95 protein-coding genes, 1 tRNA gene and 1 riboswitch are annotated in these 104,565 nt (G+C 67.8%); of the genes, 42 read left to right on the forward strand and 54 right to left on the reverse strand.

Annotated elements, in window-relative coordinates; genetic code table 11:
- Nucleotides 1-216: 216 nt before the first annotated feature.
- The gene (locus HWX07_RS34485) at nucleotides 217-1,482 is read right to left on the reverse strand and encodes an SGNH/GDSL hydrolase family protein (protein ID WP_175879247.1); all 1,266 of its coding nucleotides are present in this window, start codon (nucleotides 1,480-1,482) and stop codon (nucleotides 217-219) included.
- A gap of 200 nt (nucleotides 1,483-1,682) precedes the next feature.
- Between HWX07_RS34485 and paaA the strand changes: the two genes are divergently transcribed.
- From paaA to HWX07_RS34525, 8 genes are all read left to right on the forward strand, one after another.
- On the forward strand, nucleotides 1,683-2,681 hold the full coding sequence (gene paaA, locus HWX07_RS34490; protein ID WP_059830023.1) for a 1,2-phenylacetyl-CoA epoxidase subunit PaaA: 999 nt from the start codon (nucleotides 1,683-1,685) through the stop codon (nucleotides 2,679-2,681).
- A gap of 36 nt (nucleotides 2,682-2,717) precedes the next feature.
- The gene (gene paaB, locus HWX07_RS34495) at nucleotides 2,718-3,002 is read left to right on the forward strand and encodes a 1,2-phenylacetyl-CoA epoxidase subunit PaaB (protein WP_006482881.1); all 285 of its coding nucleotides are present in this window, start codon (nucleotides 2,718-2,720) and stop codon (nucleotides 3,000-3,002) included.
- Nucleotides 3,003-3,012: 10 nt separating this feature from the next.
- Nucleotides 3,013-3,816: a 1,2-phenylacetyl-CoA epoxidase subunit PaaC gene (paaC, locus tag HWX07_RS34500; protein ID WP_175879248.1), complete on the forward strand. Its 804-nt coding sequence runs from the start codon at nucleotides 3,013-3,015 to the stop codon at nucleotides 3,814-3,816.
- A 25-nt stretch (nucleotides 3,817-3,841) separates the two neighbouring features.
- Nucleotides 3,842-4,405, forward strand: coding sequence for a 1,2-phenylacetyl-CoA epoxidase subunit PaaD (paaD, locus tag HWX07_RS34505; RefSeq protein WP_175879249.1), 564 nt, complete (start codon nucleotides 3,842-3,844; stop codon nucleotides 4,403-4,405).
- A gap of 2 nt (nucleotides 4,406-4,407) precedes the next feature.
- Complete coding sequence (paaE, locus tag HWX07_RS34510; RefSeq protein WP_069232079.1) at nucleotides 4,408-5,496, forward strand: 1,2-phenylacetyl-CoA epoxidase subunit PaaE; 1,089 nt, start codon at nucleotides 4,408-4,410, stop codon at nucleotides 5,494-5,496.
- A 128-nt stretch (nucleotides 5,497-5,624) separates the two neighbouring features.
- A complete protein-coding gene (locus tag HWX07_RS34515) occupies nucleotides 5,625-6,446 on the forward strand; it encodes a DUF1835 domain-containing protein (RefSeq protein ID WP_175879250.1) in 822 nt (273 codons plus the stop codon).
- A 16-nt stretch (nucleotides 6,447-6,462) separates the two neighbouring features.
- The gene (locus tag HWX07_RS34520) at nucleotides 6,463-7,068 is read left to right on the forward strand and encodes a TetR/AcrR family transcriptional regulator (protein ID WP_006482923.1); all 606 of its coding nucleotides are present in this window, start codon (nucleotides 6,463-6,465) and stop codon (nucleotides 7,066-7,068) included.
- A 233-nt stretch (nucleotides 7,069-7,301) separates the two neighbouring features.
- Nucleotides 7,302-7,949 carry a GNAT family N-acetyltransferase gene (locus HWX07_RS34525; RefSeq protein ID WP_012327746.1) on the forward strand — a complete coding sequence of 216 codons (648 nt, stop codon included), beginning with the start codon at nucleotides 7,302-7,304 and terminating at the stop codon, nucleotides 7,947-7,949.
- A gap of 75 nt (nucleotides 7,950-8,024) precedes the next feature.
- Here HWX07_RS34525 and HWX07_RS34530 read toward each other — a convergent pair whose 3' ends face one another.
- Nucleotides 8,025-8,549 (reverse strand): Lrp/AsnC family transcriptional regulator, encoded by a 525-nt coding sequence (locus HWX07_RS34530; protein WP_011546655.1) that lies wholly within the window; start codon nucleotides 8,547-8,549, stop codon nucleotides 8,025-8,027.
- A gap of 214 nt (nucleotides 8,550-8,763) precedes the next feature.
- Between HWX07_RS34530 and hppD the strand changes: the two genes are divergently transcribed.
- Entirely contained in the window at nucleotides 8,764-9,861 is a 1,098-nt protein-coding gene (hppD, locus tag HWX07_RS34535; RefSeq protein ID WP_175879251.1) for a 4-hydroxyphenylpyruvate dioxygenase, read from the forward strand.
- A 136-nt stretch (nucleotides 9,862-9,997) separates the two neighbouring features.
- On the opposite strand, the gene HWX07_RS34540 is transcribed toward hppD, so the two are convergent.
- Nucleotides 9,998-10,192, reverse strand: a complete 195-nt coding sequence (locus HWX07_RS34540; RefSeq protein WP_175879252.1) for a hypothetical protein — start codon at nucleotides 10,190-10,192, stop codon at nucleotides 9,998-10,000.
- 329 nt (nucleotides 10,193-10,521) lie between these two features.
- Here HWX07_RS34540 and HWX07_RS34545 point away from each other — a divergent pair, with 329 nt between their 5' ends.
- On the forward strand, nucleotides 10,522-14,112 hold the full coding sequence (locus HWX07_RS34545; RefSeq protein ID WP_175879253.1) for an indolepyruvate ferredoxin oxidoreductase family protein: 3,591 nt from the start codon (nucleotides 10,522-10,524) through the stop codon (nucleotides 14,110-14,112).
- A gap of 150 nt (nucleotides 14,113-14,262) precedes the next feature.
- Here HWX07_RS34545 and HWX07_RS34550 read toward each other — a convergent pair whose 3' ends face one another.
- A complete protein-coding gene (locus HWX07_RS34550) occupies nucleotides 14,263-16,533 on the reverse strand; it encodes an NADP-dependent malic enzyme (RefSeq protein ID WP_175879254.1) in 2,271 nt (756 codons plus the stop codon).
- Nucleotides 16,534-16,992: 459 nt separating this feature from the next.
- Here HWX07_RS34550 and HWX07_RS34555 point away from each other — a divergent pair, with 459 nt between their 5' ends.
- From HWX07_RS34555 to HWX07_RS34585, 7 genes are all read left to right on the forward strand, one after another.
- The gene (locus HWX07_RS34555; protein WP_011546659.1) at nucleotides 16,993-17,679 is read left to right on the forward strand and encodes an orotate phosphoribosyltransferase; all 687 of its coding nucleotides are present in this window, start codon (nucleotides 16,993-16,995) and stop codon (nucleotides 17,677-17,679) included.
- A 241-nt stretch (nucleotides 17,680-17,920) separates the two neighbouring features.
- Complete coding sequence (locus HWX07_RS34560) at nucleotides 17,921-18,517, forward strand: YbhB/YbcL family Raf kinase inhibitor-like protein (protein ID WP_175879255.1); 597 nt, start codon at nucleotides 17,921-17,923, stop codon at nucleotides 18,515-18,517.
- A gap of 211 nt (nucleotides 18,518-18,728) precedes the next feature.
- Entirely contained in the window at nucleotides 18,729-19,301 is a 573-nt protein-coding gene (locus HWX07_RS34565; protein WP_027808335.1) for a flavodoxin family protein, read from the forward strand.
- Between the two features lie 189 nt (nucleotides 19,302-19,490).
- The gene (argC, locus tag HWX07_RS34570) at nucleotides 19,491-20,441 is read left to right on the forward strand and encodes an N-acetyl-gamma-glutamyl-phosphate reductase (protein ID WP_175879256.1); all 951 of its coding nucleotides are present in this window, start codon (nucleotides 19,491-19,493) and stop codon (nucleotides 20,439-20,441) included.
- Between the two features lie 434 nt (nucleotides 20,442-20,875).
- A complete protein-coding gene (locus HWX07_RS34575) occupies nucleotides 20,876-22,297 on the forward strand; it encodes a DUF2957 domain-containing protein (protein WP_175879257.1) in 1,422 nt (473 codons plus the stop codon).
- Nucleotides 22,298-22,445: 148 nt separating this feature from the next.
- Nucleotides 22,446-23,687 carry a DUF2957 domain-containing protein gene (locus HWX07_RS34580; protein ID WP_011694100.1) on the forward strand — a complete coding sequence of 414 codons (1,242 nt, stop codon included), beginning with the start codon at nucleotides 22,446-22,448 and terminating at the stop codon, nucleotides 23,685-23,687.
- An 18-nt stretch (nucleotides 23,688-23,705) separates the two neighbouring features.
- Nucleotides 23,706-24,539 (forward strand): OmpW family outer membrane protein, encoded by an 834-nt coding sequence (locus HWX07_RS34585; protein WP_027808338.1) that lies wholly within the window; start codon nucleotides 23,706-23,708, stop codon nucleotides 24,537-24,539.
- A gap of 185 nt (nucleotides 24,540-24,724) precedes the next feature.
- Here HWX07_RS34585 and HWX07_RS34590 read toward each other — a convergent pair whose 3' ends face one another.
- The gene (locus HWX07_RS34590) at nucleotides 24,725-25,654 is read right to left on the reverse strand and encodes a LysR family transcriptional regulator (protein ID WP_175879258.1); all 930 of its coding nucleotides are present in this window, start codon (nucleotides 25,652-25,654) and stop codon (nucleotides 24,725-24,727) included.
- 98 nt (nucleotides 25,655-25,752) lie between these two features.
- On the opposite strand from HWX07_RS34590, the gene HWX07_RS34595 reads away from it, so the two are divergent.
- On the forward strand, nucleotides 25,753-27,036 hold the full coding sequence (locus HWX07_RS34595) for an MFS transporter (protein WP_175879259.1): 1,284 nt from the start codon (nucleotides 25,753-25,755) through the stop codon (nucleotides 27,034-27,036).
- Between the two features lie 141 nt (nucleotides 27,037-27,177).
- Here the strand turns inward: HWX07_RS34595 and HWX07_RS34600 are convergent, their stop codons facing one another.
- The 3 genes from HWX07_RS34600 to HWX07_RS34610 form a co-directional block, all read right to left on the reverse strand.
- Nucleotides 27,178-27,813, reverse strand: a complete 636-nt coding sequence (locus HWX07_RS34600; RefSeq protein WP_175879260.1) for a LysE family translocator — start codon at nucleotides 27,811-27,813, stop codon at nucleotides 27,178-27,180.
- Nucleotides 27,814-27,896: 83 nt separating this feature from the next.
- Nucleotides 27,897-28,766 carry an NAD(P)-dependent oxidoreductase gene (locus HWX07_RS34605; protein ID WP_175879261.1) on the reverse strand — a complete coding sequence of 290 codons (870 nt, stop codon included), beginning with the start codon at nucleotides 28,764-28,766 and terminating at the stop codon, nucleotides 27,897-27,899.
- A 178-nt stretch (nucleotides 28,767-28,944) separates the two neighbouring features.
- The gene (locus HWX07_RS34610) at nucleotides 28,945-29,181 is read right to left on the reverse strand and encodes a hypothetical protein (protein ID WP_175879262.1); all 237 of its coding nucleotides are present in this window, start codon (nucleotides 29,179-29,181) and stop codon (nucleotides 28,945-28,947) included.
- Between the two features lie 360 nt (nucleotides 29,182-29,541).
- Here HWX07_RS34610 and HWX07_RS34615 point away from each other — a divergent pair, with 360 nt between their 5' ends.
- From HWX07_RS34615 to HWX07_RS34630, 4 genes are read left to right on the forward strand one after another with little or no spacing between them, the layout of a single operon-like run.
- The gene (locus HWX07_RS34615; protein ID WP_175879263.1) at nucleotides 29,542-30,747 is read left to right on the forward strand and encodes an efflux RND transporter periplasmic adaptor subunit; all 1,206 of its coding nucleotides are present in this window, start codon (nucleotides 29,542-29,544) and stop codon (nucleotides 30,745-30,747) included.
- Between the two features lie 5 nt (nucleotides 30,748-30,752).
- Nucleotides 30,753-31,451, forward strand: coding sequence for an ABC transporter ATP-binding protein (locus HWX07_RS34620; protein WP_175879264.1), 699 nt, complete (start codon nucleotides 30,753-30,755; stop codon nucleotides 31,449-31,451).
- A 21-nt stretch (nucleotides 31,452-31,472) separates the two neighbouring features.
- A complete protein-coding gene (locus HWX07_RS34625; RefSeq protein WP_175879265.1) occupies nucleotides 31,473-32,627 on the forward strand; it encodes an ABC transporter permease in 1,155 nt (384 codons plus the stop codon).
- Between the two features lie 8 nt (nucleotides 32,628-32,635).
- Nucleotides 32,636-33,802 (forward strand): ABC transporter permease, encoded by a 1,167-nt coding sequence (locus HWX07_RS34630; RefSeq protein ID WP_175879266.1) that lies wholly within the window; start codon nucleotides 32,636-32,638, stop codon nucleotides 33,800-33,802.
- Between the two features lie 13 nt (nucleotides 33,803-33,815).
- On the opposite strand, the gene HWX07_RS34635 is transcribed toward HWX07_RS34630, so the two are convergent.
- The 3 genes from HWX07_RS34635 to HWX07_RS34645 all read right to left on the reverse strand — a co-directional run bounded on the left by HWX07_RS34635 (nucleotide 33,816) and on the right by HWX07_RS34645 (nucleotide 36,659).
- Nucleotides 33,816-35,153, reverse strand: a complete 1,338-nt coding sequence (locus HWX07_RS34635; RefSeq protein ID WP_175879267.1) for a carotenoid oxygenase family protein — start codon at nucleotides 35,151-35,153, stop codon at nucleotides 33,816-33,818.
- A gap of 15 nt (nucleotides 35,154-35,168) precedes the next feature.
- Nucleotides 35,169-35,801 (reverse strand): DUF2239 family protein, encoded by a 633-nt coding sequence (locus HWX07_RS34640; RefSeq protein WP_175879268.1) that lies wholly within the window; start codon nucleotides 35,799-35,801, stop codon nucleotides 35,169-35,171.
- A gap of 126 nt (nucleotides 35,802-35,927) precedes the next feature.
- On the reverse strand, nucleotides 35,928-36,659 hold the full coding sequence (locus HWX07_RS34645; protein ID WP_175879269.1) for a glutathione S-transferase: 732 nt from the start codon (nucleotides 36,657-36,659) through the stop codon (nucleotides 35,928-35,930).
- Between the two features lie 40 nt (nucleotides 36,660-36,699).
- Between HWX07_RS34645 and HWX07_RS34650 the strand changes: the two genes are divergently transcribed.
- From HWX07_RS34650 to HWX07_RS34665, 4 genes are all read left to right on the forward strand, one after another.
- A complete protein-coding gene (locus tag HWX07_RS34650) occupies nucleotides 36,700-37,677 on the forward strand; it encodes a LysR family transcriptional regulator (RefSeq protein WP_175879270.1) in 978 nt (325 codons plus the stop codon).
- A 75-nt stretch (nucleotides 37,678-37,752) separates the two neighbouring features.
- Nucleotides 37,753-39,231 carry an MFS transporter gene (locus HWX07_RS34655; protein WP_347879196.1) on the forward strand — a complete coding sequence of 493 codons (1,479 nt, stop codon included), beginning with the start codon at nucleotides 37,753-37,755 and terminating at the stop codon, nucleotides 39,229-39,231.
- 62 nt (nucleotides 39,232-39,293) lie between these two features.
- Nucleotides 39,294-40,691 (forward strand): enolase C-terminal domain-like protein, encoded by a 1,398-nt coding sequence (locus HWX07_RS34660; protein ID WP_175879272.1) that lies wholly within the window; start codon nucleotides 39,294-39,296, stop codon nucleotides 40,689-40,691.
- A gap of 131 nt (nucleotides 40,692-40,822) precedes the next feature.
- Entirely contained in the window at nucleotides 40,823-41,134 is a 312-nt protein-coding gene (locus tag HWX07_RS34665; RefSeq protein WP_175879273.1) for a hypothetical protein, read from the forward strand.
- Between the two features lie 68 nt (nucleotides 41,135-41,202).
- Here HWX07_RS34665 and HWX07_RS34670 read toward each other — a convergent pair.
- The 5 genes from HWX07_RS34670 to HWX07_RS34690 all read right to left on the reverse strand — a co-directional run bounded on the left by HWX07_RS34670 (nucleotide 41,203) and on the right by HWX07_RS34690 (nucleotide 43,663).
- A tRNA-Ala gene (locus HWX07_RS34670) sits at nucleotides 41,203-41,278 on the reverse strand.
- Nucleotides 41,279-41,345: 67 nt separating this feature from the next.
- A complete protein-coding gene (locus HWX07_RS34675; RefSeq protein WP_175879274.1) occupies nucleotides 41,346-41,699 on the reverse strand; it encodes a c-type cytochrome in 354 nt (117 codons plus the stop codon).
- Complete coding sequence (locus tag HWX07_RS34680; RefSeq protein WP_175879275.1) at nucleotides 41,696-42,496, reverse strand: BON domain-containing protein; 801 nt, start codon at nucleotides 42,494-42,496, stop codon at nucleotides 41,696-41,698. Before HWX07_RS34680 ends, HWX07_RS34675 begins: the two co-directional genes overlap by 4 nt.
- Before the next feature lie 17 nt (nucleotides 42,497-42,513).
- Nucleotides 42,514-43,098 carry an SIS domain-containing protein gene (locus HWX07_RS34685; RefSeq protein ID WP_175879276.1) on the reverse strand — a complete coding sequence of 195 codons (585 nt, stop codon included), beginning with the start codon at nucleotides 43,096-43,098 and terminating at the stop codon, nucleotides 42,514-42,516.
- 136 nt (nucleotides 43,099-43,234) lie between these two features.
- Entirely contained in the window at nucleotides 43,235-43,663 is a 429-nt protein-coding gene (locus tag HWX07_RS34690) for a YraN family protein (RefSeq protein WP_175879304.1), read from the reverse strand.
- 46 nt (nucleotides 43,664-43,709) lie between these two features.
- Between HWX07_RS34690 and rsmI the strand changes: the two genes are divergently transcribed.
- Complete coding sequence (gene rsmI, locus HWX07_RS34695) at nucleotides 43,710-44,588, forward strand: 16S rRNA (cytidine(1402)-2'-O)-methyltransferase (protein WP_175879277.1); 879 nt, start codon at nucleotides 43,710-43,712, stop codon at nucleotides 44,586-44,588.
- Between the two features lie 90 nt (nucleotides 44,589-44,678).
- Here rsmI and HWX07_RS34700 read toward each other — a convergent pair whose 3' ends face one another.
- Nucleotides 44,679-45,290 carry a septal ring lytic transglycosylase RlpA family protein gene (locus HWX07_RS34700; protein ID WP_012327720.1) on the reverse strand — a complete coding sequence of 204 codons (612 nt, stop codon included), beginning with the start codon at nucleotides 45,288-45,290 and terminating at the stop codon, nucleotides 44,679-44,681.
- A 655-nt stretch (nucleotides 45,291-45,945) separates the two neighbouring features.
- Between HWX07_RS34700 and HWX07_RS34705 the strand changes: the two genes are divergently transcribed.
- From HWX07_RS34705 to HWX07_RS34715, 3 genes are all read left to right on the forward strand, one after another.
- Entirely contained in the window at nucleotides 45,946-46,590 is a 645-nt protein-coding gene (locus tag HWX07_RS34705) for an MBL fold metallo-hydrolase (RefSeq protein WP_175879278.1), read from the forward strand.
- The gene (locus HWX07_RS34710; RefSeq protein WP_011546691.1) at nucleotides 46,587-47,246 is read left to right on the forward strand and encodes an exonuclease; all 660 of its coding nucleotides are present in this window, start codon (nucleotides 46,587-46,589) and stop codon (nucleotides 47,244-47,246) included. Before HWX07_RS34705 ends, HWX07_RS34710 begins: the two co-directional genes overlap by 4 nt.
- Before the next feature lie 79 nt (nucleotides 47,247-47,325).
- Nucleotides 47,326-47,796 carry an Lrp/AsnC family transcriptional regulator gene (locus tag HWX07_RS34715; protein ID WP_006477376.1) on the forward strand — a complete coding sequence of 157 codons (471 nt, stop codon included), beginning with the start codon at nucleotides 47,326-47,328 and terminating at the stop codon, nucleotides 47,794-47,796.
- 70 nt (nucleotides 47,797-47,866) lie between these two features.
- On the opposite strand, the gene HWX07_RS34720 is transcribed toward HWX07_RS34715, so the two are convergent.
- The 3 genes from HWX07_RS34720 to HWX07_RS34730 all read right to left on the reverse strand — a co-directional run bounded on the left by HWX07_RS34720 (nucleotide 47,867) and on the right by HWX07_RS34730 (nucleotide 50,578).
- Nucleotides 47,867-49,024: a cation diffusion facilitator family transporter gene (locus HWX07_RS34720; protein WP_175879279.1), complete on the reverse strand. Its 1,158-nt coding sequence runs from the start codon at nucleotides 49,022-49,024 to the stop codon at nucleotides 47,867-47,869.
- Nucleotides 49,025-49,267: 243 nt separating this feature from the next.
- Nucleotides 49,268-49,561, reverse strand: coding sequence for an H-NS histone family protein (locus HWX07_RS34725; protein WP_006491875.1), 294 nt, complete (start codon nucleotides 49,559-49,561; stop codon nucleotides 49,268-49,270).
- Nucleotides 49,562-49,918: 357 nt separating this feature from the next.
- Nucleotides 49,919-50,578: a pyridoxamine 5'-phosphate oxidase family protein gene (locus tag HWX07_RS34730; protein WP_175879280.1), complete on the reverse strand. Its 660-nt coding sequence runs from the start codon at nucleotides 50,576-50,578 to the stop codon at nucleotides 49,919-49,921.
- A 186-nt stretch (nucleotides 50,579-50,764) separates the two neighbouring features.
- Between HWX07_RS34730 and HWX07_RS34735 the strand changes: the two genes are divergently transcribed.
- Entirely contained in the window at nucleotides 50,765-51,982 is a 1,218-nt protein-coding gene (locus tag HWX07_RS34735; RefSeq protein ID WP_175879281.1) for an MFS transporter, read from the forward strand.
- Between the two features lie 99 nt (nucleotides 51,983-52,081).
- Here HWX07_RS34735 and HWX07_RS34740 read toward each other — a convergent pair whose 3' ends face one another.
- Both HWX07_RS34740 and HWX07_RS34745 read right to left on the reverse strand, forming a co-directional pair.
- Nucleotides 52,082-53,224, reverse strand: a complete 1,143-nt coding sequence (locus tag HWX07_RS34740; protein ID WP_012327715.1) for a branched-chain amino acid ABC transporter substrate-binding protein — start codon at nucleotides 53,222-53,224, stop codon at nucleotides 52,082-52,084.
- Nucleotides 53,225-53,660: 436 nt separating this feature from the next.
- A complete protein-coding gene (locus HWX07_RS34745; RefSeq protein WP_175879282.1) occupies nucleotides 53,661-54,743 on the reverse strand; it encodes a nitronate monooxygenase in 1,083 nt (360 codons plus the stop codon).
- A 223-nt stretch (nucleotides 54,744-54,966) separates the two neighbouring features.
- Between HWX07_RS34745 and HWX07_RS34750 the strand changes: the two genes are divergently transcribed.
- Complete coding sequence (locus tag HWX07_RS34750) at nucleotides 54,967-55,659, forward strand: dienelactone hydrolase family protein (RefSeq protein WP_175879283.1); 693 nt, start codon at nucleotides 54,967-54,969, stop codon at nucleotides 55,657-55,659.
- Between the two features lie 81 nt (nucleotides 55,660-55,740).
- On the forward strand, nucleotides 55,741-57,219 hold the full coding sequence (locus HWX07_RS34755) for an amidase family protein (RefSeq protein WP_175879305.1): 1,479 nt from the start codon (nucleotides 55,741-55,743) through the stop codon (nucleotides 57,217-57,219).
- A 105-nt stretch (nucleotides 57,220-57,324) separates the two neighbouring features.
- Here the strand turns inward: HWX07_RS34755 and metF are convergent, their stop codons facing one another.
- The 24 genes from metF to flhD all read right to left on the reverse strand — a co-directional run bounded on the left by metF (nucleotide 57,325) and on the right by flhD (nucleotide 82,376).
- Nucleotides 57,325-58,155 carry a methylenetetrahydrofolate reductase [NAD(P)H] gene (metF, locus tag HWX07_RS34760; RefSeq protein ID WP_175879284.1) on the reverse strand — a complete coding sequence of 277 codons (831 nt, stop codon included), beginning with the start codon at nucleotides 58,153-58,155 and terminating at the stop codon, nucleotides 57,325-57,327.
- A gap of 34 nt (nucleotides 58,156-58,189) precedes the next feature.
- Nucleotides 58,190-58,543, reverse strand: a complete 354-nt coding sequence (locus HWX07_RS34765; protein WP_006477367.1) for a phage holin family protein — start codon at nucleotides 58,541-58,543, stop codon at nucleotides 58,190-58,192.
- Nucleotides 58,544-58,647: 104 nt separating this feature from the next.
- Nucleotides 58,648-60,066: an adenosylhomocysteinase gene (ahcY, locus tag HWX07_RS34770; RefSeq protein ID WP_012327710.1), complete on the reverse strand. Its 1,419-nt coding sequence runs from the start codon at nucleotides 60,064-60,066 to the stop codon at nucleotides 58,648-58,650.
- 32 nt (nucleotides 60,067-60,098) lie between these two features.
- A riboswitch (S-adenosyl-L-homocysteine riboswitch) is annotated at nucleotides 60,099-60,227 on the reverse strand.
- 101 nt (nucleotides 60,228-60,328) lie between these two features.
- Nucleotides 60,329-61,060, reverse strand: a complete 732-nt coding sequence (locus tag HWX07_RS34775) for an RNA polymerase sigma factor FliA (protein WP_011546702.1) — start codon at nucleotides 61,058-61,060, stop codon at nucleotides 60,329-60,331.
- 25 nt (nucleotides 61,061-61,085) lie between these two features.
- Nucleotides 61,086-61,904: a flagellar biosynthesis protein FlhG gene (locus HWX07_RS34780; protein ID WP_011546703.1), complete on the reverse strand. Its 819-nt coding sequence runs from the start codon at nucleotides 61,902-61,904 to the stop codon at nucleotides 61,086-61,088.
- Nucleotides 61,897-63,645: a flagellar biosynthesis protein FlhF gene (gene flhF, locus HWX07_RS34785; RefSeq protein ID WP_012327709.1), complete on the reverse strand. Its 1,749-nt coding sequence runs from the start codon at nucleotides 63,643-63,645 to the stop codon at nucleotides 61,897-61,899. Before flhF ends, HWX07_RS34780 begins: the two co-directional genes overlap by 8 nt.
- Nucleotides 63,642-65,744: a flagellar biosynthesis protein FlhA gene (gene flhA, locus HWX07_RS34790; RefSeq protein ID WP_175879285.1), complete on the reverse strand. Its 2,103-nt coding sequence runs from the start codon at nucleotides 65,742-65,744 to the stop codon at nucleotides 63,642-63,644. Before flhA ends, flhF begins: the two co-directional genes overlap by 4 nt.
- Complete coding sequence (gene flhB, locus HWX07_RS34795) at nucleotides 65,741-66,940, reverse strand: flagellar biosynthesis protein FlhB (protein WP_012327708.1); 1,200 nt, start codon at nucleotides 66,938-66,940, stop codon at nucleotides 65,741-65,743. The genes flhA and flhB overlap by 4 nt, the downstream gene beginning before the upstream one ends.
- Before the next feature lie 397 nt (nucleotides 66,941-67,337).
- Complete coding sequence (locus HWX07_RS34800) at nucleotides 67,338-67,835, reverse strand: VOC family protein (protein ID WP_175879286.1); 498 nt, start codon at nucleotides 67,833-67,835, stop codon at nucleotides 67,338-67,340.
- A gap of 160 nt (nucleotides 67,836-67,995) precedes the next feature.
- A complete protein-coding gene (locus HWX07_RS34805) occupies nucleotides 67,996-69,240 on the reverse strand; it encodes a DUF3443 family protein (protein WP_175879287.1) in 1,245 nt (414 codons plus the stop codon).
- A gap of 16 nt (nucleotides 69,241-69,256) precedes the next feature.
- The gene (locus tag HWX07_RS34810; RefSeq protein WP_011546708.1) at nucleotides 69,257-69,760 is read right to left on the reverse strand and encodes a DUF2844 domain-containing protein; all 504 of its coding nucleotides are present in this window, start codon (nucleotides 69,758-69,760) and stop codon (nucleotides 69,257-69,259) included.
- A 274-nt stretch (nucleotides 69,761-70,034) separates the two neighbouring features.
- Nucleotides 70,035-70,766 (reverse strand): protein phosphatase CheZ, encoded by a 732-nt coding sequence (gene cheZ, locus HWX07_RS34815; RefSeq protein ID WP_175879288.1) that lies wholly within the window; start codon nucleotides 70,764-70,766, stop codon nucleotides 70,035-70,037.
- 2 nt (nucleotides 70,767-70,768) lie between these two features.
- Nucleotides 70,769-71,164, reverse strand: a complete 396-nt coding sequence (gene cheY / locus HWX07_RS34820; protein ID WP_006754880.1) for a chemotaxis response regulator CheY — start codon at nucleotides 71,162-71,164, stop codon at nucleotides 70,769-70,771.
- 67 nt (nucleotides 71,165-71,231) lie between these two features.
- A complete protein-coding gene (locus tag HWX07_RS34825; RefSeq protein WP_124484137.1) occupies nucleotides 71,232-72,323 on the reverse strand; it encodes a chemotaxis response regulator protein-glutamate methylesterase in 1,092 nt (363 codons plus the stop codon).
- Complete coding sequence (gene cheD / locus HWX07_RS34830; protein ID WP_175807220.1) at nucleotides 72,320-73,063, reverse strand: chemoreceptor glutamine deamidase CheD; 744 nt, start codon at nucleotides 73,061-73,063, stop codon at nucleotides 72,320-72,322. The genes HWX07_RS34825 and cheD overlap by 4 nt, the downstream gene beginning before the upstream one ends.
- Nucleotides 73,060-74,052: a CheR family methyltransferase gene (locus tag HWX07_RS34835; protein ID WP_175879290.1), complete on the reverse strand. Its 993-nt coding sequence runs from the start codon at nucleotides 74,050-74,052 to the stop codon at nucleotides 73,060-73,062. Before HWX07_RS34835 ends, cheD begins: the two co-directional genes overlap by 4 nt.
- Nucleotides 74,053-74,055: 3 nt before the next feature.
- Nucleotides 74,056-76,029, reverse strand: a complete 1,974-nt coding sequence (locus HWX07_RS34840; protein WP_175879291.1) for a methyl-accepting chemotaxis protein — start codon at nucleotides 76,027-76,029, stop codon at nucleotides 74,056-74,058.
- 37 nt (nucleotides 76,030-76,066) lie between these two features.
- Nucleotides 76,067-76,582 carry a chemotaxis protein CheW gene (gene cheW, locus HWX07_RS34845; RefSeq protein WP_059232701.1) on the reverse strand — a complete coding sequence of 172 codons (516 nt, stop codon included), beginning with the start codon at nucleotides 76,580-76,582 and terminating at the stop codon, nucleotides 76,067-76,069.
- A gap of 48 nt (nucleotides 76,583-76,630) precedes the next feature.
- Nucleotides 76,631-78,907, reverse strand: a complete 2,277-nt coding sequence (gene cheA, locus HWX07_RS34850; protein ID WP_175879292.1) for a chemotaxis protein CheA — start codon at nucleotides 78,905-78,907, stop codon at nucleotides 76,631-76,633.
- A 33-nt stretch (nucleotides 78,908-78,940) separates the two neighbouring features.
- Nucleotides 78,941-79,318: a response regulator gene (locus tag HWX07_RS34855; protein WP_175879293.1), complete on the reverse strand. Its 378-nt coding sequence runs from the start codon at nucleotides 79,316-79,318 to the stop codon at nucleotides 78,941-78,943.
- A gap of 16 nt (nucleotides 79,319-79,334) precedes the next feature.
- A complete protein-coding gene (motB, locus tag HWX07_RS34860) occupies nucleotides 79,335-80,354 on the reverse strand; it encodes a flagellar motor protein MotB (protein WP_006477351.1) in 1,020 nt (339 codons plus the stop codon).
- A 13-nt stretch (nucleotides 80,355-80,367) separates the two neighbouring features.
- A complete protein-coding gene (motA, locus tag HWX07_RS34865) occupies nucleotides 80,368-81,228 on the reverse strand; it encodes a flagellar motor stator protein MotA (RefSeq protein ID WP_006477350.1) in 861 nt (286 codons plus the stop codon).
- Nucleotides 81,229-81,408: 180 nt separating this feature from the next.
- A complete protein-coding gene (gene flhC, locus HWX07_RS34870) occupies nucleotides 81,409-81,963 on the reverse strand; it encodes a flagellar transcriptional regulator FlhC (protein ID WP_006493184.1) in 555 nt (184 codons plus the stop codon).
- A 92-nt stretch (nucleotides 81,964-82,055) separates the two neighbouring features.
- Nucleotides 82,056-82,376, reverse strand: a complete 321-nt coding sequence (gene flhD / locus HWX07_RS34875) for a flagellar transcriptional regulator FlhD (protein ID WP_011350590.1) — start codon at nucleotides 82,374-82,376, stop codon at nucleotides 82,056-82,058.
- 661 nt (nucleotides 82,377-83,037) lie between these two features.
- Between flhD and HWX07_RS34880 the strand changes: the two genes are divergently transcribed.
- Nucleotides 83,038-84,102: a glycosyltransferase family 4 protein gene (locus HWX07_RS34880; protein WP_034174312.1), complete on the forward strand. Its 1,065-nt coding sequence runs from the start codon at nucleotides 83,038-83,040 to the stop codon at nucleotides 84,100-84,102.
- A 111-nt stretch (nucleotides 84,103-84,213) separates the two neighbouring features.
- Here the strand turns inward: HWX07_RS34880 and HWX07_RS34885 are convergent, their stop codons facing one another.
- Nucleotides 84,214-84,510, reverse strand: a complete 297-nt coding sequence (locus HWX07_RS34885) for an H-NS histone family protein (protein WP_006489320.1) — start codon at nucleotides 84,508-84,510, stop codon at nucleotides 84,214-84,216.
- 299 nt (nucleotides 84,511-84,809) lie between these two features.
- On the opposite strand from HWX07_RS34885, the gene aqpZ reads away from it, so the two are divergent.
- On the forward strand, nucleotides 84,810-85,553 hold the full coding sequence (aqpZ, locus tag HWX07_RS34890) for an aquaporin Z (protein WP_175879294.1): 744 nt from the start codon (nucleotides 84,810-84,812) through the stop codon (nucleotides 85,551-85,553).
- A gap of 140 nt (nucleotides 85,554-85,693) precedes the next feature.
- Here the strand turns inward: aqpZ and HWX07_RS34895 are convergent, their stop codons facing one another.
- A complete protein-coding gene (locus HWX07_RS34895; RefSeq protein WP_034174310.1) occupies nucleotides 85,694-86,518 on the reverse strand; it encodes a Cof-type HAD-IIB family hydrolase in 825 nt (274 codons plus the stop codon).
- 139 nt (nucleotides 86,519-86,657) lie between these two features.
- The gene (locus HWX07_RS34900; protein ID WP_175879295.1) at nucleotides 86,658-87,539 is read right to left on the reverse strand and encodes a BadF/BadG/BcrA/BcrD ATPase family protein; all 882 of its coding nucleotides are present in this window, start codon (nucleotides 87,537-87,539) and stop codon (nucleotides 86,658-86,660) included.
- Nucleotides 87,540-87,681: 142 nt separating this feature from the next.
- On the opposite strand from HWX07_RS34900, the gene HWX07_RS34905 reads away from it, so the two are divergent.
- Nucleotides 87,682-88,284 (forward strand): DNA-3-methyladenine glycosylase I, encoded by a 603-nt coding sequence (locus tag HWX07_RS34905; protein WP_006477342.1) that lies wholly within the window; start codon nucleotides 87,682-87,684, stop codon nucleotides 88,282-88,284.
- 91 nt (nucleotides 88,285-88,375) lie between these two features.
- On the opposite strand, the gene HWX07_RS34910 is transcribed toward HWX07_RS34905, so the two are convergent.
- Nucleotides 88,376-89,614: a PepSY-associated TM helix domain-containing protein gene (locus HWX07_RS34910; RefSeq protein ID WP_175879296.1), complete on the reverse strand. Its 1,239-nt coding sequence runs from the start codon at nucleotides 89,612-89,614 to the stop codon at nucleotides 88,376-88,378.
- A 229-nt stretch (nucleotides 89,615-89,843) separates the two neighbouring features.
- On the opposite strand from HWX07_RS34910, the gene HWX07_RS34915 reads away from it, so the two are divergent.
- Nucleotides 89,844-91,967 (forward strand): TonB-dependent receptor, encoded by a 2,124-nt coding sequence (locus HWX07_RS34915; protein ID WP_175879297.1) that lies wholly within the window; start codon nucleotides 89,844-89,846, stop codon nucleotides 91,965-91,967.
- 154 nt (nucleotides 91,968-92,121) lie between these two features.
- On the opposite strand, the gene rpsU is transcribed toward HWX07_RS34915, so the two are convergent.
- A complete protein-coding gene (rpsU, locus tag HWX07_RS34920; RefSeq protein ID WP_006401410.1) occupies nucleotides 92,122-92,334 on the reverse strand; it encodes a 30S ribosomal protein S21 in 213 nt (70 codons plus the stop codon).
- Nucleotides 92,335-92,863: 529 nt separating this feature from the next.
- On the opposite strand from rpsU, the gene HWX07_RS34925 reads away from it, so the two are divergent.
- From HWX07_RS34925 to vioA, 5 genes are all read left to right on the forward strand, one after another.
- The gene (locus HWX07_RS34925) at nucleotides 92,864-94,021 is read left to right on the forward strand and encodes a flagellin (protein WP_078040585.1); all 1,158 of its coding nucleotides are present in this window, start codon (nucleotides 92,864-92,866) and stop codon (nucleotides 94,019-94,021) included.
- 132 nt (nucleotides 94,022-94,153) lie between these two features.
- Nucleotides 94,154-95,662 (forward strand): flagellar filament capping protein FliD, encoded by a 1,509-nt coding sequence (gene fliD / locus HWX07_RS34930; protein WP_175879298.1) that lies wholly within the window; start codon nucleotides 94,154-94,156, stop codon nucleotides 95,660-95,662.
- A 25-nt stretch (nucleotides 95,663-95,687) separates the two neighbouring features.
- Complete coding sequence (locus tag HWX07_RS34935; protein ID WP_034174307.1) at nucleotides 95,688-95,987, forward strand: flagellar protein FliT; 300 nt, start codon at nucleotides 95,688-95,690, stop codon at nucleotides 95,985-95,987.
- 258 nt (nucleotides 95,988-96,245) lie between these two features.
- A complete protein-coding gene (locus HWX07_RS34940; protein ID WP_175879299.1) occupies nucleotides 96,246-98,597 on the forward strand; it encodes a tetratricopeptide repeat protein in 2,352 nt (783 codons plus the stop codon).
- 28 nt (nucleotides 98,598-98,625) lie between these two features.
- On the forward strand, nucleotides 98,626-99,768 hold the full coding sequence (vioA, locus tag HWX07_RS34945; RefSeq protein WP_175879300.1) for a dTDP-4-amino-4,6-dideoxy-D-glucose aminotransferase VioA: 1,143 nt from the start codon (nucleotides 98,626-98,628) through the stop codon (nucleotides 99,766-99,768).
- Nucleotides 99,769-99,778: 10 nt separating this feature from the next.
- Here vioA and HWX07_RS34950 read toward each other — a convergent pair whose 3' ends face one another.
- The 3 genes from HWX07_RS34950 to HWX07_RS34960 form a co-directional block, all read right to left on the reverse strand.
- Nucleotides 99,779-100,441 carry an acetyltransferase gene (locus HWX07_RS34950; protein ID WP_175879301.1) on the reverse strand — a complete coding sequence of 221 codons (663 nt, stop codon included), beginning with the start codon at nucleotides 100,439-100,441 and terminating at the stop codon, nucleotides 99,779-99,781.
- 93 nt (nucleotides 100,442-100,534) lie between these two features.
- A complete protein-coding gene (locus HWX07_RS34955) occupies nucleotides 100,535-102,508 on the reverse strand; it encodes a tetratricopeptide repeat-containing glycosyltransferase family protein (RefSeq protein WP_175879302.1) in 1,974 nt (657 codons plus the stop codon).
- Nucleotides 102,509-102,717: 209 nt separating this feature from the next.
- The gene (locus tag HWX07_RS34960) at nucleotides 102,718-104,256 is read right to left on the reverse strand and encodes a TIGR04222 domain-containing membrane protein (protein WP_175879303.1); all 1,539 of its coding nucleotides are present in this window, start codon (nucleotides 104,254-104,256) and stop codon (nucleotides 102,718-102,720) included.
- Between the last annotated feature and the right edge of the window lie 309 nt (nucleotides 104,257-104,565).

The raw sequence follows: 104,565 nt of genomic DNA on the forward strand, positions 1-104,565 counted from the left end.
CCAACAGCACTGCTTCCCTTCCTCCCGCGCTGCGTTTCCGTTAGCGCGAAAGAGGCGTGATTCTAAGCACCCGCCCCCATCCACGCAAGCCCTTTGTGAAGAAAGTTTGAAAAAGCCTCCGTGCGCTGCCGCGCACCGAGGCTTTGGGCTCGACGAACGATGTCGTGCCGTCGACCCGCAAGCCGTCGGCAACCTTTCTCTATATATAAACGCGCGTCACTTGCCGCCCACCGCGGCCTGCAGTCGCTCGACCGGCACCGCGTCGGCCATCGCCGTGTAGCCCGCATCGCTCGGATGGATACCGTCGCCGCTATCGTATCGGCGCTGCAGCACGCTCGGGCGCGCCGGGTCGCGCAGCACCGCGTCGAAGTCCACCACGCCGTCGAACCCGCCGCCGCTGCGAATCCATCGGTTCACCTCGAGGCGGATCGCCTCGCGTCCGGCCGGCAACGCCGCCGGCGTGAGCGTCGCGCCGAACACCTTCACGCCCTGCCGGTGCGCCGCCTCGGTCAGGCGGCGATAGCCGTCGATCAGCGACGCGGCCGTCACCTGCGTATGCGGGTGATCGCAATCGAGCCCCGCGCGCGGCGGCATCGCCGCGAAGTTGATGTCGTTGATCCCGATCAGCACGATCGCCGCCTTCACCCCGGAGCGCGACAGCGCATCGCGCTCGAATCGCGACGCCAACGACGTGCCGTAGCAAGCGGAGTCGCTGAGCAGCCGGTTCCCGCTGATGCCGAGATTCACGACACCGATCGAATCGACGCCCGAAGCCGTCAGCCGGCGCGCGAGCGCGTCCGGCCAGCGGCGGTTCCGGTTCATGCTGGAGCGCAGCCCGTCGGTGATCGAATCGCCGATCGCTGCCACGCTGGCGCGCGCGGGGCCAGCTTCGACGGCCAGCTCGGTCACCCATGCATATTGGGTAAAACGGGTCCGGAACGCGGCGGTGCCCGGATCACCTACGTGATCACCTGGCGCGGACACGTAGTTGAACTGGTTCGATACGCGATGCCAGACCGTCATCCGCTGGTCCGCCCCCATCTGGAGACTGATCGCATACGGCCGCGCAGCCGTCACGCCGATCGCCACCGGGTCGCTTTCGAGCTCCTGGCCCGGTGCGAGCGTCACCGACGCCTTGCCGCCGAACCGAACCGGCATCGCCGCACCGTCGGCGAGCGCAGCACCGTCACCGGCGCGCGCGAGGCTCGCGGCCTCGACGACCAGCGGCGCGCGACCGTATGCATTGCTCACGCGAATCCGCGCGGCGCGCCCCGACACGGTCGGGTAGACGATCTGGCGCACGGTCCGACCGGCCACGTCGGGGGCGCGGTAAAGCGGCGGCGGCGCGGCGAGATCGGGAATCGGCTGCAGCGCGGTCGCCCACGCGGCGACCCAACCGGCCGGTGCGGCCGACACCGCAAGCGGCGCCACGAGAACGGCCGCACCCAGCACGGCCGCGGCGAAACTGCTTCGAAATGACATCGGCAACATCCTCATCGGAAAGCGGGCATTGTGCCGCAGAAGACGCGCGACCCACGTGCGGGGCCGCACTTGTGCCAGCTGATCGCGCCCCGTCGTCCCTCGTTTACCCGAATCTCCTCGCAAATCCGCAACAAATTTATTAACCGACCGGTCGGTTGGTTTATACTTCGCACACATTCAACCGGACGAGAGCTTTCGCCATGTACACGCAATCCCTCGACATCCCCGGCAACGTCGCGCCGCTCGACGCCGCAGCCGAGTCGCCCGAGCAGGCGCGGTTCGATGCGGTGATGGCCGCGGACGGCAAGATCGAACCGCAGGACTGGATGCCCGACGCGTATCGCAAGACGCTGGTACGCCAGATCTCGCAGCACGCGCATTCCGAAGTCGTCGGCATGCTGCCGGAAGGCAACTGGATCTCGCGCGCGCCGAGCCTGAAGCGCAAGGCGATCCTGCTCGCGAAGGTGCAGGACGAAGCCGGCCACGGTCTCTATCTGTATAGCGCGGCCGAAACGCTCGGCGTATCGCGCGACGCGCTGATCGACGCGCTGCACGCCGGCAAGGCGAAATACTCGAGCATCTTCAACTACCCGACGCCGACCTGGGCCGACGTCGGCGTGATCGGCTGGCTCGTCGACGGCGCCGCGATCATGAACCAGATCCCGCTGTGCCGCTGCACGTACGGCCCGTATGCGCGCGCGATGATCCGCGTGTGCAAGGAAGAGTCGTTCCACCAGCGCCAGGGTTTCGACGCGCTGCTGTCGATGATGAAGGGCAGCGACGCGCAGCGCGCGATGGTCCAGCAGGCCGTCGACCGCTGGTGGTGGCCGGTGCTGATGATGTTCGGCCCGAGCGATGCCGATTCGGTCCACAGCAGCCAGTCCGCGAAATGGGGCATCAAGCGGATCTCGAACGACGACCTGCGCCAGAAATTCGTCGACGCGACGGTCGACCAGGCAAAGGTGCTCGGCGTGACGCTGCCCGATCCCGACCTGAAATGGAACGAAGCGCGCGGCCACCACGACTACGGCACGATCGACTGGGATGAATTCTGGCGCGTGGTCAACGGCGACGGCCCGTGCAACAAGGAACGCCTCGCGACTCGCGTGAAAGCACACGAGGACGGCGCCTGGGTGCGCGAAGCCGCGCTCGCGCACGAAGCGAAGCGCCGCGCCCGCGCCGAACAGCACGCCGCCTGAGCGGCACCCCTCGAATTCAGGAATCAGGAGAAAGCGATGAACAAGGAATGGCCGATCTGGGAAGTGTTCGTGCGCAGCAAGCAGGGCCTCGACCACAAGCATTGCGGCAGCCTGCACGCCGCCGACGCGACGATGGCGCTGCGCATGGCGCGCGACGTGTACACGCGCCGCCAGGAAGGCGTGAGCATCTGGGTGGTGCCGTCGTCGGCGATCACCGCGTCGGACCCGAGCGAGAAGGCCGAACTGTTCGAGCCGGCGGGCGACAAGATCTACCGTCACCCGACGTTCTATACGCTGCCCGACGAAGTCAACCACATGTAACGCCCGCGCCATGACGATCACGCCCGAACACCTCTCCTACGTGCTGCGCCTCGCGGACAACGCGCTGATCCTCGGTCAGCGCAACGCCGAATGGTGCGGCCACGGTCCGATCCTCGAGGAAGACATCGCGCTCACCAACATGAGCCTCGACCTCATCGGCCAGGCCCGCATGCTGTACACGCACGCGGCCGAACTCGAGCGCCAGCTCACCGGCGCGACGAAGACCGAGGACGACTACGCGTACTTCCGCACCGAGCGCGAATTCGCGAACTTCACGCTCGCCGAGTTGCCGCACTTTGGCCCGCTCTCCGGTACCGCGCACGCCGACAAGGACTACGCGGTGACGATCGTGCGCAACTTCCTGTACGCGGCGCTGATGCTGCACGTCTGGAGCGCGCTGGAGACGTCGACCGACACGCAGCTGGCGGCGATCGCCGCGAAATCGGTGAAGGAAACCCGTTACCACGTACAGCATGCGCGCGAGTGGCTCGTGCGCCTCGGCGACGGCACCGACGAATCGCACCGCCGCGCGCAGGCCGCGCTCGACTACCTGATGCCGTACACGCGCGAATTCTTCGCCGCCGATGCGATCGACGACGCGATCGTCGCGCCGGGCATCGGCCCGGCACCGGCCGCGCTCGAAGCCGCGTGGCGCGCGGAGGTGGACGACGCGCTCGCGGAAGCCACGCTCGCGCTGCCGGCGCCCGTGAAGCATGTGACGACCGGCAAGCAGGGCGAGCACTCGGAACACATGGGCTACCTGCTCGCCGAAATGCAGAGCCTCGCGCGCCAGCACCCCGGCGCGAGCTGGTAACCGGCCCACGCCACGGAGCCCGACGATGTCCGCCCAGACCGCCGCCCCTGTCCACGCCGCCCCCGCCGCGCACCGCGACGATCCGCTGCTCGCCCGCGCGTGGGACGTGCTCGAAGCCGTGCCCGATCCGGAGATTCCGGTCGTGTCGATCCGCGAGCTCGGCATCCTGCGCGACGTCCGCCGCGCGGACGACGGCCAGCTCGAAGTCGTGATCACACCGACCTACTCGGGCTGCCCGGCGATGTCGCAGATCGCCGAGGACATCGCCGCCGCGCTGCAGGCCGCCGATCTGCCGCCGCACCGGATCGAGACGGTGCTCGCCCCCGCGTGGACGACCGACTGGATCACGCAGGAAGCGCGCGACAAGCTGCGCGCGTACGGCATCGCGCCGCCGGTCGGCCAGTGCGGCAGCGCCGCGCCGCGGGAGAACGTCGTGCGCTTCGTGCCGCGCCCGGTCGCGGCGCCTGCCTGCCCGCGCTGCGGCTCCGCGCGCACCGAACGTCTCGCGCAATTCGCGTCCACGGCGTGCAAGGCGCTGTATCGCTGCGTCGATTGCCGCGAACCCTTCGACTACTTCAAACCCTACTGAATATGGCGACCCCGCAATTTCACCCGCTGCGTATCCGCGACGTGCGGCCCGAGACCGCCGACGCCGTGACCGTCTCGTTCGACGTGCCGCCCGAGCTGCGCGACGCATACCGCTTCACGCAGGGCCAGTTCGTCACGCTGAAGACCCACATCGACGGCGAGGAGACGCGCCGCTCGTATTCGATCTGCGTCGGCACGACGGACTACGATCGCGACGGCGAACTGCGCATCGGCATCAAGCGCGTGCGCGGCGGCCGCTTCTCGAACTTCGCGTTCGACACGCTGAAGCCCGGCCACACGATCGACGTGATGACGCCGGATGGCCGCTTCTTCACACACCTGAACGCCGACCATGGCAAGCAGTACGTCGCGTTTTCCGGCGGCTCGGGGATCACGCCGGTGCTCGCGATCGTGAAGACGACGCTCGAGCTCGAGCCGCGCAGCACGTTCACGCTGATCTACGGCAACCGCAGCGTCGACGCGATCATGTTCGCGGAGGAGCTCGAGGACCTGAAGAACCGCTACATGAACCGCTTCGTCCTCTATCACGTGCTGTCGGACGATCTGCAGGACGTCGAGCTGTTCAACGGCGTGCTCGATCAGGCGAAATGCGCGGAATTCCTCGCGACGCTGACGCCAGCCGACGCGATCGACGAGGCGTTCATCTGCGGCCCGGCGCCGATGATGGACGCGGCCGAAGCCGCGCTGAAGGCGGCTGGCGTGCCGCAGGCGAAGGTGCACGTCGAGCGCTTCGGCACGCCGCTGCCGCAGGCCGGCGCACCGGTCGTCGAGATCACCGACCAGACGCCGGCCGCTGACCTCGAAATCGTGCTCGATGGCAAGAAGCGCAAGCTGCGTTTGCCGTACGAAGGCGTGAGCCTGCTCGACGTGGGCCTGCGCGCGGGCCTCGCGCTGCCGTACGCGTGCAAAGGCGGCGTGTGTTGTACCTGCCGCGCGAAGGTGGTCGAAGGCGAAGTGCGGATGGAGAAGAACTACACGCTCGAGGAGCATGAAGTGAAGGACGGTTTCGTGCTCACGTGCCAGTGCCACCCGATCAGCGACAAGGTCGTCGTGAGCTTCGACGAACGTTGAGCGGCATCGCGTCGCGGCGCCGGACGGTTTCTCGCCGTCACACATCTCGCTTACACTAGGGGCCGCCGGCCGGCTGGACATCGCAACGTCCGCCCGGCCGGCGGTTTTCTTTTGTTGACGACAGGCCGATGAGTACCATTCATGTGATTCAGGGCGGCACCGCCGCCGCGTCGCTGCGCGAGGCCCTTGCGCAAGCCGGACGCGACGAGCGCGTCGTCGGGTTGCTCGACGATCTCGGCGTCGGGCCGCTGAAGGGCGTCGACGAGACGCCCGACACGCGCGCCGCCTTCTGGCAGCACGTGCTCGGCGACCAGATTCCCGACTGGAACGCGGAAATCGAGGGCGAATTCGCACGCCTCGACCAGCTCGCGACGGATGCCGGCCAGGTCGTCGTGTGGCACGCGCCGAGCGTCGGCGACAAGCTGCTGCTGCGCCGCGTCGCCTATCACCTGCGCAACGTGCCGCAACGCCTGAACGAGGTACGGCTGTCGGCCGCCGACCTCGACGCCGCGCCGCGCGCAGCGCTGTCGCGCACCGACCAGGCGTGCTCGACCGGGATGTTCTCGCCCGCGGAACTGGCGCGCAAGCGGCCGGCGGCCGCGCCGGTCTCGGTCCTGCGCATCGGCCGCCTCGCGCTCGAATGGCAGGAGGCGAAGCATCTGAACGCCGAACTGCGTTATTGGGTCAGCAACACGATCAAGAGCGGCCACTACGCCGATCTCGACGCGCTGATCGTCGCGCGCACGGCAGCCGACTGGCAGCCCGCGCGGCGCCTCGTCGGCAGCATCATGGCCGCCGCCGACCGCGGCGGCCTGTTCGTCAGCGACGCGATCGCGTGGTGGCGCTGCCGCGAACTCGCGGCAGCCGGCCGGCTCGAGCTCCAGGACGACGCGCCCGACGCCCTCTCTTCCACGCAAGTGCGCGCGGCCCGCGCCGCCGCGCACCGCTAATCTTCCGCATTCGACCATGGCCCGAACCCGAGCGCCCGACCACGAATCCCAGCGCGAGCAGATCCTCGACCTGGCCGCCGAGAAATTCGCGCAGACGAGTTACCCGAGCACGTCGATGTCCGATCTCGCGACCGCGAGCGGCACGTCGAAGGCACGGCTCTATCACTATTACGAGAGCAAGGAAGCGATCCTGTTCGACTTGCTCGACCGCTACACGAAACGGCTGATGCTGATCATCGCCGAGGTCGAGGGCGCGAGCCAGCGCCGCGGCCTCAGCGAGCGCGACGCGTTCGCCGAACTCGTGCGTGCGTTCCTCGCCGAGTACGAGACGTCGCACAGCCGCCACGTCGCGCTGCTCAACGACGTGAAATATCTGGAGGACGCGCAGCGCGAAATCGTGCTCGATCGCCAGCGCGACATCGTCGCGGCGTTCACGCGGCAGCTCGCGCGCGCCTACCCCGACCGCATCTCGAAGGAAAACCAGACCTCGGTGACGATGATGGTGTTCGGGATGATCAACTGGACTTTCACATGGCTGAAGCCGGGCGGGCGCCTCGGCTACCGCGACTTCGCCGAACAGGTGATCGACCTGATCGAGCGCGGGCTGTCGACGGCGGCCTGATTGCCGCGCAGCAGCATGCGTTGCGCGACGGGCACAGTGCGACCGACCGCCACGCATTTCATATGATGAATTTTAAATTCGTTTAAAATCAAATAGATAAAGAATGAACTAAGCGGATTTAGAATTCCCCCTCAGCACAAACAACGTCAAATACGGGTTTTCCCCAACCTCGCTCGGGTAAAATGCTGCTGCATTGCACAACCTGTTTGTGCACCCACACTGAGGAACCCACGATGAACACGCAATTCAACGGCCGTGCCGATGCTGTCGGCAAGGTCGGTAGTGCGCCGGTTCTCGTCAGGGAACTGGCTTCCAAAGACCGTGAGCAGATGCTCACCCACTTTCTCTCGCTCGACGAAGAGGACCGCCTGCTGCGCTTCGGCCAGATGGTGCCCGACCACGTGATCGAGAACTATGTCCGCACGATCGATTTCGGTCGCGATACCGTGTTCGGCGTGTTCGACCACGACCTCGAACTGATCGGCGTCGGCCATCTGGCCTATCTGCCGGCCGAGGGCGACAAGCGCACCGCCGAATTCGGCGTGTCGGTGCTCGAAAGCGCGCGCGGCCGCGGCGTCGGCTCGAAGCTGTTCGAGCGCGCGGCGATCCGCAGCCGCAACACGCACGTGACGATGCTGTACATGCATTGCCTGTCGCGCAACGCGACGATGATGCACATCGCGAAGAAGTCCGGGATGCGGATCGAGTATGCGTACGGCGAAGCCGATGCGTACCTGTCGCTACCGCCGGCCGACCACTCGACGATCATCGCCGAGATGCTGCAGGAGCAGGCCGCGGTGTTCGACTACGCGATGAAGCGCCAGGCGCGCCGTACGTCGAAGTTCATCGAATCGCTGATGCCCACCGCGCTGACGGCCTGACGTCGGCGGCGTCGGCCAGCCGGGTTGCGCCTGCGGCGCGCCCGGCACCCCTTCCTCCCTTCCCCGCCGCGCCAGCTAGCGCACCGAACGAATCGGCAACGCCGTCGTTTCCTTGAAGCAGTCGAGCGAGAAGCTCGTTTTCACGTCGATCACCGACGGGTGATGCAGCAGATGCTCCTGCACGAAGCGGGAGAAATGCGCCATGTCCTCGACCTGCACGCGCAACAGGTAATCCATGTCGCCCGTCATCGCATGGCACGCGACCACTTCCGGCCAGGTCTGCACGGCCGCGCGAAACAACTCCGCATGGGTCGCGCCCGCACGGGCCGACGTCTCGTCGGCCCGCATCGGCGCGAGGCCACCGCGCTTTTCGAGCCGCACGCTCACGTACGCGAGCAGGTCGAGCCCGAGCTTCTGCGGATTCAGCAGCGCGACGTAGCCGGTGATCACGCCCATTTCCTCGAGCCGCCTGATCCGCCGCAGGCACGGGCTCGGCGACAGGTTCACGCGCTCGGCGATCTCCTGGTTCGACAGGCGCCCGTTCTCCTGAAGAATCGCGAGAATTCGCCGATCGATGGCATCCAATTCGGCTTGCGCCATCTTCTGCCCTCCACTGATCATTTTGAGACTGGAAATTGCGTCATCGTAGGCGCGGGCGATTAAGTTCGCAAGTTTCCGCTCGCGGCCGCCCGCTACACTCTGTCGCATGTCTCGACTCGCCGCACACGCGCCTTGCGGGCGCGGCCGTCGACCTCGAACCACGCCGGGCACGCGCACGCCGCCCCGGCCGATCGCCCCGCACAGGAGACACGACATGCAGATCCCCACCTGGGACAATCCCGTCGGCACCGACGGTTTCGAATTCATCGAATACACGGCACCGGACCCGAAAGCACTCGGACAATTGTTCGAACGGATGGGTTTCACCGCGATCGCGCGCCATCGCCACAAGGACGTGACGGTGTACCGCCAGGGCGACATCAACTTCATCATCAACGCCGAACCCGATTCGTTCGCGCAACGCTTCGCGCGGCTGCACGGCCCGTCGATCTGCGCGATCGCGTTCCGCGTGCAGGACGCGGCAAAGGCGTACCAGCGCGCGCTCGAACTCGGCGCATGGGGCTTCGACAACAAGACGGGCCCGATGGAGCTGAACATCCCGGCGATCAAGGGCATCGGCGATTCGCTGATCTATTTCGTCGACCGCTGGCGCGGCAAGAACGGCGCGCAGCCGGGCGCGATCGGCGACATCAGCATCTACGACGTCGACTTCGAGCCGATTCCCGGCGCGAACCCGAACCCGGTCGGCCATGGCCTCACCTACATCGATCACCTGACGCACAACGTGCATCGCGGCCGCATGCAGGAATGGGCCGAGTTCTACGAGCGCCTGTTCAACTTCCGCGAAGTGCGCTACTTCGACATCGAAGGCAAGGTGACGGGCGTGAAGTCGAAGGCGATGACGTCGCCGTGCGGCAAGATCCGCATCCCGATCAACGAGGAAGGCTCGGACACCGCCGGCCAGATCCAGGAGTACCTCGACGCGTATCACGGCGAAGGCATCCAGCACATCGCGCTCGGCGCGAGCGACATCTACCAGGCGGTCGACGGGCTGCGCAGCAAGGAAGTGAAGCTGCTCGACACGATCGACACGTATTACGAGCTGGTCGACCGTCGCGTGCCGAACCACGGCGAATCGCTGGACGAGTTGAAGAAGCGCAAGATCCTGATCGACGGCGCGCGCGACGACCTGCTGCTGCAGATCTTCACCGAGAACCAGATCGGGCCGATCTTCTTCGAGATCATCCAGCGCAAGGGCAACCAGGGCTTCGGCGAAGGCAACTTCAAGGCGCTGTTCGAATCGATCGAGCTCGACCAGATCCGTCGCGGCGTCGTGCAGGACAAGGCCTGACGCTTTCCGCCGCGCGGCGGCGGCTCCGGCAGCCGGGGCGGCCGCGCCTTCCGCGCAGCGCAAAGAAAAAGGGCGGGAATCCGAGGATTCCCGCCCTTTTCATATTCCGGCGCAGCCCGCGGGCCGCGCGATCGCATCAACGCACGCTCGCCTTCGACTCGGCGGCACGCTCGACCGACGGCTGGGCTGCGGCACCCTGAGCCGGCACGATCTGCTGCATCTGCGCGCCGGCTACCGCCAGTGCGCTCGCGCCTCGCGCGTGCACCGGGCCGGTCATCGAGAAAAACGCGGCGGACACGATCAGGAAACTCTGGATATGACGTGTGTTCATTGCACCTCCTGTAAAACTGCCGGCGCCTCCCCGACTGCGTCGGAACGAACCCACGCGGCCGGGCACCTCCGGCAGGCCGACAAGATTAACGGCATTTGCCCGAAGATCAACGCGGCTTTACATGCTTTTACATGATGTAACGCATCATCTCGCCCTGTTTCTCAATGTGCGCCCCCCGTCCCTCCGCGTTGCGACCGATGGGCGGCGGGTTTGCCCCAGTGCTACCATCCCTTAAAACCGGCGAACATGCCGGCCACTGCAAACGCATCCAAAAGATGCCGACGCAACCGAAGTTTTGGTGATCCCAGACCGGGTGGAGGAGACAGTTAATGAATGCCCCGCTAGACGCAGACCAACGCGCGTCGCTAGAAGCCGCGCTGAAGTCCGTCACGCTTGACGACAAATACACACTGGAACGCGGCCGCGCGTACATGAGCGGCATCCAGGCCCTCGTGCGCCTGCCGATGCTCCAGCAGGAACGCGACCGCGCCGCCGGCCTCAATACGGCCGGCTTCATCTCCGGCTACCGCGGCTCGCCGCTCGGCGGCCTCGATCTGTCGCTCTGGAAAGCCAAGCAGCACCTGGCCGCTCACCAGATCGTGTTCCAGCCCGGCCTCAACGAAGATCTCGCCGCCACCGCCGTGTGGGGCTCGCAGCAGGTGAACCTGTACCCCGGCGCGAAATACGACGGCGTGTTCGGCATGTGGTACGGCAAGGGCCCGGGCGTCGACCGCACCGGCGACGTCTTCAAGCATGCGAACTCGGCTGGCTCGTCGCAGCACGGCGGCGTGCTGGTGCTCGCCGGCGACGACCACGCGGCGAAGTCGTCGACGCTCGCGCACCAGTCCGAACACATCTTCAAGGCCTGCGGGCTGCCGGTGCTGTTCCCGTCGAACGTGCAGGAATATCTCGATTTCGGCCTGCACGGCTGGGCGATGAGCCGCTACTCGGGCCTATGGGTCGCGCTCAAGTGCGTGACGGACGTCGTCGAATCGTCGGCGTCGGTCGACATCGACCCGCATCGCACCGAGATCGTGCTGCCGACCGACTTCATCCTGCCGGAAGGCGGGCTGAACATCCGCTGGCCCGATCCGCCCCTCGTGCAGGAAGCACGGCTGCTCGACTACAAGTGGTATGCGGCGCTCGCCTACGTGCGGGCGAACAAGCTCGACCGGATCGAGATCGATTCGCCGAACGCGCGCTTCGGGATCATGACCGGCGGCAAGGCGTATCTGGACGTGCGCCAGGCGCTGACCGACCTCGGGCTCGATGACGAGACGTGTGCGCGGATCGGCATCCGGCTCTACAAGGTCGGCTGCGTGTGGCCGCTCGAGGCGCAGGGTGCGCAAGCGTTCGCGCGCGGCCTCGACGAAATCCTGGTGGTCGAGGAAAAGCGCCAGATCCTCGAATACGCGATCAAGGAAGAGCTGTACAACTGGCCCGACGCGCAACGCCCGCGCGTGTTCGGCAAGTTCGACGAGAAGGACGGCGCCGGCGGCGAATGGTCGGTGCCGATGGGCAACTGGCTGCTGCCCGCGCACTACGAGCTGTCGCCGGCGATCATCGCGAAGGCGATCGCGACGCGGCTCGAGAAGTTCGAATTGCCGTCCGACGTGCGCGCGCGCATCGCCGCGCGGCTCGCGGTGATCAACGCGAAGGAAATGGCGCTCGCGAAGCCGCACGTGCAGACCGAGCGCAAGCCGTGGTTCTGCTCGGGCTGCCCGCACAACACGTCGACCAACGTGCCGGAAGGCTCGCGCGCGATCGCCGGCATCGGCTGCCACTACATGACCGTATGGATGGACCGCAGCACGAGTACCTTCAGCCAGATGGGCGGCGAAGGCGTGCCGTGGATCGGCCAGGCACCGTTCACCGACGAAAAGCACGTGTTCGCGAACCTAGGCGACGGCACCTACTTCCACTCGGGCCTGCTGGCCGTGCGCGCGGCGATCTCGTCGAAGGCGAACATCACCTACAAGATCCTCTACAACGACGCGGTGGCGATGACGGGCGGCCAGCCGGTCGACGGCGTGCTGACGGTGCCGCAGATCACGCACCAGCTCGCGTCCGAAGGCGCGAGGAAGATCGTGATCGTCACCGACGAGCCGGAGAAGTACGACAGCCAGAAGGCGCTGCTCGCGCCGGGCGTGACGATCCATCATCGCGACCAGCTCGACGACGTGCAGCGCGAGCTGCGCGAGATCGAAGGCACGACGATCCTGATCTACGACCAGACCTGCGCGACCGAGAAGCGCCGCCGCCGCAAACGCGGCACGTATCCGGACCCGGCGAAACGCGTCGTGATCAACGACGCGGTGTGCGAAGGCTGCGGCGACTGCTCGGTGCAGTCGAACTGCCTGTCGGTCGAGCCGCTGGAAACCGAATTCGGCACGAAGCGCCAGATCAACCAGTCGAGCTGCAACAAGGACTTTTCGTGCGTGAAGGGCTTCTGCCCGAGCTTCGTCACGGTCGAGGGCGGTCAGCTGAAGAAGCCGAAAGCCGTGTCGGTCGACGGCAGCGCATTGCCGCCGATTCCGGAACCGACGCTGCCGGCGATCGATCGCGCGTACGGCGTGCTCGTCACCGGCGTGGGCGGCACGGGCGTCGTGACGATCGGCGCGCTGCTCGGGATGGCCGCGCACCTGGAGAACAAGGGCGTGACCGTGCTGGACGTCACCGGCCTCGCGCAGAAAGGCGGCGCCGTGATGAGCCACGTGCAGATCTCGCACGCACCGACCGACATCCACGCCACGCGGATCGCGATGGGCGAAGCCGATCTCGTGATCGGTTGCGACGCGATCGTCACGGCCGGCGACGAGTGCACGTCGCGCATGCGCCACGACACGACGCGCGTGGTCGTCAACAGCGCACAGACGCCGACCGCCGAGTTCATCAAGAACCCGAACTGGGCGTTCCCGGGCCTGTCGGCCGAGAACGACATTCGCGCGGCAGCCGGTGAAGCGGTCGACTTCATCGACGCGAACCGCTTCGCGGTCGCGCTGCTCGGCGACGCGATCTACACGAACCCGTTCGTGCTCGGCTACGCGTGGCAGAAAGGCTGGCTACCGCTGACGCTCGCGTCGCTCGAACGCGCGATCGAGCTGAACGCGGTGTCGGTCGAGAAGAACCGTGCGGCGTTCGACTGGGGCCGCCGCGCCGCGTACGACCTCGCCAGCGTGAAGCAGGCCGCGGCCGGCGACGCCCGCCCCGCGCAAGGCGCCACGGTGATCTCGCTGCACACGAAGAAGGCGGTCGACGCGCTGATCGCGAAGCGCGTGGAATTCCTCACCGCGTACCAGAACGCCGCGTACGCGTCGCGCTATGCGGCCTTCGTCGACAAGGTGCGCGCCGCCGAGCGTGCGCTGGCGGACGGCGATACGGTGCAGGAGCCGCTGACCGAAGCGGTCGCGCGCAACCTGTTCAAGCTGATGGCGTACAAGGACGAATACGAGGTCGCGCGGCTGCAGTCCGACCCCGCGTTCCTCGCGCGCCTGACCGCGCAGTTCGAAGGCGACTGGAAGCTGAAATTCCACCTCGCGCCGCCGCTGTTCGCGAAGACGGACGCCCACGGCCATCTCGTGAAGAAGGCGTACGGCCCGTGGATGATGTCGGCGTTCCGGCTGCTCGCGAAGGCGAAGTTCCTGCGCGGCACGGGGCTCGACCCGTTCGGCCGCACCGCGGAGCGCCGCACCGAGCGCGCGCTGATCGGCGAGTACGAAGCGCTGATCGGCGAGTTGCTGGACAAGCTGAACGCGGCCAACCGCCCGCTCGCGCTCGAGCTCGCGGCGCTGCCGGACGGCATTCGCGGCTATGGCCACGTGAAGGAGAACAACCTGCGCGCGGTACGCCAGAAGTGGGACACGCTGCTCGCGAAGTGGCGTTCGCCGGCAGGCGGGCAGTCGCAGCAGCAGGTCGCCTAAGGGCGCGCGCGGCGGGCGTTCGCGGTCTGGACGCCCTTTCCGCGCCGCCGTCGCCCTTACGGCTCACGCGAAAAAAAACGCCACGGAACGCAGGTCCCGTGGCGTTTTTCATTGCGCCGCGCGCGACGCGCGGCACACGCGGGCGTGGACTTACTTCGTGTTCACGTTCGCGGCGGCAACGGCCGTCATGTTGATGATCCGGCGCACGGTCGCGGCCGGCGTCAGGATGTGGACCGGCTTGGCCGCGCCGAGCAGGAACGGGCCGACCGTCACGCCTTCGCCGCCAACCATCTTCAGCAGGTTGTACGCGATGTTCGCCGCTTCGACGTTCGGCATGATCAGCAGGTTCGCTTCGCCCGACAGCGTCGTACCCGGGAACGCCTGCTTGCGGATCAGTTCCGACAGCGCCGCGTCGCCGTGCATTTCGCCGTCGACTTCGAGGTTCGGCGCACGTTCGACGATCAGCTTGCGGGCCTCGGCCATCCGGCGCGACGACGCCGACGGCGCGCTGCCGAAGTTCGAGTTCGACAGCAGCGCGGCCTTCGGCGCGATGCCGAAGCGCTCGATCTCGGCGGCGGCCTGGATCGTCATGTCGGCCAGCTGGTCGGCGCTCGGCAGTTCGTTCACGTACGTGTCGCACACGAACAGGTTGCGGCCCGGCAGCATCAGCAGGTTCATCGCGGCGAAGTGCTCGGCGCCCTTCGCGCGGCCCAGCACCTGCTCGATGAACTTCAGGTGGCTGTGGAACGTGTCGATCATCCCGCAGATCATCCCGTCCGCATCGCCCAGATGAACGAGCATCGCGCCGATCAGCGTGTTGAACTTGCGCATCGCGGCCTTCGCGACTTCCGGCGTCACGCCGTCGCGCGCGCCGATCTCCTGATATGCCTGCCAGTAGCGGTGGTAGCGCGCATCGTCTTCCGGATCGACGATTTCGAAATCGACGCCGGCCTTCAGCTTCGACCCGATCTTCGCGAGGCGCATGTCGACGACCGACGGACGGCCGACGATGATCGGCTTGGCGATCTTTTCCAGCAGCACGAACTGCGCGGCGCGCAGCACGCGTTCGTCCTCGCCTTCGGCGAACACGATGCGGGCCTCCTTCTGCTTCGCGGCCGCGAACACCGGGCGCATCACCATGCCGGTGCGGTAGACGGTCGCGCCGAGCTGCTCGCGGTACGCGTCCATGTCCTGGATCGGGCGCGTGGCGACGCCCGAATCCATCGCTGCTTGAGCCACGGCCGGCGCGATCTTGATGATCAGGCGCGGGTCGAACGGCTTCGGAATCAGGTAGTCCGGCCCGAATTCGAGCGAATGGCCTTCATACGCCTTCGCGACTTCCTCGCTCTGGTCGGTTTCCTGGGCCAGCTCGGCGATCGCGCGCACGCACGCGAGCTTCATTTCTTCCGTGATCGTCGTCGCGCCGACGTCGAGCGCGCCGCGGAAGATGAACGGGAAGCACAGGACGTTGTTGACCTGGTTCGGGTAATCCGAACGGCCGGTCGCGACGATCGCGTCCGGGCGCACGGCCTTCGCGTCTTCCGGACGGATTTCCGGTTCCGGGTTCGCAAGCGCCAGGATCAGCGGGCGCTCGCCCATCGTCTTGACCATGTCCTGCTTCAGCACGCCCGCGCTGGAGCAGCCCAGGAAAACGTCCGCGCCGACGATCGCGTCGGCGAGCGTGCGCGCGTCGGTGTTCGCCGCATAGCGCTGCTTCGACGGATCGAGGTTGCCGCGCCCTTCGTAGATCACGCCCTTCGAATCGGCGACGAGGATGTTCGACTTCGTGAGGCCGAGGTTCACCAGCAGGTCCAGACATGCGATCGCGGCCGCGCCGGCGCCCGAGCACACGAGCTTCACGTCGGCGAGGTTCTTGCCGACGACCTTCAGGCCGTTCAGGATCGCGGCCGACGCGATGATCGCGGTGCCGTGCTGGTCGTCGTGGAAGACGGGGATCTTCATGCGCTCGCGCAGCTTCTGCTCGATGTAGAAGCATTCCGGCGCCTTGATGTCCTCGAGGTTGATGCCGCCGAGCGTGGGCTCGAGCATCGCGATCGCCTCGACGAGCTTGTCGGGGTCGGACTCCGACAGTTCGATGTCGAACACGTCGATGCCCGCGAATTTCTTGAAGAGGCAGCCCTTGCCTTCCATCACCGGCTTCGCGGCCAGCGGGCCGATGTTGCCGAGACCGAGCACGGCGGTGCCGTTCGTGATGACGCCGACGAGGTTGCCGCGCGACGTGTACTTCTGCGCGTCGAGCGGATCGGCGTGGATCGCCTCGCACGCGGCGGCGACGCCCGGCGAATACGCGAGCGACAGATCGAGCTGGTTCGACAGCGGCTTGGTCGGGGTGACCGAAATCTTGCCGGGTTTCGGGTTCAGGTGATAAGCGAGAGCGGCCTGCTTCAGTTGTTCGTCCATGATTGACCTGCGAGAGACATGCGAAATATTGACGACTCAGTACCCAGCACCTTCGGCCGCGTCTGCTTGAATCGAGGGGATGGTCGACTGCGAGACGGCCCGCGACGCACCGGATCGGCACGCCAACGAACCTTGGCGGGTGGCAAGAGGAAAGTACAAAGTACTGAACGATTTCTTAGGGCCGCCTAGTGTACACCCCCTAAATGACCTCCGTTGGTGCACCGCCGCATCCCCGGCATTCGCATCGGATGGTCGCGCCCTGTTTGTTTCGCCGGTGGTGAGCGGCATGGCGAACCCGCGCGAATTCCGCCGAAAACCGGCCTGAATCGGGTAAAATAGCGGGCTACGCGCGCAGCGATGCGATTGGTCCGCCGATCGCGCCCCGGCCCTTCGGGCAGGTTCCCCTTGCTGCGCCACCGGGCCCGCGCCCGCTCCTCGCTCATCACCCAAGGAATGCCCATGACAGGCTACGATCGTCAGTCGATCTCGGATACGACCGCCAAAATCCTGCTCGAAGTGCAGGCGGTGCACTTCAATGCCGAAAAACCGTTCATCTTCACGTCCGGCTGGGCAAGCCCCGTCTACATCGACTGCCGCAAGCTGATCTCGTATCCGCGCGTGCGCCGTGCGCTGATGGAAATGGCGGAAACGACGATCACGCGCGACATCGGCTTCGAGCAGATCGATGCGGTGGCGGGCGGCGAGACGGCCGGCATCCCGTTCGCGGCCTGGATCGCGGACCGGATGATGGTGCCGATGCAGTACGTGCGTAAAAAGCCGAAGGGTTTCGGCCGCAACGCGCAGATCGAAGGCCACCTGGAAGAAGGCTCGCGCGTGCTGCTGGTGGAAGACCTGACCACCGACAGCCGCAGCAAGATCAACTTCGTCAACGCGCTGCGCACCGCGGGCGCGACGGTGAACCACTGCTTCGTGCTGTTCCACTACGACATCTTCAAGGAAAGCGTGTCGGTCCTGAAGGACATCGACGTCGACCTGCACGCGCTCGCGACGTGGTGGGACGTGCTGCGCGTCGCGAAGGCGTCGGGCTACTTCGAGACGAAGACGCTCGACGAAGTCGAGAAATTCCTGCACGCGCCGGCCGAATGGTCGGCCGCGCACGGCGGCGCGACGGCCCCGAAGGAATGACGCCACGCCGGCACGCGTGCCGGCGCACTGGCCGAGAAAACCGCCTGCATGATCGCAGGCGGTTTTTTTTTCGTCCGTCGACCGGCGCGCTGACCGATCGCCATCGCGCGCGACGGTGGGCGTCGCTCATCGAACCCTAATGCTAGACTTGATCCATCGCCGCCATCAGCGGCGCGGGCAACACACAACGCCAACAATGCCGGGCGGTTCGGCCCGGCCCACGTGACGGGAGAAGCGCCATATGCGTGTGGATCGCCGGATCACTCCGCCTGCGCCATCGGGTCGCCCTTCTCCGTTTCTCCTCTCCGCCCTCCTGTGCGCCGCCGTTTTCGCGGTGCTGCCCGCGCGTGCCGAAGGCCCGTTCACCGTGACGAGCGACGACCTGACGCCCGGCGCGCGCGTGCGGCTCGCGAACGTGTTCGACCGCGGCGACTGCAAGGGCGCGAACCGCTCACCGCAACTCGCATGGCACAACCCGCCGCCCGGCACGCGCGGCTATGCGGTCACGATCTTCGACCCCGACGCGCCCGGGCACGGCTGGTGGCACTGGGCCGTCGCGGGCATCCCGGCGACCGTCACGAGCCTGCCGGCGGATGCGAGCGCCTCCGGCTTCCTGCGCCGCATCGGCGCGAGCGAGGCGCGCAACGACTTCGGGACCGACGGTTACGGCGGCCCGTGCCCGCCGCCCGGCAAGCCGCATCGCTACGTGATCACCGTCTACGCGCTGAAAGGCACCGACCTGCGCGTCTCGCAGGGGCGCCCCGCGCCGATGTTCGAGCACGAGATCGGCACGCTCGCGATCGGCACCGCGCAACTCACGGTCACTTACGGACAGTAGCCGCGTCCTGCCGCCCGTTGCGGGTCGCGATTGCTCGCGCCCGCGAATTTCTGTGCGCTGCCTGCGCACATTTTTCCCGTCATTTCGGCTTGCTAGACTCGGTTGCACCGGTCGCGGCATCCCGCCGCGCATCCGGCGCGCCGCCCGAGTACGGCGCGTGACGCGGCGAGCCTGCGGTCCGCCGTTCCCGTCCCTTTCCGGAGAACGCTTCATGTCGAACATCGTCATCGTCTATCACAGCGGCTACGGTCACACGCAGAAACTGGCCGAAGCCGTGCACGCGGGTGCGCAGGATGCCGGCGCCACCGCACGCCTCATCGCCGTCGGCGAGCTCGACGACGCGGGCTGGGCCGCGCTCGACGCGGCGGACGCGATCGTCTTCGGCGCACCGACCTACATGGGCGGCCCGTCCGCGCAGTTCAAGCAGTTCGCCGATGCCACGTCGAAACCGTGGTTTACGCAGAAATGGAAGGACAAGATCGCCGCGGGCTTCACGAACTCCGCGACGATGAACGGCGACAAGTTCTCGACGATTCAGTATTTCGTCACGCTGGCGATGCAACATGGGATGGTGTGGGTCGGCACGGGCATGATGCCGGCCAACTCGAAGGCGGCCACGCGCAACGACATCAACTACGTCGGCGGCTTCACGGGCCTGCTCGCGCAGTCGCCGGCGGACGCCACGCCCGACGAAGGCCCGCTGCCCGGCGACCTCGACACCGCAAAGGCGTTCGGCCAACGCGTCGCCGCGGCGACGGCGCGCTGGGTGGCCGGCGGCCGCTGAAGCACCACCCGGCCGGCCGTTCGCTCGCGCGCCGTTCGCGCGGCAAACGGGCGCCGGCCGCGTCAAACAGCCACCAGGACGGCCCGCGGGCCGTCTTTTTTCGCCCCGCGCGGTGCAGTGCCGCCGGATGACGCCTTAAAATGGCGGTTTCAGGGCGCCGCGGCTCCCGTTTCATTCAGTGAGAGCGAAATGAGCACCAAAGTTTTTGTCGACGGCCAGGAAGGCACGACCGGCCTCAAGATCTTCGAATACCTGTCGGTACGCAGCGACATCGAGATCCTGCGCATCGATGAAGCGAAGCGCAAGGACGTCGACGAGCGCCGCCGCCTGATCAACGCGTCGGACGTCACGTTCCTGTGCCTGCCGGACGTCGCGTCGCGCGAATCCGCGTCGCTCGTCGAGAATCCGAACACCACGCTGATCGACGCGAGCACCGCGTTCCGCACGAATCCCGACTGGGCGTACGGCCTGCCGGAGTTGACCCGCGCGCAGCGCGAGAAGATTCGTACGTCGAAGCGCATCGCGGTGCCGGGCTGCCACGCATCGGCGTTCGTGCTCGCGATGCGTCCGCTCGTCGATGCGGGCATCGTCGCGCCGACGTTCGCCGCGCACAGCTACTCGATCACCGGCTACAGCGGCGGCGGCAAGTCGATGATCGCCGAATACGAAAGCGCCGCGCCGGGCGGCAAGCTCGCGAGCCCGCGCCCGTACGCGCTCGGCCTCGCGCACAAGCACCTGCCTGAAATGGCCGCGCACACGGGCCTCGCGAACGCGCCGATCTTCACGCCGATCGTCGGCCCGTTCCTGAAGGGCCTCGCGGTGACGACCTACTTCACGCCCGAGCAGCTCGCGAAGCGCGCGACGCCGCAGGACGTGCAGCGCGTGTTCGCCGAGCACTACGCGGACGAGGCGTTCGTGCGCGTCGCACCGTTCGACGCGGACGCGAATCTCGACAGCGGCTTCTTCGACGTGCAGGCGAACAACGACACGAACCGCGTCGACCTGTTCGTGTTCGGCAACGCGGAGCGCTTCGTCACCGTCGCGCGCCTCGACAACCTCGGCAAGGGCGCGTCGGGCGCCGCGATCCAGTGCATGAACCTCAACATCGGCGCGGCCGAGGACGCTGGCCTCAAACGCTGATTCAGCATCGCATGCCATGCAAAGCCGGCCACAGGCCGGCTTTTTATTTACCCGTGTCAGGCAATATATAAAAACACCGGATCGCGCCTTTACAAATATTTACAAGCTTTCCATTGCGCGATTACAAGTGAATTAATCCAGCCCCTCCTCATCCAGTCAATCCCGAATAGGGATAAACCGGATACCCGCCGATTTAAACACTGCCGTTATACGCAGGAAGGCGCTGCGAGAGCGTGCCGGGCGTCGCGCATTCCCCACTCCGGCAGCTTTCGGCAGCCTGCCTCGCGTTTAAATTCTTACTCGTTACCTTATTGGGCAAGGATTCAAATCGCATCGCCCGTTTCAATCGCCTTTTTTAGACGGGTTCATCAATTGACAGCAAAAACCCAGGCAGCGACATTAGCTCGCACAATTAAACGATTGGAGACAGCGGCATGTCGCACGCCTTATCGAAGGGGGTGGCAACGGCCTTTGCCATTGCCCCTTTCCTGGTTGCATGTGGTGGGGGGGACTCCGGCGGCGCGCTCGCGCCGATCAATGCGCCCCAATGTTCCGGCTCGAGTTGCGGTACGCAAGGGCAGCCGCCTTCGCAGCCCATCAACGGCGCACTGTGCCCGGCCAACGCGGATATCGTGAAGAGCACGTATCTCGGCGGCGCGGGTAGCGGCGAGATCGTCAGCGTCAACATCGACGCGGTGGCGATGACGTACACGCTCAAGTGGCTCGAATCGCCGATTCCGCTGAAGACGGGCACCGTCACGCCGAGCCGCGTCGGCACGACCATCACCGGCAAGGTCATCCATCCGCCGACCGGCACGCTGCCGACCGCCGAGCAGACGCGCTGCGCGTTCGTCCTCACGCCGGGCACCGGCCCCGCGCCGGACGGCTCGACCTATTCGACGGCCGCCGACTTCAACCAGGCGAACCCGCCGATGCTGCTGGTCGGCATGGGCGTGGCGGGCGGCGGCATTCCCGGCGCGACGATCCAGTACGACGGGCTGACGATCATCCCGGGCGTCGTGCAGAACGTCGGCCAGGTGCCGAACCGTCACTTCGACTTCTATCCGTTCCTCGGCTTCGCGAACACGACGACCGACCTCTCGAAGCTGCCGGGCACGTACAACGCGCTGCTCTATCACCTCGTGCCGTCGGGCAACTACGCGACGAAGGGCACGAACTCGAGCGAGACGTTCGACGCGAACGGCGCGTGCACGTCGAGCGGGTCGGGCGGCTGCCAGACCACCGGCGATCCGTGGAAGACGAGCGCGAACGGCGGCTACTTCGACAGCACCAAGGCGCCGCAGACGCTGCCGCAGACGCAACTGCCGATCGTCGGCGCGACCGGCAAGTCGGCCACCGCGCACATGGTGATCGGCCAGCTCAACGGCGCGACGGTGCCGGTGATCGTGCGCACGGGCAACGTGAACCTCGGCACGCCGCCGCTGCACCTCGACGCGCAGGTCGACGACGAATCGGGCATCGCGGTGCTCGGCGCGGCGACGGCCGTCACGTCGGGCACGATCGACGGCGGCTACGCGGGTGCGGACTCGAACTTCAAGTACACGGCCGCGCTGATCCGCGGCGGCAACGCGTCGTTCATCAACCCGTCCACGCAGGCCGAGGAAGACGGCTTCACGCTCGACTACGGCCAGACGACGCCGGGCCTGCTGAACGCGACAACCACCCCGCCGAGCGGCGCGAGCTACCCGTCCGCGTCGGGCGTGGTGATCGCGACGGGCGGCCTGTATGCGGCGCTGATCCAGGGCACGGTGAACGGCGGCGTCACGTCGACGTCGGCGAATTCGACGACGTCGTCGACCCCGTACTTCGGCGTGGGCGCGCAGATCAGCAAGTAGCGATCGAGGACGCGGCGGCCGGCCTGCCGCCGCGGATGGCAGGGAAGGCACGAAGGCGCTCGGCACGGCGCAGGCAGGACGAGCACGACCAACAGAAGCGGCCGACAGGGAGCTGGCCGCCGCACAAAGACAAATCTGGAGGAGCAACATGAAGCGCAACCTCATTCTGGCGGCGGCCCTTGCCGCCCCCCTTCTTTCCGCATGCGGCGGCGGCAGCGACAATCCGCCCCCGCTCGTCGAAGACCGGCTGTGCCCCGCCACGCTCGACTACAACACCGTGTTCACGGGCGGCGCGGGCAGCGGCGAACTCGCGAAAGTCCAGCTCGACACGACCAAGATGACCTGGCAGGTCACCTATGTCGAATCGGCGGTGCCGCAAAAGACCGGCACCGTCACGCCGACCCGCGCGGGCACCGTCGACAGCGGCACGCTCACGCAGGAAACGCTGCTGCCGACCAACAAGCTGAACCAGTGCGCGTTCCGCCTGAACGGCGCGAGCCTCGATGCGTCGCGTCCGGCGCGCATCTTCGTCGGCTTCGGCGTTGCCGGCGGCACGATTCCCGGCAAGGAGATCCAGTTCGACGGCGTGCTCGGCCAGGCTGCGGTTCCCGACACGAAATTCCCGTACTACCCGTTCATCGGCTTCTCGTCGATCGAAACCGACATCACGAAGGTCGCGGGCACGTACAGCCACATCGGCTTCGGCGAAGTGCCGTCGCAGAAATTCGGGCCGGCGTCGATCGACGCGAAGGTGACGATCAACGCGGACGGCACCTGGACCAAGTGCGACACGACCGGCCAGTTCGCCGGCGGCGCGTGCGCGCAGCAGGGCACGAATTTCGTGCAGTCGGCCGACGGCAGCGGCGCGTTCCAGTCGAACAACTACGCGAGCCAGTTGAAGCCGACGCTGTCGGCCACGCCGCAGGGCAAGGGCTTCATGATCGTCGGCAAGCTGCGTAACCAGCTCGTGCCGATCCTCGTGCGCACGGGGGTCGCGAACCCGAACCCGACGCCGGACAGCAACGGCGTGCCGGGCCTGACCGCCGACGACGAATCGAGCATCTCGATCCTCGCGCCGCAGACGGCCGTGGCGGCCGGCTCGCAGAACGGCGAGTACATCGGCGTCGACAGCCAGTTCGATTACCGGACCACCGCGCTGATCGACAAGCAGGCCACGCTGCTCGATCCGTTCCAGCCGTCGCAGGCGTCGCTCGCGACCGCGCTCGACCTCGACTACACGCAGAAGGTGCCGGGCACGGTCACGACGATCCACACGGGTTCGGGCAGCACGTCGCCGACCGGCAAGTTCATCTTCTCGGGTGGCGTGTTCGGTTTCCTCGACAACGCCGGATCGACGCCGTATTTCACGATCGGCGCATTCGTCCAGTAAGCGGAGGGGAAAGCCGTGATGAAGAAAACCCTTCTCTGCGCGGCGGCCGGCGCCGCCGCCGTGGCGCCGCTCGCGGCGCACGCGCAGAGCGCCGGCAGCAACGTCGTCACGCTGGGCTGGTTCCACATCATGCCGCAGCAGAGCAGCACGCCGATGACGACCAACGTCGCGCCGACGCCGATCAACACGCCGCTACGGCTGCCGCCGTCGTTCACGTCGGCGGGCACCGGGCTGCACACGAGCGGCGCCGACACCGTCGGCCTGACGGTCAGCCACTTCCTGACCGACCATATCGCGGTGACGTCGGTGGCCGGCGTGCCGCCGGTGTTCAAGGTGTCGGGCCAGGGCACGATCAAGCCGCCGGGCCCGGCCGGCGCGCTCGGCACGCAGAACATCGGGCTGGGGTCGGTCAACCCGATCGTGAAAAGCGTGCGGCAGTGGAGCCCGGCGGTGATCCTGCAGTACTACTTCGGGCAGGCCACCGCGAAGTTCCGGCCGTTCCTCGGCCTCGGCGTGTCGTACAACTGGTTCAGCGACCTGCAGCTCAACACGAACTTCATCAAGCAGACGCAGGACAACCTCGGCGCGATCCTCGCGGCGGGCGCGGGCAAGCCGGGCACGACCTCGGTGGAAGCGAAGGCGTCGTCGTCGTGGCAACCGGTGTTCAACGCGGGCCTGCAGTACAACCTCACGGAACACTTCGGGCTGGTCGCGTCGGTGACCTACATCCCGCTGAAGACGACGTCGACGGTGACGATCAAGGCGGCGGACGGCTCGGTGCTCGCCGAGTCGAAATCGGACCTGAAGGCGGACCCGATCATCAGCTACGTCGGGATGACGTACAAGTTCTGAGCGCGGCGAGGAGCCGGCGAATGGCGTGCCGCGACACAATCGCAGGCAAAAAAAAGCCCGCCTAAGTGGCGGGCTGAATCCATATCAGAGGAGACATGGAGGAGACAGTTCCAATCATAGCGAATCGGTTTCCGCAATGCAACATTTCCGTAGAGAAAATAAGGATTTTCCCTCGAATGCGGCCTCTAGTCCGTCGTGACGGCGCCTGACCCTTTCCCATTCTCCCGCTCGAGCACCTCGCCCAGCGCATCCCGCAGCAGCGCGACCGGCCGCGCCAGCCGGCCCGGCAACGTGCCGTGCACGATCCACACGTTGATCCGCGTTTCCAGCCCCGCCGTTTCCACCACCCGCAGCGCCTCGCGATGCGCGCTGCGCGCCAGCGCGTTCGGGGGCGCGATGCCGATGCCCGCGCCGCGCGCCACGAGCGACAACTGCAACTCCGAGCCGAATGCCTCGACCGCGACGTCGAACGGCAGCCCGGCCGCGCCGAGCGCGCGGCTCAGCGCCGAACGCATTCCGCAGCCGTCCTGGCTCAGCACCCACGGAAAACCCGACAGCGTATCGAGCGACAGCGGGCCGTCCGGCAGCGGAAAATCGCGCGCGGCGACGAGCACCGTCGGCTGCGTGGCGAGCAGCGTCGCCGTCAATGTGTCCGGCAGCGCCGCGCTCGCCGGCACCATCACGGTCGCGACGTCGAGCGCGCCGCGTTCGATGCCCTGCACCAGCGCCGGCGACCAGCCGGCCGTCACGCGCAGCGTGAGTCGCGGAAACGCGTCGCGCAGCCGGTCGATCGGCCGCTCCAGCGCGAGCTCCGACAGGAACGGCGGCACGCCGATGCGCAGCTCGCCCGACGGCTCGCTGTCCGGCGCGCCCGCCGCCATCAGCTCGTCGACGGCGCCAAGCACGTTGCGCGCGAGCGCATAGACGTCGCGTCCGGCCGCGGTCGGCTTCAGCGGCTTGCTCTGCCGTTCGAGCAGCGGCACGCCGAGCAAGGTTTCGAGGTTCTGCACGCGCCGCGTCAGGCCCGGCTGCGTCAGGTGGAGCTTCGCGGCCGCGGCGACCATCGACCCGCTGTCGACGACCGCGACGAACGCCTGGAGATCACGCGTATTCAAAACAAACTCGCATAATCATGTTAGACATATTTCAATTGTCGCATAAACCTCGGACACCTACGATGGGAGTTCCTTCGATTTCCATCCCCAGGCTTCCGATGAACTGTCCTGCCCACCGTTGCTCCGCCCCCGTTTCGTCCCCCGTCACCGCGCCGCCCACACTGAGCACGGGCATGACGCTGTTCTTCGCCGCGACGGTCGGCGTGATCGTGATGGACCTGTTCGCCGCGCAGCCGCTGACCGGCCCGATCAGCGCCGACCTGCACCTGCCGCCCGGCCTCGCCGGCCTCGTCGCGATGCTGCCGCAGCTCGGCTACGCGGCCGGGCTCGCGTTGCTCGTGCCGCTGGTCGACCTGCTCGAGAACCGGCGCCTGATCGTCGCGACGCTCGCCGTCTGCGCGGCGGCGCTCGCGCTGCCCGCCTTCACGCAGTCGGGCACCGTGTTCCTGCTTGCAACGCTCGCGGCCGGCGCCGCGTCGAGCGTGATCCAGATGCTGGTGCCGATGGCCGCGTCGATGGCGCCCGAAGCGCAGCGCGGCCGCGCGGTCGGCAACGTGATGAGCGGGCTGATGCTCGGCATCCTGCTGTCGCGGCCGCTCGCGAGCCTGATCGCGGGCTCGGCCGGCTGGCGGGCGTTCTATCTGCTGGCCGCGCTGGCGGACGCGGCGATCGCCGTCGTGCTCGCGCTGCGCCTGCCGGCGCGCACGCCGTCGATCACCGCCAGCTACCGCGCGTTGCTCGCGTCGATGGGACGCCTGCTTGCCGACGAGCCGGTGCTGCGCCGGCATGCGCTGTCGGCCGCGCTCGCGATGGCCGCGTTCAGCGCGTTCTGGACCGCCGTCGGGCTGCGGCTCGCGCAATCGCCGTTCGCGCTCGACCTGCACGGCATCGCGCTGTTCGCGTTCGCCGGCGCGAGCGGCGCGATCGTCACGCCGCTCGCCGGCCGCGCGGGCGACCGCGGCCACGGGCCGGCCGCGCAACGGCTCGCGCACGGCACGATGCTCGCGGCGCTCCTCGTGCTCGGCGTCGCCGGCGCGGGCTGGTTCGGCTTCGATGCGCAAGCGCATCGCGGCGTCGCGCTCGCGCTGCTGGCCGGCGGCGCGGCGCTGCTCGATGCGGGCGTCATCGTCGACCAGACGATCGGCCGCCGCGCGATCAACCTGCTGAATCCGGCCGCGCGCGGACGCCTGAACGGGCTGTTCGTCGGGCTGTTCTTCATTGGCGGCGCGCTGGGTGCGGCGCTCGCGGGCAGCGCGTGGGCATGGGGCGGCTGGAGCGCGGTGTGTGGCGTCGGGTTCGCGTTCGCCGGTGCGGCGGCCGTGTTCGGGCTGATGGCCGAACGCGGGGCCCGCGCGGCGGCGTGGGATCGGCCGGGTGCGTGAGCAAACATGAGCGGGCATGAGCCGGCATGAGCGCGCGTGATGCAAGCGGCGGTGAAGCGACGATGAATCAGCGCCAAAAAGCCGAACGCCCCGCCCTCTCGCGAGGAACGGGGCGTTCGGTACGCCGGTGTCGGCGGGGAATCAGTGCCGAACCAGCGCCATCATCGCGCCGAAGCCGACGAACAGTCCACCCGTCAGACGGTTGAACACCTTCGCGACGCTCTGGCTCTTCAGCGTGGCGCCGATGCGCGTGCCGAACGACGCGTAGACGAGATACCAGCTCACCTCGATCACCGCGAACGTGACGACGAGGATGCCGAACTGCGGCAGCGTCGGCTCGGCCGCGTTGATGAATTGCGGCAGCAGCGCGGCCGCGAACAGGATCGCCTTCGGGTTGCTGCCCGCGACCAGGAAGCCATTGCGGAACAGCAGCGCGCGCGAGGCCGATGCGCCTTGCGACACGGCGTCGACGTCGGCCGCCGGCACGTCGTCCACGCGTGCGCGCCACGCCTTCACGCCGAGATAGACCAGGTAGGCCGCGCCCGCGAAGCGCAACGTATTGAACATCGCCGGCCATGCCTCGAGCACCGCGCCGAGCCCCGCCGCGGAGACCGCGAGCATCAGCACCAGCGCGCTCAGGCAACCGGCCATCGTCGCGGACGAGCGCCGCAGCCCGTGCCGCGCGCCGTGCGTCATCACGAGCAGCATGTTCGGACCTGGAATCGCCGACACGACGAACACCGTCGCCACGAAAAGCCACCACGTATGCAAGTTCATGACTGCCTCTGCCTGGAATGTAGAGAAAACGAACCGCCGATTATGCCGTGCGGGTCGCACTTCTGTCGCGCTCCTGTCGCGTGTCAGCGGCCGGCGCGGCGCAGCGCGACCTCGCCGAGCACCGCGAAATCCTGGTCGCCGCCGCCGTGCGCGAGCGCGTCGAGCAGGCTGTCGCGCACGGCGCTCGCCACCGGCAACGGCACCGACGTCGCGTCGCCGGCCTCCAGCGCGAGCCGGACGTCCTTCAGCCCGAGCCGCGCCTTGAAGCGTGCGGGCTCGTAGCGCCGCTCGGCGATCATCGCGCCGTAGCCTTCGTAGACAGGCCCCGGAAACACGCTGCTGGTGATCACGTCGAGGAAATCGCGCATCGCGACGCCGTGCGCGCCGAGCAGCGCGGACGCCTCGCCGAGCGTCTCGATCGCCGACGCGAGCGTGAAGTTCGCGGCGATCTTCGCGACGTTCGCGTGCTGCGGCAGCGAGCCGAAGCGCCAGGTCTTCTGGCAGATCGCGTCGAACAGCGGTTGCACGCGGTCGATCGCCTCGGCCGGGCCGCCCGCCATGATCGTCAGGCGCGCGGCGGCCGCGACGTCGGGCCGCCCCATCACCGGCGCGGCGACGTAGTCGATGCCCCGCGACGCATGCGCGTGCGCGAGCGATTCGGCGAGCGCGACCGACACCGTCGCCATGTTCACGTGGATCAACCCGCGCGGCGCCTGGGCCAGCAGCGCGTCGTCGAACACCGCGCGCGCGGCCGCATCGTCGCCGAGCATCGAGAACACGGCGTCGCCGCGAAACGCGTCGGCCGGCGTGTCGACGATTTGCGCGCCGAATGCCGCAAGCGGCTCGGCCCGCTCGCGCGACCGGTTCCAGACCCGCACCGTGTGGCCCGCCTTCAGCAGGTTCGTCGCGATCGCCTGCCCCATTTCGCCCAGCCCGATAAACCCGAGATCCATGTCCCACTCCTTCGCTTCGTGAAGCGGCGAGTTAAACACAGATGCCGGCGCGCTGCAGCGCCTGCCGCCGGCCGGGCGCGGCGCGAACCCGGCGCCTGAAAAAACAAAACCCCGCATGCCGGAGCATGCGGGGTGGGCCGACCGATGACCGGCAACGCCGGCCGTGGCGGCGAGCCGCTTAGTTCTGCGTGCCTGCGTCGTTGGTGCCGGCGGCCGATGCGGCTGCAGCCTTCGCCTGGCCCTTCTTCGAACCGTGGTGCTTCAGCTGGTGCTTCGGCTTGCTGTGGTCCTTCTTCATCGGCGCGGAAGCGGGCGCCATCGCGCCTGCCGGCGCCGACGCCGTCTCCTGGGCGAATGCCGAAACCGATGCGAGTGCGAATGCTGCGGCGATGATCGAAGCGAGCGTCTTCTTCATTGTTCTTCCTTTAGCGGAGAAAAAATCAAACGTACCGGTAAGTAAAGATGCGAGGCATTCGCATCGGAGCCCCAGGCCGCGAGGCCTGGCTTTCGCCATTCCGTCGCGACAAAACCTGACGCACTGGTTCCATAACGCACTGCCTTCGCGGCAAGTTGACACGTTGCTTGCATCCTCGGGTTTCCCCGGGGGGAGCGCGTCAGCCGGCGCCGCGCGGGCCGGACGGGTCGCCGCCACACGACGCCGCAAACCGGCTCGCGCGGCGCCGGGGCGACGCTTATACTGGCGTCCATCCGTCCCTTTCCCCGGAAACCGGATCGCGGCCGGTCACACGACCGCCGCCGTCTCGAGGCGCTCAAATTGCCCGACCACAATCTGGACAAACTGAAAATCGACCGGCGTCCGATCGCACCGGTGCCGCGCCGGCGCCGGTGGCCCCGCTACGCGGTCGCCGCCGCGCTGATCGTCATCGCGATCGGCGCCGGCCTCGCCCTCACCGGCCGGCCGACCGTCGACACCACCTCCGTCACGTCCGCCTACCCGTACCAGAACGACACGCAGCTCAATGCGACCGGCTACGTCGTGCCGCAGCGCAAGGCCGCGGTCGCGTCGAAGGGCCAGGGGCGCGTCGAATGGCTCGGCGTGCTCGAAGGCACGCGCGTGAAGAAGGACGAGATCATCGCGCGGCTCGAAAGCAACGACGTGCAGGCGTCGCTTGCGCAGGCGCGCGCGCAGGTGCAGGTCTCCCGCGCGAACCTCGGCGTCGCGCAGGCCGAACTGAAGGACGCCGAGATCGCATTGCGCCGCACGTCCGCGCTCGCGCCGAAGGGCGCGGTGCCGGCCGCGCAGCTCGATATCGACACGGCGCGCGTGAACAAGGCGCGCGCGACGCTCGACAGCGACCAGGCCGCGATCGCGTCGGCCGAAGCGAACGCGCAGGCCGCGCAGGTGGCGGTCGACCAGACGGTGATCCGCGCGCCGTTCGACGGCATCGTGCTCGCCAAGCATGCGAACGTCGGCGACAACATCACGCCGTTCTCGTCCGCGTCGGACAGCAAGGGCGCGGTCGTGACGATCGCCGACATGGAGACGCTCGAGGTCGAGGCCGACGTCGCCGAATCGAACATCGCGAAGATCCGCGCCGAGCAGCCGTGCGAGATCCAGCTCGACGCGCTGCCCGACCTGCGCTTCGCGGGCCGCGTGTCGCGCATCGTGCCGACCGTCGACCGCTCGAAGGCCACCGTGCTCGTGAAGGTGCGCTTCGTCGACCGCGACGAACGCGTGCTGCCCGACATGAGCGCGAAGATCGCGTTCCTGTCGAAGCCCGCGTCGGCGCAGGACCGGCAGCCGGTGACCGCCGTGCAGGCGAGCGCCGTGGTCGAGCGCGACGGCCGGCCGGTCGTATTCGTCGTGAAGGACGACGCCGTGCATGCGGTGGCCGTGACGAAGGGCGCGCGGATCGGCGAGCTCGTCGCGGTGCGAGGCGTGAAGCCCGGCGACACGGTCGTGCTCGCGCCGGGCGCGAAGCTGAAGGACGGCGCGAACGTGACCGTCGCGAAGAAGTAGCGCGCGTGAACGACGCCCCGCCGCCCCTCGTCGAGCTCAGCCACGTCGCGAAGTCGTACCGGCGCGGCAACCAGATCGTGCCCGTGCTGACCGACATCACGCTCGATATCGGCGAAGGCGACTTCGTCGCGCTGATGGGGCCGTCGGGGTCCGGCAAGAGCACGCTGCTGAACCTCGTGGCCGGCATCGACCGGCCCGACAGCGGCGAGCTGCGGGTCGGCGGCCTCGACATCTCGCAACTCGCCGAGGCGCAACTGGCCGAATGGCGCGCGGCGAACGTCGGCTTCATCTTCCAGTTCTACAACCTGATGCCCGTGCTCACCGCGTTCGAGAACGTCGAGCTGCCGCTGATGCTCACGCCCCTGTCGCGCCGCGAGCGGCGCGAGCGCGTCGAGCTGGTGCTCGACATGGTGAATCTCGGCGATCGCACGAGCCATTACCCGTCCGAGCTGTCGGGCGGCCAGCAGCAGCGCGTCGCGATCGCGCGCGCGCTGATCACCGATCCGGTGCTGATCGTCGCCGACGAGCCGACCGGCGACCTCGACCGCGCGTCGGCCACCGACGTGCTCGCGATGCTGCAGCGGATGAACGCCGAGCTCGGCAAGACGATCATCATGGTGACGCACGACGCGCACGCGGCCGGCGCCGCGCGCTCGCTCGTCCATCTGGAAAAAGGAGAGCTGATCGATGGGCACGCCGGCTGACCGGCGACGGGAGCACGCGCGATGTTCGTGCTGAAGCTGATCGCGCGCAATGCAATGCGGCACCGGCTGCGCACGCTCTTGACCGTGCTGGGGCTCACGATCGCGGTGCTCGCGTTCGGGCTGCTGCATACCGTCGTCGACGCGTGGTACGCGGGCGCGGCCGCCGCGTCGAGCGGCCGGCTCGTCACGCGCAACGCGATCTCGCTGGTGTTTCCGCTGCCGGTCAGCTACGAGAACCGCATCCGCGGCGTGGACGGCGTGACGGCCGTGGTCCGCTCGAACTGGTTCGGCGGCATCTATCGCGACCCGAAGAACTTCTTCGCGAGCTTCGCGGTGTCGGACAACTATCTCGACCTGTATCCCGAATTCATCCTGCCGGCGCAGCAGCGCGCCGACTACGACCGCGACCGCCGCGGCTGTCTCGTCGGCCGCCAGCTCGCGACGCAGTTCGGCTTCAAGGTCGGCGACGTGATTCCGCTGAAGGGCACGATCTATCCGGGCACCTGGGATTTCGTCGTGCGCGGCATTCTCGACGGGCGCGACGATTCGACGATCACGCGCCAGCTGGTGTTCCATTGGGATTACCTGAACGAGACGGTACGCAAGCGCACGCCGAAGCAGGCCGACCAGGTCGGCGTGTTCGTGCTCGGCGTCGCGCATCCCGACGACGGCGCGTCGATCGCGCGCAACGTCGACGCGGTGTTCAAGAACTCGCTCGCCGAGACGCTGACCGAGACCGAACAGGCGTTCCAGCTCGGCTTCGTCGCGATGTCGAACCAGATCATCGCGGCGATCCGCCTGGTGTCGTACGTGGTGATCCTGATCATCATGGCCGTGATGGCCAACGCGATGGCGATGAGCGCGCGCGAGCGCACGGCCGAATACGCGACGCTGAAGGCGCTCGGCTTCGGCCCCGGGTTCCTCGCGCTGATCGTATTCGGCGAATCGGTCGTGATCGCGGTGGCCGGCGGCGGGCTCGGAATTCTCGCGACGCCGCCCGCCGCGAGCCTGTTCAAGCAGGCGGCCGGCGGGATCTTCCCGGTGTTCAAGGTGTCGACCGAGACGGTCATGCTGCAGGCCGCATGCTCGGTCGCGGTCGGCTTCGCTGCGGCAATCGTGCCGGCATGGCAGGCGGCGCGCGTGCGCGTCGTCGAAGGCCTGCGGGCGATCGGGTAGCGACGCGCATGGCGATCCCGCTCACCTACATCGCGCGCAACCTGTGGACCCGGCGCCTGACCACCGCGCTCACCGCGGGCGGGATGGCGCTCGTGATCTTCGTGTTCGCGACGGTGCAGATGCTCGACGCGGGCCTCACGAAAACGCTCGTGTCGACCGGCGAACCCGACAACGCGGTGGTGATCCGCAAGGGCGCCGAGACCGAAATCCAGAGTTCGATCGACCACCAGCAGGCCAACGCGCTCGAGATGCATCCGGCCGTCGCGCTCGGCCCCGACGGCCGGCCGCTCGTGTCGAAGGAAGCCGTCGTGCTGATCTCGCTCGTGAAGACGTCGACCGGCAAGCCGTCGAACGTCGTGATCCGCGGCGTGTCGCCGGCCGGCCTCGCGCTGCGGCCGCACGTGAAGCTCGTGGCCGGCCGCCTGTTCGCGCCCGGCTCGTCGGAGATCGTCGTCGGCAGCGCGATCGCGAAAGGCTTCAGCGGCACGCAGCTCGGCGACCGCCTGCATTTCGCGCAGCGCGACTGGACCATCGTCGGTGTGTTCGACGCGGGCGGCAGCGGCTTCGATTCGGAGATCTGGGGCGACGTCGACCAGCTGATGCAGTCGTTCCGGCGCACCAGCTATTCGTCGATGGTGCTGCGCATCCCGAGCGCGGACGGCTTCGCGCGCTTCAAGGCCGACATCGACGTCGACCCGCGGCTGACCGACGAGGCGAAACGCGAGCAAACCTTCTACGGCGACCAGTCGAAGGCGCTGTCGACCTTCATCAACATCCTCGGCATCACGCTGTCGACGATCTTCTCGATCGCCGCGATGATCGGCGCGATGATCACGATGTATGCATCGGTCGCGAACCGCGTGGCCGAGATCGGCACGCTGCGCGCGCTCGGCTTCAAGCGCACCAGCGTGCTCGCCGCGTTCCTGCTGGAGGCGCTGCTGCTCGGCTTCGTCGGCGGCGTCGCGGGGCTCGCGTGCGCGTCGCTGATGCAGTTCGCGTCGTTCTCGACGACCAATTTCCAGACCTTCTCGGACCTGTCGTTCCGCTTCGTGCTGACGCCCGCGATCGTCGTGAAGACGCTCGTGTTCTCGCTCGTGATGGGGCTCGTCGGCGGGTTCCTGCCGGCGATGCGCGCCGCGCGACTGAAGATCGTCGACGCGCTGCGCGCGCAGTGACGCGCGCCGCCGCTCACGCTCGACGTTCGCGCGGCACCCACGCGCCGTGGAACCCGGCCGGCACGCGCCGCGGCAAGTGCACGGTCGCGACCGGCCCGGCGTCGATCGCGCGCGCATCGAGGATCACGACGTCGCTCGTCTCCGTCGCCGCGCGGTAGACCATCACCAGCAGCCAGCCGTCGTCCTCGTCGGCGCCGCCCGGGCGCGGCACGAACACCGGCTCGCCGTTCTGGTCGCCGGCCGGCACCGCGTAGTGCATCGTCGTGCCAAGCGCGTGGTCGAAGCGCATCACGCCGCGCATTTCGGCGTTGTTCGGCTGCTCGACCGCATACAGATAACGGTAGCGACGCCCGGTGCGGCTTTCGTTGATGCGCGGCAGTTCGATGCCGCCGTCGGCGAGCGGCCCTTCGTCGATCAGCCCGTTCGCCGTATCGATCACGTAGCGCCACAGCTCGCCAACCGGGTTGTCGGCGAAGCGGCCCGTGCGTGCGTCGAGCCGCAGGAACGACGGATAGCGCACCGCGTCGAGCACGATGCACGACGCGTCGCAGTCGTACGCGTTCACGACGTGCTGGATGAAACACGGCTCGACGTCGAACCAGCGCACGTCGCCGCCGTGGCGCGGCAGCACGCCGATGCGCGCGGGGCGGTCGTCGTGCCAGCGCAGCGGCATCCGGTGGCCCTGCTTCAGCAGCGAGAAGTCGTAGCCGACGTTCAGGTCGAGCAGCAGGCTGCGGGTTTCGGTGATCGCGAGGTCGTGCATCATCGACGGCGCGCCCAGCTCGATCTCGACGTCGACGCGCTTCACACCCATCGCGTCGATCACGCCGTAGCGCAGCCACGGTGCGCGCCAGTCCGCGCGGAACAGGATCAGCTCGCCGGTCACCGGGTCAACCTTCGGATGGGCGGTCATCCCGCCGTCGAGGCCCGCGTGCCGCGCCGGGACGCCGAACGAATCGAGCTCGGCGGTGATCGCGAGCGGCGCACCGCCCTCGGCCAGCGCGAGCAATTCGCCCGCATGCTGCAACACGTTCACGTTCGGATTGGTGTCGGGCAGTTGCGGCACTTGCCCGGGCGCGTGGACGGCCGCCCAGCGCTGCGTGCGCGCCCAGCGGTTCCGGTAGCCGCGCGCGCGGCCGTCGTCGAACGCGATCGCATGCAGCATCGCGGCCTCCGGCCACCACGACAGCATGTCGTTGCCTTCGAAGCGGCCACCCGGCGGGTTCGGGCCGTTGCGCAGCAACGTGCCGTCGAGTTCGCGCGGAATGGCGCCCGTCACGCGCAGCTCGACGATGTCGACTTCGTCGGCGACCGGCGCGATCGCGCCGCGGTTGAGGTCGAATACGGTCATCGCGTCGGCGCTCCGTCAGCAGTCTTCGGCGGCCGGCGGCAGATCGCCGCGCGCCAGGGCAAGCGCATGGTCGCGCACGTCGTCGGGCCAGCCGGCGATCAGCTCGGTGAGCCGCGCCGCATCGTTCGCATACAGCGCCCGCGCGCCTTCCTCGAAACCGGGCAGGTCGCCCGCCATCGCCGACATGAAGTGGTAGGCGCGCGCCTGCGCGTCGCGCTGCCGGTCGGCCGCCGCGTGCGTGCGCCGCGCGTCCTCGACGAGCTTGCGCAGCGCGACCGACGCGCCGCCCGGCTGCGCGCCGAGCCATTCCCAGTGGCGCGGCAGCAGCGTGACCTCGCGCGACACCACGCCGAGCTTCGGCCGGCCGCGGCCGCGCTGTTCGGCAGCGCCAGCGCCTGCCGGCTCGCCGGCGCCGCCTGACGCGCCGACCGACGGCGCCGCATAGCGCGCGCGGATGTCGTCCGCCGTGCCGCGCAGGTCGAGGTCGATCGAGCGGCCCGTCGCGTCGTCGAAGATCAGGATCGAACCGGGCATCGCGTCGCCGGCCGCCTGCCGGACCGCGAGCGCGACCGTCGCGAGCGGGCCCGACGCGAGCCGCCGGTGGCCGTCGAAGGCCGTGTACGAAGGAAGGAGCATGGAAGAGGTCATCGTGGTCGCCCGCAGGCTGGAATCGGAATGATGCTATTTTTATCCGGGTATTAATTGGATGTCAATATTATCCGGGTAAAAATTGTCGCCAGCATGTTCCGTCCTGCGGAGCCACCGGCTTGCCGATCACACCGCCCGCGCCGACGCCACGATGCCGCGGGCGCTGGCCAGCGCGTCGTCGAGCGACACATGCCCTTCGAACGCGGACGACGCCGGAGGCGGCAGGTTCCCCTCGATCGCGTGCGCGAACTGCACGCCGGCATCGTCCGCGAGCCGCGCGCGCAACGCGGCGACGCGCGGGAACGCATCGCGCTCGAACACCGCGTGATAGTCGGCCCAGCGCGCGATTCCCGTGAAGTACGCGTCGGCCAGCGTGCGCCGCGCGCCCAGCAGCCACGGGCCTTCGCCGCGCTCGAGCAGCGCTTCGAGCTGCCGGTGCGCCTTCAGCACCTTGCCGCGGCCGTACGCCTGCAACGCCGCTTTCTCCGCGCCTTCGGTGTCGTGTTCGTACACGTACCAGAGCGCGCCGAACGCGTTGAAGAACGTCGTGTTCAGCCACGCCAGCATCCGGTTCAGCCGGTCGAAATCCGCGCTGCCCTGCCGAAACGCGAGGCCGCGGTCGAGCGCCTGCGCGCCGATATGGCCGAGGATCGCGATGCTTTCGGTCAGCACATCGCCGTTCGCGGTGACGAACGCCGGCGTCTCGGCGACGGGGTTCAGCGCGAGAAACGCGTCGCTCGTCACGGCGCCCGGCATCGTGATGCGCGACAGCCGATACGGGCGGCCGGCCCATTCGAGCGCGACGATCGAGCCGAACGAGCAGCCGGCGGGAATACCGTAGAGAAGGATCGGGGACATCGGGGAATTCCACAGAAGTTGAACGAGCAGTCATGCTCCCATGGCGAACGATGGCGCAGTAGCCGCTAAAATCGAAACCCGTCGTTTCTCCATGTGGACGCTGGAAATGAATCTGAACGATCTCTACCTGTTCGTGCAGGCGGTGGAGGCCGGCAGCATGTCGGCGGCCGCGCGCCGGCTCGACCTGCCGAAATCGACGGTCAGCAAGCGCGTGGCCGAGCTGGAACGCACCCTCGGCGCGCGGCTCGTGCATCGCACGTCGCGCAGCTTCCGGCTCACGCCGGTCGGCGCCGAATTCTTCGAGCATGCGCGCGCAGCCGTGATCGAGGCCAACAGCGCGCGCGACGCGGTGCTGCGGCAGGCCGCCGAGCCGGCCGGCGTCGTGCGGATCACGAGCTCGGTGCCGGTCGCGCAGCACATCCTCGCGCCGTGCCTGCCGGCGCTGGCGATCGCGCACCCTAAGCTGCTGTTGCAGATTCATGCGAGCGACCGCCTCGTCGACATCGCGCAGGAAGGCTTCGACATCGCGGTGCGCAGCCATTTCGCGCCGCTGCCCGATTCCGCGCTCGTGCAACGGCCGCTCGCGGCGTCGCCGATCGTCGTCGTGGCCGCGCCGGCCTATCTCGCGCGGGCCGGCACGCCCGACACGCCGGCTGATCTCGCGCAGCACGACGGGCTCCACCCGGGCCCGCAGCCATGGCGGCTGCAGCGCGCCGGCGATGCCGTCGACGTGACGCCGCGCCTGCGGCTGCAGGCCGACGAATCGACGCTGCTGCTACAGGCCGCGACGGCCGGCCTCGGCCTCGCATGCCTGCCCGACTGGATCGCTGGCGCCGCGCTCGCGTCCGGCGCGCTCGTGCGCGTGCTGCCCGGCTGGTGCGCGGGCACCGTCACGACGACGCTGCTGATGCCGCACCGGCGCGGCCAGTTGCCCGGCGTTCGCGCCGCCGTCGAATTTCTTGCGCAGCACGTGGCGCGCCATCACGGCGGCGGCAGCACGATCGAGCCGCACGCGTGACCGCGTATCTCGCCTCATCGATTCAAATGCTGAATCGATCAAGTCAGCAATTGGCATGAAAGCGCAAATTTCGACATGACAGAATGGCCCGGACGCCCTGCTTGCCTCGGCGTCCGGTGCCCGGCCTCCCGCCGGCGGCATCAACACACACAACGCGCGCACCGACGCGCCTGCCGCACGACGGCGCCTTCCGCCCCTCGGAGGAGACAAGTCATGAATCCGCTTCACGCGCTGCCGGCGTCCGCGTCGGCAACGGCCCGGCGCACCCGCGTGCGCTGGCTGGTGCTGGCCGTCCTGTTCGCGGTCACGACGATCAACTACGCGGATCGCGCGGCGATCGCGATCGCCGGCCCGAGCCTCGCCCGCGCGCTGCATATGAGCCACGTGCAGATGGGCTTCATCTTCTCCGCGTTCGGCTGGTCGTACGTGATCGCGCAATTGCCGGGCGGCTGGCTGCTCGACCGCTTCGGGTCGCGCATCGTCTACGCATTCAGCATCTTCTTCTGGTCGCTGTTCACGCTGCTGCAGGGCGGCATCGGCTTCTTCGGCGGCGCGGCCGCGTTCGCACTGCTGTTCGGGCTGCGCTTCCTGGTCGGCGCGGCCGAGGCGCCGTCGTTCCCGGCCAACAGCCGGATCGTGTCCGCGTGGTTCCCGGCGCCCGAGCGCGGCACCGCGTCGGCGATCTTCAACGCCGCGCAGTACGCGGCGACCGTCGTGTTCGCGCCGCTGATGGGCTGGCTCGTGCACGCGTTCGGCTGGCAGTCGGTGTTCGCGGTGATGGGCGTGCTCGGTTTCGCGTTCGTGCTGGTGTGGAACCGCACGATGTACGACCCGAAGGACCATCCGACCATCAACCGCGCGGAACTCGACTACCTCGCCGAAGGCGGCGCGCTCGTCAACATCGACCAGACGACGGGTGGACGCGACGGCGGCCCGTCGCTGCGTCACGTGAAGGCGCTGCTGCGAAACCGGATGCTGGTCGGCGTGTACGTCGCGCAGTACTGCATCAACGCACTCACCTACTTCTTCATCACGTGGTTCCCCGTTTATCTGGTGCAGGCGCGCGGGATGTCGATTCTCAACGCGGGGCTCGTCGCATCGATCCCGGCCGTGTGCGGCTTCCTCGGCGGGATTCTCGGCGGCATCGTGTCCGATGCGCTGCTCAGGCAGGGCCGGTCGCTGTCGGTCGCGCGCAAGGTGCCGATCGTGATCGGCATGCTGCTGTCGATGTCGATGATCGTCTGCAACTACACCGATTCGCACGTGATCGTCGTGGTGTTCATGGCGCTGTCGTTCTTCGGCAAGGGGCTCGGCGCGCTCGGCTGGGCCGTCAACGCCGACACCGCGCCGCGCCAGATCGCCGGCCTGAGCGGCGCGCTGCTCAACACGTGCGGCAACCTGTCCAGCATCACGACGCCGATCGCGATCGGCTATATCGTCGATCGCAGCGGCTCGTTCAACGGCGCGCTCGTCTATGTCGTCGCGCACGCGCTCGTCGCCGTGATCTGCTACCTGTTCGTCGTCGGCGAAATTCGCCGCGTCGAGCTTCAATGAACGGCGCGGGCCGCGCCGGCGCACCCCGCGGCCCGCACGCCACCGGAACCAGGAGCGAACCGATGTCCGAACCCAGCCGTGCCGGCACCCCGCGCGTCACGCGCATGCAGGTGATTCCCGTCGCCGGCCGCGACAGCATGCTGCTCAACCTGTGCGGCGCGCACGCGCCGTATTTCACGCGCAATCTCGTGATCCTCGACGACAGCAGCGGGCATACGGGCGTCGGCGAAGTGCCGGGCGGCGAAGGCATCCGCCACGCGCTCGAGCGCATGACGGATCTCGTCGTCGGCCAGTCGATCGGGCGCTACCAGGCGACGCTCAACGCGGTGCGCGCGGCGCTGTCCGGCGCGGGCGCCGGCGCCGGCCGCACGATCCGCCACGAAGTGACGTCGGCCGGCGAGGCGGCGGTGCTGCGCCAGCCGCACGAGATCAACCTGCGGCTCGACAACGTGATCACCGCGATCGAAGCCGCGCTGCTCGACCTGCTCGGCCAGCACCTCGACGTGCCGGTCGCGGCACTGCTCGGCGAAGGCCAGCAGCGCGACGCGGTGCCGATGCTCGCGTATTTGTTCTACATCGGCGACCGGCGCCGCACCGATCTGCCGTTTCGCGACGAGGCGCAGGCGCGCGCCCCGTGGTTCCGGCTGCGCAACGAGGCGGCGCTCACGCCGGCCGAGATCGCGCGACAGGCCGAAGCCGCGGTCGAGCGCTACGGTTTCGCCGATTTCAAGCTGAAGGGCGGCGTGATGGCCGGCGCCGACGAGATGGAAGCGATCGCGGCGATCAAGGCGCGCTTTCCCGACGCGCGCGCGACGCTCGACCCTAACGGCGCATGGTCGCTCGACGAGGCCGTCGCGCTGTGCCGCGGGCAAGGCCACCTGCTCGCGTATGCGGAAGATCCGTGCGGGCCGGAAGCCGGCTATTCGGGCCGCGAGGTGATGGCCGAATTCCGCCGCGCGACGGGCATCCCGACCGCGACCAACATGATCGCGACCGACTGGCGGCAGATGGATCACGCGGTGCGGCTGCAGGCGGTCGACATCCCGCTCGCCGATCCGCATTTCTGGACGATGCAGGGCTCGGTGCGGCTCGCGCAGCTGTGCCGCGACTGGGGGCTCACGTGGGGCTCGCACTCGAACAATCACTTCGACGTGTCGCTCGCGATGTTCACGCATGCGGCGGCGGCCGCGCCCGGCACGATCACCGCGATCGACACGCACTGGATCTGGCAGGAAGGCGACGCGCGGCTCACGCGCGAGCCGCTCGCGATCGTCGGCGGCAAGGTGGCCGTGCCGGAACGGCCGGGGCTCGGCATCGAGCTGGACATGGCGCAGGTCGAGGCCGCGCATGCGCTGTACAACGCGGTGGGTGGGACGGCGCGCGATGATGCGGTGGCGATGCGTTATCTGGTGCCGGGGTGGACGTATGATCCGAAGCGGCCGAGTTTGGGGCGGGTTTAGGGCGGGGTGGCGGGACGGCGGGCGCGTGGTGGTTGCCAAACGCGGGAAACGGTCGCATCCTGCCCGCTGCCTTGATCGGCCCGCGTGGCGGACGGTCGGGCGCCCCATCCATCCGCAACAGAACGCCCTCCATGACGTCATCCGCTCCGACACCGCGGCAGATCATCGTCTTCGTGCTGTATTCGGTGCTGTGCCTGCCCGCGAGCATGACCGTCGCCGGGTATGTCGCGACGCGGATCACGCGCAACGTATCGAATTTCGAAGGCGGCGCGGGCTATGCGGCGCTGTGGTGGATCATCATTCTGACCTGCGCGTTCTATGGGCTGTCGATCGCCATCTGCGCGCTGCTGCGGAAGAGGACCGCGGTGCTCGCGGTCATGATGGCGGGGTTCGCCGTGTTGGCGGTGCCGACGTTCAGGGTGATTTACGAGTTGGCGACCTAGCGCATCGGCCAAGGCCCCGCGGAAAAACAAAAAGGCCCGATCTTGCGATCAGGCCTTTCGAATTCCGTTGGTGGAGCGGAGGAGGATCGAACTCCCGACCTTCGCATTGCGAACGCGACGCTCTCCCAGCTGAGCTACCGCCCCATCAGTCAACTATCATACACACGCATTTCTGCGCTTGGCAATAGGGGGTTGAATCGCCCCTGAAACCTTACTTCGACGGCGCGCCGGCCAACACCCATTCGACCACCGACCGGACGTCGGCGTCGCTCATGCGCGGATGCGCCGGCATCGGAATCGCGCCCCACACGCCCGAGCCGCCGTCCTTCACCTTCTTCGACAGCTTCGCGACGGCCTGCGGATCGGACTTGTAGCGCGCGGCGATATCCTTGAACGACGGCCCGACGAGCTTTCGGTCGACCGCGTGGCAGCCCATGCACGCGTTGCTGCGCGCGACTTTCAGGCCGTCGCCGACGTCCGCGTGCGCGACGCCCAGCGTGCCGGCCACGAGCGCCGCGGCCGCGGCGCCGTGCATCATCCATCGTTTCATCTGCCCGCCCGTCATTGCGCCTTCGCCTTCGGATTGCCCGGATGCACGTTCGACGAATTCGAGATCGGCGCGGGCGGCTGCAGCGGCGCGGACTGCACCGATGCGTCGGGCACCGCGCCGACCGTCGCGCTGTCCGCCGGTGCGGCAGCCGCCTGCGCGCCGGATGCGCCGCTCGCGGGCGACGTGTCCTGCAACGCCTGCGCGTCCTGCGGCTTCACGTACTGGAACACCTTCACGACCTTCTCGACGCCCGGCACCTGGCTCGCGGCTTCCGCGCCGCGATTGCCTTCGTCCACCGTCACGAGGCCCATCAGGTAAAGATTGCCGCGTTCGCTGACGACCTTGTAGTAGTTCGCCGAGATGCCCTTCGTCGCGATCAGCTCCGACTTCACGCGCCCTTCGAGGTACGAGTCGTTCGCGCGCGACGAGAGCGACGACGCCGGCTCGACCGACAGCTCGTTGACGATGCCGTTCACGTTGTTGATGCCGCGCACGAGTTCCTCGGCGCGCTGCTTCGACGCGTCGTTCGGGACTTCGCCCGTCAGCAGCACGCGGCGGTTGAACACCGTCACGTTCACGTGCGACTGGTCCGGCAGCCCGTTGTTGATCTGCGTGAGCGACTTGACCTGGATCTCGCGATCCTCCGTCTGCGCGCCGAGCGTACGGCGATCGGTCGCGATCAGCGCGCCGCCGCCGGCCGCGGCACCCACGACCCCGAGCACACAACCCTGCAGCGACACGGCGAGGCCCGCCGTCAGCGCGGCGAGCAGCGTGGTTCTGACGAGCGTCTGTTTGACGCGGCTTTGATTCATCGACGGCTCTCCTTCGTTCAATCCTCACCCAGCAGCATCGCGTCGATGCCGTCGCACAGGCTGTGGATGGTCAGCAGATGGACTTCGTGGATGCGCGCCGCGCGAACGGCGGGCACGCTGATTGGAATATCGGTGTCGGACAGCGCGGCCGCGACCGTGTGGTCGTTGCCACCCGTCAATGCGACGACCGTCATCTCGCGCTCGTGCGCCTCGTCGATCGCCGCGAGCACGCGCGGCGATGCGCCACCCGCGTCGAGCACCAGCAGGATGTCGCCCGTCTGGCCCAGCACACGTACCTGCTGCGCGAACAACTGGTCGGCCACCGCCGCGCCCGCGAGGCCGGCCTGCGACGCGTCGGTGGCCAGCGCGATCGCGGGCAGGCCCGGACGTTCGCGCTCGAAACCGCCGACGAGCGACGCGGCGAGGTACTGCGCGGCGGCGGCCGACGGGCCGTCACCGCACGCGACGATCTTGTTGCCGTTCGCCAGCGCGGCGAACATCGCATCGACCGCGGCTGCGATCGGCAGCGACAGCGCGTCGGCCGCTTCGGCGTGAAGCGCGGCGCTGTCGCGGAATTGTTGCTGAATACGTTCGACTGACATCGATTCCTGGTGAACTGGGCGCTTGGCACAACGTGGCACCACTCGCGCGACATCGTGGGTGCGGCGAGTTTACCGTACTCCGGCGCCCTCTCCGGGGGTCCGGCAAGAACTCTTTACATCTCGTCACAGCTCGCGGCTACGCATCGTCGGTACGAAATGCATCGCGCAGCCACGCAAGCCGTCCGGCCTCGAACGCGACGACGTCGAAACGGCACGCGGCGCCGGCGCCGTGCCGCGACCAGAACTGCAGCGCGGCCGCGATCAGACGCCGCCGCTTGCGCCAGCCGACGCTCGCGGCCGCGCCGCCATGCCGCGTGCTGCGCCGCGCGCGCACTTCGACGAACACGAGCATGCCGTCGGGCTCGCGCATCACGAGATCGAGCTCGCCGCCGCGCATCGTCACGTTCGCGGCGACGAACCCGAGGCCATGACGCTCGAGAAACTGCCGCGCGCGCTGCTCGAACGCCGCGCCGACCGGTTTGGATCGCGCCGCGCCGGAAAAGTTGTCGCCCGAAGGCGGCCGACCGCGCGCGCCCTCCGGCCGGGCCGGCGCCGCGTGGCACAATGCCGTCCTTGTTCCGTTCGTGCCGCGACCGCGTGCATTGCCTGCCATGACTGCCCTCCTCGAACTCGCGCATACGCAGCACTACCCGGACGCCACGCTCTACGTGGTCGCCACGCCGATCGGCAATACGGCCGACATCACGCTGCGCGCGCTGCACGTGCTCGGCCTCGCCGACCGCATCGCGGCCGAAGACACCCGCAACACGGGCCAGCTGCTCGCCCGCTACGGGATCTCGAAACCGCTCGTCGCCGTGCACGAGCACAACGAACGCGAAGCCGCGCAGCGCGTGATCGAACTGCTGCGTGGCGGCGAACGCGTGGCCTACGTGTCGGACGCCGGCACGCCCGGCATCTCGGACCCCGGCGCGCGGCTCGTCGACGCCGTGCGCGCGGCCGGCTTCCCGGTGGTTCCGCTGCCTGGCGCAAGCGCGGCCGTGACCGCGCTGAGCGTGGCCGGCGACTGGGCCGGCGCGTTCACGTTCGCGGGCTTCCTGCCGCCGAAGGCGAAACAGCGTGCGACCGCGCTGCAGGCGCTGGTGTCGCACCCGTATGCGCTGGTGTTCTACGAAGCGCCGCACCGGATCGCCGAAACCGTCGCCGCGCTCACCGAAGCGTTCGGCCCCGCGCGCCGGCTGCTGATCGCGCGCGAGCTCACCAAGCTACACGAGCAGTTGTTCCAGGGCACCCTGGCCGAAGGACAGAGCTGGCTCGCCGGCGATGCGAACCGGCAGCGCGGCGAGTTCGTGCTGGTGGTCGAAGGCGCGCCGGCGGCCAGCGGCGAAGCCGACGACACCGCGCACGACGCGCTGCTCAGGCTGCTGCTGGAAGAGGTGCCGGTGAAGAGCGCGGCGAAGCTCGCGGCCGCGCTGACGGGCGCATCGCGCAGCACGCTGTATGCGCGTGCGCTCGTGCTGAAGGAAGGCTGACGCGCGACGCCGCCGCGCGGAAACGACAAAGGGCTGCCGGAAGGCAGCCCTTTGCGCATGAGCGGACGATCCGCCGGGTTATTTCGCCGGTTACTTCGCCGAGATCGACGCGAACATTTCGTCGCGGGCCTCGCGCGCTTCCTGCGGCGACAGCCCTTCGATCTTCACGCGGCCCGTGCCGGCGTGCACGAGACCGATCACCTTGGCCGCCGCATACGACAGGTCGAGCACGCGGCCGCGCTTGAACGGTCCGCGGTCGTTGACCTTCACGACGACCCACTTGCCGGTCGATGCGTTCGTCACCTTGATGTAAGACGACAGCGGCAGCGTGCGGTGCGCGGCGGTGAACGCGTTCATGTTGAAGCGTTCGCCGTTCGCGGTGCGGCGGCCGTGAAAATCCCGCCCGTACCACGACGCGCGGCCGCTCTGGCGGAACTCGGACACATCCTTGCCGTCGATCGGCTCGGCGTCCGCCAGCGACGACTTCTTCGCGTCCTTGCTGTCGGCGGCCGGCATCGATGCCAGCGCGGAATCGAAACTGAGCGGCTGCTTGTCGTCGTCCGCCTTCGCGGCGGCGGCCGTCTTGTCGACGGCCTTCTTCTGGTTCACGCTGCCGGTGGTCTGGCTGGATGGCACCGCACAGCCCGTCAGCGCAAAAAACAATGCAATGGTTCCGAATCGGCTCGGAAAACGTAAATTCATCGACGTGTCGCCTTCTGGTTCGGGCCGCATCGATACAACGCTGCTTCACAACGCAGAGATGCGGCCCGGACGGCAAATGCGTGCACGCCCCGCTCGAATGCGAGCAGGCGGCTAGCATGGGCGCGGCCTTCGTCCTGGCCGCAACCGTCCTGATTAGCTTTCACGTCTGGCGCAACCTGTCCCCAACAGCCTGACCAGACCCCACATGCCGCCATCGAACATGGCTTCACGTTCGCGCGCGTCGATACGACCAACGCACAGGAACGGCGGCACAGGCCTCATCCGGCGGCGCGGCAGCAGGGCCGCAGGCGGGCGCGCAGCACCCGGCCGGACAAGACGTGAGCACCGAATGTTCGGTGCTGGATACACCGCCGGACTCCCCGGCGGCCGATGCTTGACGGTGAATCGAACGCCTCGTTTAACGGGGCCGAAACACCAGCGAATTGCGTGAAATTCACGTGCAATGGGGCGCATTATACATAAATCAAAACCTTGTCTCGAAAAGCACCCCCGGCGCACCATTGATTCTCGCTATGGCTGTAACAATCGACATGCTCCGGGAATGCCCTCATCCGCGCGCCGCAGCATGCATCGCACGCCCGGCAGCCCGCACGCGCCACCGGTACAATCGCTCCTTTTAGCCGCCGGTGCACCCATGAAAGTCACGCTCATTCCGGTCACGCCGTTCCAGCAGAACTGCTCGCTGCTCGTCTGCGAGAAGACGGGCCGCGCCGCCGTCGTCGATCCGGGCGGCGATCTCGACCGCATCGAACAGGAAGTCGCGCGGCAGAACGTGCAGGTCGAAAAGGTGCTGCTCACGCACGGGCACATCGATCACTGCGCGGGCGCGAAAACGCTCGCGACGCGCTACGGCGTGCCGATCGAGGGGCCGCAGGAAGAGGAACGCTTCTGGATCGAGAAGCTGCCGATGCAGAGCGAGCGCTTCGGCTTTCCGGCCGCCGACGTCTTCGAGCCCGACCATTGGCTGAACGACGGCGACACCGTGCAATTCGGCGACGAGACGCTCGAGGTCTATCACTGCCCGGGCCACACGCCCGGCCACGTCGTGTTCTTCAGCCGCGCGCATCGCGTCGCGATCGTCGGCGACGTGCTGTTCGCGGGCTCGATCGGCCGCACCGATTTTCCGCGCGGCAATCACGAGGATCTCGTCCGTTCAATCAAGGAAAAGCTGTGGCCGCTCGGCGACGACGTCACGTTCGTGCCCGGCCACGGCCCGGTGTCGACGTTCGGCGACGAGCGCCGCACGAACCCGTTCGTGTCCGACAAGGTATTCGGATGAACCAGACCGCCATCCCGGAAATTTACGTCAGCACCGACGTCGAGGCCGACGGCCCGATTCCCGGCCCGCACTCGATGCTGAGCTTCGCGTCGGCCGCCTATACCGAGGACAAGCAGCTGATCGCGACGTTCTCGGCGAACCTCGAGACGCTGCCCGGCGCGCACGCGCACCCGGTGCAGGAAGCCTGGTGGAAGACCGAGCCGGAAGCCTGGGCCGCCTGCCGGCGCGATCTGCAGGCGCCCGAGGCGGCGCTGGTCGCCTACGTCGAATGGGTCGAGGCGCTGCCCGGCAAGCCGGTGTTCGTCGCGATGCCGGCCGGCTTCGATTTCACGTTCATGTTCTGGTACATGATGCGCTTCGCGGGGCGCTGCCCGTTCTCGTGGTCGGCGCTCGACATCAAGACGCTCGCGTTCGCGATGACCGGCCTGCCGTACCGCAAGGCGATCAAGCCGCGCTTTCCGAAGCACTGGTTCGACGACCATCCGCACACGCACGTCGCGCTCGACGACGCGATCGAGCAAGGCGCGCTGTTCTGCAACATGCTCGCCGACCTGCGCCGGCAGCAGGCCGCGCTCGCGGGCCTGGCCGTGTCGGATACCGATCGGTCGGAAAGCGCGGGGGCGGGACAAAATCCCACGGATCCACGAGCAAATTAGCGAATCTCGCTCAATGGCGCGTCGCCAGATTGCCTTTCCTTTCCCGGCCCTCTAACATTCAGCGTGTTGTAGCTGCCGCATGGAGGCGCAGGTGACGCTCGATTCCTTTTCGCAAAAAATCCTTCGCCTGTTGCAGCTCGACGCGCGCCGTTCCGTTCAGGAAATCTCCGACCAGGTCGGGCTGTCGAGCACGCCGTGCTGGCGCCGCATCAAGGACATGGAACAGTCGGGCGTGATCCAGCGCTACACCGCGCTGCTCGATCGCGAGAAGCTCGGCCTGCACGTCTGCGCGCTCGCGCACGTGCACCTGACGCGCCACAACGAAGGCGGCGTCGAGCAGTTCGAGCGCGAGATCGCCACCTGTCCGGAAGTCACCGAGTGCTACAGCACCACCGGCGAAGCCGATTACATCCTCAAGATCGTCGCGCCGGACATCAAGGCCTACGACGTGTTCCTGCACGAACGCATCTTCAAGATCCCGGCCGTGTCGCAGGTGCGCACGAGCGTCGTGCTGCGCGAAATCAAGTTCGACACGCAACTGCCGCTGTAACACGCGGGCCGGCCCCTGCGGCGGGCCGCGTTCGCGGTTGCCGGCGGCGGTTGCCGACGGCCGCTGCCGGTCACGTCGGCGCGGGCAGCGTGCGCGTGAAGCTGATCCGGCGTGCGCCGAACTCGCGCTTCAGCGTATCGATGTCGAGCCGGCCGGCCAGCGCCGCATCGGTGTCGCGCGGATCGCTGTCGAGCGTCACGTCGACCTCGAGCCCCGTACTCAGGTAATGCAGGTTGATCGCCGCCGCGCGCAGCCCGCGCTGCGCGAGCGCGGCCTCGAGCCGCGCCGCGAGCTCGCCGCGCGGCGGCAGCGCGAGCGCCGGACGGCGCGCCGCGTCGTTCTCCGGGTCGACGTGGATCAACGCATCGAGCACGCGCGGGTCGGACAGCACGCGCGCCCGCGCGGTCTCGGCGATGTAATGCCCTTCGGAGACGGAGATCTTCGGATCGACGAGGATGTGCGCATCGACGAGCGCGGCATCGCCCATCTTGCGCGTGCGCAGATCGTGCACGTCGCGCACGCCGGGCGTCGCGACGAGCAGCGCGCGGATCTCGGCCGTGTCGGCCGTATCGAGCGCGCGGTCGGAGAGGTCCTGCAACGCGTCATAACCGAACGTCCAGCCCATGCGCGCGACCATGAAGCCGACGATGGCCGCCGCGATCGGGTCGAGCAACCTCACGCCGGCCAGGCTGCCGACGATGCCGATCGCGACGACGAGCGACGATGCGGCATCCGAACGCGCATGCCACGCGTTTGCGACCAGCATCGCCGAGCGCACGCGCCGTGCTTCGCGCAGCATGTAGCGAAACAGCGCTTCCTTCGACACGAGCACCGTCAGCGCGACGACCAGCGCGGAAAAATGCACGGCCGGAATGTTTTCGAGATTAACGAGGCGGTCGCCGGCACGCCAGAGCATGCCGATGCCGACCGCAATCAGGATCGCGCCGAGAAACAGCGACGCGACCGTCTCGTAGCGGCTATGGCCGTAATTGTGGTCGGCATCCGGCGATGCGCCGCTATGCCGATTCGCAACCAGCACGACAAAATCCGAGATCAAATCGGAAATCGAATGCACGCCGTCGGCAATCAATGCCTGCGAATGCGCAATCACGCCGACGGCAATCTGAAATGTCGCAAGCACGACATTCAGGACAATACTGACGAGCGTGCTCTTGCGCGCAACTGCGTGCTTATCTGCACTCTGCGCATCGCCGGAAAACGTGGACATGAAATATGAGATATCGGTGTGCGGTACGCAATTCTATCAAAGCTGCCGCGCAAGCCCTTCCAATACCCACAAATTTCTCATTTAAATCAATCGCTTATACGAACGTGTCGCATTTTCATTCACACGGCATGCTTACATTTTCATGACACCGCCGATGAGCTCGCCGGTGTCCGGAAAACAAAAAAGCCGCGCTCCTCGACGGACACGCGGCTCTTTTGAAGAGCGGGCAACCTAAACGAACGTTTAAATCGCAAACTGCTCGCGGTTCTTGCCTGCGATCCAGCGCGGCGGCTTGCCGCGACCCGACCACGTCGCGCCCGTTTCCGGATCGCGGTACTTTGCCGCCACGCCTGCGCGCGGACGACCGACCTTGCCGGCCTTCGCGCGGCTGAGACCGAGTTCGGCGAGCGAAAAGCCATAGTCGGCAATTTTCTGCTTCACGTCATTCAGTACTTCAGCGTATTCACGCGACTTCGCTTCTTCGATTTGCTTCTCCAGCTTCTCCCGCTGGGCCAGCAGGTCCTTGTAAGAAGACATAGTTTCCCTTTCTATCTGATCAATGGCGCCGGTCTGCAGCCAGCTCACCATTCCATGAAATATATGTGCCTCGGATTTTCGAAGGCAGAGATTAGCACAAAAAAGATTTGATAGAAGCGAGATTCACGAAAATCCCGAGACTCATTGTAATTCGCACATGTCATTTTGACCGGTCACGGCCTTTTCTCAAATTTTCACGCTCCTACATAGAGATTAGGACATTAGTGATTGGCTATTAGGCCTATCAACATACGCAATTACCCTGCATTCGATAAAATCAAAGCTTTCATCAGACGACAGTTTTGCGAAAACGACATGACGTGGTTTGCTAAACGGACAAATCACTGACCCGCGACGTCACGTCACATCCTTTGCGCAGGCGATCAGCCGCTCGCGCAATGCACCTGTATCGGCGGACGGCGACTCGAACGGCGTGCGCACCCGGCGGCCGTCGCATCGCCAGTCGGCGCCATGGCGATCGACGCCGAGCAGGTCGAGCCCGTCGCGGTGTGCGTCGCCCGCCTCGTAGGCGTGCCACAGCGCCTGTTCGTCGTCGAACGCGAGCGGCGGCAGCATATCGAGCTGCGTGCCCTCGACCCAGCCCATTCGCCCGAACCCGCCGATATAGCGCAGCCGCTCGATCTCGAGCGCCCAGAACGCGAAATCGCCGAGCGCGAGATAGCGCGCCGCGTCCGGTTCGTAGCGCAGATAGCGCGCGGTGACGTGCGGATCGTCGCCGAGCGGCACGAACCGGCCCAGCAGCGTCGCGCGCTCGGCGTTCAGGACATCGCCGTCGCTTGCATCGACGACGAGGAAACCCGCGCGCGGATCGGCGACGAGATTGCGTGTGTGCTCGGCCAGGCCGCTCACCAGGATCACCGGCCGATGGCTTGCATCGGGTGCAAACGGCACGACGGTCGGATACGGAAAGCCCTGCGGCTCCCGCGTATGGGTGGCGAGCGTGCCGAGCGCGCAGCGATGCAGCAGATGCAGGGCGAAGGCGGGATCGATGTTCAAGCGGACTCCTGCGGTCGAAAGGCGGCGCGTCGGGCATGCCGCATGCGCGTTGATGTTACCCGCTGGCGCCGCGCGCCGCGCATCGGCCGAACGGCCGGCGCGCGGCAGGAACGTAAGCGGTTCGATAGAATCGGACAAATCCGACGGGCGCCGTGTGCGCCCGCGCATTTTCCTGACGAGCCTTCCGTGTCCGAATCCTCTTCCCCCGAATCGTCGTCCCCGTTCGCCGCGCCGCCGGACGCGCATCGCGTCCTGCCGCTGCCGGCCCGCCAGCGCGCGCGCACCGCGTCGATGGCGCTGTTCTTCGTCGCCGGCATGATGTACGCGTCGTGGGGCGTGCACGTGCCGACCGTGCGCGACAAGTTCGCGCTGAGCCCCGGGCTGCTGTCGATCGCGCTGTTCGCGGTCGCCGGCGGGTCGATCGCCGCGATGCTGACCATCGCGCGCTGGATCGCGCGCGTCGGCTCGCGCACCGCGTGCCTCGCCGGCGGGCTCGTGATGTCCGCGTGCGCGGCGCTGATCCTCGTCGTGCCCGACTACTGGATGCTGCTCGCGGTGCTCGCGCTGTTCGGCTTCTCGATGGCGACGCTCGACGTCGCGATGAATGCCGAGGCGAGCGCGGTCGAAATCGCGCTCGGCAAACCGATCATGTCGTCGCTGCACGGGATGTTCAGCATCGGCGGGATGGGGGGCGCTGCGGCCGGCGGCGCGCTGCTGTCGGCCGGCATGGCGCCGGCCGCGCATCTCGCGCTCGCGGCGGCGGTGGGCGCCGCGGTGCTCGTGGCCGCGAGCCCGGCCGTGCTGCCGCACGTGCCGCATCACGAACAGGCGCACGGCGGCGGCAACCGCTGGCGCTCGCCCGCGTTGTGGATGCTCGGCGGCATCGCGCTGATCGCGCTGATCGCAGAAGGCGCGATGTACGACTGGGCGACGGTCTACATGCGTGACGTGGTCGCGGCGAGCCCCGCGCTCGCGAGTGCCGCGTATGCGGCGTTCTCGGGCGGGATGGCCATCGCGCGCTTCGCGGGCGACGCCGTGCGCGCCCGCTTCGGCGCGCCGCAGCTCGTGTTCGCGAGCGCGTCGCTCGCCTGCGCGGGGATGATCGGCGCGCTGCTGCTGCCGTATTCGGCCGCGGTGCTGACCGGTTTCACGCTGATGGGCCTCGGGCTGGCCAACATGATGCCCGTGCTGTTCGCGGCCGCGGCGCGCGTGAAAGGCATCCACGCGGCCGAAGGGCTCGCGCACGTGGCCGGGCTCGCGTATTTCGGACTGCTGTTCGGTCCGGTCGCGATCGGCGCGGTCGCGCAGGCGTCGAACCTGACGGCCGGCCTGTCGGTCGTCGCGCTGTGCGCGGCGCTCGTCGCACTGGTCGCGCCGAAGGTGCTCGCGCACCTGAAGATCTGAGGGCGCGGCAGCGCACGCCGACCCAAAAAGAAAGCGCGCATGCGTTGCCGCATGCGCGCTTTCACCCTCCTGTCGACCGCTTGTCGATCGCTCGTCGCGTTACATCTTCACTTCGTCGAGCAGCGACTTCTTGCCGCTCTTGTAGTTGTACAGCGAGATCACGCCGTGCTGCAGGTCGCCCTTCGAGTCGAAGGTCGTCGTGCCGATCACGCCCGTGTACTTCGTCGCCGGCATCGCCGCGAGGATCTTGTCCGGGTCCGTCGAGTTCGCGCGCTTCATCGCGTCGGCGATGATGTACACGGCGTCATACGTGAACGGTGCGTAGATCTGGATCGGCTGGCCGAAGCGCTTCTCGTACTTCGCCTTGAACGCGTTGCCGCCCGGCATCTTCTCGAGCGAAGCACCGGCTTCCGAGCACACGATGTTGTCGGTCGCGTCGCCGGCCAGGTCGGCCAGCTTTTCCGTGCACACGCCGTCGCCCGCGAAGATCTTCGCGCGCAGGCCGAGCTGCTTCGCCTGTTTCGCGAACGGGCCGCCGGTGGCGTCCATGCCGCCGTACATGATCGCGTCCGGGTTTTCGCCCTTGATCTTGGTCAGAATCGCGCGGAAGTCGACCGCCTTGTCGTTCGTCGCGTCATGCGACATCACCTTCAGGCCGAGCGCCTTCGCCTTCTTCTCGAACTCGTTCGCGAGACCTTGGCCGTACGCGGTCGAATCGTCGACCACCGCCACGCTCTTGATGCCCTTCGAGTGCGCGTAGTTCGCCAGTGCCGGGCCCTGCTGCGCATCGGTCGCCACCACGCGGTACGTGGTCTTGAAGCCTTGCTGCGTGTACGCGGGGTTGGTCGCCGACGGCGAGATCTGCACGATGCCCGCATCGCTATAGATCTTCGAGGCCGGGATCGACGTGCCCGAGTTCAGGTGGCCGACCACCGCGACGACCTTGTCGTCGACGAGCTTCTGCGCAACCTGCGTCGCCTGCCGCGGGTCGGCGGCGTCATCCTGCGGGTCGAGTTGCAGCGTGATCTTCTGGCCGCCGATCGTGAGGCCCTTCGCGTTGATCTCCTCGACTGCGAGACGTGCGCCGTTTTCGTTGTCCTTGCCCAGGTGTGCAATGCCGCCCGTCAACGGCGCGACGTGGCCGATCTTGACGACTTGATCGGCGGACGCGTTGCTTGCAGCTGCAGCGCACAGCATCGCTGCCGCGGTGATCGGCAACAGCTTTTGCATCTTGATATTCATGTAAGTCTCCAGTTCGGTCCCAAAAAACGCCATCGCCCGGTGCCCCGCTGCCATCCCCGTGTTTCAATCACTGGACGATTCGCCGGTTGCATCGTTCATGCACTTGGCCTCAAGCACGTGAAAACAGCCGCTTTTAGCAGCCGCCCGCTCGTACTTGCGCGCAAGTGTAGGTGATCAAATTAATTTGTGGGACTTTTTTAGGATAGTGGTAACACTACCGATATGCGCGCTTTGGAGGGATGACTCGAATGGCGCTGCAAGCCCCGACGGATAAGGGTTTCCGCTAGTTCCAGCACACTCTGGAAAGGTCGTTTCAATCGATTCGCGCGGGCATTTCGATTCGGTATTTTGTGCCCGCGATCATTGAATGAAACGCGCGTGACAGCACGCGCGTTTCGTCGTCGGATATCAATCGTTCCGGCGGTTGAAGCAGCGTTCAGGCAGCCGATGCGCGCCATTCCGCATCGAGCGCGGCGACCAGTTGCGACGTCGTCAGCGCATCGCCGCGCCGCCGCGCGAGCGGCGCGCCCTGGCCGGCCCACAGCGACAGGTAGTCGCCGTCGTTCGCGCGCGCGGCGGCCTGGCGCAACGGCTGGGTCAGCGCATTCTGCACCGGATACGGTGGGACGTCGGCCACGTGCTCGCCGAGCCGCGCCATCAGCGCGTTGCGCAGACCGCGTGCATGACGGCCGGTGATCGCGCGCGTGACCTGCGTCGACGTATCGGCGCTCGCGAGCAGGCGTGCCTTCCAGTCCGCGGCGATCGCGCTTTCCGCGCACGTGAGGAACGCGGTGCCGAGCTGCGCGCCCTGCGCGCCGAGCGCCAGTGCGGCCGCGATGCCGCGGCCGTCCATGATGCCGCCCGCGGCGAGCACCGGCAGGCCGGTCGCATCGACGAGCTGCGGGACGAGCGCGAACGTGCCGATCAGCGCGTCCTCGGCGGAACCGATGAAGGTGCCGCGATGGCCGCCGGCCTCGGCGCCCTGCGCGGAGATCGCGTCGGCGCCGGCCGCCTGCCACGCGAGCCCTTCGGCGACGTGCGTCGCGGTGCCGATCACATACGTGCCGGCGGCTTTCAGGCGGGCGACGTCGGCCGCGTCGAGCACGCCGAACGTGAAGCTCGCGACCGGCACGCGCAGCGCGACGAGCGCATCGAGCTGCGCGCGGAAATCAGGCGCGTAGCGCGCGGGCGCCGTGCCCGGCGGCAGGCCGAGCGCGGCGTTCAGCGGGTCGATCGCCGCGAGTGCGCGCGCGACGGTCGCCGCGTCCGGCGCGGCGTCATCGGGCAACACGAACAGGTTGATCGCGAACGGGCGATCGGTCGCCGCGCGGATCGCGGCGACTTCAGCCTCGATACGCTCGGGCGCGAGCGCGCCGGCGCCGAGGCTGCCGAGCGCACCGGCATTCGACGCGGCGGCGACCATCGCGGTCGTGGTCGCGCCGACCATCGGTGCCTGCACGAGCGGCAGACGCAGGCCGAAGCGTTCGGAAAAGGGCGTGGAAAACGAGCGAACGGACATGGCGAATCCTTCGATGACGATGCGCGAAAGCGCTTTGTAAAGGCCGACACATCGACTCTATCGAAGCGGCGCGGCGCCGAAAAATGAATAATCGAGATCGAAACGATCGCTGCGCGAGAAGCGCCCGCGTGCGCTGCAGCACCGAACGATTGGTGGCACACTAGGCCGCCCTCTTTTCACCCCCGGGGCGCCTCGCGCACCCCGCACGCCAGGAGTTCAGAACGTGACTGCCCAATGGATCGACATCCCGACCGGTAACGACAGCTTCGGCGGCTATCTCGCACTGCCCAAGCGCGGCAAGGGCCCTGCCGTCATCATCATCCAGGAGATCTTCGGCGTGAACGCGCACATCCGTGCGGTCGCCGACCAGTACGCGGCCGACGGCTTCGTCGCGCTCGCGCCCGACGTGTTCTGGCGCACGCAGCCGCGCGTCGAGCTGACCTACGAAGGCGCGGATCGCGACAAGGGCATCGAGCTGATGAAAAAGACCGACGTGGGTCTCGCGGTCGCGGACATCGGCGCGGCGGCCGACGCGTTGCGCGCCCGCCCCGAAGTGGCCGGCAAGCTCGCCGCGATCGGCTACTGCTTCGGCGGCCAGCTCGCGTACCGCGCGGCCGCAACCGGCAAGCTCGACGCGGCGGTGTCCTATTACGGCGGCGGCATCCAGAACGCACACGACCTCGCCGGCCAGGTCACGCAGCCGATCCTGTTCCACTACGCGGAAAACGACCACGGCATTCCGCTCACCGCCGTCGACCAGGTGAAGGCCGCGTTCGCCGGCCACGGCCATGCGTCGTTCCATGTGTACCCGGGCGCCGAGCACGGCTTCAACTGCACGGACCGCGCGTCGTACAACCAGCGCGCCGCGGCGCTCGCGCACGGCCGCACGCTGACCTTCCTCGCCGAGCATCTCTAAAAAGGCCCGGCCGCGGGCCCGCCACGCCGGGCTCGCGTTATGCTCGCACCATCGCCACGAGTCACAACGGGGGTGACCGCGATGCACTCGGACTATCTCGCGCATGACGCAATCGGCCTCGCCGCGCTCGTGCGCGACCGCCAGGCCAGCCCGCGCGAACTGCTCGACGCCGCGATCGGCCAGGCCGAAGCGGTCAACGGCGCGATCAACGCGATCGTGCTGCAGGACTACGAAGCCGCGCGGGAACGTGCGGCGGGCGCGCCCGAACCCGGCGCCGCCACGCCGTTCGCGGGCGTGCCGTATCTCGTCAAGGATCTCGGCGCGGCGGTCGCCGGGCTGCCGTTGTCGATGGGCAGCCGGCACTACCGCTACTTCGTGCCGGCCGACGATTCGCCGGTGATCGCGCGCAGCCGCGCGGCGGGCCTGAACGTATTCGGCAAGACCAACACGTCCGAGATCGGCCAGATGCCGTACACCGAACCGGCACTGTTCGGCGCGTGCCGCAATCCGTGGAATCTCGATCACACGCCCGGCGGCTCGAGCGGCGGCGCGGCGGCGGCCGTCGCGGCCGGCATCGTGCCGCTCGCGCATGCGTCCGACGGCGGCGGCTCGATCCGCATTCCGGCGTCGTGCTGCGGGCTGTTCGGCCTGAAGCCGAGCCGCAACCCGGTGCTGGTCGACCTGCCGTCGAACGGCGAGCTCGTCGTCCAGCACGCGGTGTCGCGCAGCGTGCGCGACAGTGCGCTGCTGCTCGACGTGACGACCGGCCAGACGCTGCCGCCCGGCGCGCCCGGCACCTTCCTCGGCGCGCTCGATACGCCGCCCGGCCCGCTGCGGATCGGCCTCGTCATCGATCCGATGCTCGCGCCGGCGCTCGCCGACGACACGCGCGCGGCGCTCGACGACGCGGCCGCGCTGCTCGAATCGCTCGGCCATCACGTCGAGCCGGCGACGCTGCAGATCGACTATGCGCGCGCGGCCGAAACCTTCCTCACGCTGTGGGCGACGATCGCCGAGGACATGGTGCTCGGCGCGCGCGAACTGACCGGCCGCACGCCGCGGCGCGGCGAATTCGAGGCCGCGACCTGGGCGATGGCCGTGGTCGGCCGGCGGCTCGCGCGCACCCGCCTGCCCGACGTGCTCGAATGGCAGCGCCAGCTCACCGTGCAGGTCGCCGGTCTCGTGTCGCGTTACGACGCGATCCTGTGCGCATCGCTCGCGGGGCCGCCGGTGAAGATCGGCGAACTGCAGCCGACGCCGTTCGAATCCGCGCAGATGAAGCTCGTCGCCGCGCTGCCGGTGAAGCCGCTGCTGAAGGAGATGCTGGCGAAATCGTCGGAGAAGGCGTTCGCGTGGGCCGGCTGCACCGAGCTGTTCAACCTGACCGGCCAGCCGGCGATGTCGGTGCCGCTGTACTGGAATGCGCGCGGGCTGCCGATCGGCGTGCAGTTCGCCGCGCGCCACGCGGACGAAGCGTTGCTGCTCCGGCTCGCGCGGCAGCTCGAACAGGCGCGGCCGTGGTTCGACCGCCGTCCGCCGCTGATGCAGGCGCAGCGCTGATTCAGCGGCTTCCGCCACGCCGCATGCGCGGCGCTTCACGATAAAAAAGCCCCGCCGGCGCAAACCGGCGGGGCTTTCACGCATGCAGCCGCGTGACGGCGCTTGTTACACCGCGAGCCGTTCGCAGATCGTGCGCGTTGCGACCGCCAAGTTCAGCGTGTAGAAATGCAGCCCCGGCACGCCCGCGTCGATCAGGCGCTGGCACAGGCTCGTGACGACGTCCGCGCCGAACGCGCGGATCGACTCGCGATCGTCGCCGAAGCTCTCGAGCCGGCGCGCGACCCAGCGCGGCACTTCCGCGCCGCACATCTCGGAGAAGCGCATCAGCTGCGAGAAGTTCGTGATCGGCATGATGCCCGGCACGATCGGCACGTCCACCCCCAGCTTGCGCGCATCGTCGACGAAGCGGAAATACGCGTCCGCGTTGAAGAAGTACTGCGTGATCGCGGAATTCGCGCCGGCTTTCACCTTGCGCGCGAAATTCTCGAGATCGGCCTTCGGCGAGCGCGATTGCGGGTGGTACTCCGGGTAGCCGGCGACCTCGATGTGGAACCAGTCGCCATGCTCGGCGCGGATGAAGCTGACGAGCTCGGACGCATAGCGCAGCTCGCCGACCTCGCCCATCCCCGACGGCAGGTCGCCGCGCAGCGCGACGATGTGCCGGATGCCGTGCGAGCGGTACTGGTCGAGGATCGCGCGCAGGCTGTCGCGCGACGAACCGATGCACGACAGGTGTGGCGCGGCCTCGAGGCCGTCCTTCTGCATGTCGAGCACGGTATCGAGCGTGCCCTGCTGCGTCGAGCCGCCGGCGCCGAACGTCACGGAGACGAATTTCGGCTTCAGCGGCAGCAGCTGCGCGCGCGTGGCGCGCAGCTTTTCGACGCCGTCCGCCGTCTTCGGCGGGAAGAATTCAAACGAGAGTTCGATCGGTTTCATGATTCGATGGGGTTGGGCCAGCGCCCGCTCGCCCTCAGCCGATGTCGCGCTGGCCGAAGATCAGGGCGGACAGCAGCCACGACACGATGCTGTACAGGATCGAACCGAAGAACGCGGACCAGAATCCCGACACCTCGAAGCCCTTCAGCAGCGACGACGCGAACCAGAAGCACAACGCGTTCACGACGAGGATGAACACCCCGAGCGTGACGATCGTGACGGGCAGCGTCAGCAGGATCAGCACCGGCCGGATCACCGTGTTGATCAGCCCGAGCACGACCGCGATGATCAGCGCGGTGCCGAAGCTCTTGATGTGGATCGACGGCACGAGGTACGTGATGATCAGCAGCGCCAGCGCGTTGATGACCCAGGTGAGAATGACGCTCATGGAGGGCTCCGGTTCGGTTGTCGATCGGTACGATCGGTGAGCGCCGCCGCGCCGTGCGCCCGCAACGGGCGCCCACGGCACGGCGGCGGCAGCGCATCAGTACATCAGTAGCGGTAGTGGTTCGGCTTGAACGGGCCGTCCTTCTGCACGCCGATGTACGAAGCCTGCTCGTCCGACAGCACCGACAGGTTCGCGCCGATGCGCGCGAGGTGCAGGCGCGCGACCTTTTCATCGAGATGCTTCGGCAGCACGTACACCTTGTTCTCGTACTGCTCGCCGCGCGTGAACAGCTCGATCTGCGCGAGCGTCTGGTTCGCGAACGAGTTCGACATCACGAACGACGGGTGGCCGGTCGCGCAGCCGAGGTTCACGAGGCGGCCTTCGGCCAGCAGGATCACGCGCTTGCCGTCCGGGAAGATGATGTGGTCGACCTGCGGCTTGATGTTTTCCCACTGGTACTGGCGCGTCGACGCGACGTCGATTTCCGAGTCGAAGTGACCGATGTTGCAGACGATCGCGTTGTGGCGCATCGCCTTCATGTGATCGTGGTTGATCACGTGGTAGTTGCCGGTCGCCGTCACGAAGATGTCGGCCTTGTCGGCCGCGTATTCCATCGTCACGACGCGGTAGCCTTCCATCGCCGCCTGCAGCGCGCAGATCGGATCGATTTCGGTGACCCACACGGTCGCGCCCAGGCCGCGCAGCGACTGCGCGCAGCCCTTGCCCACGTCGCCGTAGCCCGCGACGACCGCGACCTTGCCCGCGATCATCACGTCGGTCGCGCGCTTGATGCCGTCGACGAGCGATTCACGGCAGCCGTACAGGTTGTCGAACTTCGACTTCGTGACCGAATCGTTCACGTTGAACGCCGGGAACGGCAGGCGGCCGTCCTTTTCCATCTGGTACAGGCGGTGCACGCCGGTCGTGGTCTCTTCGGTCACGCCCTTGATGTGCGCGAGGCGCTTCGAGTACCAGTTCGCGTCGACGTCGAGGTGGGCCGCGATCGACTTGTACAGCGCGACTTCTTCCTCGTTGGTCGGCTTCGCGATCACCGAACGGTCCTTCTCGGCCTTCGAGCCGAGGATCAGCAGCAGCGTTGCGTCGCCGCCGTCGTCCAGGATCATGTTCGCGAATTCGCCGTTCGGCCATTCGAAGATGCGGTGCGAGAACTCCCAGTATTCGTCGAGCGATTCGCCCTTGAACGCGAACACCGGCGTGCCGGCTTCGACGATCGCGGCGGCCGCGTGATCCTGGGTCGAGAAGATGTTGCACGACGCCCAGCGGACGTCGGCGCCGAGCGCCTTCAGCGTCTCGATCAGCACGCCCGTCTGGATCGTCATGTGCAGCGAACCGGCGATGCGCGCGCCCTTCAGCGGCTGCTGCGCCTTGTATTCGTCGCGGATCTGCACGAGGCCCGGCATTTCGGTCTCGGCGATGTTGAGTTCCTTGCGGCCCCAGCCGGCCAGCGCCATGTCGGCGACGACGTAATCGTGGGAAGCCTTGGAATCGATAATGGCGTTCATCACGCCCTCCTTTCTAAAAAGTTTCTAGATTGGTGACGTGAGCGCCGTTCAGGAAGCGGGGCCGGCGCGACGGTCGCTAAAAACGATCGCCGCACGGCTGCTTGGTGAAGCTCTCCGAGCCTGGCGGACACGGATGGTCCGTCGCAACGCTCCTCGGAAAACGGAGGGGATTGTAGCAAATCGGCGCGCGAAATGCGCGAGGACGACGCGTAGGCGCGAGACGCGCGCGCCGACGCCGGCAAAGGGTCGGGACTTCTGCGGGTCAGGACTCCGCGCCGACCCACGCCTGCTCGCGCAGCCGCGCGCGCAGGCGTGCGACGGCCTGGCTGTGCAGCTGGCACACGCGCGATTCGCTCACTTCGAGCACCGCGCCGATCTCGCGCAGATTCAGACCCCGTTCGTAGTACAGCGACATCAGCAGCTTCTCGCGCTCCGGCAGCCGCTCGATCGCCTCGACGAGCGCCTCGCGCAGGTGGTCGTCGAGCAGCGCCGACAACGGATCGGCGTGATCGACGCGATAACGGTCGAGGAACGGCTCGTCATCGGCCGCGCGGTCGAAATCCTCGTAATAGATGAGCTGGCTGCCGTGCAGGTCCTGCAGCATCCCCTGGTATTCGTCGAGCGGCATGTTCAGGTGCTGCGCGATCTCGGTCTCGCTCGCCGAGCGGCCGAGGTGCTGCTCGACCTGGTGCACCGCGTGCTCGACCTCGCGCGACGTCTTGCGCAGGCTGCGCGGCAGCCAGTCGTTGCTGCGCAGCTCGTCGAGCATCGCGCCGCGGATGCGCTGCGTCGCGTAGGTCTCGAACTGCGCGCCCTGGTCCTCCTTGTAGCGGCCGGCCGCGTCCATCAGGCCGATCATGCCGGCCTGGATCAGGTCGTCGAGATCGACGCTCGCCGGCATCTTCGCGACGAGCTGCAGCCCGAGGCGGCGCACGAGCGGCGCGTATTGCGCGAGCACGTCGGCCTGGGACATCTTTCCTTGAGCGTTGTACATCGTGGCTCTCTCCTTCGGGTGGCGCTCACGCGGCGTGTGCCGCGCCCGCCTCATACGACGGCTTGCCGCCGGCGTGGACCGCGCGGCCCGCACCCGAACGCGGGCGCATCGGCCAGTACAACAGGTCGGCGGCAATCTGCCGGTAATCGCGCGCGGCGGGCGACGACGGGAACGCGTCGACCACCGCATGCATCAGTTCGCGGGCGTGCTCGACGAGCGGATCGGCGCTCACGCAGCCCGCGTCGGCGATCGATACGGTCAGGTAGCGGCTCGCGACGCCCGCGAGGTTGTCGAAGGCCGTTTTCGCGTCCGCGTGGCTGCCGACCTGATTGGTCAGCACGCGGAACTGCGCGAACGCGTGCGCGAAATGCAGCCGCTTCATGCACGCGTACGCCTCGGTGATCGCCTGCGCGGCGACCCGCGTGACGACCAGCACGTCGTGCGCCTCGCGCGCGAGCGCCGAGAACGACCCGTCGGCGCCGAGCTGCGCGTCGACGAGGACGATGTCGGCCGGGCCGTCGATGAAGTCGCTCAGTTGCGCGTCGCTGTAGCCGGCGCGCGCGAGCCGCGCGGCGCCGCACAGGCCGAAGCCGGCCGCCACCCGCGTGCGTTCGCCGTCGCGCAGCCACGCGCCGGCGAGCGTCGCGCTGGCCGAATGCACGTCGGCGCGCTCGTCGACGACGAGCACGTCCTTGCCGAGCGACGCGAGCGCCGCCGCGAGATTCACCACGGTGGACGTGCAGCCGACGCCCGCCGGCCCGCCCGTCACCGCGACGATGCGCGACGCGCGCCCGGCGAGCAGGCGCCGCAGCCCTTCGGCCTGATCGATGATCCGTTTATCCAAATCGCACCTCGTGCAGCTCGGCGGTGGAACGTGCGGTCAGTGCGGAAAGCAGCGTCGGCATGTCCTCGTCTTGCGGCACGAAGGGCGAGCCGTCGCGCGGCACACAGAACGCGCTCTTCAGCAGGAATTTGGTCGACGCGACGTACAGGTTCTCCGGCACCTTCTGGCCGGTCGACACGTAGTGAACCGGCAGCTTGTAGCGGATCACCGTGTCGAGCACGCCGCCGAGGTGGGTCGCCTCGTCGAGCTTCGTGAGGATGCAGCCCGCGAGATCCGGGTGGTCGCCCGCGCTGCGGTACGCCTGCACGACTTCGTTCAGCGTGTCGCCGTGGCTCGTCGCGTTGAGCAGCAGCAGGCGCTGCACCGGCGCGTTCGCGCCGTGCAGCATCGCGATCTGGTCGGACACCGCGCGGTCGCGCTGGCTCATGCCGATCGTGTCGATCAGCACGATGTGCTTGTTGCGCAGCTCGGACAGCGCGAGCGCGAGGTCGCCCGCGTCCTTCACCGCGTGAACCGGCACGCCGAGGATCTTGCCGAAGATGCGCAGTTGCTCGTGGCCGCCGATCCGGTAGCTGTCGGTGGTCAGCAGCGCGACCTTGCTCGCGCCGAAGCGCATCACGCAGCGCGCGGCCAGCTTCGCGGTGGTGGTCGTCTTGCCGACGCCCGTCGGCCCCATCAGCGCGAACACGCCGCCGCGTTCCATCAGCGCGTCCTCGCTGTCGAGCACCGGCAGGTTCGACGCGAGCACCGACTGCGCCCATTCCGCAGCCTGCTCGAAAGTCTGCGCGCCGTCGCCGGACGGCAGGTTGTCGACCAGCATCCGCACCAGTTGCGCGGAGAAGCCGGCCGCGAACAGGTGCTTCGTCAGCGCGCCGTGAACGGCGCTGCGGCGCTGGCGGTCGTGCCACATCAGGCTGTCGAACTGCTCTTGCATCATCCCGCGCAGTTCGCCCAACTCCTGCATCACGGTGTCGTTGACGATCCGCTCGATGCGCGACTTCACCGCGTCGGCCACCGCGGCGGCCGCGTCGGATGACAGGCGCGTGCGTTCGGCCGTCTTGGCGGCGTACGCGGCGCCCGTGTCGGGGGCGCGCCGCGCGGCGGCCGGCATCCGGCGTTCTGCGTCGCGCACGATGTCGCGCGCCCAGTCGGGCGGCGTCGCGCCGGCTGCGGGCTGCGATGCGCTCGCCTGCGGCTCGGCAGGCGCCTGCGCTCGGGCGATCAGCGCGTCGCGCTGCTGCGTGAGGCGCTTCGCGTGCTCGACCAGCCACGGTGCGGGTTCGGAAGTGGCGGCCGGCGATCCGGGGGCCGGCGACCCGGCGGCCGGCGCTGCCATCGACGGCGCGGCCGCGGTGGCCGCGTCGGTCTCGATCGACGAACGATGCGCATCCGCCTCTTGCGCGTCGGCGCTTGCGCCGAATACGGACGAGAACACGTCCGGCAGCCCGCCTTCGCCCGCGGCATACGGATTGACGGCCGGGCGCGGTGCGATGCCGGGGCGCGACACGATGCCCGGCACGGCGGCGGCCGGCACGGATTCCGGCACGCGCGACGGGGCCAGGCGCGGACGCGCGGCCGGCGGCGCCACCGCGGCCAGATCCGAATCGGCGAGTGCAACGATTTCGACACTGCCGTCATCGAGCGTGCGGTTCGACAGCACGACCGCGTCGGCGCCGAGCGCCTCGCGCACGAGACGAAGTGCGTCGCGGCTCGTTGCGCCAGTGAATTTGCGAATGTTCAAGCGGAACCCCCGATGACGTTAACGACTTTGATCGTGCGTGTGTCCGGCACTTCGGCATACGACAGCACTTTCAATTGCGGCAGGCTGCGGCGCAGGAAGCGCGCGAGCATCGCGCGCAGCGCGTGCTGCACCAGCAGCACCGGCGGCAGCCCGAGATTCTGTTGACGCAGCATCGCTTGCTGCGTGCCGGTCAGAAGGTTGTGCGCGAGGCCGGGCTCGAGGCCCGGGTTCGCGCCGGTGGCGAGCGCCTGCGACAGCACGCGCTCCAGATTCGCGTCGAGGCCCATCACCTGCATTTCGCCGTTGCCCGGATACCACTGCTGCGTGATCGCGCGGCCGAGCGAGAGCCGCACCGCGGCCGTGATCTCGAACGCGTCGCCGCGGCCCGCATGCTCGGACACGGCCTCGAGGATCGTGCGCATGTCGCGGATCGGCACGCCTTCCTCGAGCAGGTTCTGCAGCACTTTCTGCAGCGTGGTGAGCGAGATCGTCTTCGGCACGAGGTCCTCGACGAGCGACGGCGCGTCCTTGCCGGTACGCTCGACGAGCGCCTGCACTTCCTGACGGCCGAGCAGCTCGGCCGCGTGCTGGACGACGAGATGGTTCAGGTGCGTCGCGACCACCGTGCTCGCGTCGACCACCGTGTAGCCGTACACCTGCGCCTGCTCGCGCAGCGCGACGTCGATCCACACGGCCGGCAGCCCGAACGCGGGATCCTGCGTGACGGCGCCCGGCAGCGCGGCCGTCACCTGGCCCGGGTTGATCGCGAGCCACTGGCCCGGGAACACTTCGCCCGCGCCGATCTCGACGCCCTTCAGCGCGATCCGGTACGCGTTCGGCCGCAGTTCGAGGTTGTCGCGGATATGGATCACCGGCGGCAGGAAGCCGATTTCCTGCGCGAATTTCTTGCGGATGCTCTTGATGCGCTTGAGCAGCTCGCCGTCGCTGTTCTTGTCGACCAGCGGGATCAGCCGGTAGCCGACTTCGAGGCCGAGCGGGTCGATCAGCTGCACGTCGTCCCAAGTCGCTTCGTGGCTGTCGGCCGGCAGCACGGCGGGCGGTGCGATGTCGGTCACGTCGCCGGCCGCCTTGCGGGCCGCCGTGCGCTTGGTCTGGGTGCGCGCCAGCCAGATCGCGCCGCCGCCGAGCGCGAGGAACGCGAAGTGCGGCATCCCGGGGATCAGCCCCATCATCACGATGATCGCGCCGGTGATGTTGAGCACGCGCGGGTTCGTGAACAGCTGGCCGGTGATCTGCGTGCCGATGTCCTCGTCGGTCGCGACGCGCGACACGATCACGCCGGCCGCGGTCGAGATCACGAGCGACGGGATCTGCGCGACGAGGCCGTCGCCGATCGTCAGCAGCGTGTAGTTGGTGCCGGCCGCGGCGAACGACATGTCGTGCTGGACCATCCCGACGATCAGCCCGCCGATCACGTTGATCGCCATGATGATCAGGCCGGCGATCGCGTCGCCGCGCACGAACTTCGACGCGCCGTCCATCGACCCGTAGAACTCGGCTTCCTGCGACACGGCGAGGCGGCGCTTGCGGGCCTGTTCCTCGTTGATGAGGCCGGCGTTGAGATCCGCGTCGATCGCCATCTGCTTGCCGGGCATCGCATCGAGCGTGAAGCGCGCGGACACTTCGGCGATCCGCCCCGCGCCCTTCGTGATCACCATGAAGTTGATGATCATCAGGATCACGAACACGACGATGCCGACCGCGAAGTTGCCGCCCACGAGGAAGTGGCCGAACGCCTCGATCACCTGGCCGGCCGCGTCGGGGCCGGTGTGGCCTTCGAGCAGCACGACGCGGGTCGACGCGACGTTCAGCGACAGGCGCAGCAGCGTCGAGAACAGCAGCACGCTCGGGAACGCCGCGAAGTCGAGCGGCTTCATCGTGTACATGCTGACGAGCAGCACCATCACGGACAGCGCGATGTTGAACGTGAACAGCAGATCCAGCAGCATCGGCGGCAGCGGCAGGATCATCATCCCCAGGATCATGCAGATGAGGATCGGGCCCGCGAGCGCGCGCAGGTTCGTGCCTGCCAGCACGTTCGGGCGCTTCGCGAACAGGCCGGTGGTCGGGGTGCTCATGCTGCGTTCCCTTGCTTGCCGAGGGTGTCCTCGGCTTCTTCACGCTCGTCGTCGGCGGCGACCGACGTGCCCTTGTCGAGTTCGGCCGGCACGTCGAGATCGACCGGCATCGCCGGGAACGCGCCGCCTTCCGAACGGAAGCGCTTGAGCTGGTAGACCCACGCGAGCACTTCGGCGACCGCCGAGTACAGCGAACCGGGGATCTCGCGCTCGAGTTCGACGTTGTGATACAGCGCACGCGCGAGCGGCGGCGCTTCGAGCAGCGGCACGTTGTGCTCGGCCGCGAGTTCGCGGATGCGCGCGGCGACGAGGTTCACGCCCTTCGCGACGACCTTCGGCGCGCGCATCTCGCCATCCGTGTATTGCAGCGCGACCGCGAAGTGCGTCGGGTTCGTGACGACCACGTCGGCCTTCGGCACGGCCGCCATCATCCGGCGGCGGGCGATCGCGCGCTGCTGCTGGCGAATTCGCCCCTTCACGTGCGGATCGCCTTCGTTCTCGCGATGCTCGCGCTTCACTTCTTCCTTCGTCATGCGCAACTTCTTGTTGTACTGCCAGAGTTGGTAAGGCACGTCGAGCCCGGCGACGACCAGCATCCCGGCGACCGTCGTGCCGCAGCACACGGCGACCAGATGCAGCGCATCGGGCAGCGCGACGCCGAGCGGCTGGGTCGCGAGGCCGAGCAGTTCGTCCTTGCTGCGCCAGATCGCGATGCCGCCGATCCCGCCGACCACCAGCGTCTTCGCGATCGACATCCCGAGCTGGATCGGCCCCTGGATCGAGAAGATCCGGCCGAGGCCCGAGATCGGGTTCAGGCGGTCGAACTTCAGCTCGAACGTTTTTTGCGAAATCAGCCAGCCGCCGAGCGCCATCGGCGCGAGCAGCGCGGCGACGCCGGTCAGCGCAAGCAGCGGCAGCAGCGCGGCGAAGCCTTCGAGGCTCGCGCTGCCGGCCGCCGACAGCATCCGGTGGGTGTCGAATGCGGTCGCGCGATCGAACGTGAACGCGCCGCGCAGCATCGCCTGCAGATGCGCGCCCGACGGGCCCGCGAGCAACCATGCGCCGTAGAACCCCGCCGCGAGCAGTGCGAACGAAGCCAGTTCGCGCGAACGCGCGACCTGCCCCTCCTCGCGCGCCTTCTCGCGGCGCCTGGGAGTGGCGGCTTCGGTCTTGTCGAGATCGCTCTCGTCTGCCACGGGGCCTCCAGTCGGGTACGGCGGAATGCCGCTTTCCAGTGACACCGATTATTCATGGAGGCGTCAAACGCCGATCGGTCGAGCAAAGCCGGGAAAGGGGGGTATTTCGGAGAATCGGGCGAGCCGCCGCGAACGCGGCTGGAGCGGGGGCGGAACGACGCGCGGCGCGACGGAAAAACGGGCCGGCCGGCGCGTCGGCGACGCGGCGGCCGTCAGCGGGACGGCGGCGGCGCGATGCGGGGGAATGGTGAGCCGACGGCCGGGAAAGGCGGGAAACCGGCCCCGACGCAACGATGTCGTGCGTCGGGACGAAACGGCCGGCCGCCGGCCTTGAGCGGCCCGACCGACCGAAGCGGCCTCGGGGCCTGTTCACGCCGACAACGGGCTTGCGCTGGCCCTAGCCGGCCGCCGCCCGCTGCAGCGCGCCGAGATCGAGCTTCTTCATCGTCATCACCTGCGCCATCACACGCTCGGCGCGGGCCGGGTCGCCGGTCATCAGCTCGGCCATCTGCACGGGCACGACCTGCCACGACACGCCGAAGCGGTCGCGCAGCCAGCCGCATTGCTGCGCGCGCTCGTCGCCGCCTTCGGACAGGCGTGCCCAGTAATGGTCGATCTCGGCCTGGTCGCGGCAGTTGACGACGAACGACACGGCCGGCGTCATCTGGAACACGGGGCCGCCGTTCAGCGCGACGAACGCCTGCCCGTCGAGCTCGAACGACACGGTCATCACCGCGCCCTCGGCGTTGCCGGACGCGTGCGCGCCGGCCTTGCCGTAGCGCGCGACGTGCACGATGCGCGCGTTGTCGAACACCGATACGTAGAAACCGGCCGCCGCCTCGGCGTCGCGGTCGAACCACAGGAACGGCGTGATGCGCTGGATACGCGGGTTCATGGCGCTGTCTCCTCGATGTCGTGCCGGCACCGGTGCCGGTCTTACATCGTAGACGCTATGCCGGCGCCCGGCAGCGCGCCGGTCCGTAGCCTCGCGCCCGCCGGGGCAAAAAAAAGGGGACGATCGCTCGCCCCCTCGTTCCTGCGCCGGCGGTGCCGCGTCAGAACGCGACGAACGGCTGCGGGCCGCCGCTCGCGGTCTTGTCCATCCCGAAGTAGATCGTCTTGCCGTAGAAGTGCGGCATGCCGATGTCGAGCCAGCTGGACGAGCCGAACGGGCCCGCGATGTCGTTGAACGCGAACGTCGACGGGTTGGAGAACAGCGAATCCGCGTTGGCGACCGGCATCGACACGGTGCCCGACGCGCCGTTCTGGCCGCTCAGCGTGGCCGAATAGGTGGTCGTCGCCGACGGGCAGTAGAACTCCGTATTTCTCGAACAGACCGTCTGCGCCGAATCGTTGAAGAAATACGCGTTCGAGCCGGTATCGAAGAACGCGGTCACGTTGCGCCCCTGGAACATCGCGCTGACGTCACCGGTCGTGGTCGACGTCATCACCGTCTTGCCGCCCAGGTTCGGCAGGCCGAACGTCAGCGTGCCGGTCGCGCTTGCCTGCCCGCTGTCGGAGATGGCCGGCATCTGCACGCTCACGCCGTCGTTGTTCGCGAACCGATGCACCGGGTTCGCCACCTGCTGCGCCAGCGGCACGAGCGCGACCGTGCAGCGCGCGTTGTCGCCGTTCGGGCACGCGTAGTAGTTGTTGCTCGTCGACGTCGACGTGGCGCAGGTCGTGCCGCAGTCGTACGGCGCCGGCCCGATGCCGAGGATGCCGTTCGCGCCGAGCGCGCCGGTCGAGTTTGCCGACGCGCCGCCGTTCGTGCACGAGCTCGGCACGTTGGTCGTGCCGAGGTCGCCGATGATCTGCACGGGCAGCGAGCTCGCCTGCTCGGTGCCGATCGACAGGTCGACGGTGCGCACCGAACCCCACGTATAGCTCGACACGAACTTGCCGCACTCGGCGACCGGCGCGCCGCCGCTCGTCACCTGCGGCAGGCTGTCGTGCACGCCCGCCACCGCGCTGCCGACGAGCCGCAGCCCGTAGGACGCGGTATCGACGAGCACGTTGTTGACGATCTGGCAGTTCGACGTGCCCGGCACGCAGATCTTCAGGCTGATGGTCGGGATGTTGATCACGTTCGCCGCGCCGGCGCCGACCGTGACGACGGCCGTGTTGCCGCTGTTGCCGTCGGACCCGCCCGAGCCGTTGCCGCCCGTATTGCCGGCATTGCCGCCGTTGCCCGAACCGCCGCCGCCATCGCCGCCGCCGCATGCCGTCACGAGCACGGCCGTCGCGGCCAGGAGGCCCAGCACGCCGAGCCAGCGCTTGAATGTACGAGGAATGCTCAAGATCGCTCTCCCGCTGTCACTGGATATCGGTGCCGGCCACGCCGGCGGGCAGCGCCGACGGCAGCCACGCCTGGCCGGAGAAGGCGCCCATGTGGCCGCCCGTCCGGATCACGAGGCCGCTCGTCTCGACGGCCACCGGCGCGCGCCAGCCGCGCGCCCGGTGCGCCGCCTGGACACCGGCGGTGTACTGCGGGAAATAGCTGCCGAGCAGCGACGCGAGATCCGGCATCGTCGGCCCGCGCCATGCGAGGCCGAACACGCTGCCGGCGGCCGACGTGTATTCGTGGATGACGGTGCCCGATCCGAGCGTGATCTCGCGGACGGTATAGGCGGCCGTGCTGGCCTGCGCGCCGTCCGCCGAGCGCATGGCGCGCTGCAGCGCGCGCACGGTGGCGGCCTGATCGTCCGCCGGCGGCGACATCGGCGCGCCGCCCAGTTCCGCGTGTGCGTGGACGGCCCACAGCACACCCATTGCAGCCGTCGCGTGCGCGACGGTCCAGCCCAAGCGTTTCAGCTTCACGTTCCCCCCCAAGGGACTGGCTTCGTTGCCGACGGCGCCGCCGTCGGCCCGCGCCGCCTGCCAACTTATGAATCTTACGAATGAGACGCTACGTTGCTGCTGACGCGTAGTATGCCTGCGGAGTGTGGCGAAGTGTCAATTCGACGCAGGATGACACCGCGCCGCGCAAGCGCGGCGGGCGGGAGAACGAGGCGGGAAAGCGGAATGCGCGCATCGGCGGCCCCGCGGGGACGGGGTGCCCGGCAACCCGGCGCGCGGATGCGCCGCGGCAGGATCAGAAGCCGAGGCTCGCGAGCAGGTCGTCTACCTGCCCCTGGTCCTGCACGACGTCGGATTTGCCTTCCGGCGCGATCTGCGGGCCGTTCAGCAGCGATTCGGGGCTGCCGGTCGCGCTCATCTGCTCGGCCGCCAGCGCGGCCGCGGTAGCCGCGAACTGCTCGCGCCGCTCCGGCGCGATGTTCTCGACGAGCACGGTGAGGAGTTGCTGCTCGATCAGGTAGACCATGTCCATGATCTTCTTGATCACCTGCCCGGTCAGGTCCTGGAAATCCTGCGCGAGCATGATCTCGAGCAGTTGCGCGCGGGTCGCCGACGTCGACTCGGGCAGCGTGCGCAGGAACGTGCGCGTATCGTCCATCAGCTCGCGCACTTCCGCGTGCTCGATCGGCGCGGCATACCACTGCGCCCAGCGCGCGTCGAGCGCCTCGGCTTCGTTCTGGATGCGCTCCTGCACCGGCTTCGCGATCTCGATCGCATTCAGCACGCGCTCGGCGGCCTGTTCGGTCATCGTCGCGACGTAGCGCAGCCGGTCGCGCGCATCGGGCACGGCTTCCGCCGCGCGCTCGACATGCTTGTCGAGCCCGAGCTCGCGCATCGAATCGCGCAGCGTGCGCGTGACGTGGCCGATGCGCGCGAGGATCCGGTCGCTCGCGTAATCGGCGCCTTCGGCATGGCCGTCGGCATTCATCGCCGCGCCGGCAAGCGCCGCATGGATCGGCTCGTTCACGTTCAGCTCCCGGCCTTGGCCATCTTGTCGATGATCTTGTTCAGCTTCTCGTCGAGCGTCGCGGCCGTGAACGGTTTCACGACGTAGCCGCTCGCGCCGGCCTGGGCGGCCGCGATGATGTTCTCCTTCTTCGACTCGGCCGTGACCATCAGCACCGGCAGGTGCGTGAGCGTCGCGTCCGCGCGGATTTCCTTCAGCATCGCGAGGCCGTCGAGGTTCGGCATGTTCCAGTCCGAGATCACGAAGTCGAAGCCGCCGCCGCGCAGCCGCGCGAGGCCGGCCGCGCCGTCTTCCGCCTCGTCGACGTTCGTGTAGCCCAGTTCCTTGAGCAGGTTGCGGACGATCCGGCGCATCGTCGGGAAATCGTCCACCACCAGGATTTTCATGCTCTTGTCCATCGTCGTTCCTTTCCAGATTCGTTTCCGTCGAGGCGCGTATCGTGGCACGCGCCCCGTGACATTCCATTCACACGCGCTGCACGCGGTCGCCCATCGTCGCCAGGCGCGCCATCACGCGGCGGCTCATGTCGGCGAGCGGCGCGACCTCGTCCGCGCCGCCGAGCGCGATCGCCTCGCGCGGCATCCCGAACACGATACAGCTCGCTTCGTCCTGCGCGAACGTGTGAGCGCCCGCGCGTTTCATTTCCAGCAGGCCGGCCGCACCGTCGCGGCCCATCCCGGTGAGGATCACGCCGATCGCGTTCTTGCCCGCGTGCGTCGCCGCCGAGCGGAACAGCACGTCGACCGACGGGCGGTGCCGGTTCACCGGCGGCTCGTCCGACAGTTGCGCAATATAGTTCGCGCCGCTTCTCGCGAGCAACAGGTGCGCATGGCCCGGCGCGATGTACGCATGACCGGGCAGCACGCGTTCGCCGTGCTCGGCTTCCTTCACCGCGATCCGGCACAGGCCGTTCAGCCGCTGCGCGAACGATTTCGTGAAGCCGGGCGGCATGTGCTGCGCGATCAGCACGGCCGGCGCATCCGGCGGCAGCGGCGTCAGCACTTCGCGAATCGCCTCGGTGCCGCCCGTCGACGCGCCGATGATGATCAGCTTCTCGGTACTGACGAGCGGGTTGTTGATCATCGGCGCGGCCGCGGCGCTGTCCGCCGCGCGGGCGGCGGCCTGCGGCTGCGGCGCCTGGCGCACGCGCGCGCGCGACGCCGCGCGGATCTTGTCGGCGAGCTTTTCCGCGTAGTCGAGCATCCCGTCGCGAATCCCGACGCGCGGCTTCGTGACGAAATCCACCGCGCCGAGTTCGAGCGCGCGCAGCGTGATTTCCGAGCCGCGCTCGGTCAGCGACGACACCATCACGACCGGCATCGGCCGCAGGCGCATCAGCTTCTCGAGGAAGTCGAGCCCGTCCATGCGCGGCATTTCGACGTCGAGCGTGAGCACGTCGGGGTTGTGCTGCTTGATGAGCTCTCGCGCGACGAGCGGATCGGGCGCGGTCGCGACCACCGTCATGTCGGGCTGGCTGTTGATGATCTCGGTCATCAGGCTGCGGATCAGCGCCGAATCGTCGACGCACAACACTTTGATCTTCTGCACTGCGGTCAGGCCTCCTGCTTTCTTGATAGATTCGCGGCGTACGGGCTCCCGGCCGAGGAGCTCCCGGCGCCCGGCGCCGCGCCGCGCCCGCCGAACAGCTCGATGCGCGGGCGCGCCGGTTGCGGCGCGGCAGGCCGCTTCGCGGCGAACAGCTCGACCTGCGCGCGGGTCCGTGCGGCGCGGAGGCGATCGGCCTCGCGCGCGAGCGCGGCTTCGCGCTCGGTCACACCCGGCACCTGCAGCCGCAGCTTCTTCACCATCGCGCGCCCGCTGTGCGGCATGAACGCGACCTTGCGCGGATGCACGCCCTGCAGGTCTTCCGCGGTGATGCGGATGCGCTCGAGCGCCAGATAGCGGCGCACGAAATCCGCGTTGCGATCGCCGATGTTGATCGTCGTCATCCCGGCGAGCACGGCCGCGCCGCCGAACACCTTCGCCTCGAAGCGCTCGCGGCGCCCGCCGGCCTTGATCAGCTCGTTGATCAGCACTTCCATCGCATAGGCGCCGTAGCGCATCGACTCGGACGCGGCCGCGCCCGGATCGGCGCCGTCGTCCGGCAGCATGAAGTGGTTCATCCCGCCGATGCCCGCGTACGGGTCGTGCAGGCACGCGGCGACGCACGAGCCGAGCACGGTCATCAGCACCATGTCCTCGGCGGTCGTGTAGAACTCGTTCGGCAACAGCTTCACGCCGGGGCGCTCGAAGTGGTTGTCGAAGTAGCGATTGGTCGCGATCGGCAGGGCGCTCATCCGCGCTCTCCATAGGCCGGCGCGCCGCCCGCGGCCCGCGCCCGCCCGGGCGCCGGCATCGCGGCCGCCGCGCTCGTGGGCGCGCCGCGCGGCCGCGTGCCCTGCGCGGCGTCGCGCGTCAGTTCGTACACCGTCTGCCCGCGCAGCCGGAACGCCTGCGTCACGTACGTGAAGTTCTCCGAATGGCCGGCGAACAGCAGCCCGCCCGGCTTCACGAGCGGCTCGAAGCGCGACAGCACCTGCCCCTGCGTCGGCTTGTCGAAATAGATCATCACGTTGCGGCAGAAGATCGCGTCGAACGGCTTCGCGATCCCGTAGTCCGCATCGGTCAGGTTCAACTGCTCGAAACGGATCATCGCGCGCAGCTCGGGGCGCACCTTCACGCGGCCGGCCTGCGCGCCCGTGCCCTTCAGGAAGAAGCGCTTGAGCCGCTCCGGCGACAGGTGCTTGACCTGGTCGTACGTATAGATGCCGGCTTCGGCCTTCGCGAGCACCTGCGTGTCGAGATCGGTCGCGAGGATCGACGCACTGCGCGCGGCCGTGTCGCCGAGCGCCTCGATCAGCGTGATCGCGATCGAGTACGGCTCCTCGCCGGTCGACGCCGCCGAGCACCAGACCGACACCGGCGCCGGCCGCGATTTCACGAATTCCGACAGGATCGGGAAATGGTGCGACTCGCGGAAAAACGCGGTCAGGTTGGTCGTCAGCGCGTTGGTGAACGCTTCCCACTCGAGCGGATCGTCTTCCTGCTCGAGCAGGTCGAGGTAGTCGCGGAACGTGTCGAGGCCGCGCGCCCGCAACCGTCGCGCGAGACGGCTGTAGGCCATGTCGCGCTTGTGCTCGGACAGCGAGATGCCCGCGCGTTGATGGATCAGCGCGCGGATGCGTGCGAAATCCGCGCCGGTGAACGCGAAGTCGCGCCCCGGCTCGCCCGCGCGAGGCGAGGCATCCGGTGCATCGGGTCGAAACGGCGCGCGCGCGTGCGACATGGCTTAGAAGGTCTCCCAGTCGTCGTCCGACGCGCCGGCGGCCGCCAGCGCCGGCTTCTCGCCGTTCAGCGCCGGGCGCACGAGCGCGGGCTTCGCGGCCGGCTTGTCCGCGGGGGCAGCCGTCTTCGCGAGACGCGGGCCGTAGCCGCCCGCGGCGGTACCGCCACGGGCAGCCGGTGCGGCCTTCTGCGTGCGTGCGGCCGCATCGGCCGCACGCTTCGGTTCGGCGGCCGCTGCCGCGGTGCCCGCGGCAGCGGGGGCAGCGGCACGCGACGCCGGCGCGCCGCGCCGTGCGGCCGGTTGGGCCGCTGCCGGCGCCGGCAGCGCGGCGACCGGCACATCGTGGCGCGCGTCCGACGGCAGCGCCGCCGGTTCGTGGGCCACCGGCCGCGCGACGCCGCGCGCCGGCGCGAGCGCGATGCCGCCCGCGACGCGCCAGCCCGACACGATCGCCTTCATCTGGCGCGTCTGCTCCTCGAGCGACGCGGCCGCGGCGGCCGCCTGCTCGACGAGCGCCGCGTTCTGCTGCGTGACCGCATCCATCTGGCCGACCGCACGGTTGACCTGCTCGATGCCGGTCGACTGCTCGTCGGAGGCCGCGCTGATCTCGCCCATGATGTCGGTCACGCGGCGCACCGCCTGCACGATCTCGTCCATCGTCGCGCCGGCGCGCGCGACGAGCGCCGACCCGCTGTCGACCTTCTCGGCCGAATCGCCGATCAGCTGCTTGATTTCCTTCGCCGCGCTCGCGCTGCGCTGCGCGAGCGAACGCACCTCGCCCGCGACCACCGCGAAGCCGCGGCCTTGCTCGCCGGCCCGCGCCGCTTCGACGGCCGCGTTCAGCGCGAGAATGTTGGTCTGGAACGCGATGCCCTCGATCGTGCCGATGATGTCGACGACCTTGCCCGAGCTGGCCGCGATGTCCTGCATCGTCGACACGACCTGGCCGACCACGTCGCCGCCCTGCGTCGCGATGTCCGACGCGTTCACCGCGAGCTGGCTCGCCTGCCGCGCGTTTTCCGCGTTCTGCCGCACCGTGCCCGTCAGCTGCTCCATGCTCGACGCGGTTTCCTGCAGCGAGGCGGCCTGCTCCTCGGTGCGCTGCGACAGGTCGATGTTGCCGGTGGCGATCTCGCGCGCGCCGACGTCGATCGATTCGGTGCCGCGATGCACGGCCTGCACCATCGTCGTGACGGCGTCCTGCATCCGCTTGATGCCGCCGAACAGGCGGCCGATCTCGTTCGTGCTGAACACGCTCACCGGCTGCGTGAGATCGCCGCCGGCGATGCGCTCGAAGTGTGCGATCGCGTCCTCGATCGGCTGGACGATCAGCCCGCGCAGGACGAAGCGGATCGCGATCACGACGACGAACGCGAGCGCGATGCCGGCCGCGATCAGCGCGATCATCATCGAGATCTGCGACTGCGTCGCGGCCTGACGCTCTTCCGCGCGCTTTTGCAGCGCGGCGATCACGGCTGCCGCCGTCTGGTCGAACGCGACGAACATCGGGCTGATCTTCGCGTCGGCGATCGCGTGGTACGCGGCCATGTCGCCCGCGCGCGCCGCGGCGAATTCCGGTTCGACGCCTTCCTTCATGATCGTCGTGTAACGCGCGGTGAGCTCGTCGACGAGCGCCTGCTCGACACCGAGCTTCGGCGTCGACTGGAACGTCTGCCAGTTCTGGTTCGACTTCGCATACAGCTCCTGCGCGCGATCGAGCACCTTCGCCGCGTCGGCCGCATTGCCGGCTTCGGTCAGCGTACGAAAGCGATCGAGCGCGACGCGCGAGCGCAGCAGGTACGCGGCCGTGTCGTCCAGCGTGTGGATCGCCGGCAGGTCGACGTGCGCGATCTCGTCGAGCGAACGGCTCGCGTGATTCAGCGCGTAGAGGCCGAGCCCGCCGACCGCGGCGGCCAGGCACACGAGGATGAGTCCGACCGCCGTGAGCGTCGTGCGGATCGACCAGTTATGCAACATTGCAGATTCTCCCGAAATTGCTGCGCGCGCGGCGCGCTTACCCGCCGAGTGTCTCGATCAGCGCCATTTCACGGCTCGACATCAGCTTCTCGATGTCCATCAGGATCAGCATCCGGCCGTCGACCGTGCCGAGGCCCGTCAGGTACTCGGTCGTCAGCGTCGCGCCGAATTCCGGCGCCGGCATGATCTGGTCGGTCTGCAGCGTCAGCACGTCCGACACGCCGTCGACCACCATCCCGACCACGCGGTTCGACACGTTCAGGATGATCACGACGGTCTGGTGGTCGTACTCGACGCGGCCGAGGTGGAACTTGATCCGCATGTCGACGATCGGCACGATGATCCCGCGCAGGTTGATCACGCCCTTGATGAACTCGGGCGCGTTCGCGATGCGCGTGACGCTGTCGTAGCCGCGGATTTCCTGCACTTTCAGGATGTCGATCCCGTATTCCTCGTCGCCGAGCGTGAACACGAGGAATTCCTGGCCCGTCGCGTCGCCTTGCGCCGCGTCGCGGCGGCTCGTCGCGGCATTCGCCGCGGCCGGATTGATCATTTGGACTTCAGCAGACACGTTTGCCCCCAATCGGTTGAATGGCGAGAGTCAGAAGACGGCGAGCTCGGCGCCGGCTCGGGCGCCGTGCGTCGCACGGGTTTCGCGGTTCAGCGCCGCGACGTCGACGATCAGCGCGACGCTGCCGTCGCCGAGGATGGTCGCCGCCGAGATGCCATGCACCTTGCGGTAGTTGGTTTCGAGGTTCTTCACGACCACCTGCTGCTGGCCGACCAGTTCGTCGATCAGCATCGCGAAGCGGCGCCCCTCGGTTTCCATGATCGTGACGATCCCCTGCGTCGGGTCGGTGCGCGCGTCCTCGACCGAGAACACCTCGTGCAGCGCGACCAGCGGCAGGTATTCGCCGCGCACGCGCACCACGCGCTCGCCGTTGCCGACCGTGTAGATGTCGTCGTTCGACGGCTGCAGCGACTCCATCACGAAGTTCAGCGGCAGGATGAAGATCTCGCTGCCCACCTTGACCGACATCCCGTCGAGGATCGCCAGCGTGAGCGGCAGCACGATCCGCGTGGTCGTGCCGCGGCCGGCCTGCGACGAGATTTCGACATGACCGCCCATCGACTGGATGTTGCGCTTCACGACGTCCATCCCGACGCCGCGGCCCGACACGTCGGTCACCGTCTCGGCGGTCGAGAAGCCCGGCGCGAAGATCAGCTGCCAGACTTCGTCGTCGCTGATGTTCTCGGAGATCTGCATGCCCTGCTTCGCGGCCTTCGCGAGGATTCGCTCGCGGTTCAGGCCCGCGCCGTCGTCGCTCACCTCGATCACGATGTTGCCGCCGTGATGCGCGGCCGACAGCACGAGCTGGCCGACCGCGTCCTTGCCGGCGGCGACGCGCTTGTCGACGGTTTCGATGCCGTGGTCGAGGCTGTTGCGCACCAGGTGCGTGAGCGGATCGATGATCCGTTCAATCAGGCTCTTGTCGAGCTCGGTCGCCTGGCCGAACGTGACCAGTTCGACCTGCTTGCCGAGCTTGCCGGCGAGATCGCGCACGAGCCGCGGGAAGCGGCTGAACACGTAGTCCATCGGCATCATGCGGATCGACATCACCGCTTCCTGCAGGTCGCGCGCGTTGCGCTCGAGCTGCGCCATCCCGTTGAACAGGCGGTCGTGCAGCGCCGGATCGAATGCGGTCGCCGTCTCGGCCAGCATCGCCTGCGTGATCACCAGTTCGCCGACCAGGTTGATCAGCTGGTCGACCTTCTCGACGCCGACGCGGATCGAGCTGCCTTCGGCGCCTGCCGCGGCCGCGGCGGCCGGGCGCGCACGCTTGTCGTCATGATGCGCGGCGGCGGCCGGCGTCGCGTGTTCGGCCGGCGTCGCGTGTTCGGCCGGCTGCGCTTGCGCGGGTTGCGGCGATGGCGACGGCGGCTGCGCGGCGGCGGCGGCCGGCTCGGCCGGGGCCGCCGCGGCGGCAGCCGGTTGCGGGGCAGCGGCCTGCGGCGCGAACACCTCGACGCGCGCGGGCTGCGCGGCGGCGGGCGGTTCGGCCGCATCAGCGGCCACGGCCGCGGCGTCCTGCGCGGCCGGCGCCGTGCCGTGCGCGACGCGGATCTGGCTTTCGTCGATCACGAAGCAGCACACCGCGACGATGTCGTCGGACGGCACGTCCGATTCGACCCACAGCGACAGGTCGGCGCCCGCTTCCTCGCGGCCGACGATCCGGCCGAGGTTGCCGAGTTCCTCGGTGAGCAGTTCGCGATCCTTCGCGTCGACGCCGACCAGCGTGATCTTCAGGTGCGGGCCGCCGGCATCGGCGTCGGCCGCCGGATGCGCGGCCGCGACGGCCTGTTCGACCACATGGTCGGGTGCGCGATCGCCGCTTGCGGCGGGCTCGACGGCCGGTGCGACAGCGACGACCGGTGCAACCGGCGCGGCCGGCGCAGGCTCGGCGGCCGCAGCAGGCGCACCCGCGCCGCTTTCGGCCTTCAGCCGTTCGAGCTTCGCGCAGATCGTCGCGGCGGCGGCCGCGTCCGGTTCGGCGCTCGCGCGGTAATCGACGAGCTGGTCGGACAACACGTCCTTGGTCTCCAGGAACGCGTCGATCATTTCCTTGGTCAGCGTCAGCTCATGGTTGCGCGCGCGGTCGAGCAGCGATTCGAGGATGTGCGTCGTATCGGTCAGCGCGGAAAAGCCGAACGTCGCCGCGCCGCCCTTGATCGAATGCGCGGCGCGGAAGATCGCCGCCAGATCCTCGGGATCGGGCGCATCGACGTCGAGGTTCAGCAGCAGCTGCTCCATCTGCGCGAGCAGCTCGTCCGCTTCGTCGAAAAAGGTCTGGTAGAACTGAGTGATGTCGAGAGTCATGCCCGGTCACCGGTTGAATTCGTCGCGTTCATGTCAGGAGGCAGCCGGCTCGGACAGCGTCGCGACCAGCTCGACGAGCACGCTCGGGTCGATCGGCTTTTCGATCCAGCCGGTCGCACCCGCGTCGCGTGCGGCGTCCTTGAAGGCATCGCTGCCCTCGGTCGTCAGGACGAGGATCGGCGTGTCCGCGTACGCGGTCAGCTTGCGCAGCGCGGCGATCACCTCGAGCCCGCTCTTGCGCGGCATGTTCTGGTCGGTCAGGACCAGGTCGTACGGCGCCGTCGCCGCCATGTCGAAGCCGGCTTCGCCGTCCGGCGCCACCGTCACGTCGTAGCCGGCCTGCGCAAGCGTGGCCTGCAGCAGCGCACGCATGGTCGCGGAGTCGTCGATGGCGAGAATGGTTCGGATCATGTCTGTCTCGGAAACGTCAGGGTTTCGGCGCCACGGCGACGGCGCTCGCCACGACCGGACGCACCGCCGGCGTCGGGCCGCCGAGCTGCTGCGCGAGCAGCTTCGAGCCGGCCGCGTCGGCGGACAGCGTCGTCGTCGTCGCGTCGTCGCGCATCAGCGCTTCTTCGGATTTGCGATTCAGCACGATCACGCTGATCCGGCGGTTTTCCGGATCGAGCGGATCGGCCTTGTTCAGGTTCTGCGTCGACGCGAGGCCCAGCACGCGCAGCACTTTCGCCTCGTCCATGCCGCCGGAGATCAGCTCGCGGCGCGACGCGTTCGCGCGGTCGGCCGACAGCTCCCAGTTGCTGTAGCCGCCCTCGCCGCCCGCGTACGGCACGGCGTCGGTATGGCCCTGGACGATGATCCGGTTCGGCACGTCGTTCAGCGTCTTGCCGATCTCGCGCAGGATGTCGCGCATGTACGGCTCGACGTGGTCGCTCGACATCGCGAACATCGGCCGCTTCTGGGAATCGACGATCTCGATGCGCAGCCCCATCAGCGTCGAATCGATGCGGATCTGCTGCTTGAACTGGCGCAGCGTCGGATTGGCCTCGATCGCCGCCATCAGCTTGATCTGCAGGTCGTGCAGGCGCGTCTGCTCGAGCCGGTCCTGCGCGCCCTGCGCCTGCGACCGGGAATTGTCGTCGCCCGCCTTCGCGAGGCGCTCGGCGAGCGACGTCGTGCCGTCGGTGCGGCGCAGCGTGCCGGCATCGACGCTCGACAGGTCGCGGCCGCCGCCGTTGATGATGCTGGAATCCTGCGAGCTGCGGTCGCCGCTGCCGAGAATCGCGGCCTTCAGCGGCATGTTGAAGTATTCGGCGATCCCCTTCAGCTGCACCGGAGTGACCGAGCTCAGCAGCCACATCAGCAGGAAGAACGCCATCATCGCGGTCATGAAGTCCGCGTACGCGAGCTTCCATGCGCCGCCGTGGTGGCCCTTCTTCGCCGGGGCCACCCGCTTGACGACGATCGCGCGATCCTTGCTCTTGCTCATCGGTCGCTCCGCGTCACTTCGCCTTCACGCGGCGAACATGTTCTTCGAGCTCGGAGAACGACGGACGCTCGGTCGAGAACAGCACCTTGCGGCCGAACTCCACCGCGATCGCCGGCGCATAGCCGTTCAGCGTCGCGAGAATCGTCACCTTGATGCACTGGAACATCTTGGTCGACTCGGCGACGCGCTGCTCCGCGAGGCTCGCGAGCGGCCCGATCAGCCCGTACGACAGCAGGATCCCGAGGAACGTGCCGACCAGCGCCTGCGCGATCATCGCGCCGAGCACCGCGGGCGGCTTGTCGGCCGAGGCCATCGTGTGCACGACGCCCATCACGGCCGCGACGATGCCGAACGCCGGCATCGCATCGCCGACGCGCATCAGTGCATGCGCCGGGCCTTCGCCTTCCGTGTGGTGCGTCTCGATCTCCTCGTCCATCAGGCTTTCGATCTCGAACGCGTTCATGTTGCCGCCCACCATCAGGCGCAGGTAGTCGGTCAGGAATTCGACGATGTGGCGATCGGCGAGGATCTTCGGGTATTGCGTGAAGATCGGGCTCTTTTCGGGATCGTCGATGTCGGCCTCGAGCGTCAGCGTGCCTTCCTTGCGTGCCTTCGCGAGCAGCACGTAAAGCAGCGCCATCAGCTCCATATAGACGTCCTTCGTGTATTTCGAGCCCTTGAAGAGCGTCGGCAGCACGCGCAGCGTGGCCTTGATGGTCTTGCCGCCGTTGCCGAGGATGAACGCGCCGACGCCGGCGCCCACGATCATCAGGATCTCGACGGGCTGGATCAAGGCGCCCAGATGCCCGCCTGCCAGCGCATAACCGCCGAAGACGGACAACAGCGTCACGAGTGTTCCCACGATAATCAGCACTGCCTGTCCCTCACGAAAGACCGGCGGGGAGACCGCCGTTAAACAGGTTTACGGCAGTCGGCAGGAAAACTTTCGAGGCCGCCAGGCGGCAGCCCGACGGTGTTTACCAGCAATACGCGGACGATTCGCGCGGCCCGCGGGCGCCACTCGCGCCCCGTCCGGCCTTGCCCGGCCCGGCGCTCAGGCCACGGCGGCGGCCAGTTCGGCGCGCGCGGCGGCGGCCTTGCGGGTCTTGCCGGCGCGTGACGGCGGCTGGCACAGGCCACACACGAAACCTTGATGCGGATCATGCGCATGCGCGACGAAGTGGCCGCCGCAGCGTGTGCACGGGGTCATCTGCAGCATCCCCGAATCGAAGAAGCGCACCAGCGTCCATGCCCGCGTGAGGCTCAGCGCGGCCTCGTCGCCGGACAGGTTCACGTGCTCCAGATAGAGCCGGTACGCCTTCACGATCGACTGGATCGGCTCGCAGCGGCCGTGGTCCTGCATGAACCGGTAGATGTTGTAGAACAGCGACGAGTGGATGTTCGGCTGCCACGTCATGAACCAGTCGGTCGAGAACGGCAGCATCCCCTTCGGCGGCGACACGCCCTTCAGTTCCTTGTACAGCTTGATCAGACGGTCCCGCGACAGGCTCGTCTCCGCCTCCAGCAGCTGCAGCCGGGCGCCCAGTTCGATCAGTTCGATGGCGAGGGTGATTTCCTTCACCTCGATCACGACGCTTTTGCTTGCCATGGTGATAACCGTCCGCTTGACGTTGTGCGAATGAATGGCCAACACGCTGCCGGCCGGCGCGGCGCGCCGGGACAAACGCAAGGCGGGATGGATCAGCGGACGCCTTCGACCTGCTGCCCGGCCATCAGGATGGCCGAGTGGGCGTGCGCGACGACATCGCTGCGGCCCTTGTCGGCGAGCGACGACAGCAGCGCGTGATCATCGAAGCGGAAACGGCACAGCATCTGGTTCGACGCGGCCAGCTTCACGGTCTGGGCGAGCGTGAGGTTGGCGAGCACGTCGGCGAGTTCCTGGGAAATGCCCATGCGGAACATGCCCATCGCCTTGTCTTCCCGCAGCAGTCGCTGCGCGAGGAGGAGGTACGACAGGTTGACCTCTTTGATCTCACTGAGCATTTCGCTGGTAGCGCTCATGATTCCCCCGTTAAAAAGCTTTGCTTTGGCCAATCATGTTATGAAAACGTTTGCTCGATCAGCGCGCACCGGGCGCTCAGTCGGCTCGTTTATAGTCTTACAGGGCGAATTTTGGCCAAACGGGATTTATGTCGGTATCAGCGAAGTGGCGTATGCCGTGCAGGATTTGTCTGTAAACCGTGTAGGAATTTTTCCGACAAGGCGAATTGAAAGGAATCGGAAAAACGGGTTGCAACGCGAATTCGGTTGCGAAGGGCCCCGATGGCCGCCACGCCAGAGGTGGAAGGCTTGCCGGCAAGGCTGCCGACAATCGGATCGGTAAAAATTATAGTGCTTTTTCACGATAGCGCAACAATAGTTATGGCTGTCGCGATTCATGATTCCGCGCCCTTTTTCTCGGGGTTTTCGCGTATTTCATCGTGTAACAAGCCTTAAGTGTTTGAAAAAACACTCGAACCCCTCAGGGCGATATCGATAATGGACTCCAATGGGCGGCGGCGCGAGCCGTGCCGGCCCGCCCCGCAGCTTGCCGTCCGGCGCTCCGCGCACCCGCCCAGGGCCCGGCCACGTACCGCCAACCGCGTGCGTCGGCAAGTTCCGCAACCTTGTACGGGATCCGCCTCGGCGCCATCGCGCCCCGGATCGACACAGGAGAACATCCATGCGAATTGCCCAGATCGCGCCGCTTTACGAAGCCGTCCCGCCGAAACTCTACGGCGGCACCGAGCGTGTCGTGTCCTACCTCACCGAGGCGCTCGTCGAACTCGGCCATGACGTGACGCTGTTCGCCAGCGGCGACTCCGTCACGTCGGCCCGTCTCGAGGCGGCGTGGCCGCGCGCGCTGCGGCTCGACCCGTCGGTCCGCGATTCGATGGCGCCCCATATGCGGCTCCTCGAGCAGGTCGCCCGGGTCGCGCACGAATTCGACGTGCTGCACTTCCACCTCGACTACCTGCCGTTCCCGCTGATGTCGCGCCTCGACACGCCGTACGTGACGACGCTGCACGGCCGCCTCGACCTGCCGGAACTGCAGCCGGTGTTCGACGCGTTCCCGGATTCGCCGGTCGTGTCGATCTCGAACAACCAGCGCAAGCCGCTGCCACAGGCCGCGTGGGCCGGCACCGTGTACCACGGGCTGCCCGACACGCTGCTCACGCCGCAGCCCGACGTGAAGCCCGAATACCTCGCGTTCCTCGGCCGGATCTGTCCCGAAAAGCGTGTCGACACCGCGATCCGCATCGCCGCGCAAAGCGGGCTGCCGCTGAAGATCGCGGCGAAGGTCGACAAGGCCGACGCCGACTACTTCAAGGAAGTGATCGAACCGCTGCTCGGCCAGGCGCACGTCGAATTCATCGGCGAGATCAACGAAGCGCAAAAGCCGGCGTTCCTGTCCGGCGCGAAGGCGCTGCTGTTCCCGATCGACTGGCCGGAGCCGTTCGGCCTGGTGATGATCGAGGCGATGGCCTGCGGCACGCCGGTCGTCGCGTTCAACCGCGGCTCCGTGCCGGAAGTGATCGAGGACGGCGTGACCGGCTTCATCGTCGAGGACGTGCAGGGCGCGGTCGGCGCGCTGCACCGGATCGACAGCCTGTCGCGCACCGCGATCCGCGAGCGTTTCGACACGCGTTTCAGCTCGAAGGCAATGGCGCAGCGTTACGTCGAAACGTACGAATCGCTTTGCGCGGCAACCCGGCAACCGGCATTGCGCCGGGTCGCGGGCGCCTGACGCGGAAATCCGCGCTGAAATAGGCCGTAAATCCGCGCCGAAATCGGCGCGCAAAACGCGCAAAACAAAAGAGCCGCATCGTCGATGCGGCTCTTTCCATTTGGCCTTCGGTCACTCGATCAGGAAACGATCGCGGTTTTTGCCGACGATCCAATTCGGCGGCTTGCCGCGCCCACTCCAGGTTGCACCCGACTTCGGATCGCGGTATTTAGGCGGCAATGGCGCCTTCTTCGGCGGACGCCCGCGCCGCGCCCGTTCCGCGAAGCCCAGGTCCTGGGCCGTCAGGCCATATTCGGCAATCATTCGCTGGACATCGGCGATCACCGCTGCCACTTCCTGGCGGCGCACGTCGTCCGCCTGGGCCTGCAGATCGGCGATCTGCGCCTTGAGTTTCGCGTATTGAGACATTTTTCGACTCCCCTTTTCGATGATGCGGCCCCGGCGAATCCGGCCGGGGCACCAACGTCCGTTACGTCATCCGCACTGCCGCCCTGCCCTTCGAAATTAATGCTGCCATCTTTAACCGAATCGTCTATATCGAGAATGCGGACTTATTCTAATAAAAGGCATTCGTCAGCCATTCAAATTTAACAATCGTTTACCCTCCCGAGCCCGATTCATTTCCTATAATCCAGACCAATTCCGGAAGACGAAATAAATTCGTTGCGTCGGCCGGAGTCTTCAACCCACTTGGACGAGGTCCTTACATGAATCTTTCTCAGCGTCTCGCTGCAGAGGTATTCGGCACGTTCTGGCTGGTGCTCGGCGGGTGCGGAAGCGCCGTGCTGGCGGCCGCCTTTCCGGGCCTCGGCATCGGCTTTGCCGGCGTCGCACTCGCCTTCGGCCTGACCGTGCTGACGATGGCATTCGCAATCGGCCACATCTCGGGTTGCCACCTGAATCCGGCGGTGAGCGTCGGCCTGACGGTCGCCGGCCGCTTCCCGGCGCGCGATCTCGCGCCGTACATCGTCGCGCAAGTCGTCGGCGCCACGCTCGGCGCCTTCGTGCTGTACCTGATCGCAACCGGCAAGCCGGGTTTCGACGTCGTCGGCAGCGGCTTTGCGACGAACGGCTTCGGCGATCGCTCGCCCGGCCACTATTCGCTCACCGCGTCGTTCATCTCCGAAGTCGTGATGACGGGCTTCTTCCTGTTCGTGATCCTCGGCGCGACCGACAAGCGCGGCGTGCCGGCCGGCTTCGCGCCGATCGCGATCGGGCTGTGCCTGACGCTGATTCACCTGATCTCGATTCCGGTCACCAACACGTCGGTGAACCCCGCACGCTCGACCGGCCCGGCGCTGTTCGTGGGCGGCGACGCGATCGGCCAGCTGTGGTTGTTCTGGGTCGCGCCGCTGATCGGCGCGGTACTCGCGGGGATCATCTACCCGCTGGTCGCCGGGCGTGACGACGCCGTCGACCTGCTGCCGGCATCCGCTCGCACAAGCGAATAAAACACTACGGGGTCAAGCGAGCAGAGCAGCGAGCCTCACGCTGTCGAAGAACATCGAGGCAGGTAATTTCGACGGGCGCCCCTGGCGCCCGTTTTTCATTTCCGCGCGGGAAACGCGCCCGGGGCGGACGCTCAGAACGCTCAGGACGCGACGACGTCGTCTTCCAGCGAGAACAGCGTGCGCAGATGGCGGGCGACGCCCGCGTCGAAGTTGTTGCCGATCCGCGGGATGTGCGGCAGCCGCGCGATCAGATCGGGGTTCGCGTTGTTCATCATGAACGCATGACCGGCGGTTTCGAGCAGATCGATGTCGTTCATGTTGTCGCCGAACGCGATGCAGTGGCCGGCATCGACGCCGAGCCGCGCGAGCACCGCGCGCAGCGCGCGCCCCTTCGACACGTTCGCGGTCATCACTTCGAGGCAGTCGGGCAGCGAGTACGTGACGTACAACGCGTCGCCGAACTGCACGCGCATCTGCTCCGCGACGACCGCCAGATCGGCCGGTTCGCCGATATACAGCACCTTCGCGATATCCGCGCCGTCGTGCGCGGCCATGTCGATCACGTCGTACCGGAAGCCCGAATCCTGATGGAATTCGAGCAGGTGCGGTGCGTCGCGGTCGATCAGCCAGCCGTCGTTGGTGAACAGGTTGACGATCACACGGCCGTGCGCGCCGACGACTGCCGGCTGCACGAGACTGCGCACGATCGCTGCGTCGATGTCCTGCGCGTGGATCTTCGTGTCGTCCGGCGCATGCACGCGCGCACCGTTCGACGTGATCAGGTACGGCCGGATGCCGAGCACGTCGCGAATGCCGGCGACGTCCGCATAGTGGCGCCCCGTGGCGATCACGAACTGCACGCCGTCGCGGTCGAGCCGGCGAACGGTGTCGATCGTGTACGGGTCGAGCTGGTGGTCGCTGTTCAGCAGCGTACCGTCGAGATCGGTGGCGATGACTTTGTACATGGGGCGGGAGAGTGGCGCTCGGGGCACGGAGGAAGCGTCATTTTAACGTCGTGCCCGGTTGCGCGCCGGGCGGTTGCCGGGCGGTTGCCGCCCGCGATGCTGCTGCGGCATTCACCGTAGGCACCCCGCTCGGCTTGGCTTAGCCCGCCTCCGCCGCCCGCAACGCCTGGAGCGCGAGCCGCAGCGCACCATGCGCCGAATCGTCGAGCGGCGCGCGCAGCCGCGCGGCGTGCCGTGCCGGCACGGCCGGCGCGAGCGCGTCCGCCAGCCCGCCGCACAGCGCGACCGGCAACGCCTGCTGCGGATCGAGCGCGTCGATCATCTTGCCGATCTCGTCGCCAGCCTGCGCGATCAGCGCGCGCGCGACCGGATGGGTGCGGTGCGCGAACACGATCGGCGCGAGACGTGCATAGATCGTCTGGTTCGCGTCGCACGACCACTGGACGAGCGCATCGCGATCCTGCGCGCCCGTTTCCGCGAGCAGGGCCGTGGCGAACGCATCGCGCGGCACGCGGCCGTCGAGCGCCTGTTGCGCGTAGGCGAGCGCGCGCACGCCGAGCCACGCGCCGCTCGCCTCGTCGCCGGACGGGAAGCCGAAGCCGCCCGCGATCCGGCACGCGCCGGCCGCGTCGAGCGCCGCCGCGATGCTGCCGGTGCCGAGCGCGACGATGAGCCCAGGCGCGCCGCCATGCGCGCCGACGACGGTCGTGTATGCGTCGCTCTCGATCGCAAGCGCGCCGAGCGGCGCCTGCGCGCGGAATGCGGCGAGCCACGCCGCGTTGTTGACGCCTGCGAGCCCGCAGCCGAGCGCGCACTGCGACCAGTCGAACGCGAGACCGGCCTGCGTGAACGCGTCCGCGCACGCCGCGCCGATCGACGCCCATGCCCGCTCGATGCCGAGACCGAGCCCCGACGGGCCGCCGCGCCCCTGCGCGAGCTCGCGCCCGTGCCGGTCGGCCAGTACCGCGCGCGTGCCCGTGCCGCCGCCGTCGATGCCGATCGCAAAAAGTAATGCCGCCATGCCTTCATCCCGCTGATTCGAACAGGCGCCAAGCTTAACCGGATCGACGCCGTGCGCCCATCTGCCGTTCGGCCTGCTATCCCGCCAAAAGGGCTTCCGCTATGCTGGCGCGATCGAATCGACACTGAAAACGAGGCAGACGATGTCGCAGCGGTGCAACTGGGTGAAGACGGAAGCGGACGCTCACTATCACGATACCGAGTGGGGCGTGCCGTCGCACGACGATCGCCACCTGTTCGAAATGCTGATCCTGGAAGGCGCACAGGCCGGGCTGTCGTGGTCGACGATCCTGAACAAGCGCGCGGGCTATCGCGAAGCGTTCGCCGATTTCGACGTCGATGCGGTCGCGCGCTTCACGCCCAAGCGCATCGAGAAATTGCTGGAGAACCCGGGCATCGTGCGCAATCGCGCGAAGGTCGAATCGGCGGTGACCAACGCGCGCGCGGTGCAGCGCATCCGCGAGGAGCATGGGTCGCTCGCCGCGTTCCTGTGGTCGTTCGTCGGCGACACGCCGGTCCAGAATGCGTGGCAGTCATACCGCGACGCGCCCGCGTCGACCGAGCAGTCCGACGCGCTCAGCAAGGCGCTGAAGGCGTACGGCTGCAAGTTCGTCGGCTCGACGATCTGCTATGCGCTGATGCAGGCGACCGGCATGGTCAACGATCACGAAGCCGGCTGCCCGTGCCACGCGCAATGCGCGGCGCTCGGCGGCAAGCAGCCGGCCCGCCGGCGCAAGGCGGGCTGACGGCGCAGAGGCAAGCTCGGCGCCGGTGCCGCGCCGCCGACCTGCGGCGATAGCACCGTCCGCTTGGTGCTTGCCGTTTGCCGCCTGCCCCTTACCGCGCGGCGCGCGACGACGACGCCGGCACGACCGGCCGCGCGCTCCGCGCGGCCCGCCCGCGTGCGCTGCGCTTCTTCACCCAGATGCAGACGCCCGTTACGCTCAGCATCGCGATCGCGATGCCGAGCACGCTCACGGCGACACGTCCGGCGACACCGGCGATCCGCCCCGAGTGCAGTGGAAACTGCGCCTGCATGAACAGGTCGCCAGCCGAACCGCGGCCCGGCACCTGCGCCGCGACGGGTTTGCCGGTCACCGCATTCCAGTACAGCCACGCATTGCCGAGCCCGACATCGCCATGGTCGTTGCCCGGCGTGAAGAACCCGACCGCATAGGCGTTCATCGCCGGAGCGAACAGCAGCGCACCCGGCGGCGCGGTGATCCCCGCGTCGCGGCCGGCCGAGCGGGCGATCTCGACGATCCGCTCGCGCGGGAGCACCTGGCTGCCCGCCGGGGCCGGCGGGAAATGCTCGGGATTGGTGTACGGCGTCTCCGCGAGCGGCGACACCAGCGAGACCAACGGGCGCACGACGGGAACGGCAAGGTTCATCGAGATCGACGTGACCGCGACGACGAGCAGCAGCCCCCACACCCACACGCCCCCCGAGCGGTGCAGGTCGAACACGAGCGGATAGCCGCCGCGCCGCACACGGAACGCGAACGACTTGCGCCAGCTTTTCAGGTTCGGAAACGCGAGCACCAGCGCGATCAGGCTGTCGATCGCCCACACGATGCCGACGACGCCCATCACCCAGAACCCGAAGTTGATCCCGCCGTACACGGGCAGGAACAGCGAATAGTGCAGCCGGTAGACGAACGGCATCAGGTCGAGCCGCGCGAGCGACAGCGCGCCCCATTCGCGGCGGCCCTGCACCGCACCGGTGGCGGGATCGACGGCGATCTGGCTGAAACCGAGTGCGTACGGCTGGCCGGTCGCCGGATCGGTACGCGGCATCACGCCCGCCTGCAGCGTGTGCCCCGGTTCGACCGCGAGCGGCAGATAGGTGACCTGCACGCGCGGATCGGCCGCCTCGATGCGCGCCGCGAGTTCGAGCGGCGCGAGCGGCGCCGCGCCGCTGCGCGCGATATAGAAATCCGGGTTCAGCGCCGCGTCGAGCTCGTGGTCCCACGCAATCAATGCGCCGGTGAGCCCCGCGACGAACAGGAACAGCGCGATGGCGAGTCCGAACCAACGGTGCAGGCGGACGAGAAACGGTCGCAGGAACGCATTCATCGCGTGCGCAGCGAAAGGAAGGCGGGCCGGCACGAGCGGCGGCCCCGATTCGACGGGAGGCAGTTCATTCGATGTCGGGCGCCGCGCAACGGTCACCCGGCCAGATCAGGCAAGGCCGGATGCCCTTGTACGCGGCATGGAATTGTTGCGCGGTGGGCGGGTTTTGATACGATGCGCGACATTTTAACTCAATGCGAATGATTCTTAATCGCATTTTTGCTCGCTCGCCATGACCGTCAGCCTTGCCCGCCCTCCTGTCCGTCCACGCCGCGTGGCCGCCGCCCTCGCCTGCCTTGCCGCCTCGCTCGCGCATGCGGACGATTCATCCGGCGACGCCGCGGTCCTGCCTGCCCTGAACATCACGGCCGCGCACGATTCACCCCAACACTTGACCGACACGATCTCGACCGGTGCGCTCGGCATCCGCCGCCAGCTGGACACGCCGTTCTCGACGACGATCGTCACGTCGGAAGAACTCGAGGCGCGCCAGCCGTACAAGCTCGGCGACGTGTTCGCGAACGACGCGTCGGTGTCCGACAACAGCGGCGCGTACAGCGCGTGGGCCAGCTACATGACCGTGCGCGGCATGCAGCTCGACTGGCAGAACGGCTACAAGATCGACGGGCTGCCGTTCGTCACGTACGGCATCACGATGCCGTACGAGCAGCTCGAGCGCGTCGAACTGCTGAAGGGGCTCGGCGGCTTCCTGTATGGCTTCGTGACGCCCGGCGGCGTCGTCAACTACGTGACGAAGCAGCCGGGCGCCGAGCCGGTGCGCAGCGTCGATATCAGCTACCGCAGCACCAACGTATGGACCGAGCATGTCGATCTCGGCCAGCGCTTCGGGCCGAACGACATGTTCGGCGCGCGGCTGAATGCGACGCACGAGGAAGGCAAGACGTACAACGACGGCAACATCCGCCGGAACAGCGTGTCGCTCGCACTGCAGGCGAACCTGACGCGCGACCTCTCCGTGTCGTTCGGTGCGCTGTACCAGGATCGCCGCACGACCGGCCAGACGCCGTCGATCTTCACCGGCAGCTATCCGGGCGGCGCACTGCCCGCCACGATCAGCGGCGGGTCGACGAACCTGGGCGGCAAGGACCAGTACCTGAACACGAACCTGCAGCTCTATACGGCCGGGCTGCAATACCAGCTCGCGCCGGACTGGCAGCTCGACGTCGCGTACAGCTACAGCAAGGCCACTCGCCGTCGTAACGAAAGCACCCTGTACCTGCAGGACGCCCCAGGCAACTACACCGACAGCCGCTACGTCGGCATGGAGGATCACCGCTTCAGCCAATGGCGCGCGATGGTCGAGGGCAAGGTGCGCACGGGCCCCTTCAGCCACCAGATCGTGCTCGGCGCGTCGTGGCAGAAGCAGGCGAACGACTATTCGGCGAACAGCGTGTTCGTGCCGCTGGGCGCCGGCAACCTCTATGCGCCGAATCCATACCGCTACGAGAGTCCGCACGGCTTCATCCAGTACCGCACGAGCGAGATCGTGCAGAAATCGCTGTTCGCGAGCGACACCGTGCAGTTGACCGAGCGCTGGTCGGTGCTGGCCGGCGTGCGCTACATGAACTACGAACAGCGCGCGTTCCAGGCAAGCGGCGCCGAGGACCCCGGTTACCGCCAGAACGGCGTGGTGACGCCGACTTTCGCGGTGATGTTCAAGCTCGCGCCGACGACCACCGCGTACGCGAGCTACGCCGAGTCGCTCGAGCCCGGCAGCCGCGTGAACGACGTCTACGCGAACGCGGGCCAGGTGCTCAAGCCGCTGCGCAGCAAGCAGTACGAGCTGGGGATCAAGAGCGAGCACGCGCGCTGGAGTGCGACGGCCGCGCTGTTCCGCATCGAGCGCAGCGCCGAATACGCGAACGCCGCGAACGTCTACGTGCAGGATGGCGAATCGATCATTCAGGGGATCGAGGTCGGCGCGCGCGCGAAATTCGGCGCGCACTGGAACGCGGGCGTCGATGCGATGCTGCTCGACGCGTGGTACGCGAACGGGATCGGCAACAACGGCAACCGTGTCGCCGGCGCGCCGCGCTTCGTACTCGCGGGCGACCTCGGCTATGCGGTGCCGGGCGTGCCGGGGCTGACGCTCGGCGTCGACGCGAAATTCACCGGCGCGACGCCGCTGCGCGCGGCCGGCGGCCTCGACGCGCCGGGCTTTCTCGTCGTCAACGCCGGCGCGCGCTACCTGACGCGGGTCGGCCGCCACGACGTGACGCTGCGCGCATCGATCGACAACGTGCTGAACCGCCGTTACTGGGAATACCAGTACGCGGACTACGTGAAGCCGGGCGATCCGCGCACGGTGAGCCTGAGCGCGAAGATCGACTTCTGAACGCGGCGGCCGGCGGCTGCATACCGCAGGCCTCCGGCCGGCGCCGCCGCGCGGCCCGTCGGCCTCGGGATTTTCCCGGCCCGCAAAAGCAAAACGGCGGAGCGGCCTCTTTCGAGGCACACTCCGCCGTTTCGCGGCGAACCGTCAGACGCTCTTAGTGGAGCTTCTTCGGCAGCATCTGGCTGCGCAGGCGCTTGTGCAGGCGCTTGACGGCTGCTGCCTTCTTGCGCTTGCGGACTGCGGTCGGCTTTTCGTAAGACTGGCGCTCACGCAGTTCAGCGATCAGGCCATTTTTTTCGATAGCGCGACGAAAGCGGCGAATCGCCACTTCGAACGGCTCGTTTTCTTTCAGAAGAATCGTCGTCATGTCGTTCCTAAATTGCTTAAACGGTCAAAAACGTAGCGGCCAAGCGCCACGCACCGGCCATCCGAGCGTTCCCACAACAGGCGAAACGAGCGGAAATACGGCCTCGGAGGCCGGAAAAGAGAGGCGGAAAGCACCGCGAGTACGCTTCACAACCGCGTGCAGCGCCGCGTTTGACTGCCAGCAGACATGCCGAAACCGGCAAAGGCGTGACAGAAAATCTCAATTCAGCCCGCCATCATAGCAGGGAATCACAGACAAAACCACCCTTTTGTCGGTCGTGTGTGCACAGCGTCACGACTGAGTGGCGGAGCCGCATCGGGCCGGTTTCTGCCCCCGTTTAATCCGGCGTCGCGCTGGGGCGGTCCGAAATGACAAAGAAGGATAAAAAATCGGGCCGAATCTCCAAGTGCCCCTCAAGTTTTGTTTTGGTGCGCCGAAATCCTGCTCTGAGGCGGCCAGCAATGAACGAGTGCTTCCGCCGACGCCAAAACGGCTTTCCAGGGCTTTCGGCTTAAACAGGAGATTTTCCATGCTCGGAATTAACAGCAACATCAACTCGCTGGTTGCACAGCAGAACCTCAACGGCTCGCAGAACGCCCTGTCCCAGGCCATCACGCGCCTGTCGTCGGGCAAGCGCATCAACAGCGCAGCGGACGACGCAGCAGGCCTCGCGATCTCGACCCGGATGCAGACCCAGATCAACGGTCTGAACCAGGGCGTGTCGAACGCCAACGACGGCGTGTCGATGATCCAGACGGCTTCGAGCGCACTGTCGTCGCTGACGAACAGCCTGCAGCGTATCCGCCAGCTGGCCGTCCAGGCGTCGACGGGCACGATGTCCACGACCGACCAGGCAGCACTGCAGCAGGAAGTTTCGCAGCAGATCCAGGAAGTGAACCGTATCGCGTCGCAAACGACGTACAACGGTACGAACATTCTGAACGGCAACGCAGGCATCGTGTCGTTCCAGGTCGGCGCGAACGTCGGCCAGACGATTTCGCTGGACCTGAGCCAAAGCATGTCGGCGGCGCAGATCGGCGGCGGCGTCGTTCAGAGCGGCCAGACGGTCGGCACGGTCACGGGCCTGAGCCTCGACTCCGCCGGCAAATACACGTCGTCGGGTGCAGTGATCACGGCAGTCAACGTGACGTCGGACGGCAAGGGCGGCTTCACGTTCACCGACCAGAACGGCACGGCGATCACGGGCGCAACGGCATCGGCAATCTTTACGACGTCGACCGCTGCTGCATCCAACGGCACGACCGTCACGCAGATCGCGATCAGCTCGAGCGCAACCAGCAGCAGCATGTCGTCGGCATCGCTCACCGCGATTTCGAACGCAGTTGCCCAAATCAACGCCGTCAACAAGCCGGCAACCGTGTCGAACCTCGACATCAGCACCGTCAGCGGTGCGAACGTCGCGATGGTGTCGATCGACAACGCGCTGCAGACGGTGAACAACGTGCAGGCGGCACTCGGCGCGGCACAAAACCGCTTCACGGCAATCGCCACGTCGCAGCAGGCAGAATCGACCGACCTGTCGTCGGCACAGTCGCAGATCACCGACGCGAACTTCGCGCAGGAAACCGCGAACATGTCGAAGAACCAGGTGCTGCAGCAAGCAGGCATCTCGGTGCTCGCACAGGCGAACTCGCTGCCGCAGCAGGTCCTGAAGCTCCTGCAGTAATCGCGTAGCAACCCACGGCCGGGCCCCGCATAACGCGCGGCCCGGCCGCAGGCACTTGGCGCGCGGGGCGTTGCCCCGCCGTCAGGTCTTCACCCAGAATTCCACGGATCATCCGCCGCACGGAGCACTACGATGTCGACGATCAATCCCGCCGTCACCGCCGCCAACAACTCGGCCAACAGCGCGCTGCAGCAAGCTGCCCAATCGATCATCAGCGGTTCGACCGGCAACTCGTCGATGGACGTCAACTCGCTCGTGACGGCACTCGTCAATGCGAAAACCGCCGGTCAGGCCGCCGCGCTCAACGCGCAGCAAAGCAGCGACAACACCCAGATTTCCGCGTACGGCGCGCTGTCGGCCGCGCTGAGCGCACTGCAGGCCAGCCTCACGACGCTGTCGAACGGCTCGCTGCAGAACACCTTCACCGCGACCGCGAGCGGCACCGGCCTCACCGCGACCGCGGGCGCCGGCGCGGTGGCCGGCAGCTATTCGGTCGGCGTCACGCAGATCGCGACGTCGCAGTCGCTGTCGTCGGCCGCGTTCGGCGCGTCGACCGCGCTCGGCACCGGCACGATGACGCTGTCGCTCGGCAGCCAGTCGTTCTCGGTCGATGTGAACGGCACCAACAACACGCTGTCCGGCATCGCCGCCGCGATCAACTCCGCGACCGGGAACCCGGGCATCGTCGCGTCGGTCGTCAACGGCAGCGACGGCGCCCACCTCGTGCTCAGCTCGACGCCGACCGGCGCGGCGAGCACGATCGGCGTCGCGCTCAGCAACGTCGCCGGCGACAACGGCCTGTCCAGCCTCGGCGTCACGTCGACGGCCAGCACGACGGGCGGCCAGTCGACGATCACGTCCGCGAATAGCGGCGCAGCGTGGAAACAAAGCACCGCCGCGCAGGACGCCGCCTTCACGATCAACGGGATCGCCGGCACCAGCGCGAGCAACACCGTGACGAGCGCGATCACCGGCGTCACGCTGAACCTGACCAGCGCCGCCGTCAGCGCCACGCAGCCGCAAACGTTGACGGTCGCGACCGACACGAAATCCCAGGCCGCCGCGATCAACAACTTTGCGACGCTCTACAACACGCTCGTCACGACGATGGGCTCGCTGTCGAGCTTCACGTCCGGCGCGTCGTCGCAAGGCCCGCTGCTCGGCGACTCGACGCTGAACACGATCAAGAACGCACTCGCGTCGATCGTCGCGAGCGGCGTGACCAGCAACGGCTCGACGGTCAACCTCGCGTCGATCGGCGTCACGCTGCAGGCCGACGGCACGCTGAAGGTCGACAGCACGGCGCTCAACGGCGCGCTGCAGAACAATCCGACCGGTGTCGCGTCGCTGTTCAACTCGACCAACGGGATCGGCGAGCAGTTGACGACGAACATCACGAACTACACGAAGACGAACGGACTGATCGCCGCGCGTACTACCGCGCTCAGCAACGATCTGAAGAACGTCGCCCAGCAGCAGACGACGCTGTCGAACTACGCAGCCCAGCTCACGAGCCAGTACCAGGCGCAGTTCACCGCGCTCAACACGCTGATGGCGACGATGAACAGCAACTCGCAATACTTGACCCAGCTGTTCGGCGGCGCGAACAGCGGCGGCGCGCTGGCGAACAACAAGAGCTGACCGCTAGCCGGACAGGAGAGCCCAGATGGAACAGACCGAACTGATTGCGCAGATCGACGCGTTCACCGATGCGATCGAACACGCGGCCGCGATGGCCGACTGGATCGAGGCCGTGCGCCTCGTCGATGCGCGCGGGTCGCTCGTCGCGCTGCTCTCCACCGACCAGCCGCCCGTCGGCATCGCCGCGATCCGCCGCATGCAGGCCAGCAACGACCGGATCTTCGCCGACGCGCAACGCGCGCAGCAGGAGCTGACCGACGAATACCAGGCGGCAATGAGCCGCGTGCAGGCCGTCGGCCAGTACCAGAGCATCGCGAACCGTTAAGACCCGCCGCGCGGCGTGCTCGATACGCACGCGCCGCCAATCCGACAACAAGAACTACACGCTGATGTGAGGGCGTGCTCGTTCGCCTCCCCGCCCGCCTCGTGCGGGCGTTTTTTTGGGCGTCGCCAGCCGCACCGTCCCGGCCTCGGCCGACCGCTCAATCGGCCAAACTGACCGGGCTTTTCCCGTCACCTCGCGGCATCGGCGCGACGGCACGCTACCCATAATGGTATCGACCGACTTTCCGCAGATTTCATCATGTTCTCGACCGAACTGCCCGCCTCCGCCCCGCTCACGCCCGAACAGCAGCTTGCGCAGGACATTGCGCTCGTCATGGACAACGCGCTCGAGCGCCAGCGCAGCGGCGCGTTCGATGACGCCCGGGCACTGTACGAGGCCATCCTCGACGCGGTGCCCGCGCACGGCGACGCGCATTACAACCTCGCGGTGCTGCTGGTCGATACGGGTCAACCGGCCGACGCGGTGCCGCATTTCGAAGCCGCGCTCGGCGCGAATCCGACCAACGGCTACTACTGGGTCAGCTACATCCATGCACTGCACCGCAGCGGGCAGACACCCGCGGCGTGGATCGCCGTCGAGCTCGCGCAGCAGCGCGGTGTGCGCGGCCCCGCACTCGATGGGCTGATCGCGCAAATGGCGATGCCCGATTCGGTGCTCCCGACCGCAGCGGCCGCAACTGCAGCCTCCAGTGACATCGAAGCGGCGATCATCAAGGAAACCGCAGCCACTGCGCCAGTGCGCGAGAGCGCCGGCAAACCGGCGCCCCGAGCCCCACAGAATTTGCTCCAGAAGCACGCCGCGCTTTTCGGCAAAGGCAAGTACGCGGAAGCTACTACGCTTGCGCAACGGCTTGCCGCCGATTATCCGGACGACGGCGCATGCTGGCGCGCGCTGTCCGCATCGTTGCACAAGGACGGTCGCTATGCAGAGATGATCGACGCCGGTCTGCGCGCGGTCGAATTGCTGCCGGACGAAGTGCTCGTGCGCATCCTGCTAGCCGATACGCTGCGGGTAATGAGCCGTCTTGCGGAAGCCGACGAACAGTGCCGACGCCTGCTTGAGCTCCGGCCAGACCATCCGGAGGGGTTACGGATCCACGGTCTCGTCCTTTTCGCGCTGCGTCGCCCCGAGGAAGCGATCGCCGCCTGCCGGCGTGCGGTCGAACTCGCACCCGGCCTTGCCGCCCCGAACGGCACGCTAGGATTCGTGCTGCTCGAACAGGGTGCGACACAGGAGGCACTCGGCTGGCTGCGGCGAGCGATCGAAATCGACCCGACCGACAACGTGACCCACAGCAGCATGCTCTTCTGTATCGCGCACAGCAGCGACTTCGATCCGGAGATGCTCGTCGCGGAGCACCGCAAGTTCGGCCAGCGGTACGACAACCACAAGCGCAAGCGCACGGCTGCGTTCTCGAATCCGCGCGATCCTGCGCGCCAGTTGCGGGTCGGTTTCGTGTCGGGCGACCTGTTCAACCACGCAGTCGCCTCCTACGCTGTGCCCGTGATCGAGCGTCTCGCAGCAGACACCGGCATCGCGATGCACTTCTATCACAACCACGTCGAGGAAGATGCAACCTCCGATCGTTTCAAGGCCCACGCGACGTGCTGGCGCAACGTCGCCGGCATGAGCGACCAGGCCTTCCTCGAACGCCTGCGCAATGACCGGCTCGACATCGTGATCGACCTGTCGGGCCATACCGGTCGCAACCGGCTCGTCGCGCTGGCGCAGCGCGCGGCGCCGGTGCAGGCGTCGTGGATCGGCTATCCGGCCACGACCGGCCTCGCCGAGATGGACTATTACCTGTCGGACCGCTTCGTCGCGCCGCACGGCGCGTTCGAAGACCAGTTCGTCGAGCAGATCGTCCGGCTGCCGGCGATCGCGCCGTTCATGCCGCCGCCCAACTGCCCGCCGGTCAACCTGCTGCCGGCACGGCACAACGGCTATACGACTTACGGCAGCTTCAACCGCCTGAACAAGCTGAGCCCGCACGTCATTGAGGTCTGGGCGCGCGTATTGCATGCAGATCCGACCGCTCGCATGGCGCTCGGCGCAATCGGCAATGCCGGCGACCAACACACCCTGACCCAGTGGTTCGCTGCGGCGGGCATCGATGTCGGCCGTCTGACATTCCACCGGCGCTCGAACATCCCGGTCTACATGCAACAGCACCACGGCGTCGATCTCTGTCTCGACACGTTCCCGTATACGGGGTCGACGACCACGCTGAATGCGCTATGGATGGGCGTGCCGACCGTGACGATCCCCGGCGCGACGATGGCCGGGCGCGGTAGCGCGGGGTGGCTGCAGCACGTCGGGCTCGATGCGTACATCGCGACGGACGAGGACGACTTCGTCGCGAAAGCGCTGGCGCTGGGCCGCGACACCGCCGCGCTGCAGGCGCTTCGCGCCGGCCTGCGCGCGCGCTGCGGGCAATCCGCCGCGTTCCGGCCGGCCGTCGTCGCGGCCGGGCTGTCGTCCGCGCTGCGCACGATGTGGACCCGCTGGTGCGCGGGAGAGCCCGTCACCGCATTCGACACGCCGCTGTTCGACGACGTGGCGACCGCACCGGCCGCGGCCGAGGCCTGAACGCCGCGCGTTATCGAGAGAGACCATCATGACCGCCAGCCTGCCTGCATCGTCCGTCGCGCAACTGCCGCACGAACGCATCTACGTCACGCAACCTCACCTGCCGCCGCTCGCGGAATTCCTCCCGTATCTCGAGAAAATCTGGGAGAGCCGCACGCTGACGAACGGCGGCCCGTTTCACCAGCAGTTCGAGCGTGCGCTGTGCGACTATCTCGGCGTGCCGTACCTGTCGCTGTTCGCGAACGGCACCCTTGCGCTCGTCACCGCGCTGCAGGCGCTGCGCATCACCGGCGAGGTGATCACGACGCCGTACTCGTTCGTCGCGACCGCCCATTCGCTGCTGTGGAACGGCATCAAGCCGGTATTCGTCGACGTCGCGCCCGGCACGCTCAATCTCGACCCCGCACGCATCGAGGCGGCGATCACGCCGCAGACCACCGCGATCATGCCCGTGCATTGCTACGGCAATCCGTGCGACGTCGACGCGATCCAGAAGATCGCCGACAACTACAACCTGCGCGTGATCTACGACGCCGCGCATGCGTTCGGCGTGCAGAACGCCGACGGCAGCGTGCTCGCGCACGGCGACCTGTCGGTGCTGAGCTTTCACGCGACGAAGGTGTTCAACACGTTCGAGGGCGGCGCGATCATCTGCCCCGACGCGAAGACCAAGCAGCGGATCGATCACCTGAAGAACTTCGGTTTCGTCGATGAAGTCACGGTCGTCGCGCCCGGCATCAACGGCAAGATGAGCGAAATCAACGCCGCGTTCGGGATGCTGCAGTTGCAGCATATCGACGGCGCACTCGCGCGCCGCCGCGAGATCGACGCGCTGTACCGCACGCTGCTCGCCGACGTGCGCGGCATCCGCTGCGTGCCGCTCGGCGGCCAGACCGTTGCGAACCATGCGTATTTCGCGATCCTCGTCGACGAAGACTATCCGCTCGACCGCGATGCGCTGTACCAGAAGCTGCGCGACTACGACGTGTACGCGCGCCGCTATTTCCATCCGCTGATTTCGGAATTTCCGATGTACCGCGGGCTGCCGTCCGCCAGCCGCGACAATCTGCCCGTCGCCACGGAGGCCGCGCGCAAGGTGTTGTGCCTGCCGATCTACCCGGCGCTCAGCGACGACATGGTCCGCCGCATCGTCGAGCTGATCGTCTTCTGACGCGCCGCGTCTACAGGTAACGGTCGCCCGCCGCGCGCGCACGGATCCGGCGCGCCGGATTGCCGTACGCCACCGTGTACGGCTCGACGTCGTGCAGGACGAGCGCACCCGCGCCAACGACGCTGTGCTCGCCGACCGCAATCCGGTGCCGCAGCAGCGCGCCGAGGCCGATCGCCGCGCCGCGACCGATCCGGCAGTTGCCGCCCGTGACGACGCCGGGCGCGAGGCTCGAGAAATCCTCCATCACACCGTCGTGATCGAGCGACGCATTCGTGTTGACGATGCATCCTTCGCCGATCGCGCAGCTCGGGTTGATCACCGCACCGGCCATCACGACCGTGCCCGCGCCGATCGTCGACGCCTTGCCGACGCGCGCCGCCGGATGCACCGCCGACACGCACGGCAAGCCCGGCACGAGCGCCGCGAGACCAGCCGTCACGTTCTCGCGTGCATGATTGTCGCCAATGGCGACCAACAGCCCGGCGATCCCGTGTTTGTCGACCAGTTGCGGCAAGTCGCGCTCGGCGCCCAGCACCGCGTAGCCGAGCGTCTCCTCGCCGGGGGGGCGAAAGGAATCGATCAGCCCGGCGATCCGGTACCGGCCGGCTTGTTCAACGATGTCGATCACGACCTTGGCGTGACCGGAAGAGCCGACGATGACGATGTTTTCCACAAGGGCCTCGATTGAACTGATAAGCAGCGGCATCCGGGTCGCGTTTCGTGCAGTATGCCGTGTCGCCGCGCCCGTGCCGCGCGCGCCGTCATGTCAAACGCCATGCGCCGTTTCGTCCGCCGTCACGCATGCGGCAGAGAAATGCGCGGCAAACGCCTCCCGCAGCCGCTCGGCCATTTGAATCCAGCTGTCGCCGCGCCCACGCCGGAACAGCCGCACCGTGCCCGGATACCAAGGCGAATCCTCACGGTCGTGCATCCACCGCCAGTCCACGTCCTGATTCGGCAGCAGCACCCAGCAGGGCTTGCCGAGCGATGCGGCCAGATGCGCGGTCGACGTGTCGACGCACACCACGAGATCGAGTTGCGCGACGATCGCGGCCGTATCGGCGAAATCGTCGAGCTCCGAGCCCAGGTGCAGCAACGGCAACCCGCCCGGCGGCTGGCGCGCTTCGTCCTCGCCCTGCCCTTTCTGCAGGCTCACGAAATTCACGCCCGGCACGCTCCATAGCGGTGTCAGCAATGCCAGTGACGGCAGCGAACGGTGCGCGTCGTTGTGATGCTTCGGATTGCCTTTCCATACAAGGCCGACGCGCGGGCCGGCCGGCAGCGCAGCGAGGCGCGCGCCCCAGTGCGCGACGCGTGCCGGATCGGGTACGAACCGCACCGGCGGCGGGATCGTGTCGAGCGTCGTGCCCGCGTGCATCGGCGCGCTCAACAGGCTCGTCCAGTAATCGAATTGCGCGGCCTGGACGGTGGCCGCCTCGTGATCGAGCACCGCGTCGACACCGTCGACCGTCTCCATCAGCCGATGCAGCGCCGGCTGGCACGCGAACACCACCCGCGCCGCCCGCCTCACGCGAAATTCCGCGAAATACCGACTGAACTGCAGCATGTCGCCGAGGCCGTCCTCCTGCCACACGAGCAGCGTCTTGCCGGCTAGCGGCTCGCCTTGCCACTGCGCGCACCGCAGTACCTCGCGGGTTCGGCGGTGCACGAACGTCGACTGCTCGTAGCGCGATTCGTAGCGGCGCCAGCCTTCCTCGAATCGTCCCCGGCTGAGCAGCAGCGTCGCCAGCCCGAAGCGCGCGTCGTCATAGTCGGCGCGCAGGTCGAGCGCGCGACGGTATGCGCGTTCGGCTTCGTCGAGGCGGCCCGCATGCGCGAAGGTCGTGCCGAGGTTGTAGTGCACCTCGGCCATCTGCGGCGCGAGCGCCAGCGCGTCGGTGAACGCGACGGCCGCTTCGTCGTGGCGGCCCTGCGCACGCAGGACGCAGCCGAGATTGTTGTGTGGCTGCGGCAGGCCGGGCCGGCAGCGGATGGCGTCGCGATAGGCCGCTTCCGCTTCGGGCAGGCGATCGAGGTTCTGCAGCGCGACGCCGAGGTTGTAATGCGCTTCCGGATGATCGGGACACAGTGCGAGGGTCTGTCGGCTGGCCGACTCCGCTTCCGGCAGCCGCTGCATGTCGACGAGGATCGCGCCGAGATTCGCGTGCGCGAGTACATGATCGGCGCGAACGGCGATCGCGAGCCGGTACGCGAGCTCCGCCTCCGCCGGCCGCACGAGGATGCGAAGCAGGTTGCCGAGATCGGTCAGCACGTCGGGCGACCGCGGCTCGATCAGCAGCGCCTGCCCGAACGCCTGTTCGGCCTCGTCGAGCCGGCCGAGTGCTTCGAGCACCTTGCCGAACCGGTGATGGTGCGACGCGCGCAACGGCGTGATGGAGGCGAGCTGCCGACGCAGCAGCGCTTCGGCTTCGGGCAAGCGGCCCTGCGACACCAGCAGCGCACCAAGGCCGTCATAGGGAGGGTCGAACGCCGGCATCGCATCGATCGCGCGCCGCCACCACGCCTCGGCATCCGCCAGTCGGTTCAGACCGAGCGCGCATACGGCCGCGACGTGCAGCGCCGCGGCGTCCACCGCAGGCGCGTCGAGCAATGGCGCAACGCGCGAGAGCGCGTCGGCAAACTGTCCGTTCTGGCAGAGGGTCGCGGCGTGTTGAACAGGCGCGAAAGCGTCGGAGGCAGGCGTCGTCATGAAAGGCTGGGCAAAGCGGCGGACAGTCATTGCGTCCGGCCGGCGCGGCGGCGCACGGCATGCGCGACGCGTGCCGCGCCCGGGCGACCGTTTCAGCACGGATAGCGTCGATTGACAGGTTACCCAAGCAGGCCTGCACGCAATACGGCGATCTGAGCCCATTCCGCCCGGCTATTCGGAGCAATGGGCCTGCCGCCTCGCGCGTGGCGGGGCCTCGCTGAACGACACCGGCCGTCCGCTCAGCTCGACGAACATCCGCCGCAACTGCTCGAACTGCACGAGCTGGAACTGCACGAACTCGACGAACTGCAGCTCGACCCGATGGTGCTCGAATCGCTGCCAGACGACCCGGTCGATCCGCCGGCGCGCGCGGCGGCCGCCAGCGGCGGCGGCTCCATCAACGCGCTCGCATGCATCGCCCACGCGGTGCCAGCCAGCGCACCTGCGCCGAACAGCGCGGTTGCCCACAGCAGATCATCCGGCGTACTGCGTTCGTCCCGGCGATCGTTCCGGTTGGCGGCAAGCGTCGCCTGCCCGCCGACCGACAGCCCACCCCGCCCGAAACCGATCATATGCCGCACGACGATACCGTAGGCGATCGCGAACCCCGCCATGCTGATGCCGAGCAGCAGCACCGGTCGGCCGCGACTCAACCCGATCGCGAGTTTCGCCGCGCCTGTTCCGAGCACGACCAGCACGATCGCTCGCGCAACGAGCCACGCCGTACGCATCTCGCCGGGTGCCCACAGCCAGTCGCGCCGACGCACCGCATTGGCATATCTGGACGCCCGGCGCGCGAGAAGCTGGCGGAACGCACCGAAGCTCGCCTCCCCGCCCGGTTGCGCGCCTAGCCATTCGCACTCGTCCGCGTAATCACCCGCACGCGCCGCATCGCGAATCTGTACACGAACACCCAGCCGACCGGCCATCCTCAGGTCGATCGCGCCCGCCTGGATCAGCGACAGCGTCATGACCTGCACGACCCGCGACTCCTCGCCCGCGACGTACGCGGCCTCCTCGGGTGTCAGGTCCGGCATCGCTTCACGGGTGAGTACGGTCCTGCGCCGGCAACGGTATTCGATCTGCTGCAAACAGACGATCACCAGCAATGCGACGACGCAAAGCGGCACGTAGAACGCGAGAAACTGCGGCCCTGTGTAGTCCAGCACGTCGAGATCCTGCGCCGATGCGCAGGTCGCGGCGACGCTCGCGGCCGCCGCCGGCCATACGAGCTTCGGCAGACGGTCGCGCCATGCGCGGCGCGGCGCCACGGCGGCCATGCGCTCGGGCTGCTGCGCCTCGGCCTCGGCCGTCCGGTCGACCGAACGAGGCCAGATCGCTGCCGGCGGCTCGCAGCCGAACAGCCGACGATAGCTGTCGAGCGTGTCGCGGTAGCGCTGCGTGTACACGGCGGCCTCGTCGGGCGCGCCGGTACCGGGCATATGGTGCAACCGTGCGCGCAGCACGTCGGCGCAGAAGACGTCCCAGTATTCGAGGGTGTATTGCAGATGGAAATGCCACGCGGCATCGACCGCGACCGACGGCGTGACCGGATGCCCGGCCGCCTGCGCGAGAAACGCGAAGCGCTTGTATTCGTCGATCACGGCCAGCGCGTGGTCGTGCGACCAGCCTTCGGCTTCGGCGAGGCGCCAGCTGTACGGCAGCGGCGCGTGCGGATCGTCGGGGGAATACGCATGCAGACGCGCGAGCAGCGCCTGCTGCGCATCGGTCAGCGGGCAGGCGGCGACTGCGGTCGAGGTGGACGGAATGGCAGCCATCGGGAGTCGGCGCGATGCGCGGACGGCCGCCGCGATCGACGCTTGGAGTTGTCGTTGCGGGCGATTCTCGCACAACGGAAAGGCGGGGAACTAGCGTGGGACCCGGTGCGGGAAATGACGACGCGATGCCGATACGTCCGTGCGGTGACACCACGTTCGAACTACTGCGGAAAAACGGATCGGGAAATTCGACGCCTGGAATCAGGCTATTTGGCGCGCCCGGCTGGGATCGAACCAGCAACCCCTGCCTTCGGAGCTTTACCGGCACACCGGGAGCCTTTAAAAATCAAAGCCTTACACGACTCGCAA

This window comes from Burkholderia sp. BCC0097 (assembly GCF_902832985.1).
Taxonomy (GTDB): domain Bacteria; phylum Pseudomonadota; class Gammaproteobacteria; order Burkholderiales; family Burkholderiaceae; genus Burkholderia; species Burkholderia orbicola.

Bases quoted from the DNA above. Each gene is read 5' to 3' on its own strand.
- HWX07_RS34485 (WP_175879247.1), bottom strand. From the start codon at position 1,482: ATGTCATTTCGAAGCAGTTTCGCCGCGGCCGTGCTGGGTGCGGCCGTT.
- paaA (WP_059830023.1), top strand. From the start codon at position 1,683: ATGTACACGCAATCCCTCGACATCCCCGGCAACGTCGCGCCGCTCGAC.
- paaB (WP_006482881.1), top strand. From the start codon at position 2,718: ATGAACAAGGAATGGCCGATCTGGGAAGTGTTCGTGCGCAGCAAGCAG.
- paaC (WP_175879248.1), top strand. From the start codon at position 3,013: ATGACGATCACGCCCGAACACCTCTCCTACGTGCTGCGCCTCGCGGAC.
- paaD (WP_175879249.1), top strand. From the start codon at position 3,842: ATGTCCGCCCAGACCGCCGCCCCTGTCCACGCCGCCCCCGCCGCGCAC.
- paaE (WP_069232079.1), top strand. From the start codon at position 4,408: ATGGCGACCCCGCAATTTCACCCGCTGCGTATCCGCGACGTGCGGCCC.
- HWX07_RS34515 (WP_175879250.1), top strand. From the start codon at position 5,625: ATGAGTACCATTCATGTGATTCAGGGCGGCACCGCCGCCGCGTCGCTG.
- HWX07_RS34520 (WP_006482923.1), top strand. From the start codon at position 6,463: ATGGCCCGAACCCGAGCGCCCGACCACGAATCCCAGCGCGAGCAGATC.
- HWX07_RS34525 (WP_012327746.1), top strand. From the start codon at position 7,302: ATGAACACGCAATTCAACGGCCGTGCCGATGCTGTCGGCAAGGTCGGT.
- HWX07_RS34530 (WP_011546655.1), bottom strand. From the start codon at position 8,549: ATGGCGCAAGCCGAATTGGATGCCATCGATCGGCGAATTCTCGCGATT.
- hppD (WP_175879251.1), top strand. From the start codon at position 8,764: ATGCAGATCCCCACCTGGGACAATCCCGTCGGCACCGACGGTTTCGAA.
- HWX07_RS34540 (WP_175879252.1), bottom strand. From the start codon at position 10,192: ATGAACACACGTCATATCCAGAGTTTCCTGATCGTGTCCGCCGCGTTT.
- HWX07_RS34545 (WP_175879253.1), top strand. From the start codon at position 10,522: ATGAATGCCCCGCTAGACGCAGACCAACGCGCGTCGCTAGAAGCCGCG.
- HWX07_RS34550 (WP_175879254.1), bottom strand. From the start codon at position 16,533: ATGGACGAACAACTGAAGCAGGCCGCTCTCGCTTATCACCTGAACCCG.
- HWX07_RS34555 (WP_011546659.1), top strand. From the start codon at position 16,993: ATGACAGGCTACGATCGTCAGTCGATCTCGGATACGACCGCCAAAATC.
- HWX07_RS34560 (WP_175879255.1), top strand. From the start codon at position 17,921: ATGCGTGTGGATCGCCGGATCACTCCGCCTGCGCCATCGGGTCGCCCT.
- HWX07_RS34565 (WP_027808335.1), top strand. From the start codon at position 18,729: ATGTCGAACATCGTCATCGTCTATCACAGCGGCTACGGTCACACGCAG.
- argC (WP_175879256.1), top strand. From the start codon at position 19,491: ATGAGCACCAAAGTTTTTGTCGACGGCCAGGAAGGCACGACCGGCCTC.
- HWX07_RS34575 (WP_175879257.1), top strand. From the start codon at position 20,876: ATGTCGCACGCCTTATCGAAGGGGGTGGCAACGGCCTTTGCCATTGCC.
- HWX07_RS34580 (WP_011694100.1), top strand. From the start codon at position 22,446: ATGAAGCGCAACCTCATTCTGGCGGCGGCCCTTGCCGCCCCCCTTCTT.
- HWX07_RS34585 (WP_027808338.1), top strand. From the start codon at position 23,706: ATGAAGAAAACCCTTCTCTGCGCGGCGGCCGGCGCCGCCGCCGTGGCG.
- HWX07_RS34595 (WP_175879259.1), top strand. From the start codon at position 25,753: ATGAACTGTCCTGCCCACCGTTGCTCCGCCCCCGTTTCGTCCCCCGTC.
- HWX07_RS34600 (WP_175879260.1), bottom strand. From the start codon at position 27,813: ATGAACTTGCATACGTGGTGGCTTTTCGTGGCGACGGTGTTCGTCGTG.
- HWX07_RS34605 (WP_175879261.1), bottom strand. From the start codon at position 28,766: ATGGATCTCGGGTTTATCGGGCTGGGCGAAATGGGGCAGGCGATCGCG.
- HWX07_RS34610 (WP_175879262.1), bottom strand. From the start codon at position 29,181: ATGAAGAAGACGCTCGCTTCGATCATCGCCGCAGCATTCGCACTCGCA.
- HWX07_RS34625 (WP_175879265.1), top strand. From the start codon at position 31,473: ATGTTCGTGCTGAAGCTGATCGCGCGCAATGCAATGCGGCACCGGCTG.
- HWX07_RS34630 (WP_175879266.1), top strand. From the start codon at position 32,636: ATGGCGATCCCGCTCACCTACATCGCGCGCAACCTGTGGACCCGGCGC.
- HWX07_RS34635 (WP_175879267.1), bottom strand. From the start codon at position 35,153: ATGACCGTATTCGACCTCAACCGCGGCGCGATCGCGCCGGTCGCCGAC.
- HWX07_RS34640 (WP_175879268.1), bottom strand. From the start codon at position 35,801: ATGACCTCTTCCATGCTCCTTCCTTCGTACACGGCCTTCGACGGCCAC.
- HWX07_RS34645 (WP_175879269.1), bottom strand. From the start codon at position 36,659: ATGTCCCCGATCCTTCTCTACGGTATTCCCGCCGGCTGCTCGTTCGGC.
- HWX07_RS34650 (WP_175879270.1), top strand. From the start codon at position 36,700: ATGGCGAACGATGGCGCAGTAGCCGCTAAAATCGAAACCCGTCGTTTC.
- HWX07_RS34655 (WP_347879196.1), top strand. From the start codon at position 37,753: ATGACAGAATGGCCCGGACGCCCTGCTTGCCTCGGCGTCCGGTGCCCG.
- HWX07_RS34660 (WP_175879272.1), top strand. From the start codon at position 39,294: ATGTCCGAACCCAGCCGTGCCGGCACCCCGCGCGTCACGCGCATGCAG.
- HWX07_RS34665 (WP_175879273.1), top strand. From the start codon at position 40,823: ATGACGTCATCCGCTCCGACACCGCGGCAGATCATCGTCTTCGTGCTG.
- HWX07_RS34675 (WP_175879274.1), bottom strand. From the start codon at position 41,699: ATGACGGGCGGGCAGATGAAACGATGGATGATGCACGGCGCCGCGGCC.
- HWX07_RS34680 (WP_175879275.1), bottom strand. From the start codon at position 42,496: ATGAATCAAAGCCGCGTCAAACAGACGCTCGTCAGAACCACGCTGCTC.
- HWX07_RS34685 (WP_175879276.1), bottom strand. From the start codon at position 43,098: ATGTCAGTCGAACGTATTCAGCAACAATTCCGCGACAGCGCCGCGCTT.
- rsmI (WP_175879277.1), top strand. From the start codon at position 43,710: ATGACTGCCCTCCTCGAACTCGCGCATACGCAGCACTACCCGGACGCC.
- HWX07_RS34700 (WP_012327720.1), bottom strand. From the start codon at position 45,290: ATGAATTTACGTTTTCCGAGCCGATTCGGAACCATTGCATTGTTTTTT.
- HWX07_RS34705 (WP_175879278.1), top strand. From the start codon at position 45,946: ATGAAAGTCACGCTCATTCCGGTCACGCCGTTCCAGCAGAACTGCTCG.
- HWX07_RS34710 (WP_011546691.1), top strand. From the start codon at position 46,587: ATGAACCAGACCGCCATCCCGGAAATTTACGTCAGCACCGACGTCGAG.
- HWX07_RS34715 (WP_006477376.1), top strand. From the start codon at position 47,326: ATGGAGGCGCAGGTGACGCTCGATTCCTTTTCGCAAAAAATCCTTCGC.
- HWX07_RS34720 (WP_175879279.1), bottom strand. From the start codon at position 49,024: ATGTCCACGTTTTCCGGCGATGCGCAGAGTGCAGATAAGCACGCAGTT.
- HWX07_RS34725 (WP_006491875.1), bottom strand. From the start codon at position 49,561: ATGTCTTCTTACAAGGACCTGCTGGCCCAGCGGGAGAAGCTGGAGAAG.
- HWX07_RS34740 (WP_012327715.1), bottom strand. From the start codon at position 53,224: ATGAATATCAAGATGCAAAAGCTGTTGCCGATCACCGCGGCAGCGATG.
- HWX07_RS34745 (WP_175879282.1), bottom strand. From the start codon at position 54,743: ATGTCCGTTCGCTCGTTTTCCACGCCCTTTTCCGAACGCTTCGGCCTG.
- HWX07_RS34755 (WP_175879305.1), top strand. From the start codon at position 55,741: ATGCACTCGGACTATCTCGCGCATGACGCAATCGGCCTCGCCGCGCTC.
- metF (WP_175879284.1), bottom strand. From the start codon at position 58,155: ATGAAACCGATCGAACTCTCGTTTGAATTCTTCCCGCCGAAGACGGCG.
- HWX07_RS34765 (WP_006477367.1), bottom strand. From the start codon at position 58,543: ATGAGCGTCATTCTCACCTGGGTCATCAACGCGCTGGCGCTGCTGATC.
- ahcY (WP_012327710.1), bottom strand. From the start codon at position 60,066: ATGAACGCCATTATCGATTCCAAGGCTTCCCACGATTACGTCGTCGCC.
- HWX07_RS34775 (WP_011546702.1), bottom strand. From the start codon at position 61,060: ATGTACAACGCTCAAGGAAAGATGTCCCAGGCCGACGTGCTCGCGCAA.
- flhA (WP_175879285.1), bottom strand. From the start codon at position 65,744: ATGAGCACCCCGACCACCGGCCTGTTCGCGAAGCGCCCGAACGTGCTG.
- HWX07_RS34800 (WP_175879286.1), bottom strand. From the start codon at position 67,835: ATGAACCCGCGTATCCAGCGCATCACGCCGTTCCTGTGGTTCGACCGC.
- cheY (WP_006754880.1), bottom strand. From the start codon at position 71,164: ATGGACAAGAGCATGAAAATCCTGGTGGTGGACGATTTCCCGACGATG.
- cheD (WP_175807220.1), bottom strand. From the start codon at position 73,063: ATGAGCGCCCTGCCGATCGCGACCAATCGCTACTTCGACAACCACTTC.
- HWX07_RS34835 (WP_175879290.1), bottom strand. From the start codon at position 74,052: ATGTCGCACGCGCGCGCGCCGTTTCGACCCGATGCACCGGATGCCTCG.
- HWX07_RS34840 (WP_175879291.1), bottom strand. From the start codon at position 76,029: ATGTTGCATAACTGGTCGATCCGCACGACGCTCACGGCGGTCGGACTC.
- cheW (WP_059232701.1), bottom strand. From the start codon at position 76,582: ATGATCAATCCGGCCGCGGCGAATGCCGCGACGAGCCGCCGCGACGCG.
- cheA (WP_175879292.1), bottom strand. From the start codon at position 78,907: ATGACTCTCGACATCACTCAGTTCTACCAGACCTTTTTCGACGAAGCG.
- HWX07_RS34855 (WP_175879293.1), bottom strand. From the start codon at position 79,318: ATGATCCGAACCATTCTCGCCATCGACGACTCCGCGACCATGCGTGCG.
- motB (WP_006477351.1), bottom strand. From the start codon at position 80,354: ATGAGCAAGAGCAAGGATCGCGCGATCGTCGTCAAGCGGGTGGCCCCG.
- flhC (WP_006493184.1), bottom strand. From the start codon at position 81,963: ATGGCAAGCAAAAGCGTCGTGATCGAGGTGAAGGAAATCACCCTCGCC.
- flhD (WP_011350590.1), bottom strand. From the start codon at position 82,376: ATGAGCGCTACCAGCGAAATGCTCAGTGAGATCAAAGAGGTCAACCTG.
- HWX07_RS34880 (WP_034174312.1), top strand. From the start codon at position 83,038: ATGCGAATTGCCCAGATCGCGCCGCTTTACGAAGCCGTCCCGCCGAAA.
- HWX07_RS34885 (WP_006489320.1), bottom strand. From the start codon at position 84,510: ATGTCTCAATACGCGAAACTCAAGGCGCAGATCGCCGATCTGCAGGCC.
- aqpZ (WP_175879294.1), top strand. From the start codon at position 84,810: ATGAATCTTTCTCAGCGTCTCGCTGCAGAGGTATTCGGCACGTTCTGG.
- HWX07_RS34895 (WP_034174310.1), bottom strand. From the start codon at position 86,518: ATGTACAAAGTCATCGCCACCGATCTCGACGGTACGCTGCTGAACAGC.
- HWX07_RS34900 (WP_175879295.1), bottom strand. From the start codon at position 87,539: ATGGCGGCATTACTTTTTGCGATCGGCATCGACGGCGGCGGCACGGGC.
- HWX07_RS34905 (WP_006477342.1), top strand. From the start codon at position 87,682: ATGTCGCAGCGGTGCAACTGGGTGAAGACGGAAGCGGACGCTCACTAT.
- HWX07_RS34910 (WP_175879296.1), bottom strand. From the start codon at position 89,614: ATGAATGCGTTCCTGCGACCGTTTCTCGTCCGCCTGCACCGTTGGTTC.
- HWX07_RS34915 (WP_175879297.1), top strand. From the start codon at position 89,844: ATGACCGTCAGCCTTGCCCGCCCTCCTGTCCGTCCACGCCGCGTGGCC.
- rpsU (WP_006401410.1), bottom strand. From the start codon at position 92,334: ATGACGACGATTCTTCTGAAAGAAAACGAGCCGTTCGAAGTGGCGATT.
- HWX07_RS34925 (WP_078040585.1), top strand. From the start codon at position 92,864: ATGCTCGGAATTAACAGCAACATCAACTCGCTGGTTGCACAGCAGAAC.
- fliD (WP_175879298.1), top strand. From the start codon at position 94,154: ATGTCGACGATCAATCCCGCCGTCACCGCCGCCAACAACTCGGCCAAC.
- HWX07_RS34935 (WP_034174307.1), top strand. From the start codon at position 95,688: ATGGAACAGACCGAACTGATTGCGCAGATCGACGCGTTCACCGATGCG.
- HWX07_RS34940 (WP_175879299.1), top strand. From the start codon at position 96,246: ATGTTCTCGACCGAACTGCCCGCCTCCGCCCCGCTCACGCCCGAACAG.
- vioA (WP_175879300.1), top strand. From the start codon at position 98,626: ATGACCGCCAGCCTGCCTGCATCGTCCGTCGCGCAACTGCCGCACGAA.
- HWX07_RS34955 (WP_175879302.1), bottom strand. From the start codon at position 102,508: ATGACTGTCCGCCGCTTTGCCCAGCCTTTCATGACGACGCCTGCCTCC.
- HWX07_RS34960 (WP_175879303.1), bottom strand. From the start codon at position 104,256: ATGGCTGCCATTCCGTCCACCTCGACCGCAGTCGCCGCCTGCCCGCTG.